An 82,332-nucleotide genomic window follows, 5' to 3' on the forward strand; every position below is an offset into this window, starting at 1 on the left:
TAATGGACTGATGTCAATGTTTGCTCCTTTATTAGATTGTAACAGGGAAGGGGATACAGTAATTTTTACAGCTCCTGTAGTTTGAATATTAGATGGATCTAAGATTTTTGGTGGTTCGCCTTTATCTACGACTGTTGGTCTCTGTGGCATGTGTGACATTTACTGGAGTAAGAATCATTGCTGGTAGGGCTAATGATGTAAACAATAAACTAATCTAAACCCTTCTAATTATTGAATGAATTTCATATTTCTTTGCTCTTGTGCTCCAAGGGTTTCAAAATGCAAAAAGGAAGTACCTCCCCGAGTCTTGTATAATGGTAATTGAGTAGAAAACCAAAAAAATCTATTAAAGTTTTAAAGAACAGATCATTTTTATCATTGGGACAATTATTGTCCTTCTCATGGTGTATCAATTCGGAGATATAATCTTGCCGATTCATTTACCGTGTTATGTGTGGCATCCATTGGTAAGACCGAAACTCATTGTCCCATCTTTGGTACGATGGGGAAGTTGATCTAATTTTAACTGTAGGATGATCCGGCCATACTTCTTTGAATCTTAGTATCGGTTGCAGTGAATGGAGTAGATTTCGATGTTTGTCAGAAGCTTTAATCATAATATTCGCTATAATTATATCTACAATTTTTGCTCGTTCTTCGGTGTGACGGCACTGTGGGTGCTTTACCTGACCCATCGCGGGATGTCTTTAGTTGAAGTTGGGCTGCTCGAGAGTATCTTTCATGTCAGCAGTTTTCTTTTTGAAGTACCAAGCGGTGCACTTGCGGATCGTTTAAGCTACCGGGCGGTACTGATTCTTGGACGCGTCTGCGCGATGATCAGCAGCATCATTTTGATTTTTTCTCATGACTTTCTTTGGTTTGCCGTTGGCTTTATTATTTCAGCGTGGTCGTACAATCTAAATTCGGGCACAACCGACGCATTGGTTTACGAATCACTGCGCTGTTTGAATCAAGAAAAGCGCTACATCAAGGTTTCGGCGAATGTTAATGCGCTTTATGAATTGGCGGATACATTGGGGATTTTTGTCGCCGGCTGGTTCGTCACTGCCTATTTTGAAGGTGTCTACTGGATTCAGATTGCCATCTCGATGCTGGCGATTCTGTCGGTCTTGATGATGAGAGAACCGAGAAAATCGCAGCGAAAAGAGGAAAAAGTGACCAGCTATTTTGCGATTTTGAAGAACGCGGCGCTTTTCTTAAAAGAAAATGGGCAGCTGCGTTTTCTAATGCTTTTTTTCGCGCTGTTTGAAGGGGTTGCGGCAACCTATTATTTTTATTTTCAGTCGCTTGTGGATGGGTACGGATTCAAAGGATATCAGATCAGCTTGCTGATGATCGCATCCGCCGTGTTCCAAATTATTGGCGCGAAAATCTCGCCGCAGATTGAACGATGGGCCGGGCAAGCGAACTTAATTCTATATTTCTCTGCGCTGCTTTGCGGGTTGCTGATCCTTACATTTGTGAATCAACTGCCACTCCTGATCGGTTGCTTTATTACGCTGAACACGCTTGTTTCGGTCAGCCAGCCAATCTTCAGCAATTACTTTAATGCGCTGATCCCGTCCTCAAGCCGTGCGACGCTGCTTAGCGTTTCGAGCATGTTGTTCAGCGTAGCGATGATTGTTCTGTTTCCCTTGTCCGGATGGCTGATTGAACAGTTGCGTTTTACGGTGAGTTTTGGAGCAATGGGGATGGCGCTTGGGTTGGTGATGGTTGTTTTGACGATCGTGATGAAGCGAAGAGCGCGATAAGTGGTGCTGCGTGCCCGAAGATGCGTGGTGACGAGGGTCAAAAATGAACGCATAAAATAGGAGGTGGATCACGATGGCGAACAGTTGGGATCCAGACTATGTGGTTTCCAAGGAGAAGGCTAAGGAGCTGATTGAGGTACAGTTTCCTGAGCTGGCACCGGCAAAAATTGCTGATCTGGGCAAGGGTTACGACAAGACGGTCTATTTGGTAAACGCGCGCCGCGTATCGTTCCACAGATGCGCTACGGCGTTACGTTGCCGGGGTAATCGCTCCCTCACAGAAGCATTGCTTGGTTCATGGAGACTTGCATAGCCGCAACATCGTGATCGACGCGCAGCACCGGGTGAGCGGAGTGATTGATTGGGGCGACGTCCATATTGGCAATCCAGCGATCGACTTGCCGCTTGTTTACAGTTTTTTGCCAAGCTGTGCACGTGCTGAATTTTTTTCTGTTTATGGAGATGTCAGTGAGCGGACAAAAGCATTAGCGCGCTGGAAGGCGGCATTTACAACTGTTGCGCTGTTTGTTTATGGGCTCGATCAACAGAACGAGGAGATCATTGCGGGATGCAGGGAAAGCCTGAATTTAATTTTGGAGGACTGATTTTGCCGCGCGGTTCCCGAAAAAAGGAATTACGCATGGCGTTGTCGAACCTTTTTATTAATGAAAGAGAGGCGATGGTGTGTACGTAAAACCAATCCAAGTACCGTTCCATGTGCTTCAGTACGAAGCACTTGTTCGAAGGTTGAATCCATGTGCCGCGCACGAGGATATCCGCTCGCTTTATAAGCGAGCAATCGCCGGCTATCGCGGTGAACGGTCGATGAGTTACCCGCTTTGCTACCTCCCCGAAGAAGACTTCCGCATTTTTCACAATCTCCGATTATACGACGGGATCCATTATTTTCAGATTGATTTTCTTGCCCTTTGTGAACGTTTCGCACTAATTCTAGAAGTGAAGAATATCATTGGTAAGCTGACTTTCGATACAGCGATGCTTCAGCTCATTCGTGAATTGGATGATACTCTCGATATTTATGATGATCCAATTTCGCAGGCGAATCATTTAACGGATTCGCTTCGTCAGTGGTTGAGCAAACGCGGCGTGTTCTTGCCGATACGGAATCGCGTTGTGATCGCTTCGGCGGCGCAGATCCAAGTCACAGATTTGAATAATGATCAAATCAAGAAAATTGTGCGCAGAGCGAATCTTAAATCGGAATTACTTAAAATCAATAAGCAATTTACCGAAGCGCACCTTTCTGCAGGTGAATTGGATAAGATCGCGGCAAATCTTCTCGCTGCGCATCAGAAGAAAATGATTCAGCCATTCAAAACGTTCAAGATTCAATCGGAACAGATTAAAAAAGGTGTGCAGTGCCCTAACTGCGGAGCGACGCCGGTGGAAAAGGTGAAACAACGCTGGATTTGCAGGGCGTGTGACCATCACGCCCGGTTCGCGTATCTAACTGCACTGCGGGATTATTTTCTTATCTATGGACCGGCGATCACAAACAGCCAATGCCGCGATTTTCTCAACCTAGGCTCTGAATCAACGACAAGACGGTTACTTCATCGCACGGCTCTCCATTTTGATGGAAATAAAAAATCGAGAATCTACTACTTATCGGAGGAAATACTCGATGAAAAAGCAAACTGGTCGATAAATTTGTCAAAGTGACTGATAAAAACGCTAAAGTGACTGATAAAATCACCAAAGTGGTTGATAAACTTGTCGAACTGACTGATAAAATCACCAAAGTGGTTGATAAACAAGACAATCGAACACGTTCAGCGCGGCTGAGAGTGAGTTCTCCGAGATTCAGCTCATGAAACGGTCGGGATAAGCGCATAATAACCGCGACATTGTATAGTGGAGGAACGGTTATGGTCACTTTCCGAGTATTAACTGCTGAAGATGCAGAGCAATATCAAAAACTAAGACTGGAAGCATTAATAAAGAATCCGGAGGCCTTCGCCTCAGATTTTGATACGGAACGCAGCAAGACAATCAGCCAGATCCGCGACGACTTGTCCAAGAAACATGTCATGACGGTCGGCGGCTTTGATGGCGAGAAACTGGTTGCCATTGCTTCACTTGATCGAGAAAAACTGCCGAAGATGGAGCACCGCGCAAATTTGACCAGTGTCTATGTTTCCGATGAATACCGCGGACAACGGCTCTCCAAACGAATCATTAATTACATCATTGAACAGGTGAAAAAACAGGGGATTAGCAAAATTTATCTGTATGTGATGACCCATAATGAACCGGCGATACGTGCCTACAAAAAGATGGGCTTTACGATCATTGGCGAAGATCCTGATGCGATGAAGGAGGATCACGGCTTTGTCGCTGAATACCGTATGGTGAAGTATATTTGAGATAACCTTAGTATAACGGGGAAACTGTACGGGGCTGCATCATTTGCAGAGTAACATCTCCATCCAATAGGTCTTGGGACATAGCGAAATAATCACTGATTAAGCCTTCAAACAGCACGTTTGCTTCGTCAATCTGCGCAAAATCCGCTGGTTTGATGAAACAGCACGGTTTGGGGAACGCACAAATTCCGCATTCAGCCAACACAGCCGCCACAAATTGTGAGCAAAAGAAGCGATCTTGGCTGTGTATTTCTTTTTGCAGCATCAGACCGAGGATCCCTGAAAAATTGTAGTGCAGCTGATTTCTACGGTTGCGGAAACTGCGAATCAAACATGCAAGTTGCCGATGCTGTGCTGGAGAGATCGTTAAACGCAGAATCATCAGCCGCAGGTCGGCAGGCTGATCCTTTAGCTCGTTTTCTGTAAACCCTCCGTTAAGAAAATTATACTTGCCTTTACGGCCGAAACTGTACATATGTTGCGGTGTATCGAGTGCAAGCGCTGCGTGTGTGTACGCATCTCCGGTCCATAATTTAATTAAAGCAGAAGGCAGTGTTTTTGCGTGGGTCAAGAGGATGTAGGCGTACAAGCTGGCCATTCCTTTCAAAAGAGTTTCTATACCTACTTTACATGAGACGGTGCCGATCCAAAATCAGCTGAAGCTGTAATTTCCTCTACGCCTAGAGGCTTATCTTTAGTGGATCTGAAAAGGAGCTGCTTAATAAAGGTGAGCATGGGAGTCTGCGTACAGGATCGCCTTGGCAGAATCGGAAAGCGCCACACAACGACGCGCAGCAGCTCGCGGTGCGCCCGCGGCAAGCGAGCAGCTGGAGTGTCGTTTGTGCACAAGGTGATGAACAAAGCCCGAATGGAAGGCGGAAGTAAGGACCGAGCGCTTTTTGCCCGGTTTTTCTTATCACCCTAAATGTTAACTTTTTTAAAGATATGGTTGACATATAACGAATGTAAACCTAAAATTATTTTTGGTTAACGAAAAGGAGGGCTATTCTTGAAAACGCGATCGATTACCTTAGTTTCACTGTTCGTCGCCGTGATGATTGCTTTTGGCGCACTGCCAACCCTAGTTATTCCATTTATTCCTGTTCCTTTTACGTTTCAAATGATCGGTGTGATGCTGGTCGGCAGTATCTTAGGAGCTAGAAAAGGGCTTATTGCGATGCTCGTTTTTATAGCACTTGCAGCGGCAGGAGTTCCAGTACTTTCCGGATATCGCGGGGGATTAGGGGTTTTGCTTGGACCAACTGGAGGCTATATTCTCGCATGGCCGCTTGCCACCTTTGTCATTGGTCTGATTACGGATTACATAAACACAAAGAAATGGGCGCTGTTTCGCTACTATCTGGCGATTCTCGCCGGTATTTTGATTATTTATTTCGTCGGCGTCCCGTGGTTTGCTTTCTATAATCACTTGCCGCTTCTTGGTGTAGCGGAAAGCAATTTGCCGCTGCTATTGCTTGATCTTGTAAAAGCCGGGGCGGCAGCTGTCGTTGCGTGTCGGCTAAAGCAAAGACTGCCCTTTCTAAAAAAATCGAAACTTGTATAAAATCGGGGAGGGATCGTTGTGAAATGGTATCATCTTGCGCAGCGTGTGATTGGCGGTTACGCCTGTACACGCAGCGAAGCGCAGGAAATGCTCCGGGTCGCAGATGATGAAACACTGGATCTTGTCTACGGGGCATACCAATTGCGCAGACATTATTATGGAACGGCGATGAAATTAAATCTGATTATTAATGCGAAAAGCGGCCGCTGTGCCGAAAATTGTGCCTATTGTTCCCAATCGATTTACGCCGAAACGTCAATCGACGCCTATCCATTGGTGAGCGAGGATGTGATTGTTCAAGGAGCAAGACAGGCCTATGAGAATCAGATCGGAACCTATTGCATTGTCATGAGCGGACGAAAGGCTTCGCCGCGCGAAGTGCGCACTGTCTGCTCGGCAGTCAAAAAGATCAAAAAGGAAATGCCTATTAAAATTTGTGCGTGTCTTGGCTTGATTAATGGGGAGCAGGCCAAAGCGTTAAAAGCGGCGGGTGTGGATCGCTTTAATCACAACCTGAATACGAACGCTTCTCACTATGACCAAATTGCGACCACACATCATTATCAGGATCGTGTCGCAACGATTAAGGCAGTGAAAAACGCCAAAATTTCGCCATGTTCCGGAGTGATTTGCGGCATGGGTGAAACAGACGCCGATATTATCGACATGGCTTATGCTTTAAAGGAACTGGATGCCGATTCCATTCCAATTAACTTTTTGAATCCGATTCCGGGTACGAAACTGGAAAACATGGATGAACTGAATCCAAATCGATGCTTAAAGATTTTAGCGGTTTTTCGGTTTATTAATCCAACAAAGGAAATTCGTATTGCCGGTGGGCGCGAAGTAAATCTGCGTTCGTCGCAAAATCTCGGTCTTTATATCGCCAATTCGATTTTCATCGGTGACTATCTGACGACAAAAGGTCAGGATACGACAAAAGATTATCAAATGATTGAAGATCTTGGCTTTTCAATTGAAACGAAAGCCGTTGAAACAAAAATTTGAGCACATCAGACCATGAAAGAAGGCGCTGCATCGTCAATCGAGACGTTGCGGCACCTTCTTTTCACGTTAATGGGTTTTGCTAAATCGTGCTTCATCTTTAATTTCTTCGCGGAGTCCGTGGACACTTTCCACGCGGCGCTGATTCTTTTCAAGCAGCTGGCGTTTTTCTTCTTCGCTTACTTTATCGCCGTGTGCCTTGAGGTAATCCTCAGTTTCGTTGATGTTCTGCAGTGTATTGCCGATGTTGTGTGCAATTTTTCCCCAATTATCCGAACGATCATCCGGTTTTGCCATTTGATTATCCCCCCTAATCGTTTTTTATTATGCAGCATGCAGCAAAGGCTATACTGTAAAATCGATCCTGTTCCATTTGCGGTCTTTAGGCGCAGTTTGCTGCGTGCGATTGCTAAAATTTGAACGATTCGATCGGGGATTGACCATCTGGTCAACACATGGTATAGTGTCATTGACCAATTGGTCAACGCGCGTGCACAAGGTAAAAGAATCACGCAGGTCTAAAAGGGAGGTACACAAACATGCCGGTTATTGAACTGAGTCATATCAGCAAACGGTTTGGCAAGTTTGTCGCCGTGAATGATGTTTCGTTCACGGTAGAAAAAGGGGAATTTTTTGGATTTATCGGACCGAATGGTGCGGGGAAATCAACAACGATGAATATGATGCTGAATTTTATTAAAAGCAGTGGCGGTAAAATTAAACTGCTGGGAAAAAATGTGCCGGAGCATGATTTGGATGTGAAGAAACAAATCGGCTATGTGCCGAGCGATGTACGTTTCTATCCGCAGCTCCGCGTGCGCGATTTGTTCTGCTACACGCTGGATTTTCACCACATGAAAGGCGATTCGGCCGAGCTGAAACGGTATTGTGATCTTTTCCAAATTGATCCACAGAAGAAATTCGGCGATCTGTCGCTGGGCAATAAGAAAAAAGTAGCGCTCGTTTGCGCATTGATCCATCATCCGGAATTGATCATTATGGATGAACCGACGAACGGACTTGACCCACTGATCCATGCACGCTTGTTCCGAGTGCTCAAAGAAAAGCAGGAACAGGGTGTCACCATTTTCCTGTCGAGCCACAATCTAAAAGAAGTTGAGGATTACTGCTCGAGGATCGCCTTTATCCGCAGCGGTAAGCTGATCGGGGTCGAGGATCTGACCCAGGTTAACCAAAACGTAAAGGTCATTACAGTAAAAGCCGACCAGCTTCCGATTGCCGTGATGGAAAAGATCGGCGCAACATGCGTGAAAAAAACAGATCACGAAGCACGCTTTGCGTATGAAGGCAATATGGCACAACTTTTTTCGACGTTATCCAATTTGTCTCCGCAGCTTGACGATGTGACGGTTGCAAATCGTGATTTGGAAGAACAATTTATGGCGATGTACGAACGTCAGGAGGGTGAACGGTTATGACACTTTTTCGACTGGAATGCAAAACGCATTGCAAAACACTGCTCATTTGGATGATTGTCGTCGGTATTTTGACATTAGGCCTCGTTTCCTTATTCCCGGCAATGAAGGATATGGGGCTTGACCAGATGAAAGCGATGCCTAAGGATATGATGAAAGCATTCAACCTGTCTGATTTGGGCATGCTGACCACGATAAAAGGCTATTTTGGCTATGAGTACCAATACGTGATGCTTGCAACCGGAATTTTTGCTGCGATGCTGGGCACCAATGCACTGTCGCGCGAAGAATCGGAAGGAACGATCAGCTATCTGTTCTCCCAGCCGATTTCACGGATCGCTATTGTGGGTGAAAAAATGCTCGCCAACACAGTTCTCTATACTTTATACTGGTTAGTATCGATGGCGATCGCTTATCTTGTCTGCTTGATGTTTAAGGAAACGGGAGCTTCGGTCTCCGATCTCTTTGACGGATTTACACAGCTGACTTTTGCCGGATGGGTGATGGGCTTGACCTTTTTATCGGTTGGCTTTCTGCTCTCCGCCTTTTTGTCTTCGAATAAATCGGCGACATCGCTGTCTCTTGGTCTTGTTTTTCTTACGTTTATCCTTGGCGTTGTCGGAAAAATGAATAATGATTTCAAAGGGTTGCTCTACGCTTCACCTGTTGACGCCGCGCTGCCGAGCACGATCTTTAAAAGCGGGATTGAGTGGAATTATATTGTGATCGATCTTGTTGTGATTGTTGTGGCGGGATTGCTCACGTTCTGGATCTACCGAAGGAAGGATTTGAACGTATAAATGGAGGAATCGAAAGAAAAAGCCATTTTGACCGCGGCCATTCACGAGTTTGCGGTTAAAGGATTCGACCGTGCATCGACGAATCAGATCGCAAAAGCCTCAATGGTCTCAAAAGGGTTGATCTTTCACTATTATGAATCGAAAGAAAAGCTTTTTGAAGCGAGTGTCAACTACGCACTCGAGATATCGGAAACAGAGCTCAACTATACGCAGTGGAACTTTGATGGCGACTTGATCGAAAAGCTCAAGCACTACTGTACCTTGGAATTTCAATTCTTCCATGACTACCCGGATGTTTATCAGATGCTGATGGCGGCGTTTACACGTCCGCCAAAAGAGCTTTCCGATAAAATGACACGGTTGCTAAGGGAACTCACATCTGTTGCACCGAAGTTTTTTAAAAAAATCGTGACTAATCTGGATCTTAAAGAAGATGTTGATGCTGATGTTCTTCAGGCAGTGTTCGAGTCGCATTACACTTACTATATGACACGCGCGATGGCGTACTCGCAAACCCATCCTGATTCAACGGTTGAAGAGCTAAAACCCATCATTAATCAATTCTTGGCTATGCTGAAAATGAGCTTGCGCGGCTTGCTGAAAAGCGATTCTGAATAAAGAAAAAGGGTCATGACTGTGAAGGGTCATGGCCCTTTTCTGCGTGTTGCTATTTGGCTCATCCGCCCGCGGCAAGCGAGCAAGCGGGAGTGTATTCAACCCTGTTTATGGATCACACTTAGCCTCGTTTTTCTCAAAAACTTATTGAGTGACAGCCGGCTTCACACGGTTTTTGCTGGTCCCGGTTTGCAAAACCTCAAGGACACTGTTTAATGCGCCGTCAACGATGTTGCGTATTGCCGTTTCGGTGAAAAAGCCGACATGCGGGGTTAAGAGCACTTGGTCCATGGCGATCAGTTTTTCTAAAAGCGGATCATTAAGCGATTGTCCGCTTAATTTCTTGTTGATGACCGTCTCATTTTCAAAGGTATCCAGTGCTGCACCGGCAATTTCGCCGCTTTCCAGTGCATCGATCAAGGCTTCGGTATCAATGAGTGCGCCGCGTGCAATGTTGATCAGATAAGCACTTTTTTTCATTAATTTAAGCGTGCGCGCATTGATCATATGGCGCGTCGAATCAAAGAGCGGGGTGTGCAGCGATACGATGTCCGCTTCTTTGAGTACCTCTTCGAGTGACGAACGATACTCAATTAAATCCTTTAAGCGGTCGTTCGGATACTGGTCGAAACCAATGATTTTAGCACCGAGCCCTTTAAAGAGCTGAGCAGCTGTCACGCCAATGCGGCCGGTACCGACGATGCCGACAGTCATTGAGCGTATTTCCCGGGACATTAAACCGTCCCAACGAAAATCGTTGTCCGCGATCCTTTTTTGGAATTGCGAGACATGACGCACGAGCTGCATCGCTTGGGTGACGGCGAGTTCTGCCACTGCATACGGCGAATAGGCCGGGACATTGGTGACGATCAATTCATTTCTTTCTGCTTCTTGAAGATCAATCATATCGTAGCCTGCTGTTCGTGTCGCAATCTGCTTGATGCCATAGCTTTTTAGTGCGGCATAGAGCTTTGCAGCGCCTAATGGAACCGGCTGCTGGATGCAGATACCGTCATAACCTTTGGCTCGATCCACCGTTTTTTCCGAGAGAAAATCTGCGGTTGTTTCAATGTCAATGGCATGCGCATCTGCCCACGCGCGGATGATTTCCTTTTCATGGGCCTGAACACCATACATGAATAGCTTCATCGTCGTTCAACCTCCATCTATTTTTCGAGTGATGATCATCCTTAGTCGTTTCGAAATCCTTTTTTCTTTATTCATACATTTGAAAATCCCACAGCTAGTGTATCGAATCCTTGCGCTGCTGTAAATGACGCGATGTAAAGCATATATGCTTTAACGTGGTAAAATGTGTATGCGAAAAAGTGAAAGAAAACAGGAAAGCAGTCCCCCGAAAAGGTCCGCTTTCCTGTTTCTATTTAATCTTGTCGATTCATTCTACACTTTACCTTTTTAGACACGAAAACCCGCTCCCGCTTCCTTAAATGAAAAAGCGGGCTTTCGTGGGGGAGCAGTCAAATGCCTTTGGGGATTAATCCTCGTGGTCGTGGGATAAGACCATTCATAGCTAGGAAAACGGATGATCGGGTCAACTGAAGTTTCGCCCATGCTTTTGAAAAGAAAAATGTTTTTATCATCTTTCCCAATCAAAAAAACAAGTTGCATTTTTCATACACATTACGTATTATAATTTTATTGAACGTGCAAAAAAAATTGCGCGTTGGGATCAAGGAGGGCGAATGAAAATGGAGGATGTTTTTTATCTCTCTAATCTTGATCAGCTAAAAGTGCTTAGCGATCCGTTAAGGGTTAAAATCATATGGTCCTTATCGGATCATGAGAAGACAGGGAAAATCCTTTCGGAAGAATTACATATGGCGCCTTCCAAAGTGCGTTATCACTTAACAGAATTGGAACGTGTCGGATTAATCAGAGTTGTGAGAACGGAGCTAAAGAACGGGATCCAGCAAAAGTTTTATCAGCCAATTGCTGAAAACATTTCGTTAGAGAAGGTTGCATCGCTACTCAACGGGGAGACTGTTCCCGATTTGGATAATGTGCTTAAGGAAAATGCATTTTGCGCATTGGAAGCGCTGCGCAAGAATATCGCACGTTCTGATCTTCAGGCGCGTAAATTTCTATTTATTCCTTTTCAAGCACGTCTAACGGATCATGAAGCAAAAGTTGTCGAGCAAAAAATTAAAGCTATTTATACGTATATGCAGAGCAAAAGCAACCGAAGCACACAAGAAAAGACGAAAACGTTTTATACCAGCCTCTCATTCTTTCCTACGCAAGATCAGTAAGTATTTTTTTTGGATTAACGTGCAAATATTTTTGTACGTATAACAATATTATTCTGGATGTGATCCTATGCCTCAAAACCAATTGATAAAGAAACAAAAATACCCGGAATTTTTTAGACCATTGGCGGTATCCAAAGCGTTTCGCAGTTTATGGATCGGCAACGCTCTGTCAACGTTCGGATCCGCGATTACCAATGTGATTTTACCCTTATTCGTTTATGAACTGACCGATTCCCCAATGGCAATGGGAACGATCATGGCAGCCTATATGATTCCGGTGGTTTTAATCCTTCCGGTATCCGGGGTCATTGTCGATCGTTTCAATCGCATAAGAATCATGCAGATTGCAGATCTGATTCGGTTTCTGCTCATGATGGGTTTAATGACGCTCGGCATACTCGGACGATTGTCCCTTCCGGTTTTAATCGTGATTATGGCTGGGATGGGCTTAATGAACGGCCTTTTTCAACCCGCTTTTGCGGCGATGAGAGCAAGGCTATTTGTCCCGGATATTCGCAACGCAGCCAATGCGCTCAACCAATTCAGTGAACAGTTGCTGCGTCTTATCGGACCGTCGATTGGTGGGCTGATCGTCAGTTTTGCATCGGCTACACTTGGCTTCGGCATTGACGCATGCACATTTTTTCTCTCATTTTTTTGCCTCATGTTTTTAGCCCAAGCGGGCAGTGTTGAAAAAACGAAGACCCGGAAGGAAACGTTTGTTCATGAATGTTTTGCAGGGATTCAAGTTATTAAAAAGAATACATGGCTATGGGTAACGATTGTCTTTTTCAGCTTTGCCAATATCTGCTTATCCGGTATGATTACGGTGCTCGTGCCATGGCTGATCAAAGTCCATGCGCATTTACCCAATTATATGTATGGGTTAACCATGTCAGGAGCAGCGTTCGGCTCTATTGCAGCAGCATTCTTGTTCGGCATGCGAAAACAATGGCGGCATCGTGGCATGATCGGTTATAGTGGCGTTCTAATTGCAGGACTCGCGCTATGGCTAATGCCTTTTGCGCACCATTCATTCTTGTTTGTTTTATTCATGATCGTAGAAGGGGCAGGGGTCATGATTTTCGGTTTAATATGGGAGACAAGTATGCAGGAACTCGTTTCCCCTGAGGTCTTTGGACGTGTTGCTAGCATTGATATGGTCGGATCTTTTGCGCTTTTACCGATCGGTTATTTCGTTACCGGTTGGCTGGCTGGCGTGCTTGGCGGAATTGGAGCGATAACCTTGATGAGCAGTTTGAGTGTAGGTGCTGCTGCACTTATTTTGTTTGTACCGGCCATTCGGAATTTTGATTAAGAAGCGCTCAATTTGAATCGATTGATTGAGGAGATCGCGTGGAAGTAGACGGGATGGGGCAATTTTTGCTCAAGGCAGCGATTGGCAATCGATGTTGTCCATATGCTTCGTATTCAGAAACCGGATCGTTTGCGCAATCCGGTTTCTGGTCGTGCTGCAAATCGCTTCATTAATATCCGCCGGTCATTTCGCTGAGAAGGTCTTCATAGTCATAGTTGTTGCTACGCTTTTCTGAATCAACGGCCCATTTATCGCCTTGCTTCTTCAGGTTGATTTTGTAAGCATTGTCTGAGGTACGCGCTTCGTTGTTTTTGAAAACTTCGCCAAAATTTTTGGCAACGTATGCGTACCAGCCTTTCATCGCAGCATTGTAATCGGAATATGCGCCGCGGTTGTCATCGATAAATTGATCCTTCAGATCTTGAACCTCATCGTACATATCATCAAGATACAAGACTTTGGGCGTGACTTCGACAACCGCCGAATTTGGAAAAGCGGTGTTGACTTTCAAAGTAACGCTGCCTTTCTCACGATTTGCCGCAATAAAATCGGTGTAAATTTGATTTTTTTGCTGATTGGAAAGCTGATCATCCAGCGTGCTGCCCATATTCTTAATAAAGAGTTCTTTCAAGCGTTGTTTTTCTTTGGCAGCGTCGTTTGCAACCCATTTTGAATAGTTACTGACGTCTTTCGCAAAGAAAACGGTTTGTACGTATGCATCCAGCGCATCTTTTGCTTCCCCGCTATGATCTTTATAATTTTTCGTATTGATTTTCACGACAATTTCATCCGCCTGTTTGCTGTCCTCATAGACGCTCGGCTGATAATGCAGCTCATAGGACTTGTTTTTCGCAACCCGGAACGGGAGGTATCCGGTTACCGTTTTCCCTTTTGCCAAACCATCTGTATTCAGCATTTTGAAGTCATCAGGCGCGTCGTAAATGGCTTCATCGACCGATACCTTCTCATCGTTTGAATCATAAAGCGAGAAGTCATCGCTCAAGAGGTCGAGCGATTTGTCTGAGTTGTTGGTGATGCTGATCTGCAAAGCGAGAAGTGCGCTGTCATCCGTATTTTCCTGGCTGTTCATCGTAATGAATTCACCGCTTTTGACCTTCAATGTGGCGACACTGGTCTTGCCCTCTTCTTTTTTGGAACCTGATCCGCCGCACCCGGCAATGACGAGAAGCAACGCGAGTCCGAGGATGAAAAGAAGCTTGCGTTTAATGATCATCGACCCCCTGTCATAAAATCTTCACAAAAGTCTACGGTCAGTTCTATGTCATGAATCGGATAAATAGAATCGATCCGTTTGTCCTTTTTGACCTAACGACGGATCGGTGAAACAAGGGCGAGTGCGCAATCATTCGATTGCTGCTGCTCATTCATTTTTTGAATGAAGGGACGTTTCAAATGACTGGGAAAAATTTAAGTGAAAGACGGCTTGGATCAGCCCAAAACTGCATAGAATGAGAAAATAGGGGAGGAGACGTGAGGGCGATGGAGTGGAACAAACGGATCAAGATCATCATAGGCAGCAGTGTGGTATTCTTCGCACTTTTGATTTCAGCCGGAATCGGCTGGACCAAGACATCTCCAAAAAATGTGGTTGAGGATTTCAAGCAGGCGGTGGATGAAAAGGATGCGGCAGCGTTGAAGCCGCTTCTCATAACGGGGGATAAGAATGCGCCGATCACAAAGGCATCCGCTCAGGCGCTGCTCGATTATTTGCATTCAAATAAAAGCGCGGCGCGTCAAGTGACGCAAAGCCTGACCGAACAGGCAGCGGCAAAGAAAACGGATGGAGAGGGTGCCTTGCAGCTTTCTGAGGATGGCAAGCAGTTCCTTTTCTTTAAAAAGTACAAAATAGAAGTAGAACCGCAATCAATCACCACGTCCGGACTGCGCGAAGGAGAAGTGCTTGCGCTCACTACTTCGGAGCACGGAATCCTTAGAAAGGGCAACCGTTATGGACCGATTCTTCCAGGCAATTATAAAATAAAGCAGCAATTAACCAATGATCTAGGCATATTTATAAAGCATGCAAAAATTTCAGTTTGGGATCAGGATGTGTCGCTTCACGTTGACTCCGAAGCGTGGATGGCTCATGCCAAACCGCTGCAAAAAGCAGTCTTTGACCGAATCAATCAGTTCAATGCAGAAGTATCGGATTGGGAGACCTCGGAATATGCACCGCAAAAGCTGCCCTCGGCAACGGTGACGTTCGCGAAGGCCCAGTCTGCACTCCGCCTACGGGAATTCGCTGCACTTAAAGATCAGCTGCTCGGCATACAATCGGCTTATTTGGGCATGCTTGCCGATCCGAACAGTTTGTCGATCACACATTACGGGAATCAGTGGAATGTCTCCGTGGACACGGTTGTTTCCTATAAATTCGGCTATACATTAAAAAAAGGCAAAGCGCAGAAGGATGCTTCCTATAACCGGGGCGTCACGTTCCGCCTCATCTATGACACCACCCAAAAACATTGGCTTGTAAGTGGACTCTCCGACAACTATATAACCAAGCAGGCTGCATCGGAATGGCCGAAGAAACAGCAGTGGACGATTGATCACCCGCAGCTGCATACTTGGGGTGCAGATAGCGGGACAGATTTGTAGGCAGCGCGTTCAAACAGTGCGCTGAGTGAGTGTTCGTTCGTGACCTGCGCGAAACGCGCATGAACCATTAAGAGAAATCGGCAATTTCCGAACGTTTGGATAATAATTATGCCAAGTGTTCGTTATTTCGTTGACGTGCGAACAACCATGCTGATATAATGAACACTGTTAAAGATAGTTTTGTTTTGTTCCAGACGTTGGATCGATTGTTCAATGGGTGTGGTTTTCTGCATTCATTCTTTTGCTTCAATAGTCTTGAAGCTTTTTTATTTTCTTATGATCTTATGACCTTGATACGGAAAAGGCTGCGCATTGAAGAATACGAACGTCGGTTCAGGACAACAATACAGCATTAAGGGGGATTATTGTGAACGAAAATTGGTTATCTCGCTATTTTCATTTTTCCGAGTTGAACACAACGCTGCGTCGTGAAACACTTGCTGGTTTAACGACTTTTATTTCAATGGCGTACATACTATTTGTCAATCCAAGTGTTCTTGGTGCTTCTGGAATGGACAAGGGTGCGGTATTTACAGCAACGGCCATTGCCAGCGCGCTAGGCTGCTTAATCATGGGGATTGTTGCCAAGTATCCGATTGCCATTGCACCGGGGCTTGGCGTGAACGCATTCTTCGCTTATTCCGTCTGCATCGGCATGAAGATTCCGTGGCAAACCGCGCTTGCCGGCGTATTCATCGCTTCGATCATCTTTGTTCTGATTACGGTTTTCAAACTGCGTGAGATTATTATTGATGCGATTCCGCAAAGTTTGAAGCTTGCAATGGCTGCAGGTATCGGCTTGTTTATCGCATTCATCGGCCTTCATGAAGGCGGTCTGATTGTTGCCGACAAGGCGACAACGGTTGCTTTTGGTCCGCTGAACGTCGGCACAACATGGCTGACCATCTTCGGTTTGATCGTTACGGTTATTCTAATGGTTCGCAAAGTCCCGGGAGCAATTTTTATCGGTATGGTTCTGACTTCGATCGCAGGGATTGTCTTTAAATTGATCCCACTGCCGTCGCAGATCATCTCGCCTGCGCCAAGTCTTGCACCGACATTCGGCCAAGCAATCACGCATGTTCCGGATATTAACACGATGCAGCTGGCGATTGTTGTTCTGACCTTCTTGCTTGTCACATTCTTCGATACGGCCGGAACGCTGATCGGACTTGCTGAACAAGCAGGCTTCATGAAAAATAATAAAATGCCGCGTGTCGGTCAAGCATTGCTTGCCGACTCAACCTCAATGCTTGCGGGTTCTGTATTGGGTACCTCACCGACTTCTGCATACATTGAATCATCAACCGGTATTGCTGTCGGCGGACGTTCCGGATTCACAGCGGTAGTAACGGGGATTCTGTTCCTGTTTGGTATGTTGTTCTCGCCGCTTCTGGCCGTTGTTACTCCGCAAGTAACGGCACCGGCGCTGATCATTGTTGGTGTCCTGATGGCAAGCGCATTGAAACAGATTCCTTGGGATGAATTTGAAATTGCTGTACCGGCATTCCTGACCGTGATCGGTATGCCGCTGACCTACAGTATTTCTGACGGCATCGCACTCGGCTTCATTATCTATCCGATTACAATGGTTGCTGCCGGACGTGCAAAAGAAATTCATCCAATTGTTTATTTCTTGTTCTTTGTCTTTATCGTTTTCTTCGCGCTGATTTAACGAAGCGCGCATCGAGCCTTCTCCACTAATACTGGAGAGGGCTTTTTTACGTTTCTCTGCCTGGAATCCGGTCGTTGTGGCGCATAATTCGGTCTTTATGATGAGTAATCCGGTCTTCATCACGCATCATCCGGTCAAAGTGTTGATGATGAGTACTGCATAGCGAATCAGCAGCTTACACATGCTAAACATAACCTTAGATAAAGGACGTGTTGCTCATGGCTGCGATTCTGCTTGCCATCCTTTTATGGCTCATTGGTCTGTTCGTGCTGAGTGCAAGTTTTTTTCTGAACGCTATTATGAGGAAAAAAGCAGATGTTTTACTCAAAGATGCTGAACATGAACAGGGGAAAGATGAATCAGTAAGCATTGCGATGACGATTGAAGGAAAAATCTTAGATCGGATTCCGAGCTATGTTATCCATTCTGTGACCGGGGTTGTTGGATTGACGCTCATTGCTTTAGGTGTGGTAGCGCTCGCTTTTTATTTTCACTAAATACGTGCGACCGATTGCTGTCGAAACTTGCGAGCTCTTGGTATACTGAAGACAGTGAATTTTTAAGCGCGCACGTGATGAATGATCATAGCAAAGCGGTGAAAAATATGCGCAAACGCAAAGAAAAGCATTCGGACAGCCTCTTTTTGAAAAAGCAGTTTACAGTCGGTGATCATGAGAGCTTGGCACAATGCCTTGATCGAATGAAGCGGGAAGGCTACCTGCCGGTGAGAAGAATCGAGAAACCAGTCTTTCGCGAAACTCCATCAGGTCCTGAATGTATTGGCCGACAATGTATCTTAGAGGGCAAACGCATGCCTTGAAAAGGCGAACAATAAATTCATTTCCCTTGTTTAATGTTCGATAATTCCGGTTGACATCCGGCGAATAGTGCTGATATGATGAGAGTGTCGAAAATGAAAAACGAACCCTCATATATTTTTGGGAATTTGGCCCAACTGTTTCTACCTGGCGACCGTAAATTGCCGGACTATGAAGGGAAAATGGTAACGTTTTGTTTTGACCGCTGCCCGCGGCCTGAGACCAGACGGTTGTTTTCTCTTCATGTACAGGAAAACAGCTGTTCTGGGCTTTTTATTGTCTGGATTTTGACTAGGTTCAATTGTGTCGCGAAGGATCGGCAACATGCAAGAGCTGTCGCTTTCACCTGACTTTTTGAACAGAATTTATTGGGAGGCAGTATGGTGAGTCAAGCAGTAGTAGGCGTGATTATGGGAAGCAGTTCGGATTGGGAAACAATGAAGAACGCGTGCGACATTTTGGATGCGATGGATATTCCTTATGAAAAAAAAGTGATCTCCGCGCACCGCACACCTGATCTCATGTTTGAATATGCAGCGTCGGCGCGCGAACGCGGATTGAAAGTGATCATCGCCGGTGCAGGCGGAGCAGCTCATTTGCCGGGCATGACCGCAGCGAAAACGACCTTGCCGGTCATCGGCGTTCCGGTTAAATCACGGGCGTTGAACGGGATAGATTCGTTAATGTCCATTGTTCAGATGCCGGCCGGTATTCCGGTTGCAACGGTTGCAATCGGTGATTCAGGCGCGAAAAATGCCGGACTGCTTGCCGCGCAAATCCTCTCCGCCTTTGATGAAAACCTGAAGAATCGGCTCGAAGCTTATCGGGAATCTCTTGCTGATAAAGCAAAAGGGAGTGAGCTGGAATGAATCAGAAAACAATCCTGCCGGGACAAACCATTGGTATTCTCGGCGGCGGACAATTAGGACGAATGATGGCGATCAGCGCCAAACAAATGGGCTATCGCATCGCTGTTCTCGACCCGGTTGAAGATTGTCCCTGCGCGCAAGTTGCGGGCAGCGTCATCACCGCTGATTATGACGACCCGGATGCCGCCAAAAAAATGGCTGACGTCGCCGATGTCGTTACCTATGAATTTGAAAATGTCGACGTCAAGACAGTGGACTACCTGCAGGAGAACAGTTATCTTCCGCAAGGCGGCCACTTGCTTGAAATAACCAAGGACAGGCTGAATGAGAAAGCGGCAATCCAAAGCGCAGGCTTACCGGTTGCCCCCTACATGCCGGTTCGTAATACCAAGGAATTAGAAGAAGCGATCGATACAATCGGTTTTCCATCGGTTCTGAAAACAACCCAAGGTGGTTATGACGGCAAGGGACAATATGTCTTAAAGTCGAAAGCCGATTTAGAAGAAGCACTGCCTTACATTGGCAAAACCCCTTTTGAACTTGAGAAATGGCTTCCATTTGAAAAAGAAATCTCTGTTATTGTTGCACGCAGCACCACCGGCGAAACCTCGGTTTTTCCGGTTGCTGAGAATATACATCGTCATAATATCCTGCATCATACCCTTGTGCCGGCGAGAATATCCGATAACCTCCGCGAAGAAGCGACGCAACATGCGCTCCGGCTTGCGGAAGCCCTTCATCTCGTCGGCACGCTTGCCGTCGAAATGTTTGTCGGCACGGACGGCAGGGTGTACGTTAATGAGACGGCGCCTCGTCCGCACAACTCGGGGCATTTTTCAATTAATGCTTGTGAGACATCGCAATTTGAGCAGCATATCCGCGCGATTTGCGGGTTACCACTTGCTAGCGCGCAGTTGCTCAAACCGGTCATCATGGTTAACATTCTCGGCCAGCATGTTCAGCCGGTTTTAGACAAAATCAGTGAATTATCCTCCGCTCATCTTCACCTCTATGGAAAAGATGCGGCGAAAACCGGTCGCAAGATGGGGCATCTCACCATTCTCGGCGATACGGTGGATGAAGCAATAGAGAAAGCAGAACAAATAGGGATATGGAAAATTGAACAGGAAGTAGGTAGGCATTCATGATTGATCGCTACACGCGGCCGGAAATGGGCGCAATTTGGACGGAAGAAAACAGGTATCGGGCATGGCTTGAAGTAGAAATACTTGCCTGTGCAGGCTGGTCCGAGCTCGGAGAAATTCCAAAAGAAGACGTTGAAAAGCTGAGAAAGAACGCAACATTTACCGTGGAACGCATTCATGAAATCGAACAGCAGACGCGTCATGATGTTGTTGCCTTCACGCGAACGGTTTCTGAATCGCTTGGCGCAGAAAAGAAATGGGTGCACTATGGCTTAACTTCAACGGATGTTGTGGATACGGCTCAAGGCTACTTGCTCAAGCAAGCAAACGACATTCTTTTAAAAGATATCGAACACTTCATTGAAGTGATTCGTCAGAAAGCGAAAAAATACAAGAACACGGTTATGATGGGGCGTACGCACGGCGTCCACGCGGAACCGACAACATTTGGTCTGGTCATGGCTTTGTGGTATGAAGAAATGAAACGCAACCTCGTCCGTTTCAAACGTGCTGCGGACGAAGTACAATTCGGCAAGCTGTCCGGTGCGGTCGGCACTTATGCGAACATTGACCCGCGTGTTGAAACGTATGTGTGCGAACATCTCGGCATCAAACCGGCGCCGATCTCAACACAGGTACTGCAGCGTGACCGCCATGCCCATTACATGTCCGTTCTTGCCTTAATTGCGACTTCGATTGAAAAATTCGCGGTTGAAGTCCGCGGCCTGCAACGTTCGGAAGTGCGCGAAGTTGAAGAGTATTTCGCTAAAGGGCAAAAAGGTTCGTCGGCAATGCCGCACAAACGCAACCCGATCGGTTCAGAAAATATGTGCGGACTTGCTCGCGTGATTCGCGGCTACATGACGACTGCCTATGATGATGTGCCGCTTTGGCATGAACGCGACATCTCTCACTCCTCAGCAGAACGCATCATCCTGCCGGACGCAACGATTGGGCTCGACTACATGCTGAATCGCTTCTCCAACATTCTGGAAAAGCTGACCGTTTTCCCGGAAAACATGAAACGGAACATGAAACGCACCTTTGGCTTGATCTTCTCGCAGCATGTCCTGCTGGCATTGATTGAAAAAGGGATGAGCCGCGAAGCAGCCTATGACATTGTGCAGCCGAATGCGATGAAATCATGGGAGACGGAAACACCGTTTAAGCAAATCGTGGAAGCCGATACACGGATTACTGGCCAACTGTCGCAAGCAGAGATTGATGCGTGTTTTGACGCAACCTATCACCTGAAAAATGTTGACTTCATCTTTGAACGTTTAGGTTTGAACGACTGATCCAAGCAGGGATCCGTACGAAAAGCGAAAAGGGGAAAATAACATGACTCAGCTTTTATATGAAGGAAAAGCCAAACAAATGTTCACAACGGATGATCCGAATGTCCTGCGGGTTTTCTACAAGAATGACGCAACCGCATTCAACGGTCAAAAAAAGGCGTCGTTTGACGGCAAAGGTCGCCTGAATAATGCCATTTGCACGAAGATCTTCAAGATGCTGCAAAAAAACGGTGTTCCGACGCATTACGTAGACACGATTTCTGAGAATGAACAGCTGGTCAAAGCAGTCAACATTATTCCAATTGAAGTTGTTGTTCGAAATGTCGTTGCCGGCAGCCTTTCCAAACGGCTCGGCATCGATGAAGGCGAGTCACTCGGACGCACGATCATTGAATTTTACTATAAAAGCGATGAACTCGGCGATCCGATGATCAACAGCGACCATGCGCTGGCAATGGAAATCGCAACGAAGGATGAACTTGTTGAAATTCGTCGCCTAGCATTGAGTATCAATGACGCGCTGCAAAACTTTTTTGCAGAAGCAGGCATTCTGCTTGTCGACTTTAAGCTGGAATTTGGCAAACTAAAGGAAACAGGCGCGATTGTACTGGCTGATGAAATTTCACCGGACAGCTGCCGCCTGTGGGATAAAGAAACGCATGAAAAGCTGGATAAAGACGTGTTCCGCCGAAATATCGCCGATCTTCCGGAAACCTATGAAAAACTTCTAAAGCGCTTGGAGGATGTCAAATGAAAAAGGTGAAGGTATTCATTACATTGAAAGAAAGCGTGCTTGATCCTCAAGGTCAGGCGGTTATGCAGTCACTGCACAACATGGACTACAAGAATGTTCAGGACGTGCGCATCGGCAAATATATTGAATTGCAGCTCGATGACTCGGCTAATGTCGCTGAAGAAGTGGATACGATTTGTGATAAGCTGCTCGCCAATACCGTTATTGAAAATTATCGCTATGAAATTGAGGAGGAGGTTCATTCGTGAAAACCGCGGTCATTGTTTTCCCCGGCTCCAACTGCGATCAAGACATGTACTATGCGATCAAAGACGGACTAGGCGAAGAAGTCGACTATGTGTGGCATGCGGAAACCTCCCTTGACGGCTATGACGCAGTCATGATTCCGGGCGGCTTCTCCTATGGCGATTACTTGCGTTCCGGCGCTATTGCACGCTTTGCCGGAATTATGCCGGCTGTTGTCAAGGCAGCGCAAGAAGGCAAGCCGGTACTTGGCGTCTGCAACGGCTTTCAGATTCTGCTTGAATCCGGATTGCTCCCGGGCGCAATGCTGAAGAATAAAAACCTGAAATTTATTTGTGAGACGGTCAATCTCCAAGTTAAAAATAATCAAACACAATTTTCAAGCCAATATGACCAAAACGAAATCATTCGCATTCCAATTGCTCACGGCGAAGGCAATTACTACTGCGATGACGCAACGCTTCAAGAACTCGAAGACCAGAACCGGATCGTATTTACTTACTCTGGCGAAAATCCAAACGGTTCAAGAGCCGATATCGCCGGCATCATCAATGAAACCGGCAACGTGCTCGGCATGATGCCGCATCCGGAACGCGCGGCAGACGCCTTGCTTGGAAGCGAGGACGGTCTGCGCCTATTCCAGTCGATTTTAAAACATTGGAGGGAATCCACACATGCCGCTTACACATCTTGAACCGACACCAGAGCAGATTGAACAAGAAAAAGTATACCGGACAATGGGTCTGACTGAAGAGGAATACCAAAAGGTTATCGATTTGCTCGGCCGCAAACCGAATTACACAGAAACCGGGTTATTTGCCGTGATGTGGTCGGAACACTGCAGCTACAAGACATCGAAACCGGTACTGAAATATTTTCCAACGACCGGTGAACACGTTCTTCAAGGACCCGGTGAAGGTGCCGGCATTGTCGACATTGGCGACCGTCAAGCGGTTGTGTTTAAAATTGAAAGCCACAATCACCCTTCAGCAATCGAGCCCTACCAAGGCGCTGCAACCGGTGTTGGCGGCATCATCCGCGACGTGTTCTCGATGGGTGCACGCCCGGTGGCTCTGCTCGATTCGCTCCGTTTTGGGGAATTGGAGAGTTCTCGGGTCCGCTACATCTTTGAAGAGGTCGTCAGCGGGATTGCCGGCTACGGCAACTGCATCGGCATCCCGACGGTTGGCGGCGAGCTGCAATTCGATCCGTGCTACAATGGCAATCCGCTTGTCAATGCGATGTGCATCGGTATTATGAGTCACGACGACATTCAAGTCGGACAGGCGCGCGGAATCGGCAACACCGTGATGTATGTTGGTGCAAGCACCGGACGTGACGGCATTAACGGTGCGACGTTTGCTTCCGAAGAGCTCTCTGAAAAATCCGATGAAAAGCGTTCAGCCGTTCAGGTCGGCGACCCATTCATGGAAAAACTGCTGGTTGAAGCTTGCCTTGAACTGACCAAACATGAAGCCCTTGTTGGTATTCAAGATATGGGCGCGGCAGGACTTGTTTCTTCTGCAAGTGAAATGGCCGCAAAAGCTGGCGTTGGCATTCACATGAATCTCGACTTGATTCCGCAGCGTGAAACGGAAATGACGCCTTATGAAATGATGCTCTCCGAGTCTCAGGAACGGATGCTGATCGTCATTAAGAAAGGCAGCGAGGAAGAAATCAAGCAGATCTTCGCTCGCTGGGGACTGCATGCTGTGGCTGTTGGCGAAGTGATCGAAGAAGAAGTGCTTCGTCTGGAACACAAAGGCAAGATTGTTGCCAACGTGCCTTCAGATTCACTAGCGTCGGCCCCTGTTCGTCATATGCCATCCAAGGTTCCGGCAAGTTATACGGCCAATCAGAATACGCCTGCCTGGAAGCCGCAAGTTGTGGACTACGCAGCTACGATTAAAAAATTACTTGGTCAGCCAACCCTTGCGTCGAAAGAATGGGTGACACGCCAATATGATTACATGGTACAAACGAACACGGTTGTTGCCCCGGGTTCGGACGCGGCAGTCGTTCGCGTGCGTGGTACGAAGAAGGGCTTAGCGATGACGACCGATTGCAATGCAAAGTATCTTGCGCTTGATCCCAACGTTGGCGGCAAAATTGCCGTGGCCGAAGCAGCACGCAACATCGTCTGCTCAGGCGGACGTCCGCTTGCGATCACCGACTGCCTGAACTTCGGCAGCCCGGAAAATCCGGAAGTGTTCTGGGAGATCGATGAATCGGTTAAAGGGATGGCCAAAGCCTGTGAATACTTGAATACGCCGGTCATCAGCGGCAACGTTTCCTTGTACAATGAAACGGACCGCGGCGCCATCGACCCGACACCAGTTGTTGGGATGGTCGGTCTCGTTGAAGATTTGGATCATGTGATGACCGCTCCTTTCAAAAATGAAGGCGACGCGGTGTACGTCATCGGCGAAGCGAAGCCCGAATTCGGCGGCAGCGCGTTGCAAATCATGACGGACGGCGAAGCCAGTGGAAAAGCGCCTGCACTTGATCTTGATCTGGAAAAAAGCCGACAGGAAAAAGTGCTTGGAGCGATCAAAGCCGGTTATGTTGCTTCCGCCCATGATGTTTCAGAAGGCGGACTTGCAGCAGCACTTGCGGAATCGGTATTCGGCACAGCATTCGGCTGCGACCTTCGCTTTGCTACAGATCCGGATGTTGAACTTTTCTCAGAAACACAGTCTCGCTATTTAATTACAGTCCCTGAAGCTGCTAAGAACGATTTTGAAGCGCTCATTGATGATGCCGTGCTCGTCGGCAGCGTGACGCGCAGCGAAAATCTGAACTTAGCCTTTGCATCGTCAACCATTACTCTGAATCGAAATGAACTTGAAAACGAATGGAGAGGGGCTCTGTCATGCATTATGTCGGCAAAGAACTGAATGAAGAATGTGCCGTCTTTGGTATTTGGGGTCATGAGAAAGCAGCCAAACTGGCTTATTATGGCCTGCACAGCATGCAACACCGTGGTCAGGAAGGCGCCGGTATTGCAAGTACCGATGGTAAAGCGCTTTACGATCATAAAGGGCTAGGGCTCGTCAATGATGTTTTTGATAATGAAACGCTGGATGCGCTGGATAAGGGATTCGCCGCAATTGGGCATGTCCGCTATTCGACGCAGGGCGGTAACATCTACGCCAACGTGCAGCCGCTTGTTTTTCGTTCGCAGAAAGATTCCTTGTCCGTGGCTCACAACGGGAACCTCGTCAATGCGCATAAGTTGAAAGGCGAGCTGGAAGAGCGCGGCAGTATTTTTCAGACGACTTCCGATACTGAAGTCATCGCGCACTTAATTAAACGCGATTATGCCGATAATTTTCTCGAAAGTGTCAAGCATGCACTTTCGATCATCAAAGGTGCCTATGCACTGACGATGCTGACCGAGCATCAAATGATCGCTGCGCTTGATCCGCATGGCCTGCGTCCGCTCTCGCTTGGAAAGCTTGGCGATGCTTGGGTCGTCGCTTCAGAGACTTGCGCCTTTGATTTAATCGGTGCAAAATATGTGCGCGATGTGAAGCCGGGGGAAATTATTGTGATCGACAATGAAGGCCTTCACTCGGACTTCTTTACGACACGAACCGAACCGGCAATCTGCAGCATGGAATACATTTACTTCTCACGGCCCGACAGCAATATTCAGGGCATTAATGTCCATGCCGCACGGAAGAACCTCGGTCGCATGCTTGCGCAAGAAGCTCCGGTTGAAGCCGATGTGGTCACCGGTGTTCCAGATTCGAGTATCTCAGCCGCCATCGGTTATGCAGAAGCAACAGGCATTCCTTACGAACTGGGCATGATTAAGAACCGTTATGTCGGCCGCACGTTCATTCAGCCATCTCAGGAATTGCGCGAGCAAGGGGTTAAAATGAAGCTTTCCGCAGTTCGGGCGATTGTTGAGGGCAAACGCGTGGTTATGGTCGACGATTCGATTGTCCGCGGGACAACCAGCCGCCGGATTGTCGGCATGTTGCGCGATGCGGGCGCAACCGAAGTTCATGTACGCATCAGCTCGCCGCCGATCACACACCCTTGCTTCTATGGAATCGACACCTCAACATCGTCAGAATTGATCGCTTCGACGCATTCTGTTGAAGACATTCGTGAAATGATCGGCGCCGATTCGCTCGTCTACCTGAGTGTTGAAGGGATGCAGAAAGCAATCGGACGCGATCCGGCAATGAAGAACTGCGGGCAGTGTATGGCCTGCTTCACCGGCAAGTATCCGACAGAAATCTATCCGGATACGGTTCTGCCGCACGAAAAAGAACTGCTTGTCTGAGGAGGGCATCATGGCGAATGCATACAAAAAAGCCGGCGTGAACATTGAAGCCGGTTATGAAACGGTGGGACGCATCAAAAAGCACGTGCAGCGTACCTTCCGCCCTGAAGTCATGGGCGGATTGGGCGGCTTCGGCGGTGCAATTGATTTGTCTCAATTGAATTTGAAAGAACCGGTGCTTGTATCGGGAACAGATGGTGTCGGCACCAAATTGATGATCGCCATCGCAACCGACCGCCACGATACGGTCGGCATCGACGCCGTGGCGATGTGCGTGAATGATATCATCACCCAAGGGGCCGAACCGGTCTATTTTCTAGACTATCTTGCCTGTTCAGCGCTGAAGCCGGAGAAGGCGGAAGCAATCGTCAAGGGGATCGCTGAAGGCTGCACGCAAGCGGGTTGCGCCCTAATCGGCGGTGAAACCGCGGAAATGCCGGGGATGTATGATGAAAATGATTATGATATTGCCGGATTTTCGGTCGGTGCCGTTGAAAAGTCTAAAATGATCAAGCCCGATCAGGTGAAGACGGGTGACGTTCTGATCGGACTCGCTTCAAGCGGTATTCACAGCAACGGTTTCTCGCTTGTCCGCAAACTTGTTGCCGATGCTGGGCTTGCCTACAGCGACACCTATACACCGGAGCCAGATAAAACGATCGGGGAAGTCCTGCTGAGGCCGACAAAAATTTACGTGAAACCGGTGCTGGAATTGCTGAAATCGGTGGACGTGCACGGGATCGCGCACATCACCGGTGGTGGTTTTTACGAAAACGTTCCGCGCATGTTCCCGGAAGGATTAACTGCGGAACTGGATGTTTCTTCATGGAAACGCCCGGCTGTATTTGACTGGTTGAAACAGCTCGGTAATCTGCAGCTGGATGATATGTACCATACGTTTAACATGGGACTTGGTTTGATTTTGGCGGTTGCCCAAGAGGATGCCGAAAAAGCGATTGAGGTTTTAAAAGCAGCTGGAGAGTCCTCAGCTGCAGTCGTCGGAAAAGTTCTCGAAGGTCAAGAATTGACGCTGGTGAATGTCGATGAAGCATAAACTAGCCGTTTTCGCATCCGGTCATGGAACCAATTTCACAGCGATCAACGATGCCATTCACTCGGGGCAGATTCCGGCAACAATCGAATTGGTTGTCTGCGATCAGCCGAACGCTGCGGTCATTGATCGTGCCGCAAGAGCAGGGATTGACACGCTGGTTGTCTCCCGAAATGATTACCCGTCGAAAGCAGCATTTGAGCAGGTGATCGCGGATGCTTGCCGTGCCCATGAGGTTGCTTATATCTTTCTCGCCGGCTATATGCGGATTCTCGGCAAAGTCATGCTTGAAGCCTACCCGCATCGGATTATTAACATTCATCCATCCTTGCTTCCGTCTTTTACCGGACTCGATGCCATTGGTCAAGCGTTTAACAAAGGTGTCAAAATGACCGGCATCACGATCCATTACGTTGACGAAGGCATGGATACCGGACCGATCATTGCCCAAGCGGCAGTCCCGGTCGAGGACGATGACACGATCGAGACACTGGAAGCACGCATTCACGAAACCGAGCACAAGCTGTACCCGGCAACCATCGCGAAAATGCTCAGCGAGTGATCAAACGATCCAGTAGGAGTTAAAGCGAAAACTGCGAAAGTTAAAGAGAATCTTGATTTCATCAGCACTCATAAATAACAGGACACTAGATAAATAGAAAACTATGCGGATTGAAAAAAGAAAGGAAGTAGCGAAGTGGCAAAACGAGCATTAGTCAGTGTTTCTGACAAGACAGGGCTTATTGATTTTGTACAAAAATTAGTCGATGCGGGAATTGAGATCATCTCAACCGGCGGTACCAAAAAAGCGATTGAAAACGCCGGGATTCCGGTGATGTCGATCAGCGAAATCACAGATTTTCCGGAAATTCTTGACGGACGCGTCAAAACGTTGCATCCGGCCGTTCACGGTGGCCTTTTAGCGGTTCGCGACAAAAAAGAACATATGGATGCGATCAAGGATCTCGGCATTCAGCCGATCGATTTTGTTGTGGTCAACTTGTATCCTTTCAAAGAAACGATTTCAAAACTGGATGTCGCTTATGATGATGCCGTTGAGAACATTGACATCGGTGGGCCGAGCATGCTCCGCTCCGCAGCGAAGAATCATCGCAGCGTTACCGTTGTCTGCGATCCGGCAGATTATGATCGGGTTGCCGAAAGCCTCGATGAAAACGCAGAGGTTCCTTTTGCATTGAAACAGAAGCTGGCCGCCAAGGTGTTCCGCCACACAGCGGCTTACGACGCATTAATTGCCGACTACTTTACCAAACAAGTCGGCGAAGAATTCCCGGAAAAGCTGACCCTGACTTATGAAAAGAAGCAGGCGCTTCGCTACGGTGAAAATCCGCATCAAATGGCTGCTTTCTACAGCGAACCGATTAAAAACGAATCGACCATCGCAGCTGCGAAACAACTCCATGGTAAAGAACTTTCTTACAATAACATTCGCGACGCAGATGCAGCTCTCGGTATTGTCAAGGAATTCAAGCAACCGGCTGCCGTTGCCGTCAAGCATATGAATCCATGCGGTATTGGGATTGGCGAAACTATTAACGAAGCCTATGACAAAGCGTATGAAGCGGATCCGGTTTCGATTTTCGGCGGTATTGTCGCGTTAAATCGGGAAGTAGACGCCGCCTTAGCTGAAAAGCTGCATAGCATTTTCCTCGAGATTATCATCGCGCCTTCTTATTCTGAGAAAGCGATTGCCATTTTGGAACATAAGAAGAAAAATCTGCGTCTATTGCAAGTCAAATTCACGGATGACAATCAAGAGTTTGCCCAATATACATCCGTTCGCGGCGGCATGCTTGTTCAGGATCTAGACACCAAGGGCTACGCGGACATTGAAGAAAATCTGAAAGTCGTCACCGACCGCAGGCCGACCGAAGCGGAATTGGAAAGCTTGAAATTTGCTTGGACGATCGTCAAACACGTAAAGTCTAACGCCATCGCGCTGGTGAATAACGGACTGATGGTCGGCATGGGCGGCGGTCAAACGAACCGTGTCGGCGCTGCGAAAATTGCACTTGAAGAAGCGGGCGAAAAGACAAAGGGTGCCGTGCTTTCCTCAGACGCCTATTTTCCAATGAGCGATACGGTCGAAGAAGCGGCCAAAGCCGGCATCACCGCAATCATCCAACCGGGCGGTTCGATCCGCGATCAAGAATCGATCGATATGGCCAACAAATACAACATTGCGATGGTCTTTACTGGTATGCGTCACTTCAAACATTAATTTGATTCGCTTTTCGAAAGGAGAACGACCATGAATGTGTTGATTGTCGGCGGCGGTGGCCGCGAACATGCGATGGCTTGGAAAGCATCGCAGAGCAAGCTTGTTGACCAGGTTTACGCTGCACCGGGCAGCGACGGCATATCGGCTGTTGCCGAATGCGTGCCCATCGATTTGATGGACTTCGAAGCACTCGCTGATTTTGCAGAAAAGAATCAGATTGAACTGACCCTTGTTGGACCGGAACAACCGCTCGTCGCTGGTATTGTCGACGTTTTTGCAGCAAGAGGTCTAAACGTTTTCGGCCCGTCAAAAGCAGCGGCGCAAATTGAAGGCAGCAAGGCTTTTGCAAAAGCAATTATGGAAAAATATAAAATTCCAACGTCCCACTACCGAACGTTTACCGACTACGCAGAAGCCAGTGACTATCTGCAAAAGGTTGGCGCGCCAATCGTGCTGAAAGCCGATGGTCTCGCTGCCGGCAAAGGCGTTATCGTTGCGTTGACCATGGCAGAAGCTGCGGCCGGTTTAAAAGCAATCATGAAGGACAAGAAATTTGCCGAGGCTGGGTCACGTGTTGTGATTGAGGAATACCTTGAAGGTGAAGAGTTTTCATTGATGGCTTTGGTGAATGGAGAAAAAGTTGTACCGCTGGACATTGCTCAGGATCATAAACGGGCATTTGAAGGCGATCAAGGACCGAACACCGGCGGCATGGGTGCTTACTCGCCGGTTCCGCAAATCGCGCAAACGATTGTCGATGAGGCCGTGCGGACAATCCTTCAGCCGACTGCTGCAGGCATGGTTCAAGAAGGTTGCTCCTTCACCGGTGTGCTCTATGCCGGATTGATGCTGACCGCGGCCGGACCGAAAGTGATCGAATTCAACTGCCGTTTCGGCGATCCGGAAACACAAGTTGTTCTGCCTCGGCTGGAGTCGGACTTCGTGCAAACGGTGCTTGACGTTTTGGACGGCAAGCAACCACAGCTCGCATGGAGTGAAAAAACAGCTGTGGGCGTTGTGCTTGCGTCAAGCGGATACCCCGGCAGCTACGAAAAAGCACAAAAGCTTGGTGATCTCGACGCACTCCCGGAAGAAGCCTTGCTTTTCCACGCCGGAACGAAAAAGTCCGACGCAGATTGGCTGACGAATGGCGGCCGCGTGCTGCTCGTCACCAGGCTCGGTGACGATCTGCGTTCCGCTCGCGACGCAGTCAATAATGATCTCGAAAGCATCCAAACCGATGCCGTATTCTTTCGAAAAGACATCGGCCATCATGCATTGGAAGCTTCGAAACATGAATAAGCCCTAAGAAACTGTCTTCGCCTAAATAGGTGGAGGCAGTTTTTTTACACTGGTAGGAGAGTATAAAAAATAAAAGATTTAAGGAAACGAGTGTAAGTGGTTCGGTAGAATGCCGCGTCCTGCGGCTCACCGAACACTAGGCCGTCCATGGCCGTCGCGGGCGGTGACTTTGCCTTTGTCAGAGGCTTGGCAAAGCCAAGTTTTATCATAGGATAAGAAAGTATATGATTTTGCCCTGGCTTCAAACCATTAGACCAGTGTCTTGGCCAAGAATCAAAGCGGAGGGGCTCTGGCGCCTGCGGGATCGCGCTTAGTTGATGCGTGCCAGCGAGACCCCGCAGATACCTTACCTGTCTGAGGAGGCTCGCGGTGCGCCCGCGGCAAGCGAGTAACCGAAGCGGCGATTCAGCGCCGAAAAGACACGAGCCCATCAAACATGGTTGGAGATTAGGGACCGGGCGCTTTTTGCCCGGTTTTTCTAATAGGTAAAGAAAGTATGCGCATCTGGCGAGAGGCTCAGCACTTATCGGTTGGTGGATCAGGTTAAGCACCCAATCCGATAAATAGATAGACGGAAAAATTCCCCTTAATTAGAAAATAGAATAAAAAGAAGCTTAAATAGACGGAGAGATTCCGCTTATCAACTTGAAAAACGTGAAAATGGGGGATTTTGCTTTGAATAAACGGAAAACCTCCCCTTATTACCCCCGAAACGCGTACCATTCGGGAATGTAAAATGATTTGCCCTCCTGTCAAATATTCTGTTGAAACGTAGGAGCCTATAAAAAGCAAGGGGACCCAAATCAGCTTAAACAAAATAATGATCATAAAACTTAGTGACGTGTAGACTAAAGCCTCAGATACAAATTGAAAGAACAAGGCAATGAATGGTACGTGGTAAAGCCTCACTGCCAATAATAAGCTGCAAACGAAAATCAGTACAACATATGCTAGGAAAAAGAGCAGTACCCTGAAAAATCCATGCTCTAAGGTCTTTTGCATGACGCTGAGCTGTCTTGCGTCAATCGGCGGTGCTGAAAATCAGCTGCGTGTACATATCAACGGAGCGCTGAATGTAGGGGTAACGGCTAAAGAAATTGTTGAAGTTTTCATTCACTGCGCGGTCTACGTTGGCTTTCCGCGAGCATTAAATGCTGTAGCCGTGGCTAAAGAGGTCTTTAAAGAAAGGAAAATACTTTAGGATGATAATCGGTGGCGATTTGCTTGTTTTTTTGAGCAAGTCGCTTTTTTTGCATTCATCTGAGCAATTTTGGAACAGCATCTTTCCATGGCAGTTGATATACTGGGTTTACCGTACGGTTGGAGGGAATGCTTCATGGACACGATCGCGATCTTGCAACAAACGCTGGACTATGTTGACGAACATATTACAGACGACATCACTCCTGAACGTTTAGCGGCGCAAGCCGGATTTTCCACGTGGCATTTTTGCCGAGCCTTTCAATGTGGCGTGGGTTATACGGTGATGGCTTACGTACGACAGCGCCGCCTTGCCTTTGCTGCATGCGAACTTGCTTCAGGCAAGCGGATTCTCGATATTTCGCTGAAGTACCGATTTGACACGCACTCAGGGTTCAGCAAGGCTTTTCGCCGTTATTTTGGCTGCAGTCCGGCAACATACCGGTTGCATGCACGCGGCGGTCGCCCGAATCCGCCGAGCCTTCCGCGCACAAACAACTATTTGACTGGAGGAATTATTTTGGAGCCAAAATTTGTGACGCTTGCTGCTGTAAAACTTGCGGGCTATGCGATTAAAACAACCTCATCGGATGGAGAAAACAGTAAAACCATTCCGGCATTCTGGCAGGCCTATATGACGGATGGGCGAATGGATAAGCTCCATGCCGAGCACTTTGTCAAAGCACACGATGAATACGGGGTCTGCTTTCCTGAAGATCCGCAGGACGGCGCTTTTGATTATGTGATCGGTGTTGAACGAAAGGAGGGCGAAGCAGTACCGGATGGCTACCACACATGCACCATTCCACCTGCTTCCTATGCTGTGTTTTCAACGCCGCCAAGCAATGCCGAACGCTTTGTATCTGCAATTCAAGGAACGTGGAACTACATCTTCAGCGAATGGTTTCCAACATCAGGATACGAGTACGCACCAGATTGCGTCGACTTTGAACGCTACGATGACCGCTGCATGTCTGACGTAGGAAAAGTATGCGACATTTATATCCCAATCGTGAAAAAGCACGACTAAAATCAATGCAAAAGTGAAGCATGTAAAAAAGGATACCACGGCTGACGGTATTCCTTTTTGTGTATCATGGTCATCGATACTGCACACCAAAAAAATGCGTGAGGAAAAGAGACAGGCAATCTACATTGTTCAAGCAAAAATATCAGCGTCCATCCTAAGAATCAGCCTATTAAGCTTTAAGTAGTTCTTGCATTCTATCCATCTACTACTTCTCTCAAAACAGCTGGATCCATGAATTTTTGTTGCAGACGTTAATCGCGCATCGTGTTCCCAACAATTTGCTGATCGTAGCTCATAATGCTTTGCGTTTGTAAACCAGCATTGCAAGCAGGTAGGCAACAATGAGGATACCCAGGCACCATGCGAGCGCAATCCAGATCTCGCTGCCGACGGGCTGATTTGACAGCAACGCTCGGATGGCGTCCACTATTGAAGTGACCGGCTGGTTTTCGGCAAAAGCGCGAACAACCGTCGGCATCGAGTCGGTGGGCACAAAGGCCGAACTGATAAACGGAAGAAAAATAAGCGGATAGGAGAAGGCACTTGCGCCGTCTATCGATTTTGCGGTCAATCCAGGAATCACCGCGATCCAGGTCAGGGCCAGTGTAACCAGCGCGAGGATACCGGCCACGGCAAGCCATGACACGATCCCTGCTGACGAACGAAAGCCCATAATCAGTGCTACGAGAATGATGACGATGACCGAAATCGCGTTGGAAACTAGTGAGGTCAGCACATGCCCCCACAGCACGGCGGAACGCGCAATCGGCATGGAGTGGAACCGTTCGAAGATGCCGCTCTGCATATCCATGAACAGGCGGAAAGCTGTATAGGCGATGCCGCTCGCAATCGCCATCAGCAGGATGCCGGGCAGCAGATAATTTACATAATTGTCCGTGCCGGCTTGAATTGCGCCGCCCAATACGTAGACGAACAGCAGCATCATCGCAATCGGAGTGATGCAGACTGTGATGATGGTGTCCATGCTACGGGTAATATGACGCATGGAACGTCCGAGCATGACCCCAATGTCACTGAGAAAGTGTTTCTTTGTCGTTTCCATTTACTTTTCCTCCTTCTTGCCGATGAGAGCGAGGAATAGTTCCTCTAGGCTTGGCTGTTTTTCTACATACTCTACCTTCGCGGGCGGGAACAGCTTTTTCAATTCCTCGAGCGTGCCGCTTACAATGATCCTTCCCTCATGCAGGATGGCAATCTGATCCGCAAGCTGCTCGGCTTCCTCTAAATATTGCGTGGTCAGGAATACCGTTGTGCCGCTGTTCGCAAGTTCTTTGACAACGTTCCAAACCTCGATGCGTGCCTCGGGATCCAGTCCGGTGGTCGGCTCATCGAGAAAGATGAGTTGCGGTTTCCCAATTAGGCTCATGGCAATGTCGAGTCTGCGGCGCATACCGCCTGAGTAGGTTGAGGCTCTGCGATCGGCGGCATCGACCAACCCAAAGCGCTTCAGTAAATCAGCGGCTACCTGACGCGGATTTTTCAGATGGCGCAGCTTGGCGATCATAATCAGATTTTCTCGCCCGGTCAAAATCTCGTCCACAGCGGCGAATTGTCCGGTCAGGCTGATCGACTGCCGCACGTTTTCGGAATGTGCCGCAACATCAAAACCGTTAACGGTAGCGGTTCCCCCATCTGGTTTGAGCAGCGTAGCGAGTATTTTGACAATCGTTGTCTTGCCCGCGCCATTGGAGCCGAGCAGGGCGAAAATCTCACCTCGCTTTACTTCAAAATCGACACCTTTCAGGACTGCTGCGCTCTTGAAAGACTTTCGCAAATCTTTTACCTCAATTGCTTTTTCCATCTTGATCCCCTCTTTTTTTATCCGAAACCTTTTTCATGGCCTTGTTCACTTTCTGGTCAACAGCTTCTTGATAGACGTCAGCGTAAGTTTTTGAATCTTTGACGAGAGCGTCGCAGAAAGCCGCTACGTCACTACCCGTCACTTCGAGCACCCCTTTTCCCAAGGCTGCGCCCTCTTCAAAAAGATCGACAATGCCTGAGAGTAAACCGATCCCGCTGGTTAGCTCAACTGGGCCGACTTTAAAGAAATATTTTTGAATCTCTTTATAAACAATCTGATAATCTTGCGGGAGTGCTTTGACACGCGCCATGTGCGCCCGCCACTCTTTTTTGCTCTTGATGATATCTCGAATGCTCATTTTATCCTCCTATTTGCCTAATTTTTTTGCAATAGTATTGTTGAGTTGCCTGCGCCACTTGTCGCGAAAAGACTTTGCCCCTTCTTCGCCGGCAAGTGCTGAACAGAAGCCTTTGATATCGTCACCCAAAACCTCTTGAACGCTCTGCCCGTCCGCTGCTGTTTCTTCGAGCAGGCCAAGTACATCGTCAAGAATGGGCATGAGGTTGCGTCCGGTAAAATCTGAGTGCGGCCAAAGATTGGCTTTGATTTTTTCCCATGCCACCTGATAATCGGCCGGCAGTTTTTTAGCTCGCGATTCAAAAGTTCTCAATTCTTTAGTCATGTCACTGCCCGTGATTTTTTCCCAGAAATTCATTCTTTTCTCTCCTTTAACTCATTCATTTTTGATGACAGGAAAGCCCATTTTTCCCAGAACTTCCGCAGTTCCTCGCGTCCCGCGTCGTTGAGAGTAAAAAACTTTCGCGGTGGTCCCATATCGGATGGCTTTTTCTCCATGTCCACGAGTTTCTTTTTCTCAAGCCGCACTAAAATGGTGTAGACAGTGCCTTCCACCACGTCACTGAAACCAAGAGCATTCAACGTTCGCGTGATTTCATAGCCGTAGGTTTCTCCGCGGCTGATCATTTCAAGGACACAGCCTTCGAGTACGCCTTTCAGCATTTCTGTTAGGTTTTCCAGCATAATCCCTTCTTTACTAATTCGTATGACTGGTATGCAGTGTTACAGACTACCACTATATAGTTACACTTAGTAGGTGGTTTGTCAAGAGCAATTGCTTTGATGATAAGTTTTAACGTGATGTAAGTATGCATTTATAGCATCAAGTTGCAGGAAAGTTTTATTTGTATGATCCGCAAACACAATGATTAATTAAAGTATTTTTCGATCTCCGCTGCATCGTTTAGGATCATGGAATGAGCGGGATCGCGCCTGAGCAGGTTCACAATTTGCGGTTTGCTTTCTTTTTCAAACGTGCGATTCCATTCAAACATCTTCTTGAAAATTTTAAATGAGGGGGTATAGTGCGCTGCTTCTATTCTTAATTTTTGTCGGATAAAGCGTTTCGTAATCCGATAGATTCTCACGAAGTAGGGGGGATCTAAAAAAATGATTAAGTCAGCAGCTTCAAAACTTTTGTTCACCCAGTGATGCGCATGAGCGCCTTCGATGATCCATCGCTTTGAACGAACGATTTGTTCTAAATAGTGATCGCGCTCCTCATCGCTCCTTCGCAGATCGCCGGACGACGTTCGTTTCCAAACAACGTTGTCCAGTTCATAATAGGGTATATTATAGTTCTTCGATAACCTTCGGGCTAAGGTCGTTTTCCCGCTGCCCACCGAACCAATAATATGTATGCGATCGGGAAGCGGCTGTTTCAATGCGCGTGTCATGTCAATCTCCTGTTGAAGACCTTTTGCCATTTTGTATTTTCGTACCCGAGCTGCCTGTAGAATTGATGTGCTTTTTCCCGGGTTCCTCCTGAACGGACGCGCAGTTCGGTATAGCCGTGCTGAACGGCCCAGTGCTCGCATGCTTCGAGCAATTGTCTGCCAATTCCTTGTCTGCGATGCGCACGGTCAACGACGATGCCGCCGAGCTCGGCATAAACCCCTTCAAGAAAATGTTTACCGAAGATGTGCGCCCATCCGCAGACGCATCCTGATTGAGCTTCATAGATAAAAAAGCCGTTGTCTGGATTGTTCAGGATGTAGTGAAGCCGCTGTTTAATAGCGGCTTCTGTTTCTTCATAGCCAAGTTGTGTACATGGATCCTTGAGCGCCAGTATATCGGATGGGATTGCTAAGCGAATCATTTTGATCGTCACCTCAGAGCATTTCTTAGTTATTTTTTTCATTAATGGTTAAATTTCTATATATGAGATCTTCGCGTTGGTCAAACCCAATCGATTGCCAAAATTCATTTCCTGCTTGATTTGTGGAGAAAACAACAAGGGCAACTTTATTAATTCCCTCTTTTTTCAAGGCATCGATGCCTACGCTTACCAGTTGCTTGCCGATTCCTTGGCGGCGATAGCTGCGGTCGACTGCTGTGTGATAGATGTAGCCTCTGCGGCCGTCATGTCCGCACAGGATGACGCCGACAATTTTTTGATGCGCGACCGCGATAAAATTTGTATTCGGGTTTCTCTTTAAGAACTTTTCGATGCCTTGGACGGAATCATCGAGGCTGCGCAAACCCATGCCGTCGCTGCGTGTCCAGAGTTGATAGATTTCCGTGTAATCCTCTTTTCTCATTCTGCGAATTTTCATCACGCATGCTCCTCAATCGTTCGTCGTCAAATCATAATCTAAATAATTGTCTTTCGGTTTGAATCCGTAACTTTTATAGAGGTATTTGCCCATTGCGGATGCGGTGATCGTTACTTTTCCACAATGGCGCTGCTTGGCCTCCTTGACGACGGCATCGAGCAATTTGCTGGCGATCCCCTTTCGCCGGTATGGCATGAGCGTGTGCATGCAGGATAGTGTGCCGACAAATCCCGTTGGATTGCTGTAGTAGGGCGGGCGGCGGCTGAAGGACATGCCGCTTGTCGCCACAATTTTCCCATCATCCAATGCGATCCAGGAGACAAAGCGGTCATTCTCAAGTGCGTGACGGAAGTAGTCTCTGAGCGGCTCAGTGAGATCAGTTGTCGGCAGCGCACCTTCTTCGAGCAGCTGCAATTTTCTCATTTCCACAAATTCGGCAATGTCTTCGTTTCTAAGCTTGCGAAATAGAAGAGCGTTCATCATGGGTTCTTTCTTTTTAATGATGGAAGCCGCGCCGTATGAAGCGATTAGTCTCATTTTAAGCTGAGTGTGTTTGGTATTCAATATGTTTTTATTATGTATTTATCATTTAAGTGCTAATAGTCGGAAAAATATTGATACACCCATCGATAAGGTGTAAAATATACGTCACTAAACACAAAAAAAGGATCTATCAGAAGGCACAAGGAGAGGATTGAAGTGAGCAAAACAGTCAGACGAGTGGGAGTTGTTGGCATCGGCAATGTTGGAAAGGCGGCGGCCTCTGCAGTGCTTCATGAAAATATTGCGGATGAGTTGTACATTTCCGATATTGATACCGAACGTGCGAAAGGCGAGGCTTGGGATTTTGCAGACAGTATTGAGTTGACACCATCGCGGACGCGTGTGCTTGAGGCGCCGCTGGAAGGACTGGCGGCATGTGACGTGCTTCTTGTTGCGGTAACCGAACGATCGCAGATTCCAACCCAATCACGTTTGGAGTTGTTGAAAGGCACCGCGGCGATTGCCTATGATATCGTCCCGAAACTGCGCAAAGCAGGGTTCAAAGGTACGTATGTGATTGCGACCAACCCTTGCGATATCATTACTTACTTGTTTTATAAACTGTCCGGACTGCCGAAGAATCATGTGATCGGAACGGGAACGGCGCTGGACAGTATGCGCTTACGCCGTCAGCTTTCGCAAGTGATCGGTGATGTTGATCCGCGCAGCATCAACGCCTTCATGATTGGCGAACATGGTGACTCGCAGATCGCAGCGTGGTCGCAAGCCACGGTTGGTGGACAATCGCTTGATCAGTTTGAAGAAGACAATATCGATGAATTTGGCCCAATTGATCGCGATCTGGTGGAAGATGCAGCACGCCATTTTGGTTGGGAAATCCATAAGCGCAAAGGGAACACGCAATTCGGAATTGGCAACGCGCTGGCATTTTTTGCGAAGTCGATTTTGAACGATGCGCGTGTCGTGACGGCCGCTTCGGTCATTCAGAATGGCGAATACGGCCACAACGATCTGGCCATCGGTGTTCCGATCATTCTCGGCCGCAACGGTGTCGAACGGATCATCAAGTACCGCCTCAGCGAACAAGAACAAGAAGGATTCAACGCATCGGTTGAACTGATCAAAGGCTATATTAAAAAAACACTTGAAGAACATGAAGAAACCACCGCGAACTGATCGATACATCAAGCCTCCGTTTGAGACCATAGCGTCTCCATCGGGAGGCTTTTTTATTTAGCTGAACGCGCTAACTGGTTGATAAAACTTGTAAAGTGGTTGATAAAAATCGTAAACTGGTTGATAAAACTTGCAAAGTGGTCGATAAAAATCACAAACTGGTCGATAAAAACACAAAACCGGTTGATAAAACCCGAAAAGTGGTTGATAAAATTAGCAAACGGATCGATATGCCGTTACGCTGAATAGTCGCAAATGAAAACTCGCCGCCAGCATGAAGCAGACGGTGAGTTTTTACGTCCGTATCATAGCTTAACCCGATCAAAAAACTGATCATAACGGTCGAGGTAGAAGTCCGCGCCCGGTGCATCATTTTGAAACAGACATGTTTTCTTGCCTAATTTTTTCGCCGGGATGATGTCAAGTGTCCGGTCGCCAACCGCCAAATCAAAGCCATGGTGCTCATCCAGATAAATATAGGATGCTGGATCCGGTTTACGCGGGAATCCGTCGTCTCGGGTTACGTATGCGCTGAAATACTTGTCCAGCCCATGATGCTTTAAAATTTGCATCAACGAAGCTCGGCTTTTATGCGTCATGATCACGTTTTGATCGGCGGATGCCAGGACCCGTTCAACAAATGGAAACGGCTCGAACGCATCCGAGGAGCAAGAGAGAACCAGCTGATGGTAGCGATGAGCCTGTTCCTGATTCACTTGAAAAGCTGCAAGCGCAGTGCTTTCCGAAATCTTTAACTGACGAAATATATCCTTTTCTTTTACTGATGGGGGGAGTACTTGTTTGAGTAGTCTCGTGTACACCGGATAGGTATCAAAAATTGTTCCATCGAAATCCCAGAGTATCTTCATCGTTTGCCACGTCCTTCAGCTAGCGTTCCCTTTTACTGTAAATGAGCCATAATGAAAACACAATAAGTCGCCCAGGAAAATTTTCACACGGTGAAGAATGAAATCATTTTGATGATCTGGCTTTATCACCAAGCTTAATTGATGTAAGATGATAAAAGGAATCTTATCTGCAAGTTTAAAAGATCGAATCGCAGGATTGACCAAATAGAAAAAAAGTTGCCGGCTCAACGGTTGCATACCTGTCGATCGGCATCGGACATAATGTCTGCAGCAAAGTGATGAAGTGACAGATTTAACCGACGAGAAAGGAATGGACAAGGTTGCAAATTGATAAATTAAGAGGAAAAGCCCTTGATCAGCTCTTCGATGCCATCCTTACCTTGAAAGACCGTGAGGAGTGCTATCGTTTTTTCGATGACTTATGCACGATGGGCGAAATTCAATCGCTCTCGCAGCGTCTAGAGGTGGCAAGAATGCTGATGGTCGGTCAAACCTATCATCAAATCGAGGAAGAAACCGGTGCTAGCACAGCGACGATTTCTCGAGTGAAACGGTGCATCAACTTCGGTACAGAAGGGTACAAAATGATCCTTGATCGTTTATCGGAAAACAACTAAGCACTTTTGCTTTTATTTGAAAAAAGGCATGGACGGCGATGTTCTGGGGGACTTTAGGCAATCAGAATGCGCCGGTTTTGCTTTTTCAGCCCTTTTTTTCTTTGGACAGTGAGCGCATTTTATTTTTAGGAAGTGAGCTAAATGGAACGACTTTCACAGGAACTACTGGAAGGCTTGAATCCGGAACAATTAAAAGCGGTGAAGCACCATGAGGGGCCTCTGCTGATTATGGCGGGCGCCGGAAGCGGCAAGACACGTGTATTGACGCATCGTATGGCTTATTTAATGATCGAGCGCGACGTAGCACCCTGGAATGTTTTGGCGATTACGTTTACCAATAAAGCGGCGAAGGAAATGAAGGAACGGCTCGCAAAACTTGCCGGACCGCTTGTGGAAGATACATGGGTATCCACGTTTCACTCGATGTGTGTGCGCATTCTTCGTCGAGACATCGACCGCATGGGGATCAGCCGCAATTTTACAATCTTAGACAGTACCGATCAGCAGTCGGTAGTCAAGCAAATCCTCAAAGAACGGAATTTTGATCCGAAAAAATTTACACCGCGCAGTATCCTCGGCAGTATCAGTGCGGCCAAAAATGAACTGAAAACGGCAGCGGATTTCGCAAAAACTGTCTATGGACCGCACCAGGAAGTCGTTCGCGACGTCTATCAGGATTATGAGAAACGGTTGCTGCAAAATCAATCGCTTGATTTTGACGACTTGATCATGACGACCGTGCATCTGTTCCAGCGGGTACCCGAAGTGCTCGAATACTATCAGAAAAAGTTCCAATATATTCACGTTGATGAATATCAGGATACCAACCGTGCGCAGTATCTGCTCGTGCGTATGCTTGCCGACCGCTTTAAAAACCTCTGCGTCGTTGGTGACTCCGACCAGTCGATCTATGGATGGCGCGGTGCGGATATTCACAACATCCTTTCTTTCGAGCAAGATTATCCGAACGCTCAAGTGATCATGCTGGAACAGAACTATCGTTCAACGAAAAAGATTCTTGATGCAGCCAATCATGTGATTGAGAACAACCATGACCGCAAGCCGAAGAATCTTTGGACCGAAAATGACGATGGTCAGCAAATCAATTATTACCGGGCACCGACGGAACGGGAAGAAGGTTACTATATTGCCGGCAAGATGCGTGAATTGTTTCAGGATGGATTCACCTATTCCGATCTGGCGATATTGTACCGAACCAATGCTCAGTCGCGTGTGATTGAAGAGACGCTTGTCAAATCAAATATTCCGTATCGAATGGTTGGAAGTATCAAATTCTACGAGCGCAAGGAAATTAAAGACATGCTCGCCTATCTGCGTTTGATTGCCAATCCAAATGATGAAATCAGTTTGGCGCGCGTGATCAATGAACCGAAACGCGGCATTGGTGCCTCTTCAATGGATAAGTTGGCCGACTACGCAATCGCAAACGATCTGACGCTGATGCAGGCGATCGGTGAGGTTGATCAGACGAGCATTGCTGCGCGCACAGCCAAGAAGATGAAAGAATTCGCCGATATGATGCTCAATTGGTCGAAGATGCAGGAATTTCTTTCCGTTACCGAATTGGTTGATGAAGTCTTAGACAAGTCCGGATACCGTGATGCGCTGAAAGCTGAACGAACCATTGAAGCGCAGAGCCGTCTGGAGAACTTGGACGAATTACTGTCGGTGACCAAGGAATTCGAGAGTAATCATGACGATAAATCGTTGATCAATTTCCTGACCGAACTGGCGCTTGACGCCGATATTGAGGAACAGGAGGATCAGGCACCACAGGACGCCGTCACGTTGATGACGCTGCACTCTGCAAAAGGACTCGAATTCCCGGTTGTTTTCCTTGCCGGTATGGAAGAAGGTATTTTCCCGCATCTGCGTGCGCTCGATGATGAGGAAGAAATGGAAGAGGAGCGCCGGCTCGCTTATGTCGGCATCACTCGAGCCAAGCAGCAGCTGTTCCTCACCAATGCCCAGGTGCGCATGCTTTACGGAAAAACGATTGCGAATCCTGCTTCGCGCTTTATTAAAGAAATTCCAGCAGAACTTATTGAACAAGCGGAGTCGGAAGAGGAGCACATTTCCGGCGGGTTCGCATCGAAAGCCGCATCACCGTTCGGCGGCGGGCGTCGCTTCGCTGCTCCGACAGCCAAACCACGGCCGATCCTGCAGAAAAAAGCGCAGACGCAAGAATGGAGCGCCGGTGACAAGGTGTCGCATAATAAATGGGGGCAGGGAACAATTGTCGCGACACGCGGCAGCGGCGACAGTGTTGAGCTGGACATTGTTTTTCCGAGTCCGGTCGGCTTGAAGCGCTTGCTCGGCGCATTTGCTCCGATTGAGAAAGTTGAATGAGGCAATACTGGTGAAGGCGCACGTTTTTTACGGCGGCAACACGTGCGTCTGCCTTGCGGAGCATTCGGTCGTTGCCGCGTATAAATTGGCCGGAATCACGTACAATCCGCTCTTGAGCGTCACCGATCCAAGCTGCAAGCGCGAACAACGGATGCGTTGCCCCCTTTATTCTCGGTACGATACGCGTGCAGCGTTTACCTTGCAGCATTTGAACCATTGGTGTAAAGGAGAAACTTATTATGGAAGAATCATTGCCGCAGCATGTCCTTGACCTGCATCGACAATTAAATCAATACAGTTATGAGTACTACGTCGAAGATAATCCGAGCGTGCCGGACAGTGAGTATGATCGGCTGATGAATGAGCTGATTGCGCTGGAAAAAGAGCACCCGGAATGGATCACGCCGGATTCACCAACGCAACGCGTCGGCGGTGAGCCACTTAAGGCGTTTAGAAAAGTGACCCATGATGTTCCAATGCTCAGTCTCGGCGATGTATTTAGCGAAGAGGAGCTGCTCGATTTTGATCGCCGCGTACGTCAAGCCGTTGGTGATGATGTCGCGTACGTCTGTGAATTGAAAATTGACGGGCTCGCGATTTCGCTGACTTATGAAAAAGGCGTTTTTGTCCTTGGTGCAACGCGCGGGAACGGAACGATCGGCGAGGATATTACGAATAACTTAAAAACCGTGCGTTCGCTTCCGCTCGTTCTGCCTGAGCCGATTGATCTTGAAGTGCGCGGAGAAGCATATATGCCGAAACGCTCGTTTGAACGGTTGAATGAGGAGCGCAGCCGGAATGGGGAGCTTTTGTTCGCCAATCCGCGCAATGCTGCTGCCGGTTCGCTTCGGCAGCTTGATCCGAAAATTGCAGCAAAACGGCGCCTTGCCGTTTTCCTATACAGTTCCGGCCGCTTTGATCGTGAAAGCATTACGACGCATTACGGTCTGCTCGAATCGATTCGCGAGCTTGGGCTGCCGGTCAATCCAGAATCAAGACGTTGCAAAACGATGCAGGAAGTCTTTGATTATATCAAGGAATATACGGAAAAGCGCGACGCACTTCCATACGGGATCGACGGCATCGTTGTGAAAGTAGATTCGATGGCGCAGCAGCGGCAGCTGGGGAACACGGTTAAATCGCCGCGCTGGATGATTGCCTATAAGTTTCCGGCTGAAGAAGTCGTGACCACGCTTGAGGCGATCGAAGTCAGTGTCGGCCGTACCGGAGCAGTCACACCGACTGCAGTGCTGACGCCGGTTGCAGTTGCCGGGACAACGGTCAAAAGAGCCTCCCTGCATAACGAAGACTTGATTCAGGAGAAGGATCTGCGTCTTGGCGACCGCGTCGTCATTCGTAAAGCCGGCGACATCATTCCGGAGGTTGTCAATGTATTGACCGAGCAGCGGACGGGCAAGGAAATTCCCTACGCGATGCCGACCCACTGTCCGGAATGCGGCAGCAAACTGGTACACCTTGAAGGCGAGGTTGCGCTCCGCTGTATTAATCCGAAATGTCCGGCGCTGATTCGTGAAGGATTGATTCACTTTGTCTCGCGCGCGGCGATGAACATCGACGGCCTTGGCGAGAAGGTCATCCGTCAGTTATTTGAGAAGAAGCTGATCTCGGACGTTGCCGATCTGTATCAGCTGAAGCGCGAGGACTTGCTCTCGATGGAACGAATGGGCGAGAAGTCAACCGATAATTTACTGCAGGCCATTGAGCGCTCAAAGGAAAATTCGCTCGAACATCTGTTGTTTGGGCTCGGCATTCGGTATATCGGTGCCAAAGCGGCCCGAATTCTGGCGCAGTCCTTTAAAGACATCGATCACTTGGCTGCCGCCGACACGGAGGCATTGCTTTCCGTGGATGAAATCGGAACGAAAATGGCCGATTCGCTCACGACGTATTTCGCCCAACCTGAAGCCCAGGCTCTGATTGGCGAATTGAAGCGCGCCGGCGTGACGATGACTTATCTCGGTCCGGATCCTGAAGAAGCGGCGCAATCGGATTCGCCGTTTAACGGGAAAACCGTTGTTCTGACCGGAAAACTGACCCAGATGACGCGTCAGGAAGCCAAACAAGCGATTGAAGCGCGCGGCGGGAACGTCACCGGAAGTGTCAGCAAGAGCACCGATTTGGTCGTTGCCGGAGAGGCGGCAGGTTCCAAATTGAAAAAGGCCCAGGAACTTCAGATTGAGGTTTGGGATGAAGCGCGCTTTGCAGAAACGCTCAAGGATTAAGGGGATGCACATACAATGAAATGGAAAAAAACAGCAGCAGCAATTTCGATCCTGCTCGCCTTGCAGCTGATCCTCTCAGGGTGCTGGTTCAATGCCAGCAAAGACAGCAAGGTAAAAAACAGCGAGGGAAAAACAGAAAATGCGAGCTTGATCCCAAGTACCAATGATTCGGGCTATCAGATGCTGCGACCAAAATCGGGCAATACGACACGTGGCTACATTCAGTACGGCCCGGACAATCGTGTCGATATGGATCAGCTTGAGTCGGGGTTGATGGATCTTTCCAAGAATGTGTTCGGTCCCAGCGACTATGTTTTTCAGAGCGGACAGTACCTCACCGATAAAGACATCAATGGCATGTTGTATCGCTATATGAATGAACCGCAGCGCCTCGCCAATAAGAAAATCAACGATCCGAGTAAACGGCAGCCGGTGGTTGACGGTTTAAATCCGAAGCTTGGTAAGGGAAAGAATATCGTCGAGCAGTCAAAAAACAGTCCGAAGTATCTGAATTACGTACTTGAACAGGACTATATGAAGAAAAACAGCAGCGGTGCCTACAAGATTGCCGGTATGTCGATCGCTTTGTCGCTCAATTCCGTGTATGCAGACAGCATCAACTACAAGGATAAACTCTACCCAATCTCTGAAAAGCTAAATCAGGCAAAGGTTAAAGAATGGGGCAAATCGCAGGCAGCGAAAGTTGTTCAGCGCATCCGCAGCCTTAAAGATTCAGAGAACCAGCCGATTCAGGAACTGCAAAACATACCGATTTACGTTACTTTATACATGACCTCAGCGCCTGATTCGCTCGTACCCGGCAATTTCTTCGCGTCAACGGAAGTTGCCTCAGGCTCACGTTCCATTAATAAATGGTCCACGATAAAGCAGCAGCATGTATTGTTCCCGTCGGATCCGGCCACAAAAGATTATAAAAGCGATCTCCAGAAATTTGATCAATTCAAGACGGATATACAAAAGTACTATCCAAATTATCTTGGTGTCGTTGGTAAAGGGTTCTACCAAAATGATGAACTGTCCGATATTACTTTAGAGATCAATTTTAATAAGTTTGTCGATAAGACGGAACTGATCGGGTTTACGAATTACGTTGCCTCTGTTGTGAAAAATCGATTGGCCTTTCCACAGCATGTTCCGGTTCACATCTATATCTCAAGCGGTTCAAATTCCGAGGCGCTGGTCGAACGGACGAAGGACATGGATGAACCCTATGTGCATATTTACCAACAATAATGTTTCTCTGAAAAGCAAAATTGCGTTGGCGAGCAGTTTTGCTTTTTTATTATTTTTTGAAATAACAATTAACATTGTTATGAGAGTGATGTAAAATGGATAATATATTAAGGAATATAGGATGTTTATATAGAAAAACAAGGAGGTGTTTGGTTGGATAAGCTTGATATGAGACTGTTGCAAAGCCTGATGAAGAATGGACGGGCCACATGGTCCGATCTGGCCGCTGAAATTGAGATGTCTTCGCCGGCTGTTGCGGAACGCGTGCGCCGCCTGGAAGACAAAGGCGTGATCCGTACCTATGAAGCGGTCCTGGATCCTGAACTGGTGGGGAATACATGTACCGCTTTTGTTGCCGTGACTCTAGAGCAAATGGACCAGCGTGCCGCTTTCCTTGCGCTGATCGATACATTGCTAGAAGTTCAGGAATGCCATCATATTGCCGGCGATTACGACTACTTAGTTAAAATTCGTGCAAGGAACACGAAGGACTTGGATCGCTTGATTAGCTCTGAATTGAAGCGGCTGCCCGGATTGCGCACGCGTACGACCATTGTGATGAATTCGTTGAAGGAAACCACCCAGCTTCCGATTCATTCCGAACGGTTTTCGTGAGGTGTGCCGATGGATGCCTCTTTTTATTTCAAAGGTTTCCTTTTAGGCTTGGCGATCGCCGCACCGGTTGGTCCAATCGGCGTGCTGTGCATTCGCCGAACCATAGCCTCTGGCCGGCTTGTCGGTCTACTGTCCGGAATAGGTGCTGCAACAGCCGATGCCTGTTTCGGCTCAATCGCAGCCTTTGGTTTGACGGTAATCGCGCATTTTCTTCTGGACCAACGCATTTGGCTGCAAACATTTGGCGGACTTTTTCTTGTTTTTCTTGCGGCCCGGACATGGCGATCTGCCGGTGCGGCGGATGCCGCAAAACTAGGGAAGTCGAATCGCTTGTTCGGTGCATACGGGTCGACGTTTGTTTTGACACTGACCAATCCGATGACCATTTTGTCGTTTATTAGCATGTTTGCCGGTATTGGGCTGACCTCAGGTGATCCATGGCAAGCCTTTTCCATTGTCCTTGGCGTCTTTTCCGGATCGGCGTTTTGGTGGCTGCTGCTCAGCGTATGTATCGGTTCTTTTCAGGAAAAGATGGACAGAAAAGCATTCATTTGGGTGGATCACTTGTCGGCCGTGGTCATTTTTGGATTTGCGATTGTTTCGCTTTACCACGTATTTAACAAATTGCTTTAAGGCATCTTTTTGCTGAAAAGCGTGACCTTGGCGCTTGCGGTTATTGCATCTTGTCAATAGTATTTGATATGATAAATTTATTGTGGACATTTGCCGGAAGGCGGCAGATGAAGCCGATTGGCGGAGGTGAAAAAGATGAGCAGAATTGATAAAGATCAAGTGAAATACGTCGCAAATTTAGCACGTCTTTCTTTTACAGATGAAGAGATTGAAACCTTCACCACACAGCTGGACGACATCATTGGCTTCGCAGAACAGCTGAACGAGCTGAATACGGACGGCATCGAGCCGACGACACATGTACGCGACATGTATAATGTGATGCGCGAGGATGTTGTCGAACCGTCGCTGCCACGTGAAGAGGCGCTGAAGAATGCGCCGGAACAAGAAGACGGACAAATCAAAGTGCCGCAGATTATGAGTGCAGATTGATTGAAGAGAAGGAGGAAAACCGAGATGCCACTTTTTGAAGAAGGCCTTGTGTCTTTGTCTCAAAAGTTACATAACAAGGAAATTAAGGCATCCGATCTTGTCGACGAAGCGTTCGCGCGCATTGGTGAAGTCGATGGTGACGTGCAAGCATTTCTGACATTAAATGAAGAGGCAGCCCGCGAACAAGCCAAGGCGCTGGATGAAACCGGGGCAGGCGATGCGATTCTTGCCGGTATGCCGATTGGAATTAAAGATAACATGGTTACAAAGGGGCTGAGAACCACTTGTGCCAGCCATATTCTTGAAAACTATGATCCCCTCTATGACGCGACGGTCGTTGAGAAGGTCAATGCACAAAAAGCGATCACGATCGGGAAGCTGAACATGGATGAATTCGCGATGGGCTCCTCAACCGAAACCTCATTCTTCAAGAAAGCGAAAAATCCTTGGGACTTGGACCGCGTTCCAGGGGGCTCCAGCGGCGGTTCTGCTGCAGCGGTTGCTGCCGGAGAAGTCTTGTTCGCACTTGGTACCGATACCGGTGGTTCCATTCGTCAACCGTCAGCATTCTGCGGCGTTGTCGGCATGAAACCAACCTATGGACGTGTGTCGCGTTACGGACTCGTTGCGTTCGCATCATCACTGGATCAGGCAGGCCCGATTACCCGTACGGTAGAAGACAATGCCTATCTGCTTCAAGCGATCGCCGGTCTTGACCGACACGACTCCACAAGCGCCGATGTCGCGGTACCGAACTATGCGGCTGCACTCACCGGCGATATCAAAGGACTGCGTGTCGCCGTTCCAAAAGAATACCTTGGCGAAGGGATCGACGAATCGGTAAAAGGAACTATTCGTGCTGCAATCAAGCAGCTTGAATCCTTGGGCGCTGTCATTGATGAAGTCTCACTTCCTCATTCGAAGTACGCCGTGCCTGCGTATTATATCATTGCTTCCTCGGAAGCATCGGCAAACTTGGCACGCTTCGACGGCGTCCGTTATGGCGTTCGCGCGGAAACGGATGACTTGATTGAAATGTATAAGAAATCCAGAAGCGAAGGCTTCGGTGACGAAGTGAAACGCCGCATCATGCTGGGAACCTTTGCACTAAGCTCCGGCTATTATGATGCCTACTATAAAAAAGCGCAGCAAGTCCGCACGCTGATCAAACAAGACTTTGAAAAAGTGTTTGCGGATCACGACCTCATTGTTGGACCAACGACACCGACCACTGCTTTTAAAATCGGCGAAAACATCGATGATCCGTTAACGATGTATGCAAACGACCTGCTGACGATTCCGGTGAACCTCGCCGGCGTGCCGGCAATCAGTCTGCCGTGCGGTCTTGCGGACGGACTTCCGGTCGGTTTACAGATGATCGGCCGTCCATTCGGCGAAGAGACCTTGTACCGCGCCGCACACGCGTATGAGCAATCCACCGGCTTTACACTAACGCCTGCCAAAGGGGCGATGAACAAATGAGCAATTTTGAAACGGTTATCGGACTCGAAGTCCATGTTGAATTGAAAACGAAAACGAAAGCTTTCTGCGGTTGCGCCAACCAATTTGGTGCAGAACCGAATACGAATACCTGCCCGATCTGTCTCGGGCATCCGGGCGTGCTGCCGATTCTGAACCATGAGGCAGTCGACTATGCGATCAAAGCAGCGCTTGCACTCAACTGCGACGTTTCACGCGAGACGAAGTTCGACCGCAAGAACTACTTCTACCCGGATAACCCGAAAGCCTATCAGATTTCACAGTTTGATCAGCCGATCGGCCGCAACGGTTTTATTGAAATTGAAGTTGACGGCAAGAAGAAGAAGATCGGCGTGCATCGGCTGCATCTTGAAGAAGACGCCGGCAAGCTGAGTCACTTGGAAGACGGTTCCGGTTCCCTCGTCGACTTCAACCGTGTCGGCACGCCGCTGATCGAAATCGTTTCTGAAGCCGATATGCGCAATCCGCAGGAAGCTTATGCATACCTTGAAAAACTGAAAGCGATCATGCAGTACATTGACGTATCCGACGTGAAGATGGAAGAGGGCTCGCTTCGTTGCGACGCCAACATCTCGATCCGTCCGTTCGGTCAAACGAGCTTCGGAACAAAGACCGAGCTGAAGAACCTCAACTCATTTGCCTTTGTTGAAAAAGGGTTGGCTTACGAAGAAAGACGCCAAGAACGCGTCCTGCTCTCCGGCAGCGAAGTGGTTCAGGAAACGCGCCGTTACAATGACGCAACCAAGACGACAACCGTCATGCGCGGCAAGGAAGGCTCCAATGACTATCGCTACTTCCCGGAACCGGACATTATCAAGCTGAAGATCGATCAGGAATGGATCGACCGCATTAAAGCTGAAATTCCGGAACTGCCGGACTCGCGCCAAAAGCGCTATGTGGACGAACTCGGTCTGCCGGAATACGATGCAATGGTTCTGACACAAACCAAGACCATGTCCGATTTCTTCCAAGAGGCAGTTGCCCAAGGAGCCGACGCAAAGCTCGTATCCAACTGGCTGATGGGCGAAGTGTCTGCCTACCTGAACAGCAACTACAAGACAATCGATCAGGTGCCGATGACCGCCGAAGGATTGGCAAAGCTGGTTAAGCTGATCGAAAAAGGCACAATTTCCAGCAAGATCGCTAAGAAAGTCTTCAAAGATCTAATCGAAAAAGGCGGCGATCCGGAAGAAATCGTTAAAGCCAAGGGCTTGATTCAGATTTCCGACGCAGGCGCACTGAACGAATTGATCTTGCCGATTCTCGAAGCCAATAAACAGTCCATGATTGACTACAAGAACGGCAAAGACCGCGCACTCGGCTTCCTTGTCGGCCAAGTCATGAAGCAGTCACGCGGGAAGGCCAACCCGAAAATGGTCAACAAGATCATTCTCGACGAAATTAACAAACTATAAGTTCTAAGGATTAAAAACGGGACCCCTTAAACAAGGGGTCTTTTTTTGCTTCCTACAGTACAGCTGTTTCGTGCCGCTGATCGGACGATGCGCGTAAAGACCGGATGTACTGAGCGGCCATCGACTTACGGATCCCACGCTACGCTCGAAAACCTTGCAACAAAATCCAACTGTTTCAATTCAAATGTTTTACATTGTTGAAATTTTGATTTTAAGAAACGTTTACAATATAATTAGTTGAGAAAGGATGGGCGATGGGAACGGACTGGCATCGCCCGTTTTAAACGTCAAAAATTGATGCGCATGGATGAACCCGCCAATGGGGCAGCGATCATTCAAGAAAATGGATCGCCTCAGAGTTACACGGCACAGTAATTTTTTTGAGCTTGAGCGTTGACAAATCTTCACAGAAATTGATTGGGTGATAAACATGAAGAGGGCTAGAATCATTTATAACCCGACGTCAGGCCGGGAACTGGCGAAAAAGAACATTGCCTACATTTTGGATCGGCTGGAAGATGTGGGTTATGAAGCATCCGCTTACGCCACCAAACATGAGGGCGATGCTACGGCCGGCGCACGTAAAGCGGTTGACCGCAAATTTGATCTTGTTGTTGCGGCGGGCGGAGACGGTACAATAAACGAAGTAATTAATGGACTTGCCGAACAGAATTATCGACCGAAACTCGGCATCTTACCTTTGGGCACAACGAATGACTTCGCCCGGGCGATCGGAATTCCTCGAGACATCGTTAAGGCCTGCGATGTACTCTGCGAGGGTCATGAAATGCCGATCGACATCGGCAAAGTCAATGACCGTTATTTTGTCAATATTGCCGGCGGCGGCAAGCTGACCGAGCTGACCTACGACGTTCCGAGCAAACTGAAAACCATGCTCGGGCAAATGGCTTATTTCATCAAGGGGATTGAAATGCTGCCATCGATCCGCCCGATCAAAGTCAGAATCGACTATGACGACCGCAGCTTTGAAGGCGACATTATGTTGTTTCTTGTTTCAAACAGCAACTCGGTCGGCGGATTTGAGAAACTGGCACCGGAAGCGAAAATGAATGACGGTCTGTTTGATTTGATTATACTCAAGGCGTCCAATCTCGCTGAATTCATTCGCCTTGCATCGATGGCAACACGCGGCGAGCACATGAAGGATCCAAAAGTGATCTACGCACAAGCAAGCCGTATTAAAGTTGAATCGGAAGAAAAAATGCAGCTCAATATTGATGGAGAATATGGCGGCGACCTGCCCGGTGAAATTGTCAATCTCTACCACCATCTTCATCTGATCGTTCCCAAAGAGGCCAAAGAAGCCCATGAACTGGACGTGCAGCAAGCCGTTAAGCAACTGCAATGATATAAAAGTGATGAATAAATAAAAAAAGTGCCATGAACTTTGAAAAGGTTCATGGCACTTTCTAGCAATTAATTTAATTTATGAATAGACGCCAGACGGAAGGCCATTACGGCAATGCCAATGACGGCCAGGCCAGAAATGAAAAACCAGCGATGGACGCCGAGCTGTTCCGCAAACAACCCGGAAAAAAGCAAGCCGACCGGCATGGCAAGTGAAGCCAAACTGCCAAATAGCGAAAAGACACGGCCTAGATATTCCGCTTTAATTTTTTCTTGAAAAAGAGCCGTTTGTACGCCATAAAAGGGAGCGGACAAGCCCATGAATGCGCAGCAAACGAGAAAAATCGGAAAAGTGCTGCTCGGGAGCAAGCCGGATGCAGCAATACTGATCCCCATGAGCAGGATCGATGCGCACAGCGTTACGGTACGCTTTTTAAAACCGCCCCAAGCACTTAGCAGGATGCCTCCGCCAAGCATGCCGACAGCGAAAGCCACTTCAGCCGCCGACGCATGGGCCGCTGTACCGCCGAAATACTGCATGCTCATTAAAGGATAGAGCGCGCTGATTGGCGAATAAACGAACATGTACAAGGTGCCGATCCAAAGCAGCGCAAACAAGCCCTTGTTTTCACGGATGGCATCATAGCCTTCCCTCATCTCCTGCATAAAATGTTGGCACCCGGCTTTGCTGTACGGCTCAGGACTTGGAATCGCTAGCGCGGCAACCGTTGCGCAGGCAACGAGTGCGCCGCCGATATCAAGCAAAATGATCTCCTTCAGATCCCATATCGCGTAAAAGAACGCTGCAGCAGCAGGACTGATGATAAAACCAATCGACTGGATCATCTGACTGTATCCAGAACACTTGGTCAGCCGGTCTTCCGGCACGATGAGCGGTGTCGTTGCATTGAATGCCGGTCCGTGAAAGGCAGTACCAATGCTGCGGATAAAGAGGATCACCATAATGATCCAGATCGGAAGTTCGATAAAAAGCGCAACGAAAGCAAGCACGCCGCCTGCCAATGCAACCATTAAATCAGCGCCGATCATCACTGCTTTTCGGCTCATCCGATCAACCAGTACACCAATCATCGGACCGAATAATGCCTGAGGCAAAAAGCCAACGAGCGCTGCCAGCGATAAAACCATTGCTGATCCGGTTCGTTCCGTAAGATAAAAGATGATCGCCATCTGTAAAATACTGCTGGTAATCAATGAAACCGCCTGACCGCCAAGCAATGTAAAAAATTTGCGTCTCCAAAGAAGTTTCTGTGCCATTCTTAAATCCCCCATGCATTTTTTTATTGTCGTTTGGTCGAAAGGGCAATAAAAAATGCAGAGCTTACGTCCACAACGCGGGCAAAAGCTTTGCATGGAGATACAAACGGAAGCACAGCAAAGAAGGCACAGGATGTGCGTCGATATTCGATGTGCTCAGGTTGATCATCCATAAGGCAAGCAGCATAAAAAAGCCCACTATTGTGGAAAAAGCGCTTCTTTTTTGTTGCCGATCTTACCAAATACGGATGAAAAATCCCATGAGCAGCAAGCCTCCTTTGATAAATATAATAAAAGGGTAACATCACGGGCGGAATGCTGTCAATTGGAGACGAAGGTAAGTGACGAGAAAAGGGAGGATCCGCTTGTTTTCTCGCCTTTTTCCCGCTATCTTAGAATAAGGGGAAAGGGCACTAAGTAAACGTATGCAGCAAAGCAGCCCAATTCAAACTTCAACATCTGAAACAACAAACGTGTAAAATAGATTGAAACAATTAGGAGCTCGAAGCAATGGCAGCATTCAATATACCTGTGCAAAAAAATCAACAGCTTGAAGTCACCTTCAACGACCTGACTCAAGACGGTTCCGCCGTGGCCAAGGTCGACGGTTATACACTATTTATTCCCGGTGGACTGCCTGGCGAAAAAGCAAAAATTCAAGTCATCAAAACGAAAAAAGGTTACGGTTACGGCCGCTTGATTGAACGGACTGAGACAAGTGACCGCCGCACAGAAGCACCATGCCCATACTATCCGCAATGCGGCGGCTGCTCCATTCAACATATCAGCGCCGCGGGTCAGCTTGCCTACAAACGGGAAATCGTTCAGAGCGCTTTAGAACGGATTGGCGGACTATCCGCTATCCCAGTTGAACCAACGCTTGGCATGGACGAACCGTGGCGTTACCGCAACAAAATTCAAGTACCGGTCGCCATACAAAACGGCAAATTCGCCTTCGGTTTTTACAAAACGCGCAGCCACGAGATCGTCACCATGGATCACTGCATGATCACCGATTCACCGATCGATGAAATCGTACAATCTGCACGCAAGATCGCTGAAGAACATCACATCATGCCCTATGACGAAACGAAGCATCGCGGCGTGCTGCGCCATGTCATGGCACGCGTTGGCAAGAAAACCGGCGAAGTGATGGTCGTCTTTGTCACGCGCGGCGAAGAACTCCCGCACCGCAAAACGCTGATTAAGGTACTCACTGAGCGCTATCCGCAGATCAAGTCGATTGCCCAAAATATCAATACAAAGCGCACCAACGCGATTTTCGGCAACGAAACGAAAACACTCTGGGGCCGTGACACGATCTACGACCAAATTGGCGACGTCACTTTTGCCATTTCGGCGCGATCATTTTTCCAGGTTAACCCTACTCAGACCGACGTCCTTTACGGGAAAGCCTTGGAATATGCCGGACTGACCGGAAAAGAAATGGTGATCGATGCCTATTGCGGTATTGGCACGATTTCCCTGTTTCTTGCAAAACAAGCCAAACACGTCTACGGCGTCGAAATTGTTCCCGAAGCGATCGAGGACGCGCGGAAAAACGCTGAAATCAACAAGATAACTAACGCCACCTTTGAGGCGGGTAAATCAGAAGACGTCATCCCCAAATGGCGCGACCAAGGCATTGAACCGGATGTCATTGTCGTTGATCCGCCACGCAAAGGCTGTGACGCCTCACTGATCGACACAATGATCGCCATGCAGCCGCAGCGGATCGTCTATGTCTCCTGCAACCCGGCAACGCTCGCACGCGATCTGAAACTGCTGACAGCAGGTGGATTCGAGATCAAAAAAGTGCAGCCTGTGGATATGTTTCCGCAGACGATGCATGTGGAGTTGGTGGTGCAACTCATTTTAAAATAGTAGAAAACTTGCCCAGTCTTAAGACTGGGCTAAAGTCTTTAAGTGGCACTTAATTTAATAGGGGTTGGAAATTTGTGATTGTAACGGCACAATTATTTCGGAGCCTGTTTTCTTCTTAAGTGTTATAAGCACCTGAACATCTACTCTATTGTATGATAATTCTTTTTGAATGAATTATAATAAAAGTAAAGGTATTGGTAGGAGGAGGGCTGGATAAAATGAAATGGCAAGAAGCGAGGGAGCTATTTCCAAATCAGTTTCTTTTGGTTTCAATTCTTGATTATCATGAAGAAGGTGACAAGAAAATTGTTGATGAAGTAGCCCCAATAAGAACCATTTCCGAAAAGGATGCAAACAAAGAATTCTTCCGTGCTAAAGAAGGAACTATTGTTTATCACACATCTAATGAAGAATTTGTAATTTACATTCGCAGAGATCCTTTAATGAAAGTGAGAAGAATCTAATGAAGCTTTCATATGATGGGCAACTTATTACAACAACTCTTTATGTGGAATTTCGTGGAATGGCAGTAGAAATTAATGATGTAATTGTCGATACAGGATCTTCTCATACAGTAATTAACCCGGATATTTTGGAGAAAATTGGGGTTAGATATGAAAATGGGGACGTGATTTATGAAGCTTATGGGATAGGTGGAACTGTTCCGTTTTATACAAAAGTTATGGACAATATTAAAATTGATACATTTTCTATTAAGAATTTTGAAATAGATATAGGAATGTTGCCTAATAATCACAATGGATTACTAGGGTTAGATATTTTAAAATCATATAACTTTACAATTGACCTAGAAAACTTGGAGTTAAATCCTTCGAATTAAAGTTTGGTGCCTGTCAGAGCGACCGAGCTTAGGTCGTAACATTTAGCGGGTGGGATTCCCGTCGAGTAAGGTTAGCCACCCACTCGTAGCGAGTTTTGGAGGATAGGAGGTAACTCCTATCTTTAAGCGTAAACAGTTAGATGATTCGATAAGTGACAGGCACCGAAATGACTATTTCATTATGCCTCGCTCAAAAAGCAGGACATGTTTATGGGGTTGAAATTGTTCCTGAAGCGATAGAAGATGCAAAGAAGAATGCCGAATTAAATCAAATAACAAATGCCACTTTTAAAGCAGGACAAGCAGAAAAAGTCATCCCAGAATGGTATGATCAAGGGATAAAAGCTGATGTCATTGTCGTAGATCCTCCGCGAAAAGGCTGCGATGAAGCCCTTCTTCAAACCATGATCGACATGAAACCGAAACGAATTGTGTATGTGTCTTGTAATCCAGCGACATTGGCAAGGGATTTAAAAGTGTTAGAAGCAGGTGGATTTAAGACTGTTGAAGTGCAGCCGGTGGACATGTTTCCGCAGAAGATGCATGTGGAGACGGTCGCACTGCTACAAAGGAATTTGTCTAACTAAAAAATAAATCTCTCAGTCAAAATAAACAATTCCGATTCCGCCCCTGATTTCGTGAAAAAAATTTTCCAATTTCGGGGTCCTTTCTCTACTATCACTTGCCCTGCCTTGATTTTGCCTTCAACCAACTTTCTGAAGACTTTTAGCAAAGTTAGGAGCTTGAACCCCAGATCATATTTTTAAAATATTGGTAAGTTAAATTGTGAATAATTAGGATAACATTAAGTACCATCCCGGTGTTTCAAGTTAATTTTGACAGGTCACCGATCATTATCGGATAACAATATATGGTCTCATCATCTCATAATCCTCGTGCTCCAAGATATGGCAGTGCCATATATATAACCCGGTAAATGGTCCGAACTGCATGATTATTCGAGTAACTTGCTTCGGATTAGCTCGAACGGTATCTTTCCATCCTCGTTCTTGTGGTTCTGGTGGCATTGCCGGACCTGTATAGTCGATAACCTTCTCCTTGTTAAACGTATCAACATCGAAATTTCTTCGGTCAAGTATTTGAAAATCAATTAAGTGAAGATGAATTGGGTGTGAATCATCAGTTACGTTGATGAGGTACCATATTTCGGTTGCCCCTAATTTTGGATTTTCTGATATGGGTGCATCCCATGGTTTATGATCCAATAGCATCCATTCACGACCGTACTGATCCATAGTATCATTTAAAGTTAGGTATCTTATCCTCGAAACTGACTGTTCTTTTGTTTTTGGAACAGGTATCATATGAGCCGGAATTGTACTCGTGTCAACACTTGATAAAGGAAGAGTTACTCTAAATTGCATCACTTGACCAACCGTATTTGGATCCGGTTTGTCACCCCCTGGAAAGGGAGCGGGGGCATCATTTGTCATGATAATATTCTTCCCTTCTAAATTGGTAAAATCAATGATCACATCTGCCCTTTCTGCAGGGGCTAACATGATTTCCTTGATACCAATTGGATAGTCCAACAACCCTCCATCAGTCGCAATTTGATACATAAGTTGTCCAGAATCAAGCTTAATCCTATAGAAACGCGTGTTGGATGCGTTTAAAAGCCTAAAGCGGTATTTACGTGGTTCCACTTTTAAATAAGGCCATACTTTACCATTTACGAGAATCGTATCCCCAATAAATTCAGGAGTAATCGACGTTTCTAATTCAGGAATCGGTTTCTCTGGTTGCTTCGGGTAGTAAAGCGAACCATCCTTATTAAATGTTCGGTCTTGAATCATAAGAGGAATCTCATAGTTCCCACTCGGTAAATTCAATGAACGTTCCCGATTTTCTCTGATAAGATAGAATCCTGCTAAACCTGCATAAATATTTAGCCGCGTAATACCAAGCGTATGGTCATGATACCATAACGTGCAGGCATGATTGCAATTATCATATCGATATATTTGCTTTCTAAAATATGGCCCCACGTGTTTGAAGCCCTTTGTAAACCAAGCCTCTGGGTAGCCATCGCTTTCCCATTCAACGCAAGCACCGTGTACGTGCACGACTGTTCTTACATCAGGCACGTCCTGATGGGCACCATGAACCGTATAATCGATTGGAAAAAGATGCTTATCAGGAAGATTGTTCATCCATTTAATCAACACTTTTTCGCCACGTTCGACTTCAATTGTAGGCCCTGGATAGCCATCTTCGTACCCCCAAACAGTTGAGTCATTTAACTGACGATGAAGTGATTGACGGAATTCAGTCATAGTTACTTCGTAATAAGTATAAAACGGATCTTTCCATCGAGGTTTTAAAATAGGTGGGATGGGTAGTTCGTCTACAAATTTAGAGAGAATCATCATTCATCTCCTTAATAACAGACCGTAATGTCAACATGTTTCTATAAATAAATCCTTGATTTAAAAGCAAGTCATGAGTATCAAAGGTTTAATCATCTGAGGGCGACTGAATAAAAGTCGTTTTAAAATCGTTTAAATGGATGACTTTGATCCTTTTGATCCATGGTAACCTCCTATAGAAATAATTTTCTTCTATAGAATGTTTATGTTGTTCACGACAAATATAGTAAAAAAGTGGTAAAAAGTTGTTTGCTTTCAGCACAGGTAAGCGTCAAACCCTGCACACCTTCTGCACAGGCCAGTGCGGTTATCTACAGTGTTGTGGAGACAGCGAAAGAAAACGGATTGAATCCCTTCAAGTATCTGTCTTGCCTTTTTCATCCACGAATCTGATGGAACAACTTCTCGGTCAACAGCCATCCCGGAAGATTGTCGCGTCTCCTCATCTGCTAAATAAATCATATAACGAATCCCCATCTGGTTACAGGTGGGGACTATTGACGCTTACCGTTGTACCCTCAATGATTAACTTATTTAATGGAATTTCTGGTTGAATAGGACCTTATGATGAGGTCACCTCTCCACCATTAACATGAATGGTTTGGCCAGTAACAAATCTGGAATCGTCGGAGGCAAGAAAGACGTACGCTGGCGCAAGCTCAAATGGTTGGGCCATTCTCCGCATCGGATTACTGGCACCCAATATCGCGACCTGATCTGCAGAATACGTTGACGGCTGGAGCGGAGTCCAGGTTGATCCTGGTGCTACAGCATTGACCCGAATTCCCTTACCTATAAGATTATTGGCCAAAGCACGAGTAAAGCCAATATTCGCTGCCTTCGTTGATGTGTAATCAATCAATTGTGCAGGACCTTCAAAAGCCACAACCGAAGATGTATTAATAATTGAGCTACCTGGTTTCAAATGGGGAAGCGCCGCTCGAGTTGTGTAAAAATGAGAATAGATATTCACTTTACAGGTGTCATCGAATTGCTCGTCTGTGATATCGAGTAAACTTGGTTGCTGGAACTGGATACCCACGTGGTTAACAAGAATATCCAGTCGTCCAAATGATTGAATCGTTTGTTCCACGTTGGAGATACATTGAATTTTATCCCGGACATCACCTGGCAATAGAATGCAGCGCTTGCCGAGTTGTTCGATCCGTGCTTTTGTTCGGTTTGCATCCTCATGTTCATCTAAGTATGAAATAGCAACATCTGCGTCTTCTTTAGCAAACGCAATCGCTACAGCTGCTCCGATACCACTGTCCCCACCTGTGATGAGGGCGACTTTTCCTGTTAACTTCCCACTCCCTTTATAGTTCGGATTTTCAATAATGGGTCGGGGGACCATCAGTCCTTCCACGCCCGGTTGTCGAAGTTGACGTTGTTCAGGGACATTAATCGGAATTTCCTCATAGCGAGTTATGACCCCGTAATTTGGATACATTGGATAATTTCCATTGGTGATACTCTTCTGATTTTTTTGCTCATCCTGCTCCATTGGAGACCTCCTTGCCTTAATAGAAAATACCCTTTTACATTATGTTACATGGGCGTACCCAGTGCATGTTTCAATCCACAATTGTTTACAGCTTGATGAAAGAAGTACTTGCTCTTTATGAGAAGTCGCTGAATAAGGTGTATTAAGAAGTTTAAGAGGAGGTTATTCGCTTGTTTCAATATAGTCCTGAAGTCAAATTATTACTCGTGAATTTTTCAGATGAAAAAGTAGAGATGCTCTATAATGACAATCCTTACACGTGGCCAATGCCGTTAATAGGACCAAGACCGCCTTATTATGCTAATCCTCGTTACGTACAAACCTATCCCATCCTCTAAAGGGGATAGTAAAATGTATTTAGTTTTATTCACCTATAATTTATTGTGTAATAACACGGGTCTTGGATGTAGACTATGGACCTGCTCTGGGAATTTATATAATAGGGCTAGGACTTGTCAAAGGATGGCGTACTAAGGAATTAAAAGATGTCTTTAATTTTAGAAAGACTAAATATTTGTATGAAAAATATAGATCTAAAGATTCTTTAATGGAGTATTTGTCTCTATTCCTAGTTATTTTTAAACTCTCTTTTAATCAGTAATACGTCTTACACTGCTTTTGAATATATTTGGCTTTTCTTTCTTGTTGCAGCATTATATCGCTTTATATTTTGGGGTATAACACGAGCAATCAGGACTGGAAACTAACTTAACCGTGTAAAAGCCAATGTTCAATGAGATGACAATATATAAAAATACTATAAATATGATTTATGTACTTAACTACACTACATATAAGACCGTAAATCATATTATTCCATTGAAGGGCCATTTAATAGAATAAGGCGAAAGGAGAATCCTCTCCTGTTAAAGAAACAGAGGGCAGATTTTTTTTCTGCCCTCTGTACCTTTAGTTGCTGAAGTAATGTCCTTTTTCGAGATCTGGAATGAGCTTAGGATGCACTGGCTGCCATCCCAAGCGTTCCTGAGTCAGCGCACTCGACGTTGGGTTGTCAGCCGACACAAAGGCGCCGAGCCATCCGAAGTGGGCGTCCGCCTCCTCGCGGGAAATGCTGACCACCGGCAGGTTCAGGTGACGACCGATGACACCGGCGATGTCACGGAATGGCACTCCCTCATCAGTGACCCCGTGCAGCCGTGAACCCCCTGGGGCGGCTTCCACAGCCAACCGGAACAGACGCGCCGCATCGAGGCGATGAACGGCCGGCCAGCGGTTGTAACCGTCGCCGATGTAGGCCGAGACGCCTTTGTCGCGAGCAATGCCGATCAAGCTCGATACGAAGCCGTGATCGCCAAGGCCATGAACGGAAGGTGCGAGACGGACGAGCGATGACCGTACCCCACGCTCAGCCAGCGCGATAACCACGTTCTCCGCTTCGCCCCTGGGTACTGAGTTGTCGACCACATCCTTTTCCGTCCCGATTTGCCCTGGCGGGAGTACGTATGTGAGCATCAATGTTCCCGAGGTGATCACGAACGGTTTGCCTGTACCCTCAAGCACTTCCCCCATTGCCTTGACGGCGCGTAGGTCGTCTGAGATCGCCTTGCCGTAGTCTGAGAAGTCGTGCTTAAATGCTAGATGAATGACGCCGTCCGCAGCAGAGGCACCGCTGCGAAGGCTGTCAAGATCGTCGAGGGAACCGCGGTGCACCTCGGCCCCTTCAACTTTTAATGTATCGGCAGATTTGTCTGAACGAGCAAGGCCAATGACCTGATGCCCTGCCTCGATGAGTTCACGGACAACTGCAGTTCCGATGAATCCTGTCGCTCCTGTAACAAAAACACGCATGTTCTTACCTCCTTTGGATATTTCTATAAAGATGTTCGGCTACAAAAAGAATTATACAACACAGAATTAACAAAGTAAACTAATTTAATTAAATTGGTTAATTTAATAATCAATGTAAAATACGTTTGTGATAACAAAGCGATGTCGGTATAATATAACTGTCAAAGGAGGTTTCATTCGTGAGAAAACCCGTGAGCGTCGATCAATATATTGAAAAAATAAAACCTGTTATAAGAAGAAACAAATTCAGCCAATTAAAAATAGACGATATCGCAAAATATATGGATATTAGCAAAGTGACACTTTATAAGCATTTTTCATCCAAAGATGAAATCATTCAACGGGTTGTCATGTATTATATTAATTACTTGCAAGGGGCTGATACCTTTGTAAAAGATGATTCCGTCTCTTATGTTGAACGCTTTCAAATGACGTTTTTGCAATCGTTGATATGTGTAGCTTTTATATCTGATTTGTTCTTAAATGATCTCAAAGAATTTTACCCGCACCATTTTGAGGATCTTGCAGCTGCGCAACAAAGTCGAATTAAAAATTTACAAACCTTTTTTGAATCCGGAATGAAGCAGAAGATATTCAACAAATTGAATGCGGTGTTGTTCATGGTTCAAGACGACGCTGTGTTGCGGCGTTTCATGGAACCCTCATTTTCAATTCAGTATGATGTTACCTTGAAACAAGCGATTATGGATTTTTATAAAATGAAAGAATATCAATTGCTTAAGCCTGAACATTTAGATACCGTAGATGATTCCGTTATTGAAAAAGAGGTTTCTAAAGTTTTACAAACCATTTCATAATCCTGTTCGTACCCGTAGTATGTCTTCAGCAATAGGGCGCAATTCTGCAATAAGAATTGCGCTCTTTCTTCATGATTTTTGGGAGATCTGAAGCGGCAATTGCTAAAAAGCTTTCGATTCCATTCGCAGGGTCGCAAATGGCAAAGGACCGAGTCCAACCCCTGCTAAAAACAATGGGCGGACACGGTCTCTTCGCCTGTCGCCCCATCGATCGCCACCAGTGGATGGAAGCCGATGGTGCCGTAACCGATCTCAGAGCAAATTGCAAAAAAAGCTTGGCGGCGGTATCACGGTAAAAAGTAGACCAGGGGAAGGCAGCACGTTCACGCTCCGCCTGCCTGTTCAATTTATTGCTGATCAGATGAGCAAGCAATAAATGAATGTGTGGAAACACTGAGTAACGAACACGGGCTGTTTCATGACTTTGTTTTATTGAAAGGTAACAAAACATTATTGAAATACAATAAAAATACGCCTATGTGGCAATCCGGGTGACGCTCGATGTCATGATGGCAAAAAGAAAGATGAGTGTGACCGAACTGTTCGAACGGGTAGGTATTTATAATGGCGAATAGATCAATTTTGAAAAATGGAAAAGCCAGAGCAATCTAGTTTGACACGCTGAACAAAATATGCCGGGCAGCCGGGGATATTCTTGAGTTTACGGATGAAACCTGAAACCTGACTTTTTCCTGAAAACCCGAAGTCAAAGTCTTGGTTGAGCCAAATGACATCGATAAGTGAGATCGTTTCGAACACGTTTTTGTCTACATGAAAACAGCTGATGATTTTGACAAATATACGCGTACAAAAAAGAGGAGAAAAAGTCATGTAACTTTTCCTCCTCAACATATATTTAGGCGAATCTCATTATCAGTCATGTAAAATCTTTTTCATTTTTTTGTACTCATCTTCCGTGATCTCGCCTCGGGCAAAGCGTTCTTTTAAAATCGATTCGGCATGATCGCTGGTGTTCGAATGGTGATTTGAATTTTTGATTAAGGAAATCACCAGATAAATTACGACAATAAAGAGTGCGAGTTGTAAAAGCCACCCGATGAACCCCATACCTATTCCGAATCCACCCATCATACCGTTATTCCATCCCATCATATCTACCACACCTTTCTTCTTTATCATTTAATGGAAGAACCTGCTTTTTCATTTAAAGGCTTTAATCTGATTTATTATCGTTTGAGGGATCTGTTACATCGTTCGAATGATCATCGGTATAATTGACTTCTGTCACCATACCGGCCGATGCATGATGAAGATCATGGCAGTGAAACAGCCAGTTTCCGGGGTTATCTGCCAGAAAGGCGACTTCATCGGTTTCTCCTGGTTTCACATTTAACGTATCTTTATAAATCGGTGAACCGGTTACTGGTTTGCCATTTTTACTTAGTACTTGGAAGAAGTGACCATGCAGGTGCATCGGATGATTGTTCATAGGATCACGATTGACCAGTTTAACCTTTACACGATCCCCCCTTCTGACCTTAATCGGATCGAAATTCGGGAAGGTCTTCCCGTTAATGGTATAGATCATCCCATTGTTGTCCATGCCAGCGTTCAAATCCATCGTGTAGTTCACATCGTACTTCTGGTTCAAAGTAAACGTCGGTTTTGCGTTCGCCCCGTATTGATCGAAGTTGATTGCCGGCAGAGACGAGTCGGGATTAGGCCGATCGGTTGTTGTCTTGCTCCCCGCATAGTCAATAACGGTTTTCATGCCGTCCGCAGCCTTTGTGGTTCCTTGATCTTCAATGTACCATTTCCCCGGATTGTCGGCAATAAAGGAAACATCATAGCGTTCACCAGGTGCAACAGGAATGACCTGATTCTTGACAGCCTGAGGATTGTTAATCGGCTGACCGTCGGTGGCGATGACTCTGATGCTATGGCCATGGATATGAATATCATGCGGGAGATAGCCTGCATTAATGAAGCGAAGCCGGACATTATCCCCTTTTTTAACGTCCAGTGGTTTCACGGAGTGACCGCTTTTTCCATTAATCGTATACAGGTCATACATGCTCATATTATTTTTCATCATGTTTCCGGACATGTCTATGTTCCCCATATCCATCCTATCACGGTCATGATCCGAATCGTTCCTATTCATGCCGGGCATATGATTCATTCCTCCGGAGTCTTTGTTTTCTTTTTGGCTGTTTCCCTGAGTCATAGACGCGATTTGACGGTTAATCTGACGTTTATCGGTCACCCATTCATCCAGCATCAACGTGTAATCCCTGTCATACTTTTCTTCGGGCTCTTCGACAACAAAAGCGCCATATAATCCCCGATCCACCTGATTCACTGAGTCCTGGTGTGAATGATACCAGTAGGTTCCTGCTTTGTCGGCGACGAACGAATAGGTAAAATTCTTTCCTGGTGCAACGGCATCCTGCGTCACACCTGGTACGCCGTCCATTTTATTTGGGACTGGATAACCGTGCCAGTGTATGGAAACAGGTGAGGGGAGCTCATTTTTAAGCGTGACACGCACTTTCTCGCCTTTTTTCACGCGAATTTCCGGTCCGGGAGCCGATCCATTAAACGTCCAGACCGGAACGGTGACGCCACTGCTTAACTTTTGTGTCCCCTTTTTGGCAACGAGCGTAATATTTGGTCCCTTTATTATTTGAGGTGATTGTGATGTCGCGAATTCACTGCCCGCTTCCTGCTGGTCAATCGCTTTATTGCTGTTCTCTGTATTCGCCGAACACGCCGTGATAAGCAGTAATGCGAAACCAGCGACCGCAACGAAAAGCAACTTATTCATGAGTGATAACTCCTTATCTGGTTTCCATCAGTGTAGCGTATAAATGTGGGGAAACTGTGAGGATTGAAGAGAAATTGAATAAAAGTATAAGCATATGAAAGCGCAACCGATACCGAGTTTTACTCACGTTAACCCGGTACTGTTTTCTCTAAACGACTTGAAGCATTTTCAATATAAGGTATACTAATAGCAAGCACGATCATTTGTTCTCATTTGTTCTCTTCTCGATTCGCTTCACACATTCCTCTCGAATGACCGAAACATACCTCGCAAGGAGGCTTCCTATGTCTATAGACCACGATCGACGCTTTAAAGTCCTGCTTCACGAGTTTTTTGATGAATTTCTCGAAGCATTCTTCCCGAAAATTTACCAGGCACTCGATCTTTCCGAGAAAAAATTCCTTTCCGAGGAACTGTTTGCGGATATGGTCGAAGGCGACAAAAAACGGGCAGATGTTATCGCAGAAACGAAGCTGAAATCAAAAAAGGATGTCATCCTGATTGTCCATCTTGAAGCACAGAATTATTACCAAGATGATTTTTCCGAACGGATGTATATCTATTACAGCATGATCTATCTGAAATTTCGAAAACCTGTTTTACCAATCGCCATTTTTAGTTATGATGGAGTTAGAGATGAACCGGATGAATTTGTGATAAAAGTGCCGCATCTAATGGTTGTTAGCACGTTCCATTTTTTAAAACTCGAACTTTCTAGAATGAGCTGGCGAAAATTTATGAACAGCAATAATCCTGCCGCCGCCGCGCTGATGAGCAAGATGAACTACTCGAAAAAGGAACGTGTACAGGTACGACTTGCTTTTATCAGGCAAATGATCACAATGCATCTTGGAGAAGCACGTGAAAGCATGATCAATGGATTTTTCGAGACCTATCTTCAATTAGAAAAGGAAGAGGTGGATCAATTGATGGATCAAGCAAAAAAGCTTCCGGAAGAAATTCGCGAAGAAGTGCTCAAGTGGCCCAATTCCTTTTATGACCGCGGAAAGAAAGAGGGAATTGAACAGGGAATTGAGCAGGGAATTGAACAAGGAATTGAACAAGGAGAACGAAAAGCAAAGGAACAATTTGCCCGAAAACTGTTGCAAAAAGGAATGCGTCATGCTGAAATCAGCGAACTAACCGGATTGAGCGATAAAGAGATCATTAAGTTGGAGGATCACAATGGGTAAAATGAGCTGAATTATAGTGTTCCCCCAATGAATGACCGCCTACCCTATTTGCTCGTACAGGTAAAGATGAATTCCTTTGTTAACCACATGTTCTAGCTAGTCGCCGGAGTGGATCATGAATAGTTCAGGTTACTGTAAGGAAGGTATGGACAAAATTTCTATCCGGAAAATTTTAGAGAGCAGCACTTTATAGTCAAGAGCTTCTAAACCAAAAGAAACATTTCCAATTTAATAAGCATCCTTTTCTTGTTGGCTTTTGTTACGTGTGAAAATTATCGTGTCAAATGTAGGTCATTTGCTTTAAGGTACTTGTGCGTGCTATAAGTGTTAAGAAAGTAATTTTGGGGATGGCGATTTTGGTCAGGCATCCCATAATGTGAGGATTTGAATGTAACGATGATCGATAATTTTTGGCATGATTTGCCGCGGCCTTTTTTTGTACTGGCACCAATGGAAGAAGTAACGGATGTTGTTTTTCGTCATGTCGTGCGTGCGGCAGCCATACCTGATGTGTTTTTTACCGAGTTTACAAATACGGAGAGCTATTGTCACCCAGAGGGAATCCAAAGTGTGCGTGGGCGTTTGACGTTTACAGAGGATGAACAACCGATAGTTGCCCAAATATGGGGGGATAAACCTGAACACTTTCGGCGGATGAGTATTGGTCTGGCGAAACAAGGGTTTCGTGGGGTGGATATCAATATGGGCTGCCCGGTGCCTAATGTGACGGCGAATGGGATGGGAAGCGGCCTTATCCTGCGTCCTGAAATTGCAGCCGATTTAATCCAAGCAACCAAAGCAGGGGGACTGCCTGTAAGTGTGAAGACAAGGCTGGGTTACACGGATGTAGACGAATGGCGTTACTGGCTGACGCATCTATTGAAACAAGACATCGCGAATCTTACCATCCATTTGCGTACAAGAAAGGAAATGAGCAAGGTCGATGCCCATTGGGAACTCATTCCGGAGATTAAGAAACTGCGTGACCAGATGGCACCGGATACACTTTTGACGATCAATGGCGATATCACTGACCGTCAAACCGGCTTGAAGCTCGCTGATCAATATGGCATTGATGGACTCATGATTGGGCGCGGTATTTTTACAAATCCATTTGCTTTTGAAAAGGAACCGAAAGATCATAGTAGCCAGGAACTGCTTAATCTCTTAAAGCTGCATCTGGATCTCTATGATCAGTATTCGGAAGAATTAGAGCTGCGTCCGTTTACAGCGCTTCATCGCTTTTTTAAGATCTATGTCCGCGGTTTTCGCGGGGCAAGTGAATTAAGAAATCAGTTGATGAGTACAAAGTCAACCGATGAAGTGCGTACATTGCTGGATCACTTTGTTCGGGAATGAGACAAAGATGGTCTAGCGAGCAATGTCCGATTGTTTCATCCGGTTGAATCAACAATCAGCTATAAGCAGTAAAGAATACTCTTACTGAAGTCATTCTGTCTGGAATTATTCCAGTAGTCATTGAGTGAATGGATAGAAGCAAAGGGGAGTGGCATGATATGAAAAATGAACGCGTGTACAAAATGGCGTTTTCGAGAGTTTATCCGCTCTACATTCAAAAGGCTGAGCGAAAAGGGCGCAGTAAATCTGAGGTGGATGCTGTGATTTGCTGGCTGACGGGTTATGACGATGCAGGTCTTGAGGAGCAAATTGACAAGAACGCTGATTTTGAAACGTTCTTCGCCGATGCGCCGCAAGTCAACCCCAACGCCGTCAAAATTAAAGGCGTGATTTGTGGACATCGCGTCGAAGACATCGAAGACCCGCTTATGCAGAAAATTCGTTGGCTTGACAAACTGGTGGACGAACTGGCGAAAGGCAAGTCGATGGAGAAGATTCTAAGAAGCTGAGGGTGAAAGAACACCACTGCCGCCAGAGCGACAGGATGTTTTTTCATCAAGTATTGTTACAGGAATGTATTGATGATCGCTATTTAGTGGCTCAAGCTTAAAGTTATTTTGATGCCATGAGTGCGCAAGGGATACAACATGAATTGGTCGACACATATACGAAAGGATCCTAAGAAAATGAAACAGATCATCGAGTCGATTAAGTACTATAATGGAACATTTCCGAAGGAATACAATCTTCCACTGACTCATTTGCCATAATCCTGCCTCATCTTCTCGGTGACGCGGTCAGCCGATGTAATTCTCCCGGCAGTCAGGTCAGCTAGTCCTTTTTCAATTTCATCGTTGAACGTCTTTTCATTGAGAGATTCGAAAGTGAGCGGCTTGTTTTCGGACAGTTTTATATCGAAGGGAATCCCACGCTGCAGCACGACCTGACGCAGAAAAAGACTGATCGCGTTGGACATGGGAATACCAAGCTGCTTCAGCACTTGTTCAGCCTGCTCCTTAATTTCAGGTTCGACACGGGCGAAAATGTTTGATGTTCTTGTCATTCGAAACACCTCCTATACCAAAATTATATTCGATTGTATTGCGATGTGCAATTATAGTGCAAATGTTGTGAAATTTTAGAAATACGGATGAAGAAAGAGAAATCTTCAGGAATCGAAACGATTGATAAATCCCGTGTTGTACGGATTGATGAATAGTCTGGAAGCTATTTGAAGGGCGAATGGCGAGACCGTACAGGCATTTTTAAAAAAGCTGAGGAGGTTTCCGATCATCTAGGTCTTTCGCTTAGCTAAACTGTCCTTTTATTTGACAGAAAAAAATGCATCAATTATTATACCTATAGGGGTATAAGGAGGCTGTTTATGGAGTATACAGCGCAAATGAAAAATCGATTGAAACGAATTGATGGTCAGATCCGCGGGATTCTTAACATGATGGAACAAGGCGAAGACTGCCGCAGTGTAGTGACCCAGATGACTGCTGCTCGGACGGCAATGGATCGTGCACTTGGTTTAGTAATTGGAAAGAATTTGGAAGCCTGTCTGCGAGAGCAGATTGAAAGCGGCGGCGGATCAGCTGAATCCATCATAAATGAAGCGGTTCAAATGCTGGTGAAAAGTCGCTAAAGGATCAAGATGCGGTGAATCGAATGGCGAAAAGAGGAAAAGTAGATATGAACTGCCTGTTCTTTTGCAAACCTAAAATTACAAAGATAAGCACTTCGGAACTAAAAGAGGCTTATCTGCCTAATAAAAAGGGGAAATACTTTCTTGACGTACGCACAAAACCGGAGTTCAGCAGTCGATCAATTCCGGGTTTTATCAATATTCCGCTGCAAACTCTGCATAATCATCTCAACAAGATCCCGAAAGAAAAAGAAGTCGTTGTCATCTGTCAAAGCGGTATGAGAAGCTCAGTTGCTTGTAAGCTTTTGAAAAAAGCGGGATATGAAAAAGTGACCAATGTGCGCGGCGGGATGAATCGTTGGGTTTAGTTTTTTTATGCAGTTAAATATACCTATAGGGGTATAAAGCACATAGGTTTTGATAAGAAAAAAGTTGATCCAAGGAGGAAAACAGCATGTATGAAGAACTGACACCTGAAGAAGTGGAACGTTTGATACGCAACCATACACCAGTAAGTATTATTGATGTTCGTGAACCATTTGAATTTGCCGAGGGACATATTCCGAGGGCGATTAATATTTCGGTTAATGAGATTCAGAACCGAATCGGTGAAATCAACAAAGAGCAAGAACACGTCATGGTTTGTCATTCCGGAAACAGAAGCGATGTGGCTTCTGCCATCTTATCCGCAAGTGGATTTAAGGTGAAAAATATGGCTGGCGGGATGATGAATTGGCACGGACCGATTGAATGCTAAGGAGGTAAATTCAATGAAATACGTCATTATTGGCGGGGTGGCCGGCGGGATGTCGGCAGCCACGCGGCTTCGCCGATTAAATGAAGAAGCAGAAATTATTGTCGTGGAACGTGGTCCCTATGTTTCTTTTGCCAATTGCGGACTTCCTTATTTTATTGGCGGCGTGATTCAAGAACGGTCAAAGCTGCTTGTACAGACGGCAGAAAAGCTGTATCAGCGTTTTCGTCTGGATGTGCGGACGGAAAGTGAAGCAACACATATTGACCGGGAACAAAAGAAAGTAACTATTACTCATCATGGAAAGACTTATGAAGAAAACTATGATGCTCTGATTCTCTCAACCGGCGCGCACCCAATGCGTCCGCCAATTAAAGGAATTGACCAAGCGGATCATTTGTTCACGCTACGCGATGTTCCCGATGCTGAACATATTGTTCAACACCTGCAGCAGCATCAAGTGGATCGTGCAGTGATCATCGGTGCCGGTTTTATCGGCATGGAAATGGCAGAGAACCTTGCAGAACGCGGACTTAAAGTGACGATTATTGAACGCGAGCATCAAGTCCTTCCTCCGCTTGACCCGGAAATGGCGGCTAGTGTAGAAGCTGAACTGAAAGAGCGCGGTATTGAGGTGCTCAAAGGAAAAACCGTCACGGGTTTTGAAGAAAAAGGTGCCGTTCTTGTGATGGATGATGGACGGCGAAAAGAGAGCGATTTGACTCTTTTATCGGTAGGCATCGTTCCTGAATCATCTTTAGCTGAGCAAGCAGGCTTAGCACTGGGTATCCGCCGCAGTATATCGGTTAATGATCAGCTACAGACCAGTGATCCAAATATCTACGCGATCGGTGATGCAATCGAAGTTGCGCAGACCATCAGCGGGAAAGCAGCAGTTATTCCACTCGCTTCACCGGCCAATCGCCAAGGACGAATGGTTGCTGACATTCTTAGCGGGCTGAATCGTCACTATAAGGGAACGCTAGGCACATCCATTGTGAAAATTTTTGATACATCTGCCGCTGTGACAGGATTAAGTGAAAAAATGCTACAGAGATATCAGATCCCTTATGAGGCGTTGCACACCAGTCCGCCAGATCACGCATCGTATTATCCGGGCAGCTCGCAGATGACACTTAAGCTGCTCTTCGACCCGGAAGTGGGAAAGCTACTGGGTGCTCAAGCAGTTGGTAAGAAGGGGATTGATAAGACCATCGATGTGCTTGCCACGGCAATCCATGGGCAGATGACGGTCAATGATTTAACTGAGCTTGAACTCGCCTACGCTCCGCCATTTAATTCGGCGAAGGCTCCAGTTAATTTAATCGGTTATGCATCAGAAAATCTGCTTGAAGACAAAGTGCAGCATGTTCAGTGGAATGAAGTCGACCAGCTAGTAAAACAAGGAGCAATGCTGATTGATGTTCGGACAGAACAGGAATACGAGAACGGAACCATCCAGGGGGCGGTGAATATTCCTTTGGACAATCTTCGTCAACGAGTACGGGAGATTCCAAAAAACCGTAACTTGATTGTGACTTGTCAGGTGGGTCTGCGCGGCTATCTCGCATCTCGTATTCTTGCTCAGAAAGGTTATAAGGTTAAGAATTTAGATGGAGGATATAAGCTGTATAAAAGTGTTTTTCCGGAAAAAGTAAAGGAATGATAGGAAAGATTAACAAGTTGTTCGCTCGAATTGAGGCAAAAAACTTTTAAAGGAGTTATTAACGATGAATGAAATTACCGTGTATACGACCAATACTTGTCCCTATTGTCATATGGTGAAGAACTTTCTGAGTGAAAAAGGGATGCTATTTAAAGAAGTCAATGTCCAGCAAGACCCGGCTGCCGGTCAACGTCTTGTGGAAACAACCGGACAAATGGGTGTACCCCAAACCAATGTGAATGGACAATGGGTACTCGGATTTGATCCAAGTCGGATTATGAGTCTGATTCATGAATAATCTTTCTTTACCGACAACAAGCCAAGGAAGTTAATCAGGACTATGGCGAATGCAACGACTCAAATACATGAATCAGGAGGACCCATTGTGAAACAAAGAATCATTATTGTCGGCGGCGTCGCCGGGGGTGCAAGTGTAGCAACGCGGCTCAGGCGATTAAGTGAAGAAAATGAAATTGTCATGTATGAAAAGGGTGCTTATATTTCCTTTGCTAATTGCGGACTGCCTTATTATGTCGGCGGGACGATCCGTGAAAAGGACGCGTTGCTTGTTGAATCCGTTGAGAACATGGTTAAGGAATTCAATGTTGATGTTCACAATAATACAGAAGTGATTGATATAGAGCCAGAAAAACACATCATTACGGTAAAAGATGTGCTGAACGGAGAAATATCGACAGATCATTATGATCGGCTGATTCTTTCTACTGGGGCAAAACCGATTGTGCCCAAGATCCCGGGACTCGATGAGGCGGATCATGTCTTCTCCGTACGAAATATACCGGATGTTGCGCGTATAAAAAATTATATTGATTCCGATAACGTGCGCAAGGCCGTAGTAATCGGCGGCGGCTTCATTGGACTGGAGATGACTGAAAATCTTGTTGAACTAGGGTTGGCGGTTACGTTAGTTGAAGCGAGCCCGCAAGTAATGGCGCCGCTTGATTTCGAAATGGCACAATTTGTCCATGAACAGATTGAAATGCACGGTGTCACGCTCATCTTGAACGACGGCGTTGCGCAATTTTCCAACAACGGGCGTACGCTCGTACTCAGCAGTGGTGAAGAAATAGATACCGACCTGACTGTGATGGCGATTGGTATCTTACCCGACAGTGCACTGGCGCAAAAAGCGGGTGTGAAGACAGGCATTAAGAGTGCGATTGTCGTTAACGAACATTTTGAAACGAGTGTCCCCGATATTTTTGCGATTGGCGATGTGATTGAAGTGACAGATTTCGTCACCGGCATGCCCACATTAATTCCACTGGCAGGTCCGGCTAATCGGCAGGGACGGTTTCTCGCAGACTATCTAAATGGCTTAGAGGCGAAAAATCCTACTGTGCAGGGAACAGCCGTGGCTAAGGTTTTCGCGCTCACCGTGGCGACAACGGGAAAAAATGAACGTCTTTTGAAACAGGCGGGTATTGCCTATCGGGTGGTTCATTTGCACCCAAATTCCCATGCCGGCTATTATCCTGGCGCGGCACCGATTGAGTTGAAGGTGATCTATGACGATCAGGGCAAAATTCTTGGTGCACAGGCGATTGGAACAGAAGGCGCGGATAAACGGATCGACATGATTTCAGCAGTCATGCGTTTAAACGGATCGGTTGAGGATCTGCAGTTGATTGAAGTGGCGTATGCGCCGCCGTATGCATCGGCAAAAGATCCTGTAAACTATGCCGGTTATCTTGCTGCAGACCAGCGGCAGGGGTTAGTGAAGACGATTGAATGGCATGAGGTCGATGCGTTGATTGGGAAGCAGGCATATTTTTTGGATGTGCGCGAATCATTCGAACTGGCCGCCGGAAAAATTTCCGGCAGCCATCATATTCCGCGAGGCGAACTAAGAGGGCGGATTGAGGAGCTTCCTAAGGATCAGCCGATTTACGTATATTGTTCTGTTGGACTCCGCGGTTATAATGCGGCGCGCATATTGGCGCTGAATGGTTTTGATGTCTATAATCTCGACGGCGGTTTGAAAACGTATGAACAAGCCAAGTATGAGACGGGTCACATGAAAGTACAGCCTCGTACTGCGGATCAAGGTGAATCGTTTTCAACAATGGTACAGCACGGAACGCAAGCTGCAAAAATTGTAGTAGATGCCTGCGGGCTGCAGTGCCCAGGCCCGATTCTTAAAGTTAAACAATCTATGGAAAAGTTGAATGAGGGCGATGTCCTGCAGGTGCAAGCTTCGGACTTCGGCTTTCACAAGGATATTGTTGCCTGGGCCGATGCGACGGGCAATCAATTGCTGAAAAACAACATTGTCGGCAATAAGGTTGTCGCGACGCTGATGAAGGGAGCAAAGGACAGCCATGACGATGCTCAGCAAACATTACAAACGGCTTCAAATAATGGCGGAGCAACAACAATGGTGGTTTTTGACGGGGATTTGGATAAAGCAATTGCAACGTTTATCATTGCGACTGGGGCGGCTGCGATGGGTAAGCCGGTCACACTTTTCTTCACCTTCTGGGGGCTTAATATCATTAAGCGGCAGGCTCATGCGAAGATCAGCAAGTCGGGTACCGACAAACTGTTCGGTATGATGCTGCCGAAGAACGCGGATCATCTGCCGCTGTCACGAATGAATATGGCTGGCATGGGGCCGAAAATGATAAAAAAAGTCATGGCTGACAAGAATGTTGACAGTCTTGCTGTTATGATCGAGCGTGCAAAACAGCTTGGTGTTAAAATGGTTGCCTGTACGATGAGTATGGAGTTAATGGGCGTTGCACGTGAAGAAATCATCGACGGTGTTGAATTCGGTGGGGTTGCCAGCTATCTAGGCGAAGCAGCAAAATCAAATGTGAATCTATTTATCTAACTAAATCAATTGATTGTATATGCCAATGATGCAGGTGTTTCACTAGTCTATTAACTAGTAAAACACCTTTTTTGCAGATAAAGAAAGTTCATGAATTTGCTTTGTGGTACGACGATAAGCGGCATTTTATCAATAAGTTGGTTCGAGACACGTAAGCGCGAGACGCCTGCGGGACAGCAAGCCAGGGAAGACCCCGCAGGATAAATGCGTGTCCGAGGAGGCTTCCGGATCGCCCGCGGCAAGCGAGCAGCTGAAGTGTCGTTCAAGCCTATCGGATGGGCGATCAGGTAATCGCCCAATCTGAGAAATAAACGGAAAAATTCCGCTTAATTGTTCAGGATCTTCACTAATTGTAAAAGGAACTTCCGCTAATGGCGTGCACGTCCTGTGCACAACGCGGAAGTCACCGCATCCTGCGGAAGTAAATAGACGGAGAAATTCCGCTTATCGAATCGAAAAACGTGAAAATGGAGGGTTTTTCTGTGCTTAACCGGAAAAATTCCGCTTATTTTACTCGCTACTTAATGAGCGACCAGAATGCTTAATGAAACAGAAATGTTTGTTCAAGTACAAGGTCGATGATTCAAAACGGTATTTAGAGCAAAGGAGCTTTCACTAACAGTAGAGGAACTTCCGTATGAAGGGATCTTTCGCTAATTGTAAAAGGAACTTCCGCTAATTATAAAGGAGCTTTCGCTAAGTGCGCATACGTCCTGTATGCAACGCGAAAGTCATCACATCCTGTGAAAGTACGTCCTGTATGCAACGCGACGCGAAAGTCATCACATCCTGTGAAAGTACGTCCTGTATGCAACGCGAAAGTCATCACATCCTGTGAAAGTACGTCCTGTATGCAACGCGAAAACCACCGCATCCTGCGGAAAGCAAGGATCAGGCGCTCTTTACCCAGTTTTTCTTATGAAGGGGGGATTATGACGTAGATACGAGACTTTGTTGAGATTGTAACTTGACTTTATTTGCAAAACTAAATGAGTTAAATTGCATGGATGCAAAAAAACAAAGAGCAGGTAAACCAGAATTTCATTACTGTTCATTCCCAATGTTGTGCCTAAATTGCAGGTAGTCTAAAAATCGCTTAACCGCAAGCGGTGCAGATTTTTTATCTCTCATTGCAAGACCAAGCTGACGGTATGCCGGTTTGTCCAGTTCCTTTACTATGATTCGATAGGGAATACGCTGCAAAATGAGCTCCGGCAAAATGCTGATCCCCACCCCGCTTTCGACCATTGACATGATGGCATAATCATCCCATGTCGTAAAATGTACGTTTGGTTTAAGGGTAAACGCTTCGAATATTTCCGATATTTCGGCTTTAGCGCCTTTTTCGAGAAGCATGAATGGGTAATCACATAGCGCTTTCACAGGAAAGCAGTCATAGTCAGCCATCGGATGATCTTCCGGCAAAACAACAAGTAGCTTATCCTGCGTCAAAAATAGTGTTTCAAACTCAGGGTGTGTAGGAAGACGGAGGAAACCACAATCCACACGCCCTTCTGAAATCCAGCTTTCAATTTCCGTATAGTCGCCTAACAAAAGTTCGTGATCAATATTAGGGTAGTCCTTTTGAAACGCTTTAATGACATTTGGAAGCCAATGGGTTTGCTATGCTTGAGATTGTGCCAATCCGAATGAGTCCTGATTGCAAGCCGTTCAGTTCATCCACCTGCGTCTGCAACTTCTGATAGTCGTTACATACATTTTGAGCAAACGGCAATAGCTTTAATCCGTCGGAAGTCAGGCGTACACCGGCGCGCCCACGTTTGAGAAGCGATACGCTCCATTCTTTTTCCAAATCATTGATCATGCGGCTGATGCCGAATTGGGAATAGTTAAATAGTTCTGCTGCCTTGGTAAAGCTGCCGAGTTCAACCGTTTTGACAAAGGCCATATATTTTTGAATGGTCATGTCCATATGATTTTCACCACTTTTCATTTGAAGTCATTATGCTCATGATGATATGAATTCACCTTTGTTCTGTTAATCGATATCGACTATTACAATCTCTCTTCAAATTATTCCGTTGATCGCGACAAGACGTTGGCTAAAGCTTTAGTAATTCCCTCAATCGATTGATCTTCCTCATCTGCGAACCAACTTAAAATAGCGCTAATTGAACCGTTGACAAAATAGGAAAAATAATACTTTAGAATGTGAGGATTCTGCTCATGAAAATCCTCTTTAAATTCCTCAATCGCTTGTTCCCGAACCTCAGAAAACAGCTCACTGACCATGATTCCATCACGGTAATTTGCCAGAATCATACGGCTAACAACTTCGTTATCTTTGAATATAAGCGTTAGCCGCTTTAGCCAATCATGAATCTGTTCTTGTGGACGGATTGCTAAAACCGGTCTGATTTGATCGACGAACTCGGCTTCAATCTTATGAAATAAATCAAGCGGGTCGTCAAAGTGCAAATAAAACGTTCCCCGATTGACATCCGCTTCCCTGCAAATTTGGGTAACCGTTATCTTGGAGAGCTCATTCGTGTTCAGGAGCCGTAAAAAAGCTTCCTTGATCACTTGGAGCGTATATTGAGTTCGTCTATTGTTTTTTATACCGACCATCCGATTCACCTTTTTCTTCATTTATTAAACAATACATGATGTACTTGTTTATTCAATAACAGAAAATGAAAAATTACATATTGAACTTAACTTTTACGTTTACTATACTATCAACATGATGTTAAATCAACACTGTGTTCAATAAATTTCAGGAGGGAGCATCAATGGGTTTTTTAGAAATCAAGAACGCATTTAAACGATGACCCATAGGGGATTCGACGAGCGTTGTCTCTCCATAAAATGAACAAACTGCCTGAACATACGATTTTGATAGAGAAAAGACGATTCTGCTTATGAGTAATGATCACGGGCAGATGAAATTCATTTAATTTTTACGGGGAGGATCAGAAGTGAGAGGAATCATTAAAGCACGGTGGGTCATTTTATCCGTATGGCTGGTTGCAACGGTTGTGCTCGTTGCACTGCAACCGGATATCAATGCCATTCTTAGAGATCGAGGACAGAAGGCATTAAACGAAGACAGCCCATCGGTACAAGCCGATGCCATGTTAAGTAAAATGGAAAAATCGAAGGGAACCAATAATCTTGTCGTTTTTTATGACAAAAATAAAATTTCCAATAACGCGTTGAATCAGATCAAGCAGGGTGTAGAACGATTCCATGATGACGCGGACAAACTCGGAGTTGCCGAGATCATGGATCCCTTCAGCATACCCGAAGCGAAAAGTTCGCTGATTTCGAAGGACAAAACAACGGTAATGGTAAGCTTCAAGTTAGACAAAAAGTCTCGAGAAATCGATGATATTAAGAAAGCCATCGATCAGCGACTGGACAAGGTAACGGTCACCCATTATCTGACCGGCGAGGATTTCATTAATAATGACTACTTAAAGGCATCTCAAGGCGGGGTTGAGAAAAGTGCGGCACTGACCGTTCTGTTCATCTTAATTGTTCTTGTTATCATGTTCCGATCCATTGTGACGCCGATCATTTCTTTACTTGCGGTTATGTTCTCCTACCTTTGCTCGATGGGGATTGCAGCGCAGTTAATTGACAAAGCAGGCTTTCCGCTTACAAGTCTGACGCAAATGCTGCTTATTCTGATCCTGTTCGGCATTGGGACCGATTATAATATACTGCTGTTCAACCGGTTTAAGGAAGAGCTGGCAAATGGACTGTCTGTTGACGATGCGATTGTCTCGACCTATCAAACGGCGGGGAAAACGATTGTCTACAGCATCCTGACGGTCTTTATCGCTTTTGCAGCACTTCTATTCTCTCAATCGCCGATCTATCAGTCGGGAATTGTCGTGGTCATTGGTGTTGCGTTCTTATTACTCGAGATACTCACCTTAACACCATTTGCCATGAAACTGCTTGGCAAAAAGCTGTTCTGGCCATCCAAAAGTACTAAGGGACACGGTGAGAACAGGATGTGGGCGGGAACTGCGTCGCTGGCAACCAGGCATCCGATCGTCTCCGTTATCCTGGTAGCCCTACTTATTGTTCCGGCCGTGTTCTTCTATCAGGAAAAATTAAACTTTGATACGATCGGCGAACTGGGCAACAGCTATCCGTCATCTAAAGCTATGAATATTGTGGCGGATCATTTTGGCAAAGGCAATGCGATGCCAGCAACGGTTGTCATTGAGAATAAAAAAGCGTTGGATAATAGCGTGTCGCTGGCGGCGATCGATCGACTAACCGGACAGCTGGAAAAAATTAAAGGCGTAAAACAAGTTTCTTCCATAACAAGGCCTCAGGGGCAAGAAGTGAATGGCTTTTACATCGGCGATCAGACGAAGTCGGTGACAGACGGATTATCCGCGACGCGGAAGGGTATCGACCAAATCGGCGGCGGCCTGAAAACGGCTCAGAAAAAGCTTGGCTCTGCTGACTTCTCTCAAGTCAATAAGATGGTTGATGGAACCGCTAAGCTTGAGAACGGCATGACTGCCCTGACCAGCGGACTTAAGCAAATCCAAAGTGGGATCGGCGGCACGGGTCAATCACAGACGATCAGTGATGGGATCGGGCAAATTGAAAGTAATCTTGAGAAAATGAGCGGTGCTGTGCACACACTTGCCGGTAACTATGAACAGATGCAGTCCGGCTATGCGAAAATGGGCACCAGTTATCAAGACACGGCAAAAGCACTGCTGGGTGTCAAAAATGCACTCACGCAAATGCAAATGCTGACATCGGCGCTCGGTGACAGCAGTCCGGGCGTTGCCGATGATCAAAATTATCTTCAATTAAAAGCAGGCATCGATCAGTTGTCTGCATCATTGACCAAGATTACACCGGAAGGCATCGATGCATTAAACAAGAACTACAATGCACTGACGAGCGGATTCAAAACGGCGAACGCTCATCTGACTGAGATGAGTGCCGGCCTGTCCAAAATGGCTGAAGGACTTGAAAAAACGAAAAGTGGCCTTGACAGTGCCTCCTCAGGCATCGGCAAGATCGTCACCAACATGGATCAGGTCACGGACGGACTGGGGCAAATGAAATCCGGTCAGCAGAAGCTGGCAGATGGGCTTGACGGGTTCCATACATTCAGTAATAAACTCGCCGATGTGAATAAAGGTTTGGATCAACTATCGGGCGGCTTGGGAAAGACCAACGCTTTCCTCACGCAGCTTAATGAAAATCGCGCCTTCTCGATACCGGATGAAGCACTGAAAGATAAACCGTATCAGCAAGTTTTGGATGCGTTCATGTCTAAAGACCGGACGATGACAAAGATCACGGTAATTCTTGACAATGATCCGTATTCAAAGAACGCTTTAAACACGATAAAACAAATGAATACACTGTTGAGGAGCGGAGTGAAAGGCACGGAATTGGCTGACGCAAACGTAGCCGTTGCCGGTCCAAGTTCGACAACCTATGATACAAACAACGTTCTGACAAAAGATTTGAATCGCTTAACGGTTATCGTACTCATTGGCGTGTTGCTCGTGCTGATCGTAGTGATGCGCTCCTTCTGGATTCCGGTGTTTATCACGGTGTCTCTAATGGGTGCATACTATGCGGCGATGTTTGTCTTGAACGCGCTGTTCATCACTATGCTCGGCTTAGAAGGGATCTCTTCTTTCGTTCCCTTCTTCGCCTTTATCGTGATCGTTGCGCTGGGTGTAGACTACAGCATCTTCCTGCTCGCGCGTTATAAGGAATATCCGCTGATGTCGGGCAAGGAAGCGATTGTTGAAGCTGCAAAACGAGTCGGCACTGTGATCTTATCGGCCTTCGTCATTCTTGGAGGAACCTTTGCAACCTTGATGCCATCAGGAATTGTACTCCTTATTGAGCTGGCAACGGCTGTGATTACCGGTCTGATCGTGCTTTGCTTTATTATGCTTCCGATCTTTGTTCCGGCAATGATTTCACTCTTTGATTCTCCGCCAAAGTTTAAACGGAGCGTGGAATCAGCTGTAAACGAATAAGAAATTTTACCGATTGAACTTAAATATAAAAAATGAAGATGCCTCAAAAGTCTACGACGATGAGGCATCTTTTTTTCGTACAAGGATTCAAATGTTTATGGTCATGGGATGGCTGGACGGGGATAAACGGCTAAGAAATTACTATTGATACGGATGCCAATTTGTATTACAATGTGTAAAACACATAAAACATATAACAATACTAGGATTAATGATGGAAGGAGGGAGACCATGGTGCGCAGGCGTTTCGTGTCTTTTAATAAGTTGGTACAGCAAAATATATCTGAACTCATTAGCATTGCATAAATATAGTCCGAATTTTCAATTTATAACCGTTCGTGAATTTATGCCAAAAAGTTAAAACTCGAAGAAAGGTG

Annotated in this window: 81 protein-coding genes, 2 pseudogenes and 1 riboswitch; of the genes and pseudogenes, 59 read left to right on the top strand and 24 right to left on the bottom strand. The window is 46.5% G+C overall.

The genetic code is table 11. The features are described from left to right. The first annotated feature begins 593 nt into the window (after positions 1-593). The 5 genes from AA84_RS0106885 (at position 594) to AA84_RS0106905 (ending at position 4,159) form a co-directional block, all read left to right on the top strand. Positions 594-1,772, top strand: coding sequence for an MFS transporter (locus tag AA84_RS0106885; RefSeq protein WP_028976588.1), 1,179 nt, complete (start codon positions 594-596; stop codon positions 1,770-1,772). A gap of 73 nt (positions 1,773-1,845) precedes the next feature. Beyond that, a complete protein-coding gene (locus tag AA84_RS19355) occupies positions 1,846-2,085 on the top strand; it encodes a hypothetical protein (protein ID WP_028976589.1) in 240 nt (79 codons plus the stop codon). After that, a complete protein-coding gene (locus tag AA84_RS19360) occupies positions 2,078-2,377 on the top strand; it encodes a phosphotransferase (RefSeq protein WP_028976590.1) in 300 nt (99 codons plus the stop codon). Before AA84_RS19355 ends, AA84_RS19360 begins: the two co-directional genes overlap by 8 nt. Before the next feature lie 79 nt (positions 2,378-2,456). Continuing rightward, complete coding sequence (locus AA84_RS0106900; protein WP_028976591.1) at positions 2,457-3,455, top strand: nuclease-related domain-containing protein; 999 nt, start codon at positions 2,457-2,459, stop codon at positions 3,453-3,455. A 206-nt stretch (positions 3,456-3,661) separates the two neighbouring features. Then, on the top strand, positions 3,662-4,159 hold the full coding sequence (locus AA84_RS0106905) for a GNAT family N-acetyltransferase (protein ID WP_010027483.1): 498 nt from the start codon (positions 3,662-3,664) through the stop codon (positions 4,157-4,159). A 7-nt stretch (positions 4,160-4,166) separates the two neighbouring features. Here AA84_RS0106905 and AA84_RS17365 read toward each other — a convergent pair whose 3' ends face one another. Beyond that, positions 4,167-4,748 carry a hypothetical protein gene (locus AA84_RS17365; RefSeq protein WP_051575328.1) on the bottom strand — a complete coding sequence of 194 codons (582 nt, stop codon included), beginning with the start codon at positions 4,746-4,748 and terminating at the stop codon, positions 4,167-4,169. A gap of 420 nt (positions 4,749-5,168) precedes the next feature. Between AA84_RS17365 and AA84_RS0106915 the strand changes: the two genes are divergently transcribed. Next, a complete protein-coding gene (locus AA84_RS0106915) occupies positions 5,169-5,723 on the top strand; it encodes a biotin transporter BioY (protein ID WP_028976592.1) in 555 nt (184 codons plus the stop codon). An 18-nt stretch (positions 5,724-5,741) separates the two neighbouring features. Next, positions 5,742-6,731, top strand: a complete 990-nt coding sequence (gene bioB, locus AA84_RS0106920; RefSeq protein WP_028976593.1) for a biotin synthase BioB — start codon at positions 5,742-5,744, stop codon at positions 6,729-6,731. Positions 6,732-6,797: 66 nt separating this feature from the next. Here the strand turns inward: bioB and tlp are convergent, their stop codons facing one another. After that, positions 6,798-7,025 (bottom strand): small acid-soluble spore protein Tlp, encoded by a 228-nt coding sequence (gene tlp / locus AA84_RS0106925; RefSeq protein ID WP_028976594.1) that lies wholly within the window; start codon positions 7,023-7,025, stop codon positions 6,798-6,800. Positions 7,026-7,267: 242 nt separating this feature from the next. Here tlp and AA84_RS0106930 point away from each other — a divergent pair, with 242 nt between their 5' ends. The 3 genes from AA84_RS0106930 to AA84_RS0106940 are packed head-to-tail and all read left to right on the top strand — an operon-like array spanning position 7,268 to position 9,582. Further along, on the top strand, positions 7,268-8,167 hold the full coding sequence (locus AA84_RS0106930) for an ABC transporter ATP-binding protein (protein WP_028976595.1): 900 nt from the start codon (positions 7,268-7,270) through the stop codon (positions 8,165-8,167). Then, positions 8,164-8,964, top strand: a complete 801-nt coding sequence (locus AA84_RS0106935) for an ABC transporter permease subunit (RefSeq protein ID WP_028976596.1) — start codon at positions 8,164-8,166, stop codon at positions 8,962-8,964. The genes AA84_RS0106930 and AA84_RS0106935 overlap by 4 nt, the downstream gene beginning before the upstream one ends. Continuing rightward, a complete protein-coding gene (locus AA84_RS0106940) occupies positions 8,965-9,582 on the top strand; it encodes a TetR/AcrR family transcriptional regulator (RefSeq protein WP_028976597.1) in 618 nt (205 codons plus the stop codon). A gap of 141 nt (positions 9,583-9,723) precedes the next feature. Here the strand turns inward: AA84_RS0106940 and AA84_RS0106945 are convergent, their stop codons facing one another. Then, complete coding sequence (locus tag AA84_RS0106945) at positions 9,724-10,728, bottom strand: D-2-hydroxyacid dehydrogenase (RefSeq protein ID WP_028976598.1); 1,005 nt, start codon at positions 10,726-10,728, stop codon at positions 9,724-9,726. Positions 10,729-11,288: 560 nt separating this feature from the next. Between AA84_RS0106945 and AA84_RS0106950 the strand changes: the two genes are divergently transcribed. Both AA84_RS0106950 and AA84_RS0106955 read left to right on the top strand, forming a co-directional pair. Further along, positions 11,289-11,849, top strand: coding sequence for an ArsR/SmtB family transcription factor (locus AA84_RS0106950; RefSeq protein WP_028976599.1), 561 nt, complete (start codon positions 11,289-11,291; stop codon positions 11,847-11,849). A gap of 67 nt (positions 11,850-11,916) precedes the next feature. Beyond that, on the top strand, positions 11,917-13,167 hold the full coding sequence (locus AA84_RS0106955; protein ID WP_051577860.1) for an MFS transporter: 1,251 nt from the start codon (positions 11,917-11,919) through the stop codon (positions 13,165-13,167). A 169-nt stretch (positions 13,168-13,336) separates the two neighbouring features. Here AA84_RS0106955 and AA84_RS0106965 read toward each other — a convergent pair whose 3' ends face one another. Next, on the bottom strand, positions 13,337-14,401 hold the full coding sequence (locus AA84_RS0106965; RefSeq protein WP_028976601.1) for a DUF5105 domain-containing protein: 1,065 nt from the start codon (positions 14,399-14,401) through the stop codon (positions 13,337-13,339). Positions 14,402-14,667: 266 nt separating this feature from the next. Between AA84_RS0106965 and AA84_RS0106970 the strand changes: the two genes are divergently transcribed. From AA84_RS0106970 to AA84_RS0107065, 18 genes are all read left to right on the top strand, one after another. Then, on the top strand, positions 14,668-15,789 hold the full coding sequence (locus AA84_RS0106970; protein ID WP_028976602.1) for a TcaA second domain-containing protein: 1,122 nt from the start codon (positions 14,668-14,670) through the stop codon (positions 15,787-15,789). 367 nt (positions 15,790-16,156) lie between these two features. After that, positions 16,157-17,464: an NCS2 family permease gene (locus tag AA84_RS0106975; RefSeq protein ID WP_028976603.1), complete on the top strand. Its 1,308-nt coding sequence runs from the start codon at positions 16,157-16,159 to the stop codon at positions 17,462-17,464. 218 nt (positions 17,465-17,682) lie between these two features. Continuing rightward, a complete protein-coding gene (locus AA84_RS0106980) occupies positions 17,683-17,961 on the top strand; it encodes a hypothetical protein (protein ID WP_028976604.1) in 279 nt (92 codons plus the stop codon). 146 nt (positions 17,962-18,107) lie between these two features. Then, positions 18,108-18,284, top strand: a complete 177-nt coding sequence (locus AA84_RS17370; protein ID WP_081791739.1) for an NETI motif-containing protein — start codon at positions 18,108-18,110, stop codon at positions 18,282-18,284. An 88-nt stretch (positions 18,285-18,372) separates the two neighbouring features. Beyond that, a riboswitch (purine riboswitch) is annotated at positions 18,373-18,474 on the top strand. Positions 18,475-18,662: 188 nt separating this feature from the next. Continuing rightward, positions 18,663-19,151 (top strand): 5-(carboxyamino)imidazole ribonucleotide mutase, encoded by a 489-nt coding sequence (purE, locus tag AA84_RS0106990; protein WP_010024451.1) that lies wholly within the window; start codon positions 18,663-18,665, stop codon positions 19,149-19,151. Next, complete coding sequence (gene purK / locus AA84_RS0106995; protein ID WP_028976606.1) at positions 19,148-20,299, top strand: 5-(carboxyamino)imidazole ribonucleotide synthase; 1,152 nt, start codon at positions 19,148-19,150, stop codon at positions 20,297-20,299. Before purE ends, purK begins: the two co-directional genes overlap by 4 nt. Next, positions 20,296-21,594 carry an adenylosuccinate lyase gene (gene purB / locus AA84_RS0107000; RefSeq protein ID WP_010024449.1) on the top strand — a complete coding sequence of 433 codons (1,299 nt, stop codon included), beginning with the start codon at positions 20,296-20,298 and terminating at the stop codon, positions 21,592-21,594. The genes purK and purB overlap by 4 nt, the downstream gene beginning before the upstream one ends. 43 nt (positions 21,595-21,637) lie before the next feature. Continuing rightward, positions 21,638-22,348 (top strand): phosphoribosylaminoimidazolesuccinocarboxamide synthase, encoded by a 711-nt coding sequence (purC, locus tag AA84_RS0107005; RefSeq protein ID WP_028976607.1) that lies wholly within the window; start codon positions 21,638-21,640, stop codon positions 22,346-22,348. Beyond that, the gene (purS, locus tag AA84_RS0107010) at positions 22,345-22,596 is read left to right on the top strand and encodes a phosphoribosylformylglycinamidine synthase subunit PurS (protein ID WP_010024447.1); all 252 of its coding nucleotides are present in this window, start codon (positions 22,345-22,347) and stop codon (positions 22,594-22,596) included. The genes purC and purS overlap by 4 nt, the downstream gene beginning before the upstream one ends. After that, complete coding sequence (gene purQ, locus AA84_RS0107015) at positions 22,593-23,285, top strand: phosphoribosylformylglycinamidine synthase subunit PurQ (protein WP_028976608.1); 693 nt, start codon at positions 22,593-22,595, stop codon at positions 23,283-23,285. Before purS ends, purQ begins: the two co-directional genes overlap by 4 nt. Then, a complete protein-coding gene (purL, locus tag AA84_RS0107020; protein WP_028976609.1) occupies positions 23,266-25,488 on the top strand; it encodes a phosphoribosylformylglycinamidine synthase subunit PurL in 2,223 nt (740 codons plus the stop codon). The genes purQ and purL overlap by 20 nt, the downstream gene beginning before the upstream one ends. Continuing rightward, complete coding sequence (gene purF / locus AA84_RS0107025) at positions 25,464-26,888, top strand: amidophosphoribosyltransferase (RefSeq protein WP_010024442.1); 1,425 nt, start codon at positions 25,464-25,466, stop codon at positions 26,886-26,888. Before purL ends, purF begins: the two co-directional genes overlap by 25 nt. A 10-nt stretch (positions 26,889-26,898) precedes the next feature. Beyond that, a complete protein-coding gene (purM, locus tag AA84_RS0107030) occupies positions 26,899-27,942 on the top strand; it encodes a phosphoribosylformylglycinamidine cyclo-ligase (protein ID WP_028976610.1) in 1,044 nt (347 codons plus the stop codon). Continuing rightward, complete coding sequence (purN, locus tag AA84_RS0107035; protein WP_028976611.1) at positions 27,932-28,501, top strand: phosphoribosylglycinamide formyltransferase; 570 nt, start codon at positions 27,932-27,934, stop codon at positions 28,499-28,501. The genes purM and purN overlap by 11 nt, the downstream gene beginning before the upstream one ends. Before the next feature lie 135 nt (positions 28,502-28,636). Then, entirely contained in the window at positions 28,637-30,181 is a 1,545-nt protein-coding gene (gene purH / locus AA84_RS0107040) for a bifunctional phosphoribosylaminoimidazolecarboxamide formyltransferase/IMP cyclohydrolase (protein ID WP_028976612.1), read from the top strand. Positions 30,182-30,211: 30 nt separating this feature from the next. After that, a complete protein-coding gene (gene purD, locus AA84_RS0107045) occupies positions 30,212-31,483 on the top strand; it encodes a phosphoribosylamine--glycine ligase (RefSeq protein WP_028976613.1) in 1,272 nt (423 codons plus the stop codon). Positions 31,484-32,483: 1,000 nt separating this feature from the next. Then, complete coding sequence (locus tag AA84_RS17375) at positions 32,484-32,684, top strand: carboxymuconolactone decarboxylase family protein (RefSeq protein ID WP_037563183.1); 201 nt, start codon at positions 32,484-32,486, stop codon at positions 32,682-32,684. 135 nt (positions 32,685-32,819) lie between these two features. After that, positions 32,820-33,713 carry an AraC family transcriptional regulator gene (locus AA84_RS0107065; protein WP_028976616.1) on the top strand — a complete coding sequence of 298 codons (894 nt, stop codon included), beginning with the start codon at positions 32,820-32,822 and terminating at the stop codon, positions 33,711-33,713. A gap of 292 nt (positions 33,714-34,005) precedes the next feature. On the opposite strand, the gene AA84_RS0107070 is transcribed toward AA84_RS0107065, so the two are convergent. The 9 genes from AA84_RS0107070 to AA84_RS0107110 form a co-directional block, all read right to left on the bottom strand. Continuing rightward, on the bottom strand, positions 34,006-34,776 hold the full coding sequence (locus tag AA84_RS0107070; protein WP_028976617.1) for an ABC transporter permease: 771 nt from the start codon (positions 34,774-34,776) through the stop codon (positions 34,006-34,008). Beyond that, positions 34,777-35,535: an ABC transporter ATP-binding protein gene (locus tag AA84_RS0107075; RefSeq protein WP_028976618.1), complete on the bottom strand. Its 759-nt coding sequence runs from the start codon at positions 35,533-35,535 to the stop codon at positions 34,777-34,779. Then, positions 35,519-35,893 (bottom strand): DUF1048 domain-containing protein, encoded by a 375-nt coding sequence (locus AA84_RS0107080; protein ID WP_028976619.1) that lies wholly within the window; start codon positions 35,891-35,893, stop codon positions 35,519-35,521. The genes AA84_RS0107075 and AA84_RS0107080 overlap by 17 nt, the downstream gene beginning before the upstream one ends. 9 nt (positions 35,894-35,902) lie before the next feature. Further along, on the bottom strand, positions 35,903-36,250 hold the full coding sequence (locus tag AA84_RS0107085; protein ID WP_028976620.1) for a DUF1048 domain-containing protein: 348 nt from the start codon (positions 36,248-36,250) through the stop codon (positions 35,903-35,905). After that, the gene (locus tag AA84_RS0107090) at positions 36,247-36,576 is read right to left on the bottom strand and encodes a PadR family transcriptional regulator (RefSeq protein ID WP_028976621.1); all 330 of its coding nucleotides are present in this window, start codon (positions 36,574-36,576) and stop codon (positions 36,247-36,249) included. Before AA84_RS0107090 ends, AA84_RS0107085 begins: the two co-directional genes overlap by 4 nt. A gap of 185 nt (positions 36,577-36,761) precedes the next feature. Next, positions 36,762-37,289, bottom strand: coding sequence for an AAA family ATPase (locus tag AA84_RS0107095; protein WP_037563184.1), 528 nt, complete (start codon positions 37,287-37,289; stop codon positions 36,762-36,764). Further along, on the bottom strand, positions 37,286-37,711 hold the full coding sequence (locus AA84_RS18350) for a GNAT family N-acetyltransferase (protein ID WP_051577864.1): 426 nt from the start codon (positions 37,709-37,711) through the stop codon (positions 37,286-37,288). The genes AA84_RS0107095 and AA84_RS18350 overlap by 4 nt, the downstream gene beginning before the upstream one ends. Positions 37,712-37,736: 25 nt before the next feature. Further along, entirely contained in the window at positions 37,737-38,168 is a 432-nt protein-coding gene (locus tag AA84_RS0107105) for a GNAT family N-acetyltransferase (RefSeq protein WP_028976623.1), read from the bottom strand. A gap of 12 nt (positions 38,169-38,180) precedes the next feature. Next, on the bottom strand, positions 38,181-38,648 hold the full coding sequence (locus AA84_RS0107110) for a GNAT family N-acetyltransferase (RefSeq protein WP_028976624.1): 468 nt from the start codon (positions 38,646-38,648) through the stop codon (positions 38,181-38,183). 219 nt (positions 38,649-38,867) lie between these two features. On the opposite strand from AA84_RS0107110, the gene AA84_RS0107115 reads away from it, so the two are divergent. Further along, positions 38,868-39,848 (top strand): L-lactate dehydrogenase, encoded by a 981-nt coding sequence (locus tag AA84_RS0107115; RefSeq protein ID WP_028976625.1) that lies wholly within the window; start codon positions 38,868-38,870, stop codon positions 39,846-39,848. A 305-nt stretch (positions 39,849-40,153) separates the two neighbouring features. Here the strand turns inward: AA84_RS0107115 and AA84_RS0107125 are convergent, their stop codons facing one another. Further along, positions 40,154-40,717 carry an HAD-IA family hydrolase gene (locus tag AA84_RS0107125; RefSeq protein ID WP_028976626.1) on the bottom strand — a complete coding sequence of 188 codons (564 nt, stop codon included), beginning with the start codon at positions 40,715-40,717 and terminating at the stop codon, positions 40,154-40,156. 320 nt (positions 40,718-41,037) lie between these two features. Here AA84_RS0107125 and AA84_RS0107130 point away from each other — a divergent pair, with 320 nt between their 5' ends. From AA84_RS0107130 to AA84_RS17385, 11 genes are all read left to right on the top strand, one after another. After that, on the top strand, positions 41,038-41,334 hold the full coding sequence (locus AA84_RS0107130) for a YerC/YecD family TrpR-related protein (protein WP_010025127.1): 297 nt from the start codon (positions 41,038-41,040) through the stop codon (positions 41,332-41,334). A gap of 141 nt (positions 41,335-41,475) precedes the next feature. Continuing rightward, positions 41,476-43,704: a DNA helicase PcrA gene (pcrA, locus tag AA84_RS0107135; RefSeq protein WP_010025126.1), complete on the top strand. Its 2,229-nt coding sequence runs from the start codon at positions 41,476-41,478 to the stop codon at positions 43,702-43,704. 10 nt (positions 43,705-43,714) lie between these two features. Beyond that, on the top strand, positions 43,715-43,975 hold the full coding sequence (locus AA84_RS0107140; protein ID WP_028976627.1) for a hypothetical protein: 261 nt from the start codon (positions 43,715-43,717) through the stop codon (positions 43,973-43,975). After that, positions 43,944-45,947, top strand: a complete 2,004-nt coding sequence (gene ligA, locus AA84_RS0107145; protein WP_010025122.1) for an NAD-dependent DNA ligase LigA — start codon at positions 43,944-43,946, stop codon at positions 45,945-45,947. The genes AA84_RS0107140 and ligA overlap by 32 nt, the downstream gene beginning before the upstream one ends. 15 nt (positions 45,948-45,962) lie before the next feature. Continuing rightward, a complete protein-coding gene (locus AA84_RS0107150) occupies positions 45,963-47,201 on the top strand; it encodes a CamS family sex pheromone protein (protein ID WP_010025120.1) in 1,239 nt (412 codons plus the stop codon). A 153-nt stretch (positions 47,202-47,354) separates the two neighbouring features. Next, the gene (locus AA84_RS0107155; RefSeq protein WP_010023852.1) at positions 47,355-47,816 is read left to right on the top strand and encodes an Lrp/AsnC family transcriptional regulator; all 462 of its coding nucleotides are present in this window, start codon (positions 47,355-47,357) and stop codon (positions 47,814-47,816) included. 9 nt (positions 47,817-47,825) lie between these two features. Then, the gene (locus tag AA84_RS0107160) at positions 47,826-48,449 is read left to right on the top strand and encodes a LysE family translocator (RefSeq protein ID WP_010023853.1); all 624 of its coding nucleotides are present in this window, start codon (positions 47,826-47,828) and stop codon (positions 48,447-48,449) included. A 135-nt stretch (positions 48,450-48,584) separates the two neighbouring features. Continuing rightward, the gene (gatC, locus tag AA84_RS0107165; RefSeq protein WP_010023855.1) at positions 48,585-48,881 is read left to right on the top strand and encodes an Asp-tRNA(Asn)/Glu-tRNA(Gln) amidotransferase subunit GatC; all 297 of its coding nucleotides are present in this window, start codon (positions 48,585-48,587) and stop codon (positions 48,879-48,881) included. Positions 48,882-48,905: 24 nt separating this feature from the next. Further along, on the top strand, positions 48,906-50,363 hold the full coding sequence (gene gatA, locus AA84_RS0107170; RefSeq protein WP_010023856.1) for an Asp-tRNA(Asn)/Glu-tRNA(Gln) amidotransferase subunit GatA: 1,458 nt from the start codon (positions 48,906-48,908) through the stop codon (positions 50,361-50,363). Beyond that, complete coding sequence (gene gatB / locus AA84_RS0107175) at positions 50,360-51,796, top strand: Asp-tRNA(Asn)/Glu-tRNA(Gln) amidotransferase subunit GatB (protein WP_010023858.1); 1,437 nt, start codon at positions 50,360-50,362, stop codon at positions 51,794-51,796. Before gatA ends, gatB begins: the two co-directional genes overlap by 4 nt. A gap of 430 nt (positions 51,797-52,226) precedes the next feature. Then, positions 52,227-53,165 carry a diacylglycerol kinase gene (locus AA84_RS17385; protein ID WP_010023859.1) on the top strand — a complete coding sequence of 313 codons (939 nt, stop codon included), beginning with the start codon at positions 52,227-52,229 and terminating at the stop codon, positions 53,163-53,165. A 68-nt stretch (positions 53,166-53,233) separates the two neighbouring features. Here AA84_RS17385 and AA84_RS0107185 read toward each other — a convergent pair whose 3' ends face one another. Continuing rightward, positions 53,234-54,442 (bottom strand): MFS transporter, encoded by a 1,209-nt coding sequence (locus tag AA84_RS0107185; protein WP_028976628.1) that lies wholly within the window; start codon positions 54,440-54,442, stop codon positions 53,234-53,236. A 510-nt stretch (positions 54,443-54,952) separates the two neighbouring features. Here AA84_RS0107185 and rlmD (AA84_RS0107195) point away from each other — a divergent pair. The 4 genes and pseudogenes from rlmD (AA84_RS0107195) to rlmD (AA84_RS0107210) all read left to right on the top strand — a co-directional run. Then, positions 54,953-56,326, top strand: coding sequence for a 23S rRNA (uracil(1939)-C(5))-methyltransferase RlmD (gene rlmD, locus AA84_RS0107195; RefSeq protein ID WP_028976630.1), 1,374 nt, complete (start codon positions 54,953-54,955; stop codon positions 56,324-56,326). A gap of 218 nt (positions 56,327-56,544) precedes the next feature. Continuing rightward, entirely contained in the window at positions 56,545-56,790 is a 246-nt protein-coding gene (locus AA84_RS0107200; protein ID WP_010023864.1) for a hypothetical protein, read from the top strand. Further along, positions 56,790-57,167, top strand: coding sequence for a retropepsin-like aspartic protease (locus AA84_RS0107205; protein ID WP_010023866.1), 378 nt, complete (start codon positions 56,790-56,792; stop codon positions 57,165-57,167). Before AA84_RS0107200 ends, AA84_RS0107205 begins: the two co-directional genes overlap by 1 nt. 170 nt (positions 57,168-57,337) lie before the next feature. Next, positions 57,338-57,754 (top strand): annotated as a pseudogene (rlmD, locus tag AA84_RS0107210) (23S rRNA (uracil(1939)-C(5))-methyltransferase RlmD); the annotation flags it as partial. Positions 57,755-58,021: 267 nt separating this feature from the next. Here rlmD (AA84_RS0107210) and AA84_RS0107220 read toward each other — a convergent pair. From AA84_RS0107220 to AA84_RS0107235, 3 genes are all read right to left on the bottom strand, one after another. Beyond that, positions 58,022-59,557 (bottom strand): multicopper oxidase family protein, encoded by a 1,536-nt coding sequence (locus AA84_RS0107220; RefSeq protein WP_028976631.1) that lies wholly within the window; start codon positions 59,555-59,557, stop codon positions 58,022-58,024. A 562-nt stretch (positions 59,558-60,119) separates the two neighbouring features. Beyond that, on the bottom strand, positions 60,120-61,064 hold the full coding sequence (locus AA84_RS0107225; RefSeq protein WP_028976632.1) for an SDR family oxidoreductase: 945 nt from the start codon (positions 61,062-61,064) through the stop codon (positions 60,120-60,122). A gap of 909 nt (positions 61,065-61,973) precedes the next feature. Further along, entirely contained in the window at positions 61,974-62,873 is a 900-nt protein-coding gene (locus AA84_RS0107235) for an SDR family oxidoreductase (protein ID WP_037563185.1), read from the bottom strand. A gap of 179 nt (positions 62,874-63,052) precedes the next feature. Here AA84_RS0107235 and AA84_RS0107240 point away from each other — a divergent pair, with 179 nt between their 5' ends. The 3 genes and pseudogenes from AA84_RS0107240 to AA84_RS18600 all read left to right on the top strand — a co-directional run bounded on the left by AA84_RS0107240 (position 63,053) and on the right by AA84_RS18600 (position 64,369). Further along, positions 63,053-63,691 (top strand): TetR/AcrR family transcriptional regulator, encoded by a 639-nt coding sequence (locus AA84_RS0107240; protein ID WP_028976634.1) that lies wholly within the window; start codon positions 63,053-63,055, stop codon positions 63,689-63,691. 137 nt (positions 63,692-63,828) lie between these two features. Next, entirely contained in the window at positions 63,829-63,987 is a 159-nt protein-coding gene (locus AA84_RS18980) for a hypothetical protein (RefSeq protein ID WP_160168708.1), read from the top strand. Positions 63,988-64,170: 183 nt separating this feature from the next. After that, positions 64,171-64,369 (top strand): annotated as a pseudogene (locus AA84_RS18600) (helix-turn-helix domain-containing protein). Positions 64,370-64,564: 195 nt separating this feature from the next. Here AA84_RS18600 and AA84_RS19560 read toward each other — a convergent pair. Together AA84_RS19560 and AA84_RS0107260 are read right to left on the bottom strand one after the other, a co-directional pair. Continuing rightward, a complete protein-coding gene (locus AA84_RS19560; protein WP_272947200.1) occupies positions 64,565-64,831 on the bottom strand; it encodes an SHOCT domain-containing protein in 267 nt (88 codons plus the stop codon). A gap of 34 nt (positions 64,832-64,865) precedes the next feature. Further along, a complete protein-coding gene (locus tag AA84_RS0107260; RefSeq protein ID WP_028976638.1) occupies positions 64,866-66,479 on the bottom strand; it encodes a multicopper oxidase family protein in 1,614 nt (537 codons plus the stop codon). 284 nt (positions 66,480-66,763) lie between these two features. Between AA84_RS0107260 and AA84_RS0107265 the strand changes: the two genes are divergently transcribed. The 3 genes from AA84_RS0107265 to AA84_RS0107275 all read left to right on the top strand — a co-directional run bounded on the left by AA84_RS0107265 (position 66,764) and on the right by AA84_RS0107275 (position 69,540). Next, positions 66,764-67,672, top strand: coding sequence for an RpnC/YadD family protein (locus AA84_RS0107265; protein ID WP_037563187.1), 909 nt, complete (start codon positions 66,764-66,766; stop codon positions 67,670-67,672). 396 nt (positions 67,673-68,068) lie between these two features. Next, positions 68,069-69,031 (top strand): tRNA dihydrouridine synthase, encoded by a 963-nt coding sequence (locus tag AA84_RS0107270; protein WP_028976640.1) that lies wholly within the window; start codon positions 68,069-68,071, stop codon positions 69,029-69,031. Positions 69,032-69,189: 158 nt separating this feature from the next. Then, positions 69,190-69,540: a DUF2200 domain-containing protein gene (locus AA84_RS0107275; RefSeq protein ID WP_010026441.1), complete on the top strand. Its 351-nt coding sequence runs from the start codon at positions 69,190-69,192 to the stop codon at positions 69,538-69,540. Between the two features lie 248 nt (positions 69,541-69,788). On the opposite strand, the gene AA84_RS0107280 is transcribed toward AA84_RS0107275, so the two are convergent. After that, the gene (locus AA84_RS0107280; protein WP_010026440.1) at positions 69,789-70,094 is read right to left on the bottom strand and encodes a type II toxin-antitoxin system RelB/DinJ family antitoxin; all 306 of its coding nucleotides are present in this window, start codon (positions 70,092-70,094) and stop codon (positions 69,789-69,791) included. A 321-nt stretch (positions 70,095-70,415) separates the two neighbouring features. Between AA84_RS0107280 and AA84_RS0107285 the strand changes: the two genes are divergently transcribed. From AA84_RS0107285 to AA84_RS0107310, 6 genes are all read left to right on the top strand, one after another. Continuing rightward, positions 70,416-70,679, top strand: coding sequence for a metal-sensitive transcriptional regulator (locus AA84_RS0107285; protein ID WP_028976641.1), 264 nt, complete (start codon positions 70,416-70,418; stop codon positions 70,677-70,679). Positions 70,680-70,702: 23 nt separating this feature from the next. Next, complete coding sequence (locus AA84_RS0107290; protein WP_236628073.1) at positions 70,703-71,047, top strand: rhodanese-like domain-containing protein; 345 nt, start codon at positions 70,703-70,705, stop codon at positions 71,045-71,047. An 86-nt stretch (positions 71,048-71,133) separates the two neighbouring features. Then, positions 71,134-71,436, top strand: a complete 303-nt coding sequence (locus AA84_RS0107295; RefSeq protein WP_028976643.1) for a rhodanese-like domain-containing protein — start codon at positions 71,134-71,136, stop codon at positions 71,434-71,436. A gap of 13 nt (positions 71,437-71,449) precedes the next feature. Beyond that, positions 71,450-73,099: an FAD-dependent oxidoreductase gene (locus AA84_RS0107300; protein ID WP_028976644.1), complete on the top strand. Its 1,650-nt coding sequence runs from the start codon at positions 71,450-71,452 to the stop codon at positions 73,097-73,099. A gap of 64 nt (positions 73,100-73,163) precedes the next feature. Next, entirely contained in the window at positions 73,164-73,397 is a 234-nt protein-coding gene (locus AA84_RS0107305; protein WP_028976645.1) for a glutaredoxin family protein, read from the top strand. A gap of 87 nt (positions 73,398-73,484) precedes the next feature. Next, entirely contained in the window at positions 73,485-75,953 is a 2,469-nt protein-coding gene (locus tag AA84_RS0107310; protein ID WP_028976646.1) for an FAD-dependent oxidoreductase, read from the top strand. Positions 75,954-76,997: 1,044 nt separating this feature from the next. Here AA84_RS0107310 and AA84_RS19565 read toward each other — a convergent pair. The 3 genes from AA84_RS19565 to AA84_RS0107320 all read right to left on the bottom strand — a co-directional run bounded on the left by AA84_RS19565 (position 76,998) and on the right by AA84_RS0107320 (position 78,542). Continuing rightward, the gene (locus tag AA84_RS19565; RefSeq protein ID WP_328286233.1) at positions 76,998-77,552 is read right to left on the bottom strand and encodes a LysR family transcriptional regulator substrate-binding protein; all 555 of its coding nucleotides are present in this window, start codon (positions 77,550-77,552) and stop codon (positions 76,998-77,000) included. Then, positions 77,548-77,886: a LysR family transcriptional regulator gene (locus AA84_RS19570; RefSeq protein ID WP_307723003.1), complete on the bottom strand. Its 339-nt coding sequence runs from the start codon at positions 77,884-77,886 to the stop codon at positions 77,548-77,550. The genes AA84_RS19565 and AA84_RS19570 overlap by 5 nt, the downstream gene beginning before the upstream one ends. A gap of 101 nt (positions 77,887-77,987) precedes the next feature. Next, on the bottom strand, positions 77,988-78,542 hold the full coding sequence (locus AA84_RS0107320; protein ID WP_028976647.1) for a TetR/AcrR family transcriptional regulator: 555 nt from the start codon (positions 78,540-78,542) through the stop codon (positions 77,988-77,990). Positions 78,543-78,892: 350 nt separating this feature from the next. Between AA84_RS0107320 and AA84_RS0107325 the strand changes: the two genes are divergently transcribed. Then, positions 78,893-81,955 (top strand): MMPL family transporter, encoded by a 3,063-nt coding sequence (locus AA84_RS0107325; RefSeq protein ID WP_028976648.1) that lies wholly within the window; start codon positions 78,893-78,895, stop codon positions 81,953-81,955. Positions 81,956-82,332: the final 377 nt, after the last annotated feature.

Origin of the sequence: Sporolactobacillus terrae DSM 11697 (assembly GCF_000648615.1) — a bacterium.
Taxonomy (GTDB): Bacteria; Bacillota; Bacilli; order Bacillales; family Sporolactobacillaceae; genus Sporolactobacillus; species Sporolactobacillus terrae.

Excerpts from the sequence above, each read along its gene's own strand:
- AA84_RS0106885 (WP_028976588.1), top strand. The coding sequence starts at position 594 with ATGTTTGTCAGAAGCTTTAATCATAATATTCGCTATAATTATATCTAC.
- AA84_RS19355 (WP_028976589.1), top strand. The coding sequence starts at position 1,846 with ATGGCGAACAGTTGGGATCCAGACTATGTGGTTTCCAAGGAGAAGGCT.
- AA84_RS0106905 (WP_010027483.1), top strand. The coding sequence starts at position 3,662 with ATGGTCACTTTCCGAGTATTAACTGCTGAAGATGCAGAGCAATATCAA.
- tlp (WP_028976594.1), bottom strand. The coding sequence starts at position 7,025 with ATGGCAAAACCGGATGATCGTTCGGATAATTGGGGAAAAATTGCACAC.
- AA84_RS0106930 (WP_028976595.1), top strand. The coding sequence starts at position 7,268 with ATGCCGGTTATTGAACTGAGTCATATCAGCAAACGGTTTGGCAAGTTT.
- AA84_RS0106935 (WP_028976596.1), top strand. The coding sequence starts at position 8,164 with ATGACACTTTTTCGACTGGAATGCAAAACGCATTGCAAAACACTGCTC.
- AA84_RS0106940 (WP_028976597.1), top strand. The coding sequence starts at position 8,965 with ATGGAGGAATCGAAAGAAAAAGCCATTTTGACCGCGGCCATTCACGAG.
- AA84_RS0106945 (WP_028976598.1), bottom strand. The coding sequence starts at position 10,728 with ATGAAGCTATTCATGTATGGTGTTCAGGCCCATGAAAAGGAAATCATC.
- AA84_RS0106950 (WP_028976599.1), top strand. The coding sequence starts at position 11,289 with ATGGAGGATGTTTTTTATCTCTCTAATCTTGATCAGCTAAAAGTGCTT.
- AA84_RS0106955 (WP_051577860.1), top strand. The coding sequence starts at position 11,917 with ATGCCTCAAAACCAATTGATAAAGAAACAAAAATACCCGGAATTTTTT.
- AA84_RS0106965 (WP_028976601.1), bottom strand. The coding sequence starts at position 14,401 with ATGATCATTAAACGCAAGCTTCTTTTCATCCTCGGACTCGCGTTGCTT.
- AA84_RS0106970 (WP_028976602.1), top strand. The coding sequence starts at position 14,668 with ATGGAGTGGAACAAACGGATCAAGATCATCATAGGCAGCAGTGTGGTA.
- AA84_RS0106980 (WP_028976604.1), top strand. The coding sequence starts at position 17,683 with ATGGCTGCGATTCTGCTTGCCATCCTTTTATGGCTCATTGGTCTGTTC.
- purE (WP_010024451.1), top strand. The coding sequence starts at position 18,663 with ATGGTGAGTCAAGCAGTAGTAGGCGTGATTATGGGAAGCAGTTCGGAT.
- purK (WP_028976606.1), top strand. The coding sequence starts at position 19,148 with ATGAATCAGAAAACAATCCTGCCGGGACAAACCATTGGTATTCTCGGC.
- purB (WP_010024449.1), top strand. The coding sequence starts at position 20,296 with ATGATTGATCGCTACACGCGGCCGGAAATGGGCGCAATTTGGACGGAA.
- purC (WP_028976607.1), top strand. The coding sequence starts at position 21,638 with ATGACTCAGCTTTTATATGAAGGAAAAGCCAAACAAATGTTCACAACG.
- purS (WP_010024447.1), top strand. The coding sequence starts at position 22,345 with ATGAAAAAGGTGAAGGTATTCATTACATTGAAAGAAAGCGTGCTTGAT.
- purL (WP_028976609.1), top strand. The coding sequence starts at position 23,266 with ATGCCGCTTACACATCTTGAACCGACACCAGAGCAGATTGAACAAGAA.
- purF (WP_010024442.1), top strand. The coding sequence starts at position 25,464 with ATGCATTATGTCGGCAAAGAACTGAATGAAGAATGTGCCGTCTTTGGT.
- purM (WP_028976610.1), top strand. The coding sequence starts at position 26,899 with ATGGCGAATGCATACAAAAAAGCCGGCGTGAACATTGAAGCCGGTTAT.
- purN (WP_028976611.1), top strand. The coding sequence starts at position 27,932 with ATGAAGCATAAACTAGCCGTTTTCGCATCCGGTCATGGAACCAATTTC.
- purD (WP_028976613.1), top strand. The coding sequence starts at position 30,212 with ATGAATGTGTTGATTGTCGGCGGCGGTGGCCGCGAACATGCGATGGCT.
- AA84_RS17375 (WP_037563183.1), top strand. The coding sequence starts at position 32,484 with ATGACGCTGAGCTGTCTTGCGTCAATCGGCGGTGCTGAAAATCAGCTG.
- AA84_RS0107065 (WP_028976616.1), top strand. The coding sequence starts at position 32,820 with ATGGACACGATCGCGATCTTGCAACAAACGCTGGACTATGTTGACGAA.
- AA84_RS0107070 (WP_028976617.1), bottom strand. The coding sequence starts at position 34,776 with ATGGAAACGACAAAGAAACACTTTCTCAGTGACATTGGGGTCATGCTC.
- AA84_RS0107075 (WP_028976618.1), bottom strand. The coding sequence starts at position 35,535 with ATGGAAAAAGCAATTGAGGTAAAAGATTTGCGAAAGTCTTTCAAGAGC.
- AA84_RS0107080 (WP_028976619.1), bottom strand. The coding sequence starts at position 35,893 with ATGAGCATTCGAGATATCATCAAGAGCAAAAAAGAGTGGCGGGCGCAC.
- AA84_RS0107085 (WP_028976620.1), bottom strand. The coding sequence starts at position 36,250 with ATGAATTTCTGGGAAAAAATCACGGGCAGTGACATGACTAAAGAATTG.
- AA84_RS0107090 (WP_028976621.1), bottom strand. The coding sequence starts at position 36,576 with ATGCTGGAAAACCTAACAGAAATGCTGAAAGGCGTACTCGAAGGCTGT.
- AA84_RS0107095 (WP_037563184.1), bottom strand. The coding sequence starts at position 37,289 with ATGACACGCGCATTGAAACAGCCGCTTCCCGATCGCATACATATTATT.
- AA84_RS18350 (WP_051577864.1), bottom strand. The coding sequence starts at position 37,711 with ATGATTCGCTTAGCAATCCCATCCGATATACTGGCGCTCAAGGATCCA.
- AA84_RS0107105 (WP_028976623.1), bottom strand. The coding sequence starts at position 38,168 with ATGAAAATTCGCAGAATGAGAAAAGAGGATTACACGGAAATCTATCAA.
- AA84_RS0107110 (WP_028976624.1), bottom strand. The coding sequence starts at position 38,648 with ATGAACGCTCTTCTATTTCGCAAGCTTAGAAACGAAGACATTGCCGAA.
- AA84_RS0107125 (WP_028976626.1), bottom strand. The coding sequence starts at position 40,717 with ATGAAGATACTCTGGGATTTCGATGGAACAATTTTTGATACCTATCCG.
- pcrA (WP_010025126.1), top strand. The coding sequence starts at position 41,476 with ATGGAACGACTTTCACAGGAACTACTGGAAGGCTTGAATCCGGAACAA.
- ligA (WP_010025122.1), top strand. The coding sequence starts at position 43,944 with ATGGAAGAATCATTGCCGCAGCATGTCCTTGACCTGCATCGACAATTA.
- AA84_RS0107150 (WP_010025120.1), top strand. The coding sequence starts at position 45,963 with ATGAAATGGAAAAAAACAGCAGCAGCAATTTCGATCCTGCTCGCCTTG.
- AA84_RS0107160 (WP_010023853.1), top strand. The coding sequence starts at position 47,826 with ATGGATGCCTCTTTTTATTTCAAAGGTTTCCTTTTAGGCTTGGCGATC.
- gatC (WP_010023855.1), top strand. The coding sequence starts at position 48,585 with ATGAGCAGAATTGATAAAGATCAAGTGAAATACGTCGCAAATTTAGCA.
- gatA (WP_010023856.1), top strand. The coding sequence starts at position 48,906 with ATGCCACTTTTTGAAGAAGGCCTTGTGTCTTTGTCTCAAAAGTTACAT.
- gatB (WP_010023858.1), top strand. The coding sequence starts at position 50,360 with ATGAGCAATTTTGAAACGGTTATCGGACTCGAAGTCCATGTTGAATTG.
- AA84_RS17385 (WP_010023859.1), top strand. The coding sequence starts at position 52,227 with ATGAAGAGGGCTAGAATCATTTATAACCCGACGTCAGGCCGGGAACTG.
- AA84_RS0107185 (WP_028976628.1), bottom strand. The coding sequence starts at position 54,442 with ATGGCACAGAAACTTCTTTGGAGACGCAAATTTTTTACATTGCTTGGC.
- rlmD (WP_028976630.1), top strand. The coding sequence starts at position 54,953 with ATGGCAGCATTCAATATACCTGTGCAAAAAAATCAACAGCTTGAAGTC.
- AA84_RS0107200 (WP_010023864.1), top strand. The coding sequence starts at position 56,545 with ATGAAATGGCAAGAAGCGAGGGAGCTATTTCCAAATCAGTTTCTTTTG.
- AA84_RS0107205 (WP_010023866.1), top strand. The coding sequence starts at position 56,790 with ATGAAGCTTTCATATGATGGGCAACTTATTACAACAACTCTTTATGTG.
- AA84_RS0107220 (WP_028976631.1), bottom strand. The coding sequence starts at position 59,557 with ATGATTCTCTCTAAATTTGTAGACGAACTACCCATCCCACCTATTTTA.
- AA84_RS0107225 (WP_028976632.1), bottom strand. The coding sequence starts at position 61,064 with ATGGAGCAGGATGAGCAAAAAAATCAGAAGAGTATCACCAATGGAAAT.
- AA84_RS0107235 (WP_037563185.1), bottom strand. The coding sequence starts at position 62,873 with ATGCGTGTTTTTGTTACAGGAGCGACAGGATTCATCGGAACTGCAGTT.
- AA84_RS18980 (WP_160168708.1), top strand. The coding sequence starts at position 63,829 with ATGGCAAAGGACCGAGTCCAACCCCTGCTAAAAACAATGGGCGGACAC.
- AA84_RS19560 (WP_272947200.1), bottom strand. The coding sequence starts at position 64,831 with ATGATAAAGAAGAAAGGTGTGGTAGATATGATGGGATGGAATAACGGT.
- AA84_RS0107260 (WP_028976638.1), bottom strand. The coding sequence starts at position 66,479 with ATGAATAAGTTGCTTTTCGTTGCGGTCGCTGGTTTCGCATTACTGCTT.
- AA84_RS0107265 (WP_037563187.1), top strand. The coding sequence starts at position 66,764 with ATGTCTATAGACCACGATCGACGCTTTAAAGTCCTGCTTCACGAGTTT.
- AA84_RS0107270 (WP_028976640.1), top strand. The coding sequence starts at position 68,069 with ATGATCGATAATTTTTGGCATGATTTGCCGCGGCCTTTTTTTGTACTG.
- AA84_RS0107275 (WP_010026441.1), top strand. The coding sequence starts at position 69,190 with ATGAAAAATGAACGCGTGTACAAAATGGCGTTTTCGAGAGTTTATCCG.
- AA84_RS0107280 (WP_010026440.1), bottom strand. The coding sequence starts at position 70,094 with ATGACAAGAACATCAAACATTTTCGCCCGTGTCGAACCTGAAATTAAG.
- AA84_RS0107285 (WP_028976641.1), top strand. The coding sequence starts at position 70,416 with ATGGAGTATACAGCGCAAATGAAAAATCGATTGAAACGAATTGATGGT.
- AA84_RS0107290 (WP_236628073.1), top strand. The coding sequence starts at position 70,703 with ATGGCGAAAAGAGGAAAAGTAGATATGAACTGCCTGTTCTTTTGCAAA.
- AA84_RS0107295 (WP_028976643.1), top strand. The coding sequence starts at position 71,134 with ATGTATGAAGAACTGACACCTGAAGAAGTGGAACGTTTGATACGCAAC.
- AA84_RS0107300 (WP_028976644.1), top strand. The coding sequence starts at position 71,450 with ATGAAATACGTCATTATTGGCGGGGTGGCCGGCGGGATGTCGGCAGCC.
- AA84_RS0107305 (WP_028976645.1), top strand. The coding sequence starts at position 73,164 with ATGAATGAAATTACCGTGTATACGACCAATACTTGTCCCTATTGTCAT.
- AA84_RS19570 (WP_307723003.1), bottom strand. The coding sequence starts at position 77,886 with ATGGACATGACCATTCAAAAATATATGGCCTTTGTCAAAACGGTTGAA.
- AA84_RS0107320 (WP_028976647.1), bottom strand. The coding sequence starts at position 78,542 with ATGGTCGGTATAAAAAACAATAGACGAACTCAATATACGCTCCAAGTG.